Source organism: Halogeometricum sp. S3BR5-2 (assembly GCF_031624635.1).
Taxonomy (GTDB): Archaea; Halobacteriota; Halobacteria; order Halobacteriales; family Haloferacaceae; genus Halogeometricum; species Halogeometricum luteum.
Genome location: NZ_JAMQOQ010000002.1, coordinates 496,164 through 603,674 on the forward strand (window position 1 = coordinate 496,164; position 107,511 = coordinate 603,674).

Consider the following 107,511-nt stretch of genomic DNA (forward strand, 5'->3'; position numbering starts at 1 on the left):
GCGATCCGATGGCGCCGTCGTCGAGCAACCGCTTGGCCTCGCGGAACGGGCGGCCGAACCGCCGCTGGTGGTTGAACGTGAGTCTGACGCCCGCCTCCTCGCAGGCGGCGACCATCCGCTTCGCGTCGTCCCACGTCTTCGCCATCGGCTTCTCGCAGTGGACCGCTTGCACCGAGTCGCTCTCGGCGCACTGAAGCACCACGTCGGCGTGGACCGAGGGCGGCACCGTGACGCTCACGATATCCGGCTGTACTTCCTGCAGCATCCGTTCGACGTCCTCGTAGACGGTGCTCTCCGCGAGACCCCACGTCTCCGCGAACGCCTCGGCGTTCGGCCGGATGATGTCCACGCAGGCGGCGAGTCGGCAGTCGTCGAGTCGGTTGTAGGCGGATGCGTGTCGATACCCCATCGCGAAGCCGTCGGTGTCCGGGTCCTCGGGGTCGGGACCGGTGCCGACGATGGCTACGTCGTACGTCATCGTACGGACGTAGTGTCCTCGACATATCAGTAGTAATGATATAACCGCCCACGTTTCGAAGGACGGCGTCCCCTACTCGGGGTCGGAGAACGAGAAGCGGCGAATCCGACCGGTTCGACCGGTCGTCCGGTTTCGGTTTCACGGCGTACCGGGTCCGCTCAGGACTCGTTGTACCAGATGTCGACGTGAGTGTTCGGCTCGTAGGACTTGCCGACGATGTCGAGTCGGCCGTCGCCCGTCATGTCGACGGCCTTCGCCTCGTGCGTCTCGACGCCGGTGGCGATGACGTGCTCCTCGAACGTCCCGTCGCCCATGTTCTCGAAGATGAGGTGCTGGGGGTCGTCGTTCGTGTCGAGACCCATCTCCGAGACGTAGATGTCGGGCAGTCCGTTCCCGGTGAAGTCCTCTATCTGGAGCGAGTGGGGGCAGTACATGTCGTCTCTGAGGGTGTGCTGTTCCCAGTTCGGCGGGTCGAACCACGCGACGCGACCGGGGTGGTTGCCGAGGAGGGGAGAGTCGCCCTCGGTGAACACGACCTCGAGTTCGCCGTCGCCGTCGAGGTCCGCGACGGCCACGCGCGTCCAGTCCCACCCGGAGACGACCGTCTCGCGCTTCCAGTCCCCGGCCTCGGTCTGTCGGTAGACGTGGGTGCCGGCGATGAGTTCGTTCCGCCCGTCGCCGTCGAGGTCGACGATGCAGAGGCCTTCGAGGTCGACCCCAGACTCGATGACGTGCTTCGTCTCCGCGGGCCACGGCGTCCGCCGCGGGTCGTCGGGGACGTCGTAGTAGAACAGCGTCTCGCTCTCCTGTGAGACGCCGACCAGTTCCGGTTTTCCGTCGTTGTCGACGTCGCCGAAGGCGAGGTCGTGGTACTTCTCGAAGTCGCTCCGGAGGAGGCGTTTCGTCCACGTCTTCCGCGGGTCAGCGGGTCGCTCGAACCAGTAGATGTCCCCGAAGCCGAGACCCTGCCCGACGACGACGTCCTCGGAGCCGTCGCCGTCGAAGTCGACCAGCGTGCTCCCCAGCAGTCGGAGTTCGTCGTCGTCGGTCATGTCGTGGCGCTCCCACGTCGAGTTCTCGTACCAGAACAGGTCCGTCTCGAACCGCTTGAAGAAGTATCCGGGGATGGACGAGCGTTCGACCGTCAGTCCCGGGACGAACGTCGAGACGTCCGTCGAACCCATGCCGCCGACGATGAGGTCGGGACGGCCGTCGCCGGTGATGTCCGTCGGGTGGCAGATGAACAGGCGACCGCTCGGCGGGTTCGCGTCGATTGTCTCGTGTCGGAACCGAAACTCCGTGTCGCTCGTCCCCGGTTCGACGAGCTCGCCCGTCGCCGTCTCGCGACCGTCCGCGGCCGGAGAGGCCTCGTCGCTCATCGCTCCGCTCCCGTCCGGGTCGTCCGGGCGCTCTCTGTCCGTCGGTTCGACGCGGCCGCGCGGATTCGATCCATTGGTCGCTAGTCGTCCAATCGGTGCTTTGTTATCCGCCGCGGAACGGACGCGAAACCGCGGCTTCAGCCCGGTCGTTCTCCCACCGCCGCGGATTCGAACGCCGCCGCCGCGACCCGGGCCCGAGTTCACCCCGTCGTCGCTCGGTCGCGTCCGCTCGGACCGCGGCGGCGCGCCGGCGAGCGACCCGCGGACGGAGCGCGCCGATGCTCCCGAACGTTTGGCTCGACCTCCTCTCTTCGGCCCTGTCGTCGGAAATTTCCCCGCGGTTCCCTGCTCGCTTCGAGGGGATGGAAACACCCTGAGCCTCCGTTAATGGGACATTAACGGCACTGAAACGGACGGAGCATCCTCTGCGTCGCTCGCGGTCCGCGGCGTTCGCTCGGAGCGAAACGAAATACGAATTCGAAAAGAGATTACCGCGCGTTACACGAGGTCCTTCGCGTCGAGGGTTTCCCACACCGACCGTCCCTCGTCCGTGATGCCGTAGACGCGCCCCTTCTTTCTGTCTTCGGACACCAAGAGCGTCACGTGCGACTGCTCGCGGAGTTGCTGTAGCGCGCGAGAGACGTGCGTGATAGAGCTCTCCGAATCCGCCGCGATGAGCGACGGCGTCGCCGGTCCCTCCATGAGTCGCTTGAGGACGAGAACTCTGTACCGCGAGCTGATGATGTAACCGACGTCGTCCCACCTGCTCTTGCTGACGCTCATCGGGTCTCCCCTCCGACGACGGCACCGAGCGCGTTCGCTCCTCTATTTTTTTCCGACCCGCACTGTCCCACGGTGCGGCCCGAAAACAGGCGAGTCGCCCCCCGGCGACGCCTAACTGCTCCCCCAGTTCGATTCTCCGCGATTTCTGGCATCGTCCTATGTTTAGTGTATCGTTAAATAAGATTTTCGGACACATTCTTTTTTTATTGAATGTTCTGTATTTGTGAAGTTAATCTCTTTAGATAGTAAATTATCAAATAGAGTTTGTGTCCGGCGCTCGGCTCGACGGTACGGTCGAACCCGGTCGGTCGGCGACCCGGAAACAGCGACGAAAGGCGAATCGACGTCGGTCAGTCGTCGGAGGCGGTCGCCTCGGCGGCCGCGTCGGGGAGTTCGGTCGACGTGACGGGGTCGAACTCGTCGTAGTGGACGATTTCGTCCACCGAGCGGCGGTACTTGCGCTCGCGGTCCACGTCGGCCGCCCCGTCGGCGGGGTAGCCCATGGTGACGAGCATCACGGGTTCGTACTGGTCCCCGTCGATGTCGAGCGCCTCGACGACGGCTTCGGGGTCGAACCCGCCTATCGGGCAGGTGGCGACACCCTCGTCCCACGCGGCGTTCATCAGTTCCGTGGCGGCGATGGTCGTCGAGCGAACCGTCCAGACCCGCCGTTCCTCCTCGGGGAGTTCGGACATCGCGGCGACGTTCTCCATGACGGCGTCGCGGGCGTCGTTGTTCGGGAGGTAGCCCTTCGCGACCCAGTCGTCGAAGACGGCCTCGGCGTGCGCCGCCGGGTCTTTGTTCCCGAGAACGACGACGGCGACGGGGGCGTCGGCGACGTGTTCCTGCCCGTTGGCGGCCGCCCGGAGCGCCTCCCGGTTGTCGTCCTCCGTGAGCACGAGAAACTCCCAGGGCTGGAGATTGTAGCTCGACGGGGCGTACCGGACGCGTTCGAATATCGATTCGACGACTTCGGCGGACAGGTCCTCGTCGGCGTACTGGTGCACGGACCGTCGGGACGTGACGACTTCGGAGTATTCCACGCCGGATACTCTCCCCGCGAGGGAAAAAGAGCGGGCGACACCGGCGGTGCCCTCCGGGACCGCCCCCGTGCTCGCACCCCTCGTGGCCGGCGCGTAACCCGGTTACACCGACGACACGCCGTTCGCCCCCTCGGCGTCGTCCACCGGCGCCCGAGCGATGGTCACGGGGATGGGCGACCGCCGCGCGACGGCCTCCGCGACGCTCCCGAGGAGGATGCGCGAGATACCCTCACGGCTGTGGCTGCCGAGGACGACGTGGTCCACCTCCCCCTCCCGCGCCACGTCGAGGATGGTCGCCGCGGGACGACCGACCTCGACTCTCGTCCCGACGGTCGCATCCGGCGGGAGAACCGCCCGCGCCTCCTCGAGCAGCGATTCGGCTCGCTCCCTGGCGTCGTCGTACCACTCCTCGGACCCCGAGGGGACCGCGCTCGCGCGCGACCCGTTCACGGGGTCGATGACGTGCAGCAGGGTGACGCGAGCGTCTCCCCACTCCGAGGCGGCGAACCGGAGCGCTTCGACGGATTGCGGCGACCCGTCGACCGGTATGAGCAGGTGTTTAATCATACTCCTAGTATGCTACCAATAGCCAAAAAGCTCTGCTCTCGCAGACGCTCACTCGCCGTGTCTCGTCACGCACGTCGACAGGCCGACGAGTTCGACCGGTTCGGAGTTGTCGGGCGAGTAGACCACCATCTGCCCCTTCTCCATGTACGGCACTTTGTCTTCGAGGTTCGGCGGGATGTTGACGCTCTTGATGGCGTCCTCGTCGCCGAGGTTCAACACCAGCTTCGTGTTCACCTGCTTGAACACCGGTTCGGCCACGTCCTGCGGGTCTTGCGTGATGAGGAAGAGACCGAGCCGTTCTTTTCGCCCCTGCTTGGCCGCCTCGGTGAACTTCGAGACGACCTTTCTCGCCTGCACGTTGTCCGCGTCCGCGAGGAAGTTGTGCGCCTCGTCCATCCCGAGGACGAGGGGCGTCTCCTTTATCCGCTCGGACCGGGGGGCGTTCGACAGTTTGTCGTCGATGAGCATGCTCGACACGGCGAGGACGAACATCTCCTTGGCGCGACTCGTCGAGAGGTGGTAGGTGGGAATCACCGTCAGACCGCCCGGCCGGACGAGTTGGTGGTCCAACTCCGTGATGGGGCGTGCGGACTGGTCGAACACGCCGTTCGGGACGCCGCGGACGCGGCGCTTCACGGCGTCGTACGTCGCCTCGTGGACGCGTCCGGCCTCGTGCAGTTCCTCCTTCAGCGCCGGGTCGTCGAGGAACGCCAGGAACTCCTCGTACGTGCCCGCGTTCCCGTACTCCCGGAAGAACCTGCGCAGAAGCTCTTTCAGCGCCGGGAACTGGTTCTCGTTGAGGCTGCTGCCGGCGACCAACCACGGCCGGTCGCGCGCCATCGAAAAGGGGATGGTGAACTCCACCTGCTCGGCGCGGTGGTTGTCGCCGCCGTACGGGACGCCGTCCTCCTTCGGCACGAGACAGAGCGTGTCGTCGTGACCGCCGTGCGCGACCCCCTCGCGTTCGTACCGCCGGGCGACCGAGTCCGTCATCTCGGGGTTGTCGTCGTGCATCTGGGCGTACTCGTCCTGCGGGTCGAACTGCACGACGGCCATCCGGGCGTCGCGCCCGTCGTCCATCTCGTAGGTTCGCTCGGAGTCGAGGAGTTGCCGCAGGAGGTTCTTCGAGGCGTGCGTCTTCCCGGACCCGGTGCCCCCGGCGACGAGGGTGTGTCGGAAGACGAGGGGGTCGCCGTCGGCGTAGTCGTCCTTGAGGCGGTAGTCGATGGTCGGCGGTTGCGCCGCCGTCCGCACCTTCTCGCCGCCGACGGAGAGATGACCTAAGAAAACGCCCTCCGCGGGAATCTTCAGCCCCGTCTTTATCTGCTCGGGGTCGGTCGCCTCCGCGACGACGGCGCCCGGTTTCGGGACTCGGTCGACCATCCGGCGCTTGAGTTCGTCCTCCTGTTCGAAAAGAACGGCCACGGGGTCCAGCGACGCCACGAACTTGTAGTCGCGCTCTTCGAACTCCTGTCGTCGCATCGCGCGCCGGGCGTGAATCTCCGTCGCGTCGTCGGTTCGGAACTCCTGGGCGTACTCCAACGCGGTGATGCGACAGAACAGCAGTTCGTCGTCGGGGTAGGGAACTAAGAGATACTTGCCGAGACGCACGTCGTCGCGGTTGCCCGTCGTGACGAACGCGCGGAGGGCGGTGTCGTCGCCGTCCTCGGCGACGCGGAGACCCTGCGAGACGGAGACGGCGCCGATGCCGCGGTCCTCGCCCGCGGGCGCCACGTCGAATCGCTCGAAGGAGACCCCCTCGTCCGCCGCGTCGGACCCGGTATCCTCGGATTCTCCGTTTCCCCCCCGCTCGGCGGCGGATTCGTCGGCCGTCTGTGACGACGAGTCCCGGTCGGACCCGGACTCGAAGTCGGTGAAGTCACCGAGGTCGGACATGTTCTCGGACACGGTAGGCTGTCGTTAAAAATACCCATGGCTCCGAACTTCCCGCGCGTCTTTTTACGCCGGAAGACGTATCGCAAGGATATGCTTCTGGTTCGCGGTCACGGCGGCGGTACGACCCTCACGGGCACGATATTCGAACGCGGCGAGGAGGCGCCGTCGTACAAGGGGGCGCCCGACGAGGACGCGCCGTACGTCTGGGTCTGCGACGAGTTCTACGAGGTGGAGAGCGGCGGGTCGGAGACGACGATAGACGGCCGAACCATCAACGTGGCGTTCGACTCGCCGATGCCCCGCGGGTTCGACACCCGCGACCAGGCCCTCGGCGCGGCCAAAGAACACGTCAGGACGCAGTTCGCCCGAGTCGGCGTCGCCGCCGAGGACGTGCGCATCGAAGTCGTCAAGAGCGAACCGGGCGCGGTCTGACCGCGTCGGGCCCCACCGCAGCGCTCTCCGCTCACTCTCCGGGCGCCCACCGCAGGTCGTCGTACTGTCGCACCGCGTCGGAGTCGAGGTTCTCCTCCAGTTTCCGTCTCAGTGCCACCTTCTCGCGCGCGCTGATCCGCGCCAGTTCGTCCGCCTTGGCGACGGCGTCCGGCGGTCCGCGGTTCGCGGCGACGCCGCTCAGCATCTGCGTCGTGAGTCGGCGGCGAACGTCCTCGTCGCGAGCGAACGCGAGGGGTGCCTCCACCCGGTAGAGCACGTCCGTGCGCGGGTCGTAGACGACGAAGAACGCCACCTCGTACAGGTCGGCGTCGAGTTTCCGCTCCAGTCCGAACGCGTCGCCGCCGGCGGCGAACGTGCGGTCGCATCCGCCGCGGGAGACGAACCAGTTGGTGAACGTCAGTTCGCCCGTCTCCCGCCCCTCGGTGCCCCGGTTGCCGACGGCGCGGCGTTCGAGCAGTCGCGTGAAGAAGGCGGTGTCGTCGGTCCACGGCGCTTCCATTCCCCGCTCTCGCACGGCGTTCACGAGGTGCTTCGACGCGGGGTTCTTCACGAATCCGCAGAGCGGCACGTCCCGCTTGACGAACCGCTCGACCAGGCGGAGGTAGTTCTCGACCACCTGCTTGGGTTTGGCCTCCCGGGAGAGGTCGCTGAGTTCGCCGTCCCGCCCCCGCCAGTTCAGCAGTTCCTTCGGGTAGAGCGGCCCGTCGAGGACGAGGAGGTCCTCGACTTCGTCGGCGTGTTCGAGGGCGTGCGTGCTCTCGGCGAGGTACAGCGAGAGGGCGTGAACGACACCCTCGGCGAACCGGCTCACCCGGGGGGCCTGGATGATCCGCCAGCGGCAGTAGCCCTCGTCGCGCTTGCGCCACGGTTGGTCGAACGCCGTCGTCGCGTCGTTCGTGTGCGTCGTCGCCACGATGCTCCGGTGTCGGTGTAAGTCCAAATCGGAGGGGACGGCCGCCATCGCGGCCTGCGCCACGTCGAGGACGATACCGTTCTTGAACGTCGTCGGGTTGATGGTCCCCGAATCGAGGCCGTGGACCGTCTCGAACGGCGACTCGGCGAGGGCGACGTCGTCGACGTCGGCGGTGCGCAGGCGCTTCCGTCCCACGGGTTCGAGCACCGCGCCGCCCTCGGGGCCGTAGAGGGGGTCCAGATACTCCTCCCAGACGGTGCGCGCGAGGTCGACGTGCTCGTCGTCGTCGACGTTCCGGGCGAGGTAAGTCGCGAGGTCCGCGATTCCGTCCACGTGGACGGGGTCGAGCGTCATGGCCCACCCGTCGGCGCGCGCGAAGAAAAACCCCCGCGTCGTCGTCCGGTCGCCGGTCGTCGCTCGCCGGGGTCGGGCCGACGCGGCCGCGGGCGTCGTTACGCGAACGCGAACGGTCATGGTGCTCGACCCCGTACGGGCGAGCGTGACTATCCGGGCGGTCGGGTTCGACCTCGACTACACCCTCGCGATACCGACGCGAGACCGAGAGACGATTCTACGGGACGCCGCGACCGCCGCGGGTGCGCCGCCGCTCTCCAGAGACGCCTACCTCGACGCACACAGCGAGCACCTGACGGGCGAGACGCGAGCGCCGATATTCGAGACGCTGCTCGACGCGCGCGGCTCGGACGCCGACCCCGACGCCGTCGCCGCGTCCTACCGCGAGCACATCGCCGACGCCCTCGTCCCCGTCGACGGGGCGGAGGCGTTCCTCGCGGACCTGCGCGAGCGCTACCCCGTCGGACTGCTTACCAACGGGCCGCGCGTCGCCCAGCGGGACAAACTCGCCACGCTCGGCTGGGAGGACGCCTTCGACGTGGCGCTCGTGACCGGCGAACTCGCCGCCGGCAAACCGAACGCGGCCGCGTTCGAGTCGCTCTTGGAGGCGTTGGGCAGCGAGGCGGGCGAGACGGCCTACGTCGGCGACGACGTGAACGCCGATATCGGCGGAGCGAGGGGGGCCGGCCTCGTCCCGATTCAGGTCGTCTTCGAGGGCGGTCCCGACCCCGACTCGCGCGCGGCAGCGCACGTCGACCGCGACGAACTGGTCGACCGACTGCCGGCGGTCCTCGACGCTCTCTGAGTACGCTCTTCCAAGAGTACTTCTTCAAAAAGACGGGACGCGTGTCTCGAACGTCTACGCACGGAACGCCCTCGTGACGCCGCGGCGGGCCACGCTGATGAGGAACAGCGCGAACACCGCCACGGCCAGCCACCGGCCCGTCTGCGAACTGAGCGCCTCGGCGAACAGTCCGAGCAGGTCGAGGCCGACGGCCTGCCCGAGGGCGAACAGGAACAGAACGAACCCGGTGATACCGATTCCCCAGCGCACGGCGGCGCCGGCGAAGACCGCTCCCAGTCCGGAATCGGAACGCTCGGTGTTCCCCCGCTCCCCCGCCGGTCGCTCGTTCACGACCTGCTGGGTCTGCTGGGGTTGGTCGCCGGTCCGTCCCTGCGGTTGCCCGCCGGACTGCTCCCGGGACCGTTCGTTCGGCTCCTGCGGATTCGCGTCGTTTGCACGCTGTGCGCGCCGTGAGTCCGCATCTTCGCCTTCGTGGGTCATAGTGTGACCCCGACGGGAGGAGGCGCGGACGGGGTTTTGTTACGAAGTCAATAGATTCGGGTTAATCTGACAGTCTCGGGAGGCGTTCACCGCTCGGCGACGGCGCGGAGCGCCGGTAAGAGCCGCTTTACCTGCGCGCCGTCCTCGACGAACACGAGGGTCCGCGGCGGCCGGACCGCCTTCGGGCGGACGCGGAGGCCCTCCGCCTCGGCCGCCTCGGCGACGGCGTCGGGGGCGGCGAGGAACTCGACGCGCGCGCGGTCCGCGTGGATGTACACCTCGGCGACGCGTTCGCCGTCGCGGTCGACGGCGTAGGCGAACGCGCCGTCGGCGGTCGGTTCCGCGTCCCGTTCGGAGTCCGCGACGGACAGCGACGCGAGCGACCGCTCGTGGCCCGTCACCTCGCTGGCGAGGAGTTGGGCGATGCGCTTCCCGTCGGTGAGTCGGTCCTCGACCATGCCGGTCGTTGCCCGTCCCGCCGTTTAGACCGCGCGGTTCGAGGGCGCGCACGGGGACCCCGTCCCGCCGGTCCTGCCCCGTCCCGCGGGTTACAGTTCCTCGCGGGCCGCCCGCGCGGCGTCGCCCACGTCGACGCCGCGGCGCTTCGCGTAGAGGGCGGCGGCCGCCTCCACGCTGACGCCGAGTCGCCGCTGGAGGTCGTTGACGGCCGCGACGGCCTCCCGCTTGTCGTGGCCGGCGGCGACGAGGGCGTCGAGCATCCGCTCGAACGCCGACTGCTCGCGCAGGATGGACTGGTCGGGTTCGTAGTCCTCCGGCACGGCGACGTCCGCGGGGTCGAACGAGGCGACGACCTGTCCGTCCTCGCGCGCGACCAGTCCGCGGCCGGCGGCGACGTCGATGAGGCGCTTCGCCTGGTCGGGGGAGAACCAGTCCCGGTCCAACGAGAGGGCGACGACGAACTCCCCCTCGCCCAGGCGGTCGGTTCCGCGCTGTTTGAACGGCACCGCCACCGCCACCTCGAGGCTCATACTCTCTGTTCGGACGACCGCGGCACAAGGAGTTCTCGGTTCGGCCTCGCGCACTCCGATGGCCGCTCTCGGCGCGGCCGGGCGCCGGGCGAGTGCCGCGCACGCACACCTCGCGGCCCGATTCGAGCGATTCAAGTAGCTACCGGGATTTTCCTCCCCTATGAAGGACCAAGGACGCTCCAAGCGGAAGCGCACCGGCGGGCGGCTCAAACCCTCCCACAAGAAGAAGCGACACCAACTCGGCCGCCAACCCACCGAGACCACCGTCGGCGAACCCCGGTTCCGCGTCGTCGACTCCCGCGGCAGCAAGAAGAAGGTCCGCGCGCTCTCGACCAACGTCGCGCAGGTCGCCGACGGCGGCGAGGTCAGCGAGGCCGACATCGAGAACGTGGTCGACAACCCCTCCAACGTCAACTACATCCGCCGGAACATCATCACGAAGGGCGCCATCATCGACACCAGCGAAGGCCGCGCCCGCGTCACCTCCCGCCCCGGTCAGGACGGGCAGGTCAACGCCGTCCTCGTCGACGAGGAGTAATCTCGAACGCTCTTTCGTTTCTCTTCCCCGCCGAGCGACGCCGTCGCTCCGGTTCGAGTCGGTCCGAACGGTGTCGAGTAGCGGAGCGTCGAACGAGTGCGGGAGACGGTCGGCGCTTCAGGGCGTCGGCGCCGCCTTCTGCAGCGCCGTCTCGGCGATGTTGCCGCCGTAGTCGGCGCTCCGGGAGACGGAGTCGACGATGAGACCGAGCAGTTGCGCGCGCGCCGGGTCGAGGTCGCGGAGCAGTTCGTCTATCTTGCGCGCGCTCTCGTCGATGTCCTGGACGGCCTCGCGGGCCTCGTTGGCCAACCGGGAGGCCTCGTCGGGGTCGTCGGTGAACAGTGCGTCCATGCCGTCGTCGACGACCTTCCGCGCGTCGACGTACAGTTCTTCGAGGGCCGTGACGACTTTCTCCGGAACGGGTTCCTCGAAGTTGAGCGTCAGGTGGGCTATCTTCGTCGCGTGGTCGCCGATGCGTTCGAGTTGTCGCGCCGCGGACTGGTAGTCGAAGCACACCTCGCGCGGGAGGCCCAACTCTTCGGCGGCCTTCGGCGTCCGGAGCGTCGCGCGGAAGATGCGCGAGACGACCATCCAGAGGCGGTCGACGTCGTCGTCGCGTTGGATGACGTCCCGGGCCATGTCGTCGTCGAGTTCGGCGATGGCGGCGATGGCGTCCTCCAGCATCGACATCGAGATGAGCCGCATCCGCGTGACGGCGTTGTGGATGGACAGCTCCGAGGAGTCCAAGAGGTCGCGGATGACGACCCGGTCGCGGGTCTCTTCGAGCACTTCGAGACCGACGAGGCTCTGGGTCGCCTCGCGGATGGTTCGGCGTTGTTCGGTGCTGATGCGTCCGCTCTCCAGGGCGATGATGTCGAAGCCGCTGACGTACATCGTCATCACCGCGCGCATGAGTTCGTCGCCGTCCAAGTTGGCGATGTCGAGCGTTCCCTCCGTCCGCTCGTCCTCCGAGCGCGGCGTCAGGAACAGGGAGTCGCCCTCGGGGTAGAACTCCACTTCGGTCCCCGCGGAGACGCTGTTCTCGGTCGCCCACTCCTTCGGGATGGAAACGGTGTACGTCGATCCCCCCGTCACCTGCACCTTGCGCGTCTCGACCATATCCGAAGGTACGAGACTGACACCATAAATCTATTCGTATCTATATACTACTCCGGGCTGTGCCGGATATCGGGCGGGTGCGTTACCGTTGATGTCGCGTTCGCGCCGTGTCGCCGTCCCGCTACTCTTTTCGACCAGCTCTCGTTTCGGTCGGCGAGCGGAGCGCAAACGCGAAGAAGGGAGGTATACTCGGAGGTAACGGTCCCAAACAGTGGGGAGCGTTCGGGTCGTATAGTGTGACAACTACAGACACGGTCGAGGAGATATACATCTCATAGCAGATTACATAGTCGAGTGGGAATTTCAATCGGGTGATGACGCGGAACCCATCGAAGGCGTCGAACGGTGTGTCGAGGCGGAAGTTCGTGGTCGCCGCCGGGGCGGCGGGGCTCGCCGGACTCGCGGGGTGTAGCGGCGGTACGGGCGGCGAACAGGCGTCGGCCACGTCCGGAGGCGAAGGAACCGAGCAGTCGATGGAGCAGGCCACTCAGTCGTCCAGCGGAAGCGGGGGCGATACGTCGACACCGCTGACGGCCGACGGGTCGTCGACGGTGTATCCGGTGACGAACCTCGCGGGGTCGTACTGGAACTCGAACCCTCCGGCGGACGACCAGGAGTACTGGGGACCGGGACAGTACGACATCGACACCGACCAGAACCTCGCGGACTACTGGGCCGGACTGTACGGCTTCGAGTCGGGCGACGAGGGGTCGCCGCCGTTCCCGACCAGCATCGGCCTCAGTCACAGCGGGGTCGGTCTGGAGAAACTCAGACAAGGGCAGATCGATATCGGCGACTCCAGCGCCCCGGTCAGCGCCGAGTTCCCCGAGGCCTCCGAGAGCGAACTCGAATCGTTCACCAACCACGTCGTCGCCGTCGACGCCCAACCCGTCGTCGTCAGTAAGGCGATATACGAGGCGGGCGTGACGAAACTCACCATCGAGCAGCTCCGGAGCATCTACCAAGGAGAGATTACGAACTGGTCAGAGATCGACGGCTACAACGGAGAAGACAAGGAGATTCAGGTCGTCGGTCGCGCCGTGGGGTCTGGTACCGACACGTCGTTCCGTCTGAACGTCCTCGGCGACCCCGAGGCGTCGATGAGCGGCGTCGACGTTCGGAAGGGGCAGAATCAGCAGGTTCAAACGTTGGTATCGAAGTCGAACAACGCCATCGCGTACCTCGCGCTGGCGTTCGTCGACGAGCAGTCGGTGCCGCCGGTGTCGCTCGTTATCGACGGTACCACCTACACCTACGGCGAGAACCTCGGCGCCGAGGATTACCCCCTCTCCCGCGACCTCCACGCGTACACGTGGGAGGGAACCTCGAAGAAGGAGGCGGCGTTCCTCGGAATGATCCTTTCGGACTTCGGGCAGCAGACGTTCGTCGAGCCGAACAACTACGTGACGCTGACCGACGAACGGTTGTCGAACGAGCAATCGAATCTCCCAGAAACCGAACAGTGAGGTAACCTGGATTATATACCCGCTCACGACTCGCTATAGTCGCGGTGATAGGCCGCAGACGAGAGCCAATCGTTACGTCCCCGGGTTCTCGAACCTCCGATAGCTGATGTTTCGGGCCCTCTACCCTGGCGCCGTTTTTGCCGGCCGGCCGTACGTACAGATATATAGAAATCATAGTAGGGTATTTACTGCCGAATCGGGAACCTACGGTCGATGTCTGAGTATCCTGTCCATCGACGCTCGCTGTTGGCCGGTGGCGCCGGACTCGTGGCTTCCGTGGTGACGGCGGGATGCGTGAGTACGAGTGCGACACCACCGGGACAGAGCGAGGGGTCAGACGGGAGCGGCGACGGCGACTCGTCCGGGTCGACGGAACTGTTGAAGTCGGGCGGTTCCTCGACCGTGTACCCGATCGCCAACAAGGCCGGGTCGTACTGGAACTCGAACCCCCCGGCGGACGACGAAGAGTACTGGGGGCCGCAAGAGTACAACATCGACACCGACCAGAACCTCGCGGACTACTGGGCCGGACTGTACGGCTTCGAGTCGAGCGACGAGGGGTCGTCGGTACCGTTCACCGTCAGCGTCGGCCTGAGCCACTCCGGAACGGGACTGGAGAAGCTCAGGAATAATCAGCTGGATATCGGAAACGCCAGCGCGCCTGTCAGCGCGGAACTCCCCGAGGCCTCCGAGGAGGAACTGGACGAGTTCGTCAACCACGTCGTCGGCGTCGACGCCCAGCCTATCGTCGTCAGCAGCGAAATTTACGAGGCGGGCGTGACGCAACTCACCGCGGAGCAGGTCCGCGGAATCTACAGAGGCGAGATAACGAACTGGTCACAGATAGACCGTTACAGTGGCCCCGACCGGGAGATACAGGCCATCGGCCGGTCGGTCGGATCGGGAACTGACACCGCCTTCCGGGCGAACTTCCTCGGCGACCCCGAGGCCGAGATGCCCGGCGTCGACATCCGGAAAGGGCAGAACCAGCAGGTGAAGACCACGGTATCGAAGTCGAACAACGCCGTCGCGTACATGGCGTTGGCGTTCGTCGACGACTCCGTGCCTGCCGTCGCGCTCAACGTCGACGGCACGGTGTACGAACGGGGAGAGAACCTCTCGGACCCGAGCTACCCGCTCGCGCGTGACCTCCACTGCTACACGTACGGGGGCACCTCGGAGATGGAGGCGGCGTTCCTCCGGATGATCATCTCCGACTTCGGGCAGCAGACGTTCGTCGAACCGGTCGGCTACGCGAAGCTCACCGAAGAGCGGCGTCAGAACCAACTGGAGAAACTCCCGGAGACGGCCTGATGTCGACCGGCAATCGGCTCGAAGCGTTCGGCGAGATAGACCGGGGAACGCGGCTCGTCGGGGCGACCAGCGGACTGGCGCTTCTGGGCGTCCTCGTCGCCTTCCTCGTGGCGGCTCAGTACGCCGTCTACCCGCTCGCCGCCTTCGTCGCAGTCGTCGCCTACGGCTGGTACGCCTACCAGGAGAACACGGCCGCGGTGCTGATGTTCTTCACCACGGTGTCGACCATCGTCATCCTCGGACTGATCACCGTCTACCTCTTCGTCAGGTCGGTGCCGGCGTTCGAGACGATGGGTCTCGACATCCTCCTGAAGACGAACCAGCCGCTCTGGGAGCGGGCCTCGAACACCTACTCGCTGACGCCGATGATCTGGGGGACGATCCTGACGACGATCATCGCCATGGCCATCGCGGCGCCCCTCGGCGTCGCCGGCGCGCTGTTCATCAGCGAGATCGCACCGCGCTGGGCGCGCGAGATAATCAAGCCGGCCGTCGAGATGCTGGCCGGTATCCCCTCTATCGTCTACGGTTTCCTCGGCTGGGTCGTCGTCACCGAGTACTTCTACCGCGAACTCCAGCTCTCGAATTTCAGTAGCCTCATGGTCGCCGGCATCATGATCGGAGTCATGGCGCTGCCGACGGTCGTCTCCGTCGCAGAGGACGCGATAGCGAGCGTTCCGGGCGCGATGAAGGACGGGTCGCTCGCCCTCGGTGCGAGCGATTGGCAGACGATAAAGAGCGTCACCTTCCCCGCCGCCTTCTCCGGTATCTCCGCGGCGGTCATCCTCGGCGTCGGCCGCGCCGTCGGCGAGACGATGGCGGCGACGGTCATCCTCGGCCACCAGCAGGCGTTCCCCGACCCCCTGTACGACGTGTGGGAGGGGACCGAGACGCTGACCAGCCTCATCGCCAGTCAGTACGGCATCGCGACGGGAACGCAACTCAGCGCGCTGTTCGCCGCCGGCGTCGTGCTGTTCATCACCGTGCTCGCGCTCAGTATCGGTTCGCAGGTGGTCGAGGCGCGGATGCGCCGCCGCCTCGGAGGTGAGCAATGAGCCTCGACACCCGGACCGCGAACGCGCTCGTCGACGACGAGTCCTCGGCGCTCGGGTACGTCGCCGGCGCCGCCACGGTGGTCTCGCTGCTCCTCGCCGTGGCGGGCGTCCTGACCGTCTTCGGCGTCGTCGGACTGACGAGCACCGTCGCCGGCCTCTCCGCGTTCGAACTGTTCGGCGTCGGGTTCGCCGGCGTCGGCCTCACGCTCGTCGGCGTCGGCGTCGCCTCGCGTGCCGGCGTCGTCCACACGAAACCCGACGTGACGGCGGGAGCGCTCCCGATGGTCGTCTTCGGACTCGTCGGCGCTATCGTCGCCGGTCTCGTCGCCTCGCAGACACTCGGCTTCTCGACGCTGTGGCCGCTGTTCACCCTCCTCGGGGCCGTCGGCGTGGCGGCCGCGACGGTCCTCCCTCCCGAGGATATCGGCGTGACGCTCCCTGCGGGCGGCCTCGCGCTGCTCACCGGGGGGACGTTCCTCGCCGGTCTCATCACACCCTCGTGGACCTGGGAACCGATAGCCGGGTCGGCGACGTACACCGGAACGTTCGCCATCCCGGTTCTCGCGCTGTTCGTCGGCGTCCTCGTCGCGTGGGTCGGCGCCGAGGCCTACGGCGGCTTCGGCACCCGCGGGCGACAGATGGGGGCGTACCTCCTCATCGGCGCCAACGCCGTCGGCATGCTCTCGCTTCTGGTCGTCCTCGTCGCGTACGTCGTCAGCAGGGGGTTCGCCCCGATGACTCGCGGCATCCAGTTCGGCCTGTTCTGGGAGCCGCTGACGTGGTTCTACTTCCCGCCCATCGAGGAGTACGTCGTCATCAACGGTCCGCTCGTGTGGTTCTACTGGCCGTTCGTCATGGAGGGCGTCGCGCTGATGAACGACGTGAACGGCATCTTCCCGGCCATCGTCGGCACCGTCTGGGTCGTCGCCGGCGCCGTCGCTTTCGCCATCCCGCTGGGCGTCGGTGCCGCCGTCTTCCTGACCGAGTACGCCGAACGCGGCCGGTTCACCCAACTCGTCGAGATATCGACGAACGGGCTGTGGAGCACGCCCAGCATCGTCTACGGGCTGTTCGGACTGGCCTTCCTCGTCCCGCGGCTCGGTAACACGACCTCGCTGCTCTCCGGCATGCTGGTGCTCGGAATTATGATGCTCCCGTTAGTGGTCATCACGAGTCGGGAGGCGCTCAAGAGCGTCCCCGACGACTACCGCGACGCCAGCGCGGCGCTCGGCGTCGGCAAGTGGGAGACGATAAAGAGCGTCGTCCTCCCGGCGGCGATGCCGGGCGTCATCACGGGCGTTATCCTCGGCATCGGCCGCATCGCGGGCGAGACGGCGCCCATCCTGCTCGTGATGGTGAGCGACCCGTTCCCGTCGCGGGCGACGGACGTGCTCGCGCCGCAGTTCTCCTTCGTCTCGAACTTCCCCTTCGTCCACGCGCAGCTGATAGACACGAGCGCGCTGTTGCAGCCGACGAGCGCGCTGCCCTACCAGCTGTACGCGATAATCACCGCGGGCGTCGGACAGCGCGAGTCGTTCGCGTGGGGGACGGCGCTCGTCCTCCTCCTCGTCGTTCTGTCCTTCTACGCGGTCGGTATCGGCTCGCGGATGTACTTCCGACGGAAACTAGACCAATGAGCAACACGACACAGACGAACCCGAACGCCGAGGCAGCGAGCGAGAACGAACAGACGACGGTCGTCGGCGAGACGAGCGAGGAGCTCAAAGCGGAGTGGGTCGACTATCAGTTCGAGGGCGACCCGAAGTTCGCCGTCGAGGACCTCAACGTCTGGTACGGCGACGACCACGCGCTCCACGACATCTCGATGGACATCCCGGAGAACAGCGTCACCGCGCTCATCGGCCCGTCGGGCTGCGGGAAATCGACGTTCCTCCGGTGTCTCAACCGGATGAACGACCGCATCAAGGTCGCCAGCGTCGACGGCTCGGTGCGGTTCGACGGTCGGGAAATCTATCAGGACGGCGTCGACCTCGTGGAACTGCGAAAGCGGGTCGGACAGGTGTTCCAGTCGCCGAACCCGTTCCCGAAGTCCATCCGCAAGAACATCTCCTACGGACCCCGGAAGCACGGCGACGTCAACACCGGGCTGCTCGCGCGCCTCACCGGCCGCGACGACAGCGAGAAGGAGGACGAACTGGTCGAGCGGTCGCTCAAACAGGCCGCACTGTGGGACGAGGTGAAAGACCGCCTCGACGACAACGCCATCGGCCTCTCGGGCGGGCAACAGCAGCGTCTCTGCATCGCCCGCGCGCTGGCGACCGACCCCGAGGTCATCCTGATGGACGAACCCGCCTCGGCGCTCGACCCCGTCGCCACCTCGAAGATAGAGGACCTCATCGTCGAACTCTCCGAGGACTACACCGTCGTCGTCGTCACGCACAACATGCAGCAGGCCGCCCGCATCTCCGACCAAACGGCCGTCTTCCTCACCGGCGGCTACCTCGTCGAGTACGACGACACGGACAAGATATTCGAGAACCCCGAGAGCCAACGCGTGGAAGACTACATCACGGGTAAGTTCGGGTAACTCTCCGTTCGGCTCCTTTCGGCGGCCGCCGACTCGGTTGCGCAGCCAAATCTATATAGTCTATTGTGACGACAATACTTATAGCGCCCCGTGTCGTTGATTGTTTCATGCCCCGACAAGAGTATCAGAACTCCCTCGGCTCGCTTCGCGACGACGTGCTCTACATGAGCGAACTCGTCGCGGAACGCCTCCGCATGGGTCTGGACGCACTCGAACAGAAGGACGAAGAACTCGCACAGCAGGTCATCGAGGGCGACGGCGAGATAAACCGGATGTACCTCGACCTCGAACAGGAGTGCATCGACCTCATCGCCCTCCAGCAACCGGTCGCCTCCGACCTCCGCTTCATCGCGGCGTCGTTCAAGCTCACGACCGACCTCGAACGCATCGGCGACCTCGCGACGAACCTCGCGGGGTACGCCACCGAGGCCGACCGCGACGTGTTCCCCGAGGTCGACATCCAACAGATCGGCGACGCGACGCTGGACATGCTGGAGACCGCGATGGAGGCGTACGCCCAGGAGGACGCCGAACACTGCCGCTCGGTCGCGACCCGCGACGACGAAGTCGACGCCATGTGCGAGGCGGCCAGCGAGATGGTCGTCCGCGACCTCATCGAGGCCGACCCCTTCGGCGAGGAGAACCTCGACGCCGAGGCGTACATGACCGACATCTCCCGTCTGCTCCTGACGATTCGCGACCTCGAACGCGTCGGCGACCACGCGGTCAACATCGCCGCTCGGTCGCTCTACATGGCCGAGGACGACGACGAACTGCTGTACTAAGCCCACGAGCTTTTTGCTGACTCGGATTTCCTCGCGAGCCTTCGGCTCGCTGCGGGAACCACTCGTTGCAAAAAGCTCGACCAAAAAGATTCCGCGAGGCTCGCGTTCGCTCGCCTCGCGGCGCAACTGGTCAACACTACGAACGTAGCTGATGTAGCCGGTTCGGAGTCCGTCTCTGTCGACTGATTCTGCCGAACACCAATCGAAACAGCCGTTCAGTAGCGCGTGCGAACATAGCAGAACTACTTTGTTGATGTCTACTATTTGAACACTCGTCTATATGGATAAGACAGATTTCTTTCAAGCACTGACGCTCTGGTTCGTCATCGCAATCTTCCTCCAAACTGCTCCGGGGAACGTCGGTGGCCCCATAGACCCGGTTATCGCCATTATCGCTATCCCGAGCATATCTGATTCCACTGTATCTTCTCATCGGAATCGATACAGAGCTGATCGGTCGGTGAGACCCCTCTACTGAGCGTTTTCGACTTCACTACTCGCCGCTGATGGCGTGAACTCATTCACAAGCGGTTGTGCCGCGACGAGCGAAGCGAGTCGCGGGCCGAGAAGCGAACGGAGCGGAGCGAAGTGAGCGACGAGCGCTTTTGATGAAGCTTTTGCCGAGGGCGCGCTACGCGCGCCCGCAGCGCAAAAGGTTCATTGGAAGCCGATCCGACCGCCCCGACTGTCGTCGAGTTGGTCGCGGGCGCCGCCCTTGAACTGGTCCTGCATCTGCTCGTAGTAGTCCATCAGGTCCTCCGTGATGGTGGGCCGGACGGACTCCATCGCCTTGCGGAAGTGCCGCATCTCTATCTCCTGGGCGTCGTCGTCCTCGCGCAGGGCCTCGATGGCGGCCTCGCGCGCGATGGATTCGAGGTCGGAGCCGACGTAGCCGTCGGTTATCTCCGCGATTTCGCGCAGGCTCACGTCGGGCGCGAGCGGACTCGAATCAGTGTGGATTCTCAGAATCTGCTCGCGGCCCTCCTCGCCGGGTTGGCCGATGAGCACGAGGCGGTCGAACCGACCCGAACGGATGAGCGCCGGGTCGATCATGTCCGGGCGGTTCGTCGCGCCGATGACCATCACGTCGCCGTTCTCCTCTAAGCCGTCTAACTCCGTCAGGAGTTGGTTGACGACCCGTTCGGAGACGTTGTTACCCATCTCGTTACCGCGGGCGGGCGCGAGGCTGTCCAACTCGTCGAAGAAGATGATGGTCGGGCTGACCTGCCGCGCCTTGCGGAACGTCTGGCGGATGGCCTTCTCCGACTCGCCGACCCACTTCGACAGCAGTTGCGGGCCGCGCACCGAGATGAAGTTCGCGTTCGTCTCGTTGGCGACGGCCTTCGCCATGAGCGTCTTCCCCGTCCCCGGCGGGCCGTACAGGAGGACGCCCTTCGGCGGTTCGATGCCCATGCGCTCGAACTTGCCCCGGGAGGTGAGGGGCCATTCGACGCTCTCTTTGACCTGCTGTTTGGGGTTCTCCAGACCGCCGACGTCGTCCCACGATATCTTGGGCAGTTCGACGAGCACCTCGCGCATCGCCGAGGGTTCGACCTCCGTTAGCGCGCCCTCGAAGTCGTCGCGCTTGACGATCATGCGGTCGATGAGGCTCGGCGGGATGTCCTCCTCGTCGAGGTCGATTTCGGGGAGGTACCTCCTGAGAGCCTTCATCGCCGCCTCCTTCGTCAGCGACTCGATGTCGGCGCCGACGAAGCCGTGCGTCTCGTCGGCGAGGTGGTCCAGGGAGACGTCGTCCGAGAGCGGCATCCCGCGGGTGTGAATCTGGAGAATCTCCTTTCTTCCGCCCTCGTCGGGGACGCCGATTTCGATTTCGCGGTCGAACCGACCCGGACGGCGGAGGGCGGGGTCGACGGAGTCGACCCGGTTGGTCGCCGCGATGACGATGACCTGCCCTCTGGTCTCCAGTCCGTCCATCATGGTCAGCAACTGCGCGACGACGCGGCGTTCGACCTCGCCGGTCACGTCCTCGCGCTTCGGGGCGATGGAGTCGAGTTCGTCGATGAAGATGATGGAGGGCGACTCCTCTTTGGCGTCCTCGAATATCTCTCTGAGTTGCTGTTCGGACTCCCCGTAGTACTTCGAGATGATTTCGGGGCCGGCGATAGAGAAGAAACTCGCGGACGTCTCGTTGGCGACGGCCTTGGCGAGCAGCGTCTTCCCGGTGCCCGGCGGGCCGTGCAACAGCACCCCCTGCGGCGGTTCGATGCCGAGTTTCTTGAATATCTGCGGGTGCTTCATCGGGAGTTCGACCATCTCCCGGACCCGCTGAATCTCGCCTTGGAGGCCGCCGATATCCTCGTAGGTGATTCCGCCGCCGGTCTTCTCGAACCCGGAGATGGGCTCCTCGCGGAGTTCCACCTCGGTATCCTCCGTGACGAGACACACGCCTTCGGGTTCGGTCTCGACGGCGATGAGCGGAATCGCCTGTCCCGGTGACCGCATGAACGGGTGGTTCGTCGAGGACATCACGGGGACGATGTCGCGTTCGACGACGGGTCGTTTGAGAATCTGGCGCTTGACCATCCCGGCGGCGTCGGAGCCGAACTGCACGCTCGCCTCCTCCGGCGGCGCGAGGACGAGTTTCTCGGCCTTCGTCGCCTCCGCCTTCCGGATGGTCACACGCTCGCCGATGCCCACGTCGGCGTTCTGTCGGGTGAAACCGTCGATGCGGACCGTGTCGGTGTTCCAGTCCTGCCGGTCTGCGCGCCACACCTTCGCTGCCGTCGTCTCACCACCCTCAATCTCGATGATGTCGCCCGGTGAGAGTTTGAGATGAAGCAACGTGTCCGGGTCAAGACGGGCGATACCGCGCCCCGAGTCGTTCGGGTACGCTTTCGCCACTTCGAGTTGCACTTCGTTCATGATTTGATCGCGGGGATATGTCTGATTTCTCGTTCTCGATGCGGGTTAAGTCCTTCCCCAGATGGGACGCTCTGCGCCCGCCTCGCTGTGGGTGACACTCCGTAGCACAGTACGGGCTGGAACATACAAATCCCTACCGACCGCGTCCATCGATGCCGTGGAATTTTCACCTCCCACCGCCTCCTCGCGGATATGCGTACACTCGCGTTCGACGGGCGGATGGGTGCCAGCGGCGACATGATCCTCGCCGCTCTCCTCGCGGCCGGCGCCGACAGGGACGCCCTCTCCCCCGTCGAAGAGGCGCTCGACGTCCGCTACGAGGCGTCGACGACGGTGAAGAACGGTATCTCGGCGACGCGCGTTCGCGTGCTGTTGGACGGCGAAGACGACGATGACAGGGAGGGTGCCGACGGCGAGAGCGAGGGAGACGCCGGTTCGTCGGACGAGGAAGACGAGCATCACCGCGCGCACACGCACGAGGGCGACCACGGCCACGGACAGAGTCACGACCGAAATCACGGTCACGACCATCACGACCACGACCACACGCACGACCACGACCACGACACCGGCGATGCCCACGCGACGCCCGCGGAGGGGCACGGCCCCCACCGCGCGTACGCCGAAGTCGTCGAAATCGTCGAATCGATGGGCCTCCCCGGGTCGGTCGAACGCGACGCGAAGGCCGTCTTTCGGATACTCGGCGAAGCGGAATCGTCCGTTCACGGCACCGACCTCGCGGAGACGCACTTCCACGAGGTCGGCGCGGACGACGCCATCGCGGACGTGGTCGGCGCCTGCCTCCTCCTCGCGGACCTCGGCGTCGACCGCGTCGTCACCGCGCCCGTCGCGACGGGCGGCGGCGAGCAGACGATGGCCCACGGCACCTACCCCGTGCCGACGCCCGCCGTGGTCGAGATAGCCGAACGCGCCGACTGGTCGCTGAAGGGCGGCCCCGTCGAGGCGGAACTGCTGACGCCGACGGGCGCGGCGATTCTCGCGCACGTCGCCGAGGGCGTCGAGACGCTCCCCGCCCTCCGCATCGACGACTCGGGGTACGGCGCCGGCGGCTACGACTTCTCCGACCATCCGAACGTCCTGCGCGTCCTCGTCGGCGACGGCGCGGGCCGCCTCTCGCGCGACGAGATAACCGTCCTGGAGACGAACCTCGACGACGCCTCGCCGGAACTCCTCGGGAACCTCCAGTCGACGCTGACAGAGGCCGGCGCGCGCGACGTGACGGTGCTCCCGGCGACGATGAAGAAGTCCCGCCCGGGTCACCTCGTGAAGGTCGTCGTCAAACCCGAGGACGCCGAGCGCGTGGCGCACCGCCTCGCCGTCGAAACCGGCACCTTGGGCGTCCGCGAACACGGCGCCGGCCACCGCTGGATAGCCGACCGGACGTTCGAGACGGCGGAACTCGAAATCGGGGGAGAGACGTACCGAGTGGCGGTGAAAGTCGCCGCCGACGCGACGGGCGAGACGTACGACCGGAGCGCGGAGTTCGACGACGCCGCCTCCGTCGCCGACGCGACGGACCTCCCCGTCCGCGAGGTGATGCGGCGCGCCGAGAGCGCCGTCGACCCCTCGGACTGAACGCGGCGCTCGAACGCTCAGGCGAGCGTTTTTTGACGCCTCAGGAGGTCTAACTCAGCCGTTTAAAGAACATTAATATGCAACCAGTCCGGTAATTGAATACGGGCACTTGTTCCTGAATGCAATGTCCGCTGACTCGCTCGAAGATCTGTTCGTGGATGGACTGCAGAAGATATACTACACCGAGCAACAGCTCGAAGACGCGCTCGAAGAACTCGAGAGCGGCGCGGAGGACGAGGAGATTCAGAGCGCGTTCTCCGAGCACCGAGAGGAGACGCGGACGCACATCGAGCGCCTCGAAGAGGTGTTCGAGGCGCTCGGTCAGGAGGCCGAGGGGAAGCAGGACCGCGTCGTCGACGCGATGATCGAAGAGCACGAGGAGTTCACCGAGCAGAACCCCGACGACAAGGTGCTCGAGCGCTTCAACCTCGCCGCCGGGCAGAAGTCCGAGCACTACGAGATAGCCGCCTACGGCAACCTCATCCCGCTGGCCGACCAGCTCGGGATGGAGGACGCGGCGGACACCCTCGAAGAGACGCTCCGCGAGGAGCAGGACGCCCTGGAGAAGCTCTCGAAGCTCGGCGAAGGCTACGACTACGGCGAGATTCCGTCCGAAGCCTGAACTGAACGTCCCGCGCCGAGCACCGTCCGCCACGACCGATTCGCTCTCACCCCGTTCTTCTTTCGATGCGTCGTGTGTCTGACCGTTCAGCCGTCGGCATCCGCGTCTTCCGTCGTATCCGCGTCCGCGGCTTCCCCCTCGTCGCCGCTCCGCTCGCGATGCTCGGTCAGCGCCTCGTCGACGGTCAGGTCGCCGGCGGCGACGCGCCGGGCGAGTCGCTCGTCGATGGTGCGGTTGTCCTCGCTCACGCGCCGCGAGTGGTCCTTGATGCGCTGGAGTTCCCCCTGCGTGGGTTCGATGTCCCGCGAGTCCACGGGTTCGCCGCGGCGCCGGGCGATATTCACCGCCGCGAGCACGTCGCCCATCCCGCGCGCGCCGGTGCCGAGGTAGGGGGTCGTCCCCGTCTCGTCGACGAGTTCGACGGTCACGCCCTCCAGTTCGTTCACGATTGTCGCCCCCTGTAGGCGGGCGCCGTCGCCGACGCGGACCAGGGCGTCGGGGCTGTCGGCGACCTCCTCCCGAATCGTCGTCACCGCGTCCGCGAGGGGGACGTTGAACGCGGCGACGACGGTGTCCCCCGCGAGGACGGCGATGCCGGGCCGCGTGCCGGGGTCGACGCCGACTATCGTCCGCCCGCCGTCGCCGCGGAGGAGGGCGACGGCCTCCTCGACGGCGCGCCTGACCTCGTCCGTCGACGCGACGACCACGTCGATACTCGCGTCCGCGTCGCCGCCACCGCTGTCACCCCCGCCTCCGCCGTCGCCGCCGCCGGTCGGCAGGTCCACGTCGTCCGTCTCGGCGACCACGACCACGCTCGTCCCGTCGGGCAACTCGGCGCCGGGTTCGACCGTCGTGAACGCGACCCCTCGGTCGCGGAGTTCGCCGACGACGTCGTGGTAGAACTCGAAGTCCGCGGTGGCGACGACTATCACGCCGCGGACGTTCGGGAGGGACCGAGTAAAGCGTGTCGCGCGCGGTGCGTCCGACCGCACCCCTCATCGGGGGACGGCGACCGGGGGGTTTTTCGGCGGACGCGACCCACCTCCTCTCGTGTCCGACCCAGTCACTACCGGGTGCCGGTCGCTCGACGACCTCTTGGGGGGCGGGTTCGAGCGCGGAACCGTCACGCAGGTGTACGGCCCGCCGGCGGCGGGGAAGACGAACCTCGCGCTGTCGGCCGCCGTGCGCGTCGCCGCCGCCGGCGGCACCGTCGTCTACATCGACACCGAGGGGCTCTCGGTTGACCGCTTCCGCCAACTCGCCGAACACGTCGCCGGCCCGGACCAGTCCATCGAGGACGTGACCTCCCGGCTCATCGTCTCCGAGGCGCACGACTTCGACGAGCAGGAGGAGGCCGTCCGCGACGCGAGCGAGTTCGCCGAGCGGGCGGATCTCGTCGTTCTCGACAGCGCAACGGGCTTCTACCGCCTCGAACGCACGATGGACAAAGACGACGGGGGCGAGTCGCTCCGCCGCGTCGCCCGGCAGGTGACGCATCTGCTCTCCCTGGCGCGGAAGCACGACCTCGCGGTGGTCATCACGAACCAGGTGTTCTCGGACCCCGACACCGACCGCGTCCGCGCGCTCGGCGGCCACACCCTCGAACACTGGACCGGCGCGGTGCTCCGCATCGACCGCTTCCGCGGCGGCAACCGCCGCGCGACGCTGGAGAAACACCGGGCGAGAGCGGCCGGCGAGACGGCCACCTTCGAGATAACCGACGGCGGCCTCGCGGCGACCGACCTGTAGCGGTCGGTCGGCACCCGTTACCCGACGGCCGACGGTCTGCGGACGACCGTATCTTTCTCGGCGGCCACGGTTGAAGGCGACTCGTGACCAGCGTATCCCACATCGCGGAGACCGGCAAGCGGGTTCTCACCGAGGCGTCGGAGAAGAACGTGACGTTCATGGCGGCGGGGATAGCCTACAACGCCTTCGTCTCGCTCGCGCCGATGCTGTTGCTCCTCTTCTTCGTCGTCTCGGTCGTCGGCGGCGGCCTCGAGGCGCGTATCGTCGACCTCGCGTGGACGTCGCTGCCCCGACCCATCGCCGACGTCGTCGCGCAGATATTCCTCGGCGAGTCGACCGTCACCGGCGCGTCGCTCGTCGGCGTCGTCGCACTCGTCTGGGGGACGCTCAAGATATTTCGGGGGCTCGACACGGCGTTCTCCGAGATATACGAGACGACGGCGGAGAACTCGTTCGTCGACCAACTCCGGGACGGCGCGGTCGTATTCGTCGCGTTGGTGGTCGCGGTCGTCTCCATCGTCGGGGCCAGTTCCGTCTTCGCCCGGTTCTCAGACGCGGTTCCGTTCGTCGGGTACCTCCTCCCGGCGGGACTCGTCGCCGGCCTCGTCGTCGCGTTCCTCCCGATGTACTACGAGTTCCCGGACGCGGACGTCGACTGGCGGAACGTGCTCCCGGGGGTCGTCTTCGCGGCGGTCGGCTGGGCCGCCCTCCAGGCGCTGTTTCAGGTCTATCTGACGTTCAAAGGCGGCGGGTCGGGAAGTTTCTTCGGCGGCGTCATCGTCGTCGTCACGTGGCTGTACTTCTCGGGCATCGTCCTCCTCGTCGGTGCGGTCATCAACGCGGTGGTCGGCGGCTACGCCACCGGAACGCCCGGTGGGGTCGGGACCGGAGCCACCAGTTGGGAGACCGAGCACGAGAAGTCCATGACCCGCGACGAGTTCGACGACTACCTGCAGGGGCTCAGAGCGAGAACCACGGGACGCTACGAGACGTCCTCCTCGACGCTCGCCCCCGACGACGGACGGGAGACCCGCGAGATGCGTCCCGAGGGGGCAGTCGAAGTGAAAGAACACACCGTCCACGCGGACGACGAGGAGGAGTTGGTCGTCCGGTGCGAGTGGCGGACGGAGGCGTCCGGCGCCGACGCGTCGCGCGAGGCCGGGTCGGACTGAGGCGGGGGTTTCGGGGGGACGTGCGCTCTCGAACCCGTCGCTGGCGGGTCGGACCGGCGAGAAAATGTGATCGAGTTTCGTCGAGGCGAGTCCGCTTACAGGTCGCCGAGCTTTCGCATGACCTGCCCCTGGTACTTCTCGTCGGCGTTGACGCCCTTCAGTTCGAGCACGTTGCGTTCGAGTTTGTCCAGCGCGACGTGGAAGGCGTGTTCGGCGCCGTAGCCCTCGCCGCTGCCGGCCACCTGTCCGTGGCTGGTGCGGAGACGCACCTGCGACTGGATGAGGGGCGTCCCGCGGAGCTTCTCTTTGTGCTCGTGGAAGCGCACGTGCGCGTGGTGCACCTGCATCTCCTGGTACTTGTCGACCACCTTCGTGATGGAGTCGACCACCTCGTCGCGGGTGAGCGTCTCCAGGAGACCGATGTTGGTTATCTGCACGTCCATGCGCTCCTCCTCGGTGAACGTCAGCGCGCGGAGCACGTCCGTCTTCGTGACGATGCCGAGCACCTCGCTGTCGCTCTCCGTCGGCGTCACGATCAGCCCCTCGATGTCGTTCTCGAACATCCGTTCGACGGCCTCTCGGACCGTCTCCCCGGGCGAGGCGGCGATGACCGGCGAGGACATCAGGTCGTACACCGGCAGGTCGAGCATCCGGTCGATGTCGCCGCGGCGGTCGCCGCGGCCCTGTCGGTCGGTGTTTCGCACCGAGAACTCGATGATGTCGTGCGTGGTCAACACGCCGGTGAGCTTCCCGTCGTCGCCGATGACGGGCAGCCGCGAGACGCCGTTCTCGCGCAGGAGATTGATGGCCTGTCCGACGTGGGACTTCTCGCCGATGGTGACGACGTCCTCGGTCAGGATGTCGTCGACGGTGATGGCGTCGAGGTTCTCCAGCACGGCTTCGAGGATGTCGTTCCCCGTGATGATGCCGTACAGCTTCTCGCCCTCGTAGACGGGCGCGATTCGAGTGTCCCCCTCGACGAGCATCCGGGCGGCCTCTCGGATGTCCTCGTGGCGGTCGATGCGGGGTGCGGACTTCATCACGGCGGACGCCTTGGTGTCGTCCTCCATGCGGGAGCGGACGAGCTGCTTCTGGCCGATGACGCCGACGTAGTCCCCGTCCTCGGTCACGACGATGCCGCGAGAGTTCTCGCGCTCGAAGATGGACCGGACTTTACCCAGGCGTTTGTCTGCATCAACCTCGACGAAATCGGGAGTGGCAATATCAGCAATATCCATAGTCCGAGTAACCTCCATTGCTAACGTACTCCGCCCCTGCTCTTGAAGGTTCGCGCTGGTCCCGGCCGATGAGCATCGCACATCCGCACCCGGTTCCCGACGCACGGGGCGGTACAGTCCCCGGAACGCCTCCGTCCCGCCCGCTCCGACGGACCCCGGACCGAAAGGGACTCAAAGGACGACACCCCTTCACCGGTATGACAAGCGGACTACTCGCCTTGATTCCCGAACTCGTCGAGGTAGTACTGTTCGGTATCGGAACCGTTCTGCTGTCGGGGGTCGGCCTCTACGTCGAGCGATTCGCGCTGTCGATGGTCGAGAGCGGGCAACTCGAACTCGGCGCGTGGGCGGCCGTGATGGGCGCCGTCGCCTTCGGCTTCGCCTACCTGCTCGCGACAGACCAGTTCCGACCGCGCGTGGTGGAACTCCTCGCCTCGGACGCGTAGTACGAACGCCGAGCGCGGACGTTCTGCGGCCCGCCGTTCGCTCGCCGCCGTCGCCCCCACCTCGCCGGTCTTCGCGCCGCCCGCGCGGTTTCGTTGATCCCCACCGAGTAAATTACGCGCTTCTCGAAGAGAAACTAATACCCCTCCGGAGTCCGAAGGGAGGGTATGGACAGCTACGACCCGGATACACTCTCGAAGGACGAGGCGTACGAGTTCGCGTCGAACGGACGCCGGCGGAGCCTCATCCGCACGCTCATCGCGGACGGCGCCCAACCGCTCTCGCGGGTCGTCGAGGAAGTCGTCGCCGACGCGCGCGAGGAGTCGTCCGGGGACTCGTCCGCGGACGCGCGTCGAAACGTCCGCGTCGCCCTCGGACACACCGATATCCCGAGACTCGCCGCCGGCGACGTTCTCGACTACGACTACGCCGACGAAGTCGTCGCCCCCGGCGACCGCATCGAGGAACTCGAACCCCTCGTCTGAGCGACGTTTCGGGCCGCATTCGCCTCGTGACGACGAAAAGTCAGGTCTAGTGGCTATTATTTCACAGAATATTTAATTGGATTATTTGTTCCGTGGCGGAGTGCGTCCGACATAGAATGTCCCGGCTGATAGTACTCGGAATCGTACTTATCTTCGTCACGACCGGCTGTATCGGCGTGGGCCCGTCGGAGTCACCGCCCGGCGAGATCGTATCGGAGGTAGAGAGCGTGCAGACCCCTGACAGGCCCGGCCCCTCGACTGCGACCACCGACGACGGCGAGTCGACCGACACGGCCACCGCGACGGATACGCCGTCGAACGCCGACGCGAACGATGACGGAGACGAACCGAACGCCAACGCGGAGTCGAATTCGGACGAACCGAACGCCGATTCGAGCGACTCGGGCGAGTCGAACGCCGACTCCGGTGACTCGGACGACTCGAGCGACGAGTCGGACAGTTCCCGAGACTCGGACGACAGTTCGAGCGACTCTGACGACTCCAACTCTGACGACTCTGACGACTCCAACTCTGACGACTCCAACTCTGACGACTCTGACGATTCCGACTCGGACGACCCGAACGACGATTCGGACGATTCCGACTCGGACGACCCGAACGACGATTCGGACGATTCCGACTCGGACGCCGGTTCGGACGGAAACGCGACTGAAACGGCGACCGATACGGAGACGGAGACCGAGACGGCGACCGATACGGAAACCGAAACGAACGCGTCCGCGGCGGTTAACGCGGAGTCCGACGACGGGGACGAGGCGAATGCCGATACTGATACCGAGACGGACGCGCCGTCGAACGCCGACGCGAACGATGACGGAGACGGAGACGAACCGAACGCCGATGCGGACACGGAGACGCCGGTCGCCGCAGAGACGGAGGCTCCGACCGACACCGACGCACCGACTGAGACGGAGACGGACGGCGGCACCCTGTCGGCGCTGCTGACGACCGCGGCGTCTATCGCCGGCGGCGCGGACCGAGCGCAGAACCCGACGCAGTCCGAGACGCGGCGCAGGACGGAGACGGCGAACCCGACCGAGACGCAGACCGACGAGTCGACGGCCACGCCGACCGACGAACCGACCGCCACACCGACCGACGAGCCAACGGCTACACCGACCGACGAACCGACCGCCACACCAACTGACGAGCCAACGGCTACACCGACCGACGAACTGACCGCCACACCGACTGACGAACCCACGGAGACGGAGACCGAAACTCCGACCGAGACGGCTACGAGGACTGAATCCGCCACGGCGACCGACACTGCGACTCGAACCGCGACCCCGACGGAAACGGCCACTGAGACGCCGACGGACACGTCGTCACCGACCGCCACGGCGACCGATACGGCGACTCGTACCGACACGGCCACCGAGCAGGAGACGGCAACTCGGACGGAAACCAGCACCGAGACGGACACTGCGACCGCGACCGAAACCGAAGCGGCGACGGAAACGGCGACCGAGACGGCGACCGAGGGCGACGAACCGAACGCCGAGGCCGCTCCCCCGGCGGAGAGCACGGACGACGGCGGACTCGTCGAGACGGCGCTCGGCCTCGGGAACGACGAGGAGGCCGAGAGCGACTCGGCGCCGAACGACAACGCCGCCGCCGCGGCCTCGAGCAACGAATCGGACGAGGGTAACTCGGCTGGGGACGACGAAGGAAACGGCAACGGGAACGGGCCCGAGAACGCGGGTCTCCTCGGATAACTCCGACCGCCTTCGGTAGCGAGAACTTGCAGTTCGCTGTTCTTCCGCTCGTGCGTTCGGGGGCTTCTCGATACGTATGCTCCGTCGAGCGTCCGGAGAAACTGATTCCGTTACGAAAGAAGAGCGCTTCGCTCGTTGGTAACGCCGAAGAGAAGTGAGTTCAGGCGGATTTGAACCTCACTCGCAAATCAGAGAGTTGCTCGCGGGTTCAAATCTCCCGGACCATTTTCGATTTCACGGCACCTCGCTCCGCTCACATCCGTTTGCTCCGCTCGTCGTTGCGAGGAATCAGAAAATGGGTTGGGGCAGATTTGAACTGCCGGCCTCCTCCATGTCAAGGAGGTGTCATAACCAGACTAGACCACCAACCCGGTGTGCTGCGTGCAGTGCGCCCGTCTGAGCGCATTACCTCGTTTTCCGGGGATACAATTAAGGGTTGCGAATCGGAACGCGGTCGTTCGATTCCGAGGGACGGCGCGGGGACGCGGAAGTCGCCGGTGCCCCCTGAACTTCTTCCGTCCACCCTCGCTCCGACCCGCCCCGACAGCCTTATACCGGTGTACTCATTTGTACATTATAACCCGAACACGTACATCGGTGTCTCACCATGACGCTCCAAACATACATCGAACGCGCGACGGAGGGAACGGACCTGACGCAGGAGGAGGCCCGCGAGGCCGCGAGCGCCGTCTTCGAGGGCGCGACGGACGCGCAGATCGGCGCGCTGTTGGCCGCCCTGCGGGCGAAGGGCGAGACGGAAGCCGAGATAGCCGGCTTCGCGCAGGGGATGCGCGACGCCGCGCGGACTATCTCACCGGACCGGACGCCGCTGGTCGACACCTGCGGCACCGGCGGCGACGACTACGACACCATCAACGTCTCGACGACCAGCGCCATCGTCGCCGCCGGCGCGGGCGCGGCCGTCGCCAAACACGGCAACTACTCGGTGTCCTCCTCGTCGGGGAGCGCCGACGTGCTCGAAGTCGCCGGCGCCGACGTGGAGGCCGAACCGGCGGCCGTCGAGGCGGCCATCGACCGCGACGGCATCGGCTTCATGCTCGCGCCGGTGTTCCACCCGGCGATGAAGGCCGTCATCGGCCCGCGGAAGGAACTCGGCATGCGGACCGTCTTCAACGTTCTCGGCCCCCTGACGAACCCCGCCGGCGCCGAGGCGCAGGTCGTCGGCGTCTACGACCCGGACCTCGTCCCGGTGCTCGCCCGCGCGCTGACGAAGATGCCCGTCGAACGCGCCCTCGTCGTCCACGGCTCCGGCATGGACGAGATAGCGCTCCACGACGAGACGCTCGTCGCGGAGGTCAGGGGAGAGGAAATCGAGGAGTACACGCTCTCTCCCGACGATATCGGTCTGGACTCGGCGCCCGTCTCAGAGGTGGCGGGCGGCACGCCGCAGGAGAACGCCGAGGACCTCCGCAGCATCGTCACCGGCGAGGTGACGGGACCGAAGCGGGACATCATCCTCGCCAACGCGGGCGCGGCGATATACGTCGCGGGGCTGGCCGAGGATATCGAGGCGGGCGTCGAACGCGCCGCCGAGGCCATCGACTCCGGGGCGGCCGCCGACACGTTCGCGGCCCTCTGCGGCGCCGAGGAGGCACCCGACGCGGAGTCGGCGGAGGTCTGAGATGGTCCGAGTGAAGATATGCGGGGTGACGAACGAGGAGGACCTCCGCGCCGTCGACGAGGCGGGCGCGGACGCCGTCGGCTTCATCGCCGGCGTCCCCGTGGACACGCCGCGCGAACTGTCGCTCGTCCGGGCGGCCGAACTCGCCGCCGCCAGTTCGCCGTTCCTCGCGGCCACGCACGTCACCATGCCGGAGACGGTCAGCGAGGCCATCGAGGTCGGAAACCGGGTGAAACCCGACGTGCTCCAGATTCACGGCGAGTTCGACGCCGAGGAGTACCGCGCCGTCCGCGCCGCGGTGGACGCCTGCGTCGTCGCCGTCGTCGACGCCGAGGACCCCCAACGGGCCCGCGCCATCGACGCGGCCGTCGACGGCGTCGTCGTCGACTCCGTGAGCGAGGACGGCGCGGGCGGCACCGGCGAGACGCACGACTGGCAGCAGACGGCCAAAGTGGCTTCGACGCTCGACGCGCCCGTGATTCTCGCGGGCGGATTGACGCCCGACAACGTCGCCGAGGCCATCGAGACGGTCGACCCCTACGCCGTCGACGTGGCCAGCGGCGTCGAGTCCGAGGGCGGCGTGAAGGACCCCGACGCCGTCCGGGCGTTCGTCGAGAACGCCAAGGCCGCGGCCGCCGACGCCGCGGAGGTGCGGACGTGACGCCCGCGGACGGGGTCACCGACGCCGACGTCGACGCCTCCCTGTCGCTCTCGCGCGCGGAGTTCGTCTCGCTCCTCGACGGCGAGGACCGTCCGGTCGTCGCGCACGTCACCGCCGACCTGCCGGCGACGACGCCGATGGCGGCGTACGCGGCGCTCGCGGACCGCAGCGACTACGGCTTTCTCTTGGAGAGCGCCGAGAAGACCGCCTCCAGCGACCCCGACGGCGCGTTCGCCCCGGACCACGCGACGGCGGACCGACACGCCCGCTACTCGTTCGTCGGCTACGACCCCGAGGCCGTCGTCACCGTCGGCCCCGACGGCGCCTCGATGAAGTCGCTCGGCGGCCGCGCCGCGCGCTATCTCGACCCCGGCGACGGCGACGTACTGGACCGACTCCGCGGGGCGCTCCCGGACCTCCCGCGCGTCGGCTTTCCCGACGACGACCGACAGCGACTGCGCGGCGGTCTGGTCGGCTTCCTCGCCTACGAGGCCGTCTACGACCTCTGGCTCGAAGAGGTAGGCGTCGAACGTCCCGAGACGGACACCCCGGACGCGGAGTTCGTCCTCACGACGCGGACCCTGTCGTTCGACCACGCGGAGGGGACGGCGACGCTCGTCTGCACGCCCGTCGTCGGCCCCGACGACGACGCCGGCGCGGTGTACGACGAACTGGTCGCGGAGGCCCGTGACGTGGTTTCGACTCTCCGAGGGACCGAGGCCCCAGACACCGGCGGTTTCGTCCGCACGGGCGAGACGGCCGGCCCCAGGGACGAGTACGAAGCGGCCGTCCGCGAGACGAAAGAGCGCGTCCTCGACGGCGACATCTATCAGGGTGTCATCTCCCGCGTGCGCGAACTCCGCGGGGAGGTGGACCCGATGGGTCTGTACGAGGCCCTGCGGGCCGTCAACCCCTCGCCGTACATGTATCTGCTCCGCCACGACGACCGGCACGTCGTCGGCGCGAGTCCGGAGACGCTCGTCTCCGTCCACGGCGACCGGGTGGTCTCGAACCCCATCGCGGGCACCTGCGAACGCGGCACCAGCCCCGTCGAGGACCGCCGCCTCGCGGGCGAGATGCTCGCCGACGGGAAGGAACGCGCCGAGCACACGATGCTCGTCGACCTCGCGCGAAACGACGTGCGCCGGGTGAGCGAGGCCGGCAGCGTCCGCGTCGAGGAGTTCATGAACGTCCTGAAGTACAGCCACGTCCAGCACATCGAGTCGACGGTGACGGGGACGCTCGCGGCCGGGAAGGATTCCTTCGACGCGACGCGGGCGACGTTCCCCGCCGGGACGCTCACCGGCGCGCCGAAGGTGCGCGCGATGGAGATAATCGACGAGTTGGAGTGCACGCCCCGCGGCGTCTACGGCGGCGGCGTCGGCTACTACTCGTGGTCCGGCGACGCCGACTTCGCCATCGTCATCCGCACGGCGACGGTCGACCGGTCGGGCGCGGAGGACACCGTTTCGGTCCGTGCGGGCGCCGGCCTCGTCGCTGACAGCGACCCCGCGGCGGAGTACGAGGAGACCGAACAGAAGATGGGTGGCGTCCTCGCCGCCGTCGAACGAATCGAGCGGGCACCCGCGGACGGTACCGGCGGCGGAGAGGACTCGGAGGCCGCCCCCGAGGAGGCCGGCCGATGAGCCTCCGCGTCGTCGTCGTCGACAACTTCGACTCGTTCACGTACAACCTCGTAGAGTACCTCTCCGAACAGCGGGTGGACGGCGAGGAAGTCGAGGTGCTCGTCCGGAAGAACACGGCGTCGCTCGACGAGATTCGCGGTCTCGACCCGGACGCCCTCGTCGTCAGTCCGGGGCCGGGACACCCGAAGAACGACCGCGACGTGGGCGTGACCAACGAGGTGTTGACGACGCTCTCCGAATCCGTCCCGACGCTCGGGGTCTGTCTCGGCCTCGAAGCCGCGGTGTACGCCTACGGCGGCAGCGTCGGCCACGCGCCCGACCCCGTCCACGGCAAGGCCTCGCCCGTCGACCACGACGGCCGGGGAGTGTTCGAGGGATTGGAACAGGGCTTTCAGGCCGGTCGCTACCACTCGCTGGTCGCCACGGAGGTGCCCGACTGCTTCGAGGTGTCGGCCACGACCGACCACGCCGGCGAGGAGTTGGTGATGGGCGTGCGTCACCGCGAGTTCCCCATCGAGGCGGTGCAGTTCCACCCCGAGTCGGTGCTGACGGGCGTCGGTCACGACGTGGTGCGGAACTTCCTCGACACGGTCGTCGACGAACGCGTCGTCGCCTGAGCGCCTCGACCCAGCCCGGTTTGTACCTAACGGCGGATACGCCGTTCCGGGGCCGAAAACTGCCGTCAGGTACATTTGGCTCTCGGTTCTCAGATGTGCCGTACACATGGTCGATATCATCGGTCACATCGGGATGGGACTGATATGGCTCACCGTCGTCGGGTGGCTCGCGTACGACGGTCGAACCTCGCTGGGATTCGTCGCTCTCGGGATTCCGTTCTCCCTGCTACCCGACATCGACCTCTGGCTATCGCAGGCGTTCGCGGGTGTCAAACACCACGGCGCCGTCCACACGGTGCTGTTCGTGAGCGTCGCCGCCATCGTCATCGGTGCGATTCTCGGCAAGTGGGTCGTCCCGTGGCTCCAGAAGCAGTATCTGTCGGGGTCCGGCGTCGGCAATCGGTACGCCTACGCCATCGGCGCGGTGTGGGTGGGTGGCCTCGCACACCTCTCCGCCGACATCCTCTCGGCGCCCGACATCGCGGACTCCATCGAACCGTTCTGGCCCATCTACCGACAGTCGCTCGGCATCGACGTGCTCTGGTACAACAGCCCCCTCGCCAACTGGGGACTGTTCCTCGCCGGACTGGCGCTGACGGCCGTGCTCTGGTGGCAGATGAACGACGACGACGCTCGCTCGACGAGTAGAGCGTAACCGTCCGCCGAGCGCCGCCGCTGACTGCTGACAGCTTCCTTTCTCGGCGGCCGACCGCGCCGCGCGGCCGCCTCAGATGCCCATACCGAAGAAGGAGAGCAGCAGCAGCACGCCGATGACGAGGGCCGCGATGGTGATGAGGCGCCACGCGATGTTGAGGACGATGCGCCCGACGACGACGACGACGGCGAGGGCGACGACGACGGCGAACGCCTGTCCGAGTTGCGTCTCAAGCAATCCGCCGAGTTGCATCGGGAGGGTGAGCAGCGCCCCCAGAACGCTGCCGAGTGCGAGGTGCATACGTGAACTATCAACCTCCGAGAGTATAACCTTGTGGGATAGATGTCCACCCGACGAACCCGAACGCCCGCCCCCGAGCGGGGCCCGCATCTCGGCTTCCGAACGCGGCGCGAGAGGGCTCGCGGACCCTCGGTTCCGCCACCATATTATTTCTGATAGTTCTGTCGAGCACCAACGGCGCGTCGCGTTCAAATACCTCGGACCGTCGTCGCAACCGGTCGTTGGGTCCTCGAACCGCCGCCGTTCGACCCCCCTTCGGTTCTCCTGCACACCGAATCGCCGTCGGCGGATTGGGTGTCTCGAAACACCACTTTCACCGCGCTTCAGCCACGGTTATTGAGCGACGGCACGTAGTCGGTACCGACGCCGTCCGACCTGCAGCGGTGTGGGGTCGGCGGTAGGTATCGAATCTGACAGTTCGGACGTGAGTCACCGATACCGAAGCCTTAACGGACGCACCCGTACTCGCAGGAGGTGTGATATCGGTCACACCGGGTCTAACAAGCACGGTCGCCCGATTTCACAGGCACAGAATGCGCGAACGAACCAGGTCAAAGGAGGTGATCAATGACCGAGATTGCAATTAGCCTGCAATTGGACACAAGCAGCATGCTCATCGTGTTGCTACTCCTAGCAGGACCTAAGCCGGAGATATCACTCAGCGTCTGAGACTGGGTGTGGCCCCCGGACAAACACGGGTGGCCACACCGGGTCTAACAAGCGTTCGGTGTAACTCAGTCCCTGCATTTATGAGTAGCGGACTAGCTCCCACCTGAACAGCGCATTCTCGCTAAGAGAATGTCGTTGTGAAGGGCGGATAGCCATTGCTACCGAGATTCAATTACAGGTTCGTCAATATCAAGAGTTAACCCATATTGAGTCCTCACAAACCATCGTTACTATGCCTGGAACTGAGCACGCTATCCGATCCGAAATCGCCCGGTGCGGGGACGCTGGGCGGGAGGAACAGTAGATGAGCGGCGCGGACCTATCGGCGGACGAACTCGTCCTGCCAATCAAGCGCACGGAGGGGGAGACGCTGGCGGACCGACTCACCTCGAACGCCTACAACAACATCCTGCCGGCGCGGTACCTGCGCAAGGACGCCAACGGCGACCTGACGGAGACGCAGGAGGAACTGTTCGCCCGCGTGGCGAAGAACATCTCGCTCGCGGAGGCCGTCCACGAGGCCGAACGGCGCGATATCGACGTGACGGTGACGCCCGAGCAACTGAAACCCGACCACCCGCGGCGAGACGAACTCGCCGCCGAGGTGTTCGGAAAGGGGACCACCGCGGAGGACGAGGCTGAGACGACGCTGTCCGTCTACAACGTCAACAAGTTCGCCTACGACACCGTCGTCCCCGAACTCCCCGAAGAGGTTCGGTCCGTCGTCGAGGAGAAGCGCGAGACGTTCCAAGAGATGATGGAGTCGCTCTCCTTCATGCCGAACTCGCCGACGCTGATGAACGCCGGCGACGAACTCCAACAGCTCTCGGCCTGTTTCGTCGACTCGCCCGAGGACGACATCACCGACATCCACCAGACGGCCAAGGAAGCCGCCGAAGTGTTCCAGTCCGGCGGCGGGATGGGATACGCCTTCTGGCGACTGCGCCCCTACGGCGACGCCGTGGGTTCCACGGGCGGAATCGCCTCCGGTCCCATCACCTTCATGCGGACGTACGACCAGATGTGCGAGACCATCGCGCAGGGCGGCGCGCGCCGCGGCGCCCAGATGGGGGTCATGCGCGTCTCGCATCCGGACGTCATCCAGTTCATCCACTCGAAGAACAAGGACGTCTCCCTGGCCCACTCGCTGCGTCTGAACGACCCCGACGACTTCACGCACAACTCCTTCGCCGACGCTCTCGACGAGGCGCGCGAACTCATCGACGAGGAGGGGCGCGTTCCGAAACACCTCCGCAACGCCGTTGAGGGCCACCTCTCGAACTTCAACATCTCCGTCGGCGTCACCGACGACTTCATGGAGGCCCTCTACGAGGACGAGGAGTTCGTCTTCACGAACCCGCGCACGGAGGAACCCCACGTCGCCACGCCCGAGACCAAGGAGATATACGACATGTTCGGCCTCGGCGAGCACGTCGAGGTGGGCGAGGTGCTGTCCATCCCCGCACAGAAGCTGTGGGACCAGATGGTCGACGGCGCCTACGAGAACGGCGAACCCGGCGTCATCTACCTCGAACGGGTGAACAAGGAGCACTCCTTCGACGTCGAGAAACACCCCGAACACCGCATCCTCGCGACGAATCCCTGCGGCGAACAGCCGTTGGAGGAGTACGAGGCCTGCAACCTCGGGCACATCAACCTCTCGACGCTCGCGGCGACGGACGCCCCCGACTGGCGCGTCTGGCACGACGAGCACGGCGACGAGTACGCCGACACGGCGGCGGCCGTCGACGCCTTCCTCGAGGAGGCCATCGACTGGGAGGCGTTCGACCACCGCATCGACGAGGGGACGCGCTTCCTCGAGAACGTCGTCACGATGTCGGACTTCCCCGTCGAGAAGATAGAGGAGAAGGTCCGCGCGATGCGGAAGATAGGCCTCGGCGTGATGGGACTCGCGCAGTTGTACATCCAACTGGGCATCCGCTACGGCAGCGACGAGGGCAACGAAGTCGCCGGGAAGCTGATGACCCACATCAACCACCAGTCGAAGTGGGCCAGCCACGAACTCGCAGAAGAGCGCGGCTCCTTCGAGGACTGGGGCGACTCCAAGTTCGCGGAGCCGACGGAGTACCGCGAGTGGTTCGAGCACCACACCGGACTGGACGCCGACGAGTGGGCCGACGGCTTCCCCGTCCGCAACCACAACACGACGACCATCGCCCCGACCGGAACCACGTCGATGATCGGTAACACGACGGGCGGCTGCGAGCCCATCTACAACGTCGCCTACTACAAGAACGTCTCCGACGACGTGCAGGGCGACGAGATGCTCGTCGAGTTCGACGACTACTTCCTCCGCGTCTTAGAGGAGAACGACATCGACGTCGAGGAGGTCAAGCGAGAGGCCCAAGCGCAGATGTCGAACAACGAGTTCGACGGCGTCGAGGGACTCGACACCGTTCCGGACGCCATCGGCGAACTGTTCGTCGTCACCTCCGACCTCTCGGGCAAGGACCACGCTGCGGTCCAGACGGCCTGTCAGACGGGCGTCGACTCGGCCATCTCGAAGACCTGCAACTTCCCGAACTCGGCCTCCAAAGAGGACATGGACGAGGTGTACCGCTACATCTACGACAACGGCGGGAAGGGCGTCACCGTCTACCGCGACGGCACGCGCTCGAAGCAGGTGCTGACGACGCGCGCGAAGAACGCCGACTTCGCCGACGAGGGCGAGGCGGCCGAGACGCTGGTCGACCAGATGGAGGAGGTGTTCGGCGGCCTGCAGGGCTTCCTCGACAACGAGGACGTCCGCGCGGCGCTTGACGGCGAAGTCGAGCGCCTGCTGGCGGCGGCCGACGGCGAGCGCAACCTCGGCAAGAAGCGCCCGCGCCCGGACGTGCTCCACGGCGTCACCCAGCGCATCGACACCGGCTACGGGAAACTGTACGTCAACATCAACGAGGACCCCGAGACGGGCGACCCCTTCGAGTTGTTCGCCAACATCGGCAACTCCGGCGGCTTCACCGCCTCGTTCACCGAGGCGCTGGCGAAGACCATCTCGACGGCGCTGCGCTCGGGCGTCGACCCGAGCGAGATAGCCAGCGAACTGCAGGGCATCCGCAGCCCGAAGGTCGCTTGGGACAAAGGCGAGCAGATAAACAGCATCCCGGACGCCATCGGCACCGCGATGCGCCGCTACCTCGACGGCGAGATAGACAAGGGCTACCCGCAGCAGCAGAGCCTCACCGAAGTCTCCGAGGAGGCGGTCGGCGAGAGCGTCGATGCGCCCGAACCGGACGGAGGTCGGAAATCGCAGAGCGATTTCCGAGCACGCCAGGACTCGCAGAGTTCTGGGGATGGAGCGACCGTCGACGGGCCGAACGTCGACGCCGGCGTCGACGTCGACTCCGCGTCCGCGTCCCCCTCGTCCGCGTCGGACGACGCGGTGGACGACCTGCTGGCGGCGGGCGAGAGCCCCGAGTGTCCCGACTGCGGCAACATGACGCTGTACTACTCCGAGGGCTGCAAGACGTGCGAGTCCTGCGGCTGGTCGGAGTGTTGACCTAACCGCCGAAGCACGGGAGCGCAACGGCGACCTCACGCCGTCCCCTCGCTCCCCTACGAGGCCGACAGACTCCCAGTACGGCGAACTCGCCAGCGTCGGCGTCGGTGCGTACGAGGGCCGGTCGACCGTCGCGACGGGGCGGTGAGAAACAGTGATGGCACTCTGGGTTCCATCTCGACTCGTGAGCGAGGCACGAGGCGGTCGGCCCTGTCCGCTGTGCGAGGAACCGATGCACCGCCGCCACTGCAAGTACGTCTGCCCGAATCACGGCGTCGTCTACGACTGCAGCGACACCTTCTGGTAACTCTCCCACACGTCGGAGACGAACTGCACCGTACCGCTGTCAGCCGGTTTACTCGGCGAAACCACGGTGTAGGACTGTGCTGTGTTAAAGTTTCGGGACGAACGATTATGTCCGTGCGAGTACTAGAGTTGTTCAGTAGATGCGTGGTCGCGTCGTCACCGCTCGAAGCGTGCCGCCACTGAATCTCTCACAATGGTAAGACAGGAGCAGGTCCAACGTAGCAAGGCTATCCAGCGACAGACCGGCAAAACCTTCCACCTCGCGACGAGGGTGCTTCCCCGCCGGGTCCGACACGCGACGTACGTGCTTTACGCGTTCTTCCGCGTCGCGGACGAAGTCGTCGACGCCGAGGACACCGCCGAACCGGCGGTCCAGCGCGAGCAGTTGGAACGCCTCCGCGAGGAGGCGCTCGGCGAACGCGAGACGGACGACCCGGTGCTCTCGGCGTTCGCCGAACTCCGCGAGGAGCACGGTATCGCCGACGAGGACGTGAACGTCTTCGTCGACGCGATGCTCGCGGACATCGACAAGAGCGAGTACGAGACGTACGAGGAGTTGGAGGCGTACATGGACGGGTCGGCCGCCGCCGTCGGCCGGATGATGACGGCCATCATGCAGTCGCCGGACGCCGAGAAGGCGCTCCCACACGCGACGGCGCTCGGCGAGGCGTTCCAGATGTCGAACTTCCTGCGCGACGTGCGCGAGGACATCGTCGACCGCGACCGAGTGTACCTCCCGCAGGAGACCCTGCGCGAACACGGCGTCACCGACGAGCAACTGCGCTCGTTCCGCGTCGACGAGAACTTCCGCGCGGCGATGCGCGCGGAGATGCGCCGGACGGAGGCGCTCTACCGCGAGGGCGTGCGCGGCATCCGGTACCTCCCGAAGGACTGCCAGTTCGCCGTGTTGCTGTCGGCCGTGCTGTACGCCGACCACCACCGCGCGATTCGCCGCCGGAACTACGACGTGCTGTCGGCGACGCCCTCGCTGTCCACCTCGCGAAAGCTCCTCCTCCTGGCGAAGACGCGGGCGTACTGGGCGTTCGAGAAGGACCCCGAGACGGTGTTCCGCAAGGTGAGCGTCGTCCCGTACCCCGAGGACGAAGAGCCCTCCCACCGCGAGCACTCGGGTATCCGGCGCGCCCCCACCGGGCGAACCGTCGGCCGTCTGTCGAGTTGGGTCCGCAGTTTCACCCGCGGCGAGTAGCGCCGCGACACCACCCTATCTCCGTCCGACGCGTTCGTGGTATCCGTCGGAACGTTGTTTGTTTTGTGTAGTTTGCCAAATCATTTAACGACACACAGCAGCAAACACAGGTGTGGAACCTTCTCCACCACGCCGACGCGTTCTACAGATGGGAACGGTAGCGGTGACGGGGGCGCTCGCCGGATGCGCCCTCGACAACGAGACTGTGAGCGGCAATCACATCTTCATCGAGAACCGAGATACCACGGCGCACACGGTCACGATATCGGTTCGCGAGGCGTCCGGCGGCCGAGAAACCGTCCTCCAGAACAGGTACCGGGTCCCGAGTCAGCACGCGCTTCAGTTCGAGGGCGTCCTGCAGAGCGGCACCGGCTATCAGATCGACGTCGAACAGACGCGAGCGGACGTCGAACCGCAGCAAGACGGCTTAGACGTCGGGATACAGACGTGCAGCGAGGGGGACTCCTCCGCCAGGATGGACGTGAGCGTCATCCTCGACGAGTCCGGCCCCGGGTTCGTCACGTGGCCCTGCAACCGGACGTACACGTACCGCGAGCGGTTGACGTACGAGGACCCGGGGGCGTACACGGTGGACGGCGGAAACACGACCGCGCAGTAGCCCGAACGGCGTGTCTACCCCCGGATGCGGAGCAGCCGCGAGTCGAACCGCTCCGTCGAGACGAGTCCGAGACCGAACAGCGCCGCGACGGCGACGGGTATCCAGTTGCCGAACCAGGCGTTGATTCCCCCCCAGAGGATGACGAACGAGACGAGGTCGTCCAGCATGAACTCGCAGTCGTCGAGGCGTTCGAGGAGGCGACGGCGGTCGTACCCCCAATCGAGGAGGGCGACGGCCACCGTCGCGCTCACCACCCACCCCGCGTAGTTCGACCACGGGACGCCGTAGAACGGGCCGGCCGGGTCGTACGTCCAGAAGCCGAGGGCCACGGCGCCGGGGTCCAACACCACGTCCATCGCCAGCACGGCGGCGACGACGGTGGCGAGGCGGACGGCCGCGCTCTCGGCCCTGTCGCCGAGCAGGAGGACGCAGAGCAGGTAGGCGTTCATCACGAGGGGGACGAAGAACACCGGGAGGCCGAGCGGAACGCCGCCGACGGTGGGGCCGAGGTCGACGCCGTACGAGAAGCTCCCGTAGGGAAAGCCGGTGTGGACGCCGGTGTACTCGATGGCGTAGGCGTACAGCGTCAGCAGACCGACGCCCGTCGCCGCCCGCCGCGTCGTCCGCGGCAGGACGCCGACGACCAGCGGCGAGCGCATCACCATCGTCCCGAACAGGATGAACAGGCCGTTGAACGTCAGCGGGGCGAGGAGGGTGCCGTCGAACACCCCCTCGGCGCTGGCGAGGAGGACGAGGAGGCCGTTCAGCGGGAAGAACACCGAGATGGTGAATCGGTTCTCCCGCACCAGGCGGTCCAGCCGCCGCTCCCACTCCTCGCGCGTGGCGGGGAGTCGTTCCTGAACCGAGAAGCCCGACTCAGCCACGGACCAGCCTCCAGAGCGCCCCCACCGTGAGGGCCATGCCGACCAGCGTGTTCAGCGCCGGATACCACCAGTACGCGCGCTCGACGTCGACGTTCGAGCGGACGACGGCGAAGACGGCGAGGGGGTACGCGAGCATCAGGGCACCGAGTCGCGGGTCGACGAGGGCGAACCCGGCCGCGGCGCCGAGCCAACACAAAGCGCAGTAGGCGTACGTGCGACGCTCGCCGAGGAGCGTCGCCGTCGTGCGGATGCCCGCCTCCCGGTCGGGTTCGATGTCGGGAATCGCCGAGAACGTGTGCATCCCCATCGTCCACAGCCACGCGCCGACGACGGCGGCCGCGGGCGGATGGCGACCCGCGACGGCCGCGAACGCCGCCGCGCCCGGCATCACGTACAGGCCGTTCGAGACGGAGTCGAGGAACGGCGTCGTCTTGAATCGCAGGGGCGGGGCGCTGTACTCGATGCCGAGGAGGAAGAAGCCCGCGAGGTACGGCCACGCGAGCGTCGGGGTGACGGCGAAGACGACGACGCCGAGGAGCCCCGAGGCGACGACGACGGCGGCGACGACGGGGTCCTCGTCCCCCCGCCAGCGCGCCTCTTTGTCCTCCTTCTTCGGGTTCCGCTCGTCAACGTCGACGTCGAAGGCGTCGTTGACGCCGTAGACGAGCACGTTTGCCGGGAGGAGGAAGTAGCCCGCGAGGACGAGAGTGGGGAGAGCGTACAGGTCGCTCACGGCGTCGGCGGCGAAGGCGGCGCCGACGAAGACGGGACCGGCGAGGTAGAGCCAGAAGCGCGGCCGCGACAGCGTGAAGAGATATGAGAGGCGGCCGCGGGCGGACGCGGCGGGCGTCACGCGACTCGCTCTGCCATCTCTTCGGCCGTCAGCCGACCGCTGATGAGACACATCGGGACGCCGATGCCGGGCGTGGTGAACGACCCCGTGAAGTAGAGGCCGGGCACCTCCTCGGAGTGGTGCGGCGGGCGGAGCAGCGCCGTCTGTCTGAGCGTGTGTGCGAGGCCCAGCGCCGTCCCGCGCGTGCTGTTGTAGCGCTCGGCGAAGTCGTTCACGCAGAAGGACTCCTCGAAGACGATGCGGTCGCGTAGGTCCTCGCCGGTGTGTTCGGCGATGTCGTCTAGCACGAGATTCCGATACTCTTCTCTGCGCTCCGGGGTGTCGTCCAGTCCGGCGGCGATGGGGACGAGGGCGAACAGGTTCGAGTGCCCGTCGGGGGCGACGTCGTCGTCCGTCTTCGAGGGAACGCAGAGGTAGTAGGCGGGGTCGTCGGGCCACGCGGGGTCGTCGAATATCTTCTCGAAGTGGTCGTTCCAGTCCGTCGGGAGGACGAGCGTGTGGTGTTCGAGGTTCGGCACGTCGCCCTCGACGCCCAGGTAGAGCAGGTAGGCGGAGGGGGCGTACGTCCGGGTGTCCCAGTAGTCCTCGTCGTACTGCCGTTTGCCCTCGGGCAGGAGGTCCATCTCCGTGTGGCGGTAGTCGGCGTCGCTGACGACGTAGTCCGAGTAGAACTCTTGATTCTCCGTGCGGACGACGAACCCGCCCTCGCGCCCGCGAATCTCCGTGGCGGGCGCGTTCACGCGGAAGTCGACGCCGAGTTCCTCGCCGAGTTCGACCATCGCGTCGACGACGCCGCCGAGTCCGCCGTCGGGGTAGTAGACGCCCATGTTGAAATCGACGTGGCTCATGAGGTTGTACAGCGCCGGGGTGTTGTTCGGCGCGCCCCCGAGGAAGACGAGAGTGTACTGCATGATTTGCTGGAGTTTCGGGTGCGAGAAGTAGCGCTCGACGTGGTCCTGCATCGACCCGACGAGCGAGAGGCCCCGCGCGTTCTTCATCACGTCCCAGGTGGCGAAATCGGAGAGTTCGGTCCGGTCGGTGTAGACGAAATGCTCCATCCCCACTTCGTAGTTCTTCTCCGATTTCTTCAGGTACTTCTCGAACTGCTCGCCCGCGCCGGGTTCGTACGACTCGAACGTCTCCTTGTTCGCCTCCACGTCGGGAACCATGTCGACGCTGTCGCCGTCCTTGAAGAAGATGCGGTAGTGGGGGTCCAGTCGCGTCAACCCGTAGTAATCGGAGGGCGTGCGGTCGAAGTGGCCGAAGAAGTCCTCGAACACGTCGGGCATGAGGTACCACGAGGGCCCCATATCGAAGCGGAATCCGTCCCGTTCGAGGCGACTCGCCCGCCCGCCCAACTGTTCGTTCTTCTCGAGGAGGGTCACGTCGGCGCCGGCGCCCGCGAGGTAGCACGCCGTCGAGAGGCCGCCGAACCCGCCGCCGACGACGACCACGGACGCCCCGTCGACCGCGGAGAGATCCGAGACAGATTTCATAGCCGACCTTAGGACGTAGAACGCATAAATCGACTGACTGTGGCGGGACGGCGCCCGGGTTCCGCCGACGGAGCGCTTACGTTCCGCGCGTCCTCACCGGGGGCATGGACGTAGACGGTCGGACGGTCGTGATTACGGGCGCGAGTCGAGGAATCGGGGCGGCCCTCGCGGCGGCGTTCGCCGCCGAGGGCGCGCGCGTCGTCGCCTGCGCCCGCGACGAGGGGTCGCTCTCGGACGTCGTCGCGGACGCCAAGGGCGCGGCGGGGTCCGTCGAGGCCATCCGCGCCGACGTGCGCGACGAGTTCGACGTCGAGCGGTTGATGGAGACGGCCGCGCGCGGCGCCGGCGACGGCATCGCGGTCCTCGTCGCCAGCGCCGCGGTGAACCACGCGGCGCCGGGCGAGGCGCCGATGGGCGAGGAGTCGTACGCCCGGTTCGACGACACCCTCCGCACGAACGTCCGCGGCGTGTTCGCCGCCGTGCGGGAGTTCCTGCCCCACGCGAGCGACGACGCGCGCGTCCTCGTCCCCTCGGGCTCTATCGCCGCGGACGCGAAGCCGGGGATGGGCGCCTACGCCGTCTCCAAGGCGGCCGTCGAGGGTCTCGCCCGGCAGTTCGCGGCCGACGCCGACCCCGCCGTCGGCGTCGTCGACCCCGGACTCGTGGCGACGGACCTCTCCGGCGGGGCGGGCCGCGACCCCGCCGAGGTCGCACAGATGTTCGTCTGGGCCGCCGCCGAACTCGACCGCTCGGACCTCGACGGCGCCCGCCTCGACCTGCGCGCGTGGAAGGACGCGACGCGCTGAGACCGAGAACTCCTCCGGCGTCCCCGTCGAACGGCACCCGCGCTCCACCGACTCGGTTACTAATCCGATGCCCAGAACCAACATCGTGACCCATATTAACCGCGGCATCGGAGTTAACAGCGTGTCCCGAATCTCCTGGCTCGGCGTCGGCGCCACCGCCGTCTTCGTCGCGCTCTCGGCCTACGCGGCGAGCGTCGGCGCGTGGAAACTGCTCGGGATAACGTGGGTCGCGTTCGCGGCGATGGCGCTCGCCGCCCCTCTCGGCGCCCGTCACCGCGACGAGGGTGCCAACGCCCTCGTGTGGGGCTACGGCCTCGCCAGCGGCGCGATGGTAACGAGCGCGGCCGTCTTCTTGGTGCCGCAGGCCATCGGCCACCACCCGCAGTACGGCGGGTTCGGCATCGCGGCGGGTCTGCTCGCCGGGTTCGGTTCCCACACCGTCGGTCACCGACTCGCGCACATGGAGTTACCCGTCGACCGGACCGTCGCCGAACTCGCCGCCCACGCCTTCTCGGCGGGTCTCATCATCGGCATCGTCTACGGCAACATGCCGGGCCTCGGCCCGACGCTCGGCCTCGCCATCGTCTCGCACAAGGGGCCGGCGGGCTACGCCGCCGCGCGCCGCCTCGCCTCGAAACGGCGCGCCGTTTCGGCGCTCCTGCTCCCGGCGTCGGCGCTCGGCGTCGCCGCCATCCTCGCCAGCGTCGTCGTCCTCCCCGAGTCGGCGCCGTTCCGCGGCGTCGTCTTCGGCTTCGCCGCGGGCGTGTTCCTCCACGTGGCGATGGACTTCCTGCCGCGCTGTGAGATAGGGAGCGAGATTCACGAACATCTCTCCGTCGAGGGCGACGCCCACGACCTGCTCGACGAACTCCGCGCCCACGCCGTCGCCAGCACGTTCCTCGGCGGTCTGGCGGTGTTCCTCGCGTGGCTGTTCGTCGTTTGATGCTTACCCCTCTTCCGACCCCGACAACCGACGCAGTTGCAGCGAGATTCCGAGCGCCGCGAGCAGCAGGACGGCGAGGTTGAACGCCACCATCAGCGGCGCGCGGTACTCGTAAGTGACGAACGTGGAGATGGTCCGTCCGACCGCGAGGTACAACTGCACCGCCGAAATCGCCGCGAGGAGGAGCAGTCCGCCGAGGACGGCGTAGTTCAGCGTCGTCCGCAGTCGGTCGACGGCGCTCTCCTCGTCCGCGCTCGCTTCCCGCGTCGGTGCTCCCGTCTCGGTCGTTGGTTCGGTGGTCATGGCTGTGTCTCCGTCCGCGTCCGCCGCGTCGTTCCCGGCGCCGTCCCCTCCCGTCCGGTCCGTCATCGCCCTCGCCTCCGCGCGAGAAGCGCCGCCGCGAGGAGGGCGACGGCGGCGACCGCGACCCCGAATCCGGGGGCACCGCCGTCCGTCGCGCCGGCGGCCGTCGCCTCCGGCGCCTCCGTCGACCGCTCTCGTTCCCCGTCGCCGGACTCGAAGTCCTCGACGCGGAACTCGACCTCCTCTTCGGTCTCGTTGACGGCGATGCGCCTCGTCGGGTCGAGGTTCGCCGCCGCGCGGGCGGTGTCGACGACGACGCCGTCCTTCGTCAGCACGGCGTCGAGGTAGTAGTTGTAGCCCGCCGGCACCGTCGCCGACGCCGTCGTCGTGGCGGTTCGCCCGGGGCGGATCGTCCCCACGTCGCTCGTCGTCCGCGCGGCGACGACGTTCGAGTCGGCCTGTCGGAGCACGAACGTCACCGCGAGGTCCTCGGAGGGGGCGTCGCCCGCGTTCGTCAGCGACGCCGCGAGGTCGAGCGTCGTCCGGTTCCCGCCGCCCTCCGCGACCGAGAAGGAGAGGGACGGGAGCGCCTCCCGGTCGCTGAACGCGACGGTCGTCCGCGCGTACGCCGGCGTCAGCGCCTCCAGTCCGCGGACCGTCTTCGAGGCCTCGTCGACGCGTTCGTCGTCGCGGAACAGGACCGCCTCGATGCGGTAGCCGCCCTCGCGTTCGACCGTGAGGTTCGTCGCGACGGCCGTCTCGCCGTCGTCTTCGAGCGTTCCGACCTCGACCGTCTCCGTCGTCGCCACGAGTCCGGAGTCGGCGTCGACGGCGCGGACGAGAAGAGTCACGTTCGGCGTCGGGTCCCCCCGGTGGCGAACGCGCGTCTCCACGCCGAGCGTCACCGTCTCGCCGCGGACCGCGGCCTCGTCGTAGCCGATGTTCATCTCCGCTACGTCCACGGGACCGGGGCGGGTCACCTCCTCGGCGGGGTCGGCGAGCACCCCGGGGACGGCCAGCACCGCGAGGAGGGCGACGGCGACGACGGCGACGGCGGCCGCCGCGAGGGCGGCGTCTCGGTTCATACGTCAGAGGATAGAACTGTTCGGTATAGGCTTTGTGCTCGGGCGGGGTCGAATCGACCGGCCGCGCACCGGGGACGGCGGATTTTTGTCGCGCGCCGCGAATCGTGTGGTATGACAACGTACGTGCTGGCGACGAATCACGTCGACACGAGCGCCGCCCTCTGCGATTACCTCCTCTCGCGTCTCGACGACGGCGACGGCGTCCACGCGGTGAACTCCCTGCCCGGCGGCGACGACACGTCGGGCGAGGACGCGCGCGACGGGGAAGACGCCCTCAACGTCGTCGCCTCCCGCCTCGGCGGGTTCGCGGACGTGGAGACGCACCAGTTCGTCCGCGGCAACGACCCGGCTACCGACGTCCTCGACTACGCCGACGACATCGACGCGGACGAACTCGTGATGGGGATTCGGAAGCGCAACCCGACGGCGAAAGTCGTCTTCGGGAGCACGGCGCAGAAGATTCTGCTCAACTCGAACCGGCCGATGGCGGTCGTTCCGCTCGAACGCGTGGAGTGAGGTCGCGACTCAGTTGTCGTCGCCGGCGGCGTCTCCCTCGGCGGCGTCCGCGTCCTCGCCGCCGTCCGTCACGGAACTGTCGCCGGTCAGCACCTCGTCGGCCAGCGTCGGCACGAACGTCCCGATGTCGGTCACCATGCCGATGGCCTGCGAACTCCCGCGGTCGAGCAGTTGCGTCACCGTCGCGGGGTTGATGTCGACGCAGGCGACGCGCGTCGTCGAGGGGAGGCAGTTGCCGACGGCCACCGAGTGCAGGAGCGTCGACAGCATCAACACCATGTCGGCCTCGTGGGCCTGTTCGCGGATGGCGTTCTGCGCCTCGACGGCGTCGGTGATGGTGTCCGGAAGGGGACCGTCGTCGCGGATAGAACCGGCGAGGACGTACGGCACGTCGTTTTTCACGCACTCGTACATGATTCCGCTGCCGACGAGACCCTCCTCGACGGCCTCCTCGATGCCGCCGGCGCGGATGACCTCGCTGATGGTGTAGATGTGGTGTTTGTGTCCCTTCCGGGGGTGCTCCATCGTCTCCATGTCCATCCCGAGGGAGGTGCCGTACAGGCCGCGTTCGATGTCGTGGGTGGCGAAGCCGTTGCCCGCCGAAATCATGTCGACGTAGCCCTCGCGGACGAGGCGGGCCAGGTCGTCGCCCGCGCCGGCGTGGATGAGGGCCGGACCGGCGACGACGAGCACCTTCCCCCCCTCCCGTTTGGTCTCCTCCAGGGCCTCGGCGACCTGCTTGATGAGCGACTCGGAGGGGCGCTCCGAGGAGACGCCGCCCTGCATGAACCCGAACGGGCCGGAGGCGTCGCGGGGGCGTTCCGGCGGGTCGACGCGAACACCCGCCTCGTCGGTCACGACGAGGTCGCCCTCGTCGATGGCGTTCAGCACCTTCGTGTACGCGCGGACGCCGTCGTCATCCTCCTCGACAACGATGGCGCAGTCCATCTCGATGTTCTCGACGTCGATCCACTCGCCCTCGTAGCGGACGCGCGTCGGGTGGTTCGTCGTGGAGTAGAAGCCGTTCGGGACGACCTGGTCGGCCGGAGCGGGGACGACGCGAGCGTCCACCGGGTCGATGAGGTTCGCGCCGATCTGGTGCAGTTCGTGCAGAATCTCCTGGAGGTCGGCGTCGTCCTCGTCGGGGCCGGCGCTGACGGCCATTCGGCAGTGCGACGTCTTGTCCTTGTGTTTGCCGACGACGAACTCCTCGACCTCGAAGTCGCCGCCGAGGTCCATCACGAGTCCGAACGCCCGCTGCATCATCCCGGAGTCGATGATGTGTCCCTCCAACTCGACGGTTCGCGTGGCGGTCATCGTCGGATGTGCGCGGTGCCGTCCTAAGAAGGTCACGCACGCGTCCGAGCGGGGCCGACGCGGGGTCCGGCGGTCGGGAGCCGGGAACCGCGCGGCGCGAGTCGCGGGTCGCGGACCGGCGGAGGCGGGCCCGTCTACGCGGACCCCTCCGACGACGCGGCGACCGAGAGGATCAACAGTACGGCGACGGCGGCTCTGCGCGCGCGACCGGTCGGACGGGGCATGATATCACAGCGGGGAACCGAGAACGGATAACGCTGCCGCACCGGGTATCCGATTTGATATTCTGAAGCGTCAGCGGTCGGCGTCGCCGACTTCGCTGTCGAGGAACGCGAGGCCGTGGCCGACGACCGACTCCAGACCGCGGCCCTCGTAGACGTCGAAGTGGCCGGTCGGCAGGCGGAGGAACGTGGCGTTCGAGAGGGCGTCCGCCGCCGATTCGACGCCCTCGACGGGCACCACGTCGTCGCGCGTCCCGCCGACGACGAGGACGGGGCAGGCGACGCTCTCCAAGTCGTCGCCGGCCGAGAAGCGGACGAGGTTGAGGAGCGACCGGGCGGGCGTCTCGTTGTCCCAGTCGCTATCGGAGGGGACGGTGTCGAGGTAGCCCCGGCGCGCGCCGGCCGTCGAGACGAGGGCGAATTCCTCGGGGTCGCCGGCGACGGGGACGGTGTGCGGGTCGGTGAGAAGCGACTGAAGTCGGTCGCGGACGCCCGACAGCACCGACTTCGCGACGAAGCCGAGGCCCCGCGTCGAGAGCAACCCCCGCCCGGAGAGGACGGGCGTCTGCGCGACGACGGCGCGCACGCGCGGGTCGTCCGCGGCCACGTCGAGGGCGTGCCCGCCGCCGAGGTCGGTGCCCCAGAGGACGAGGCGGGTGTCGTCGAGGCCCTCCCGGCCCCGCACGCTCTCGACGGCCGCCTCCCAGTCGGTCCGCTGGCGCGACGGCGAGACGAGGTTCCGCGGGTCGCCGTCGCTGTCGCCGTGGTTGCGGTAGTCGAACAGGAAGACGGCGTAGCCCGCCTCCGCGAGTCGTTCGGCGTAGGCGGGCAGGCCGAACGAGCGCTCGCCCGCGAGACCTCCGGCCATGACGACGACCGGCGGTTCCGTGGGTCTGTCGGGGCGGTAGAGCCACCCCGAACAGCGCTCGCCGCCGCTCTCGAAGCCCATCGTCACCTTCGAGAACGACTCCCGCGAGGGTCGGTCGGCGTCCCGTCCGTCGGTCCGGTAGCCGTCGCCCTCCCGTTCGGCGTGCTTGGCCCGCTTCCACTCGCCCCTGCCGGAGGGTCGGGTCACGCGGGCACCCCCGACCGGCGCGTCGACGTCGGGCGGACGCCGGCGCTGTTGGTTCGGGGACGACGCTGCGCGCTCCTGGTCGCGTCGGACATACAGACCCATACCGCGGCGACCGTCTAAACGCTTGTCGCGAGACGCGTCCGGGACTCGGGTATCGAAGGAGAAACCAATCGCCGCCGCACGCGGGCGGTCCATCAGTGTTGACCGTCGCACGCACGTGATATCGGCCGGTTCGGCGGTTCGGTGCGCGCCGTCCGAGGGGTAGGCAGTCTCGAACGGCGCGCGGCGACCCGGTAGGGGGGTAGGCAGTCCCGTCCCGGGCCGACCGAACGTCGGCGGGGCCCTTCGGGGGAGCCCCGTCGGGTGGGAACCGGTCGCGCGAGCGACGGTCCGCCGGCGCGGCCGACAGCGGCGAGTTGGGTTACGTGGCGTTGTTGAATGTGCGCGAACGTCGCGTCGAGCGACCCGCACACGTCGGCCCGCCGCGGGTTTCGGGGGGACCGCGCCGCGCGCCGACAGTATCACCGGAGATACGCAGAAGCATAAATTTTCCCGGGACAATATCAAATTTGATACCAAAAGTTCGCAGGGAACTACATCCGGCCGAATCGACAACGAGAGGTCGATGCCGTCGACGAACTCGACGGACGGAAGTACGACTACGACGACGCGCGACGTTCGTCGAGAAGACCGAACCCGACGGCTGAGAGGAATGGAACCCGACCCGCCCGTCAGTCGCCGCCGTGTTGCGGCGCGTCGGCCGCCGCCGTCTCGTCCGCGTCCGCGTCGCCGTCCTCCTGTCGCTCCCGCTCTTGGATCAGCGTCGCCTGACCCAGCGGGCCGACCGTCGCCCAGTCGTACTCGGCTTCGCGGAGGAACAGCGCGCTGTTTATCAGTCCGATGTGGCTGAACCCCTGCGGGAAGTTCCCTATCTGCCGCCCCGACTCGGGGTTTATCTCCTCCGCGAACAGGCCGAGCGGACTCGCGTGCTCGAGGACGCTCTCGAAGACGTCCCACGCCTCTTCGACCCGGCCGGTGGCGACGAGGGCGTTGACCAGCCAGAACGAACAGAACACGAACGCACCCTCCTCGCCCGGGAGGCCGTCGTCCTCGTAGCGGAAGACGAGGCCGTCGTCGGTGGTCAGGTGCTCGCGGACGGCGTCGACGGTGCCGACGATGCGCTCGTCGTCGAACGGCAGGATGCCCGAGAGCGCGATGAGCAGGCTCGACGCGTCCAACTCCGCGCCCTCGAACGACTGCGTGAAACTGTTCAGGTCCTCGTCGAACCCCTTCTCCAGGACGGTCTCCTTTATCTCCTCGCGGCACTCCCGCCAGTGGTCGACGGGCCCCTTCCGTCCCGTTCGGTCGGCGAGTCGGACGCTCCGGTCCAGCGCCACCCAGCACATCACCTTCGAGTAGACGAGGTGTCTGGGCTCCCCGCGCAGTTCCCAGATGCCCGCCCCCTCGTCGTCCCAGTGCTCGCAGACGTACTCGGCGATGTCGCAGAGCGCCTTCCAGTCCTCGTTTGTCACGTCCTGTCCGTCGCTCCAGAACCGCTGGTACATCGCCAACACCAGGTCGCCGTACACGTCGAGTTGCCGTTGGTCGGCCGCCTCGTTGCCGATGCGGACCGGTCGCGAATCGCGGTAGCCGCGCAGGTGGTCCAGTTCCTCCTCCTCTAACTCGCCGTCGCCCTCGACGCCGTACAGCGGCTGGACCCCCGCGGAATCGCCCATCCGACTCAGCTTCAGGAAACGGTGCACGTAGTCGTTCGCCTCCTCGACGTGGCCGAGGTTCGTCAGCGCGCGGACCGTGATGCCGCCGTCGCGTATCCACGAGTAGCGGTAGTCCCAGTTGCGCATCCCGCCGACGTCCTCCGGTAGCGACGTGGTCGGCGCGGCGATAAGCGCCCCCGTCTCGCGGTAGTTGAGCAGTTTGAGCACTAACTCCGAACGGACGACGTACTCGTGGGCCTGGCCGCCGAACAGGCACTCCGACTCGACGCAGGAGTGCGCCCACTCCCGCCAGTACTGCGCCGTCTCCTCCAGCAGTCGCTCGCAGTCCTCCGCGTCCGTCGGCGAATCCATGTCGTACTGGAGGACGTACCACTGCGTGTCGTGGGCGTCGAGACGGTACGTCCCGCGGGCCGCGCCGCCGTCGGTATCCAAATCGGTCGGCGTCGAGAGATAGAGATGGCTGTCGTCGCCCGTCGCGGTGACGCCGTCGGTCACCGGATTCACCGCGGTGTCGGCGCGCCCGTAGTCGAACTGCGGGTCGAACTCGACGTCCACCTCCACCGACCCCTCGGTGCAGGTCACCTTCCGGTAGAGCCCCCGGACCTCCGGTTGCTCCTCGTTGTTCGCCTCCACGACCGGCATGAAGTCGGTGACCGTCATCGTTCCCGACGCCGTCTCGAACGTCGTCTGGAGCACGTTCGTCCGGGAGAGGTACGCCTGCTCGGACTCGTACTCATCGGCGGGTCCGATTGCGAACCGTCCCCCGACGTCGGGGTCGAGTATCGCGGCGAACGCGCTCGGCGAGTAGACGTGCGGCAGGCAGCACCAGTCGACGGCGCCGTCCCGACCGACGAGCGCGCACGTCTCGAGGTTTCCGATCACCCCGTAGTGTTCGAGCGGCTTGAAGTCGGTTTGCATGACGTGAACAAACCGCGAACGCCCGAAATAGCTTCGGGGCGGTGACGCCGCTGGCGGAGCGGTGCTCGGAAAAAATCGAACGCGAGTGTGGCGTCTAGCCGCCGAACATGTTGCGCATCATCGGATGCATCTCCATCAACTGCTCCTCTGCGATCTCCTCGTACAGTTTGTACGTGATGGAGACCGTCAGCAGCAGTCCCGTTCCGGAGACCTGACCGATGGTGCCCAGCATGTTCGCCGTGACCGCGAGCAGTCCGACCAAAGCGCCGCCGATGACGGTGACTTGCGGGATGTACCGCTCCATCACCTTCTCGATCACCTGCGGGTTGCGCCGGAAGCCGGGAATCTGCATCCCGGAGTTCTGAATCTGCTGTGCGGTGGACTCGGGACCCATCCCGGTCGTCTCGACCCAGAAGACGGCGAAGATGGCGCCGCCGACGATCATGAACGTCAGGTCGATGAGCACGCGCAGGAGGATCTGCGCGGGTTCCTGGGAGGTGAGCCCGAGGAACCACATCCAGTCCTGTCGGGACTGGATGGGCGCGAGGTAGTAGAACAGGCCGCCGGTGACCTGTCCCTGACTGTAGGTCCCGGCCCACGCCGGCAGGCCGGTCCAGTTGTTCAGGATCTGCCCGAGGAACTGGATGTTCGCCTGCAGGGCGCGGACGAGGATCATCGGCAGGACGCTCGCGTAGATGAGCTTCACCGGGAAGCGGCCGCGGGCGCCCTTCACGCGGGCGTGCGACAGCGGAATCTCCACGCGGACGCTCTCGGCGTACACGACGATGCCGAAGATGAGCAGCGTCGTGAACAGCGCGAGCAGTTGGCCCTGGCCGAGGAAGATGTCGGACAGTCCGCCCGGCGAGAGCGGCGAGCCGATGTCGACGGCTCCGGTGAGGATGCCGATCCACGTCGGGAACAGCCCCGAAGTGGCGCCGAGCGACTCCCAGCTGAACAGCCCGGCGACGAGCTGCTGGCTGACGCCCGCGATGATGAACAGCCCCACGCCGGACCCGACGCCCCACTTGCTCACGATCTCGTCCATGAACAGGATGAGGATGCCTCCGACGAACATCTGCGCGAAGATGATACCCTTCACGCCGCCGACGCCGACGCCGAGCGACTGCGCGACCTGCTGGTTCGCGGGCAGATAGCCGCCGGCGAACACCATCGGCAACCCGGTGAGACAGATCATCACGACCACCAGCAGCTTCTGGAGGCCCTGATACAGCACCTGGTCACGCGGGTCGTCGGTGTCCAAGCCGAGCAGGTCGGCGCCGCCGAGCAGTTGCAGCACGATGCTCGCCGTGACGATGGGACCGATACCTAACTGGAGTATCGACCCCTGCGAACCCGCGAGCAGGCTCCGGAACCGTCCGTAAAAGTCGGTCCCCGGACCGCCCGTCTGCAGTCCGAACATCGTCACGTTCGTCAAGAAGAAATACATCACGAGGATGCCTGCCGTCCAGCCGAGTTTTCGGCGGAACGGGACGTGCCCTTCCGGTCGGGCGACTGCAGGCATCCGCGTCAGCACCGGTTCGGCGGCCTCCTTCCATCCCATATGTTACTCTTCGGAGCTTTCCTCGTCGTCCGAGTTATCTTCTTCGGATTGCGCCTCCTCTCCGCGCTCGGAGAGTTCGGCGCTGCCGCCGGCTTCTTCGATGAGTTCGACCGCGCCAGCGGTGAACGCGTCGGCGACGACGTGCAGTTCCTGTCGGACCTGCCCGCCGCCGAGCACTTTCACGACGTCCGCCTCGTAGCCGTCCTCGGCCACGTCGCGGGCGTCGAGGTGGTAGGCGTCGCCGTCCTTCTCGGCCACGTCGTCGGCCGCGAGCAGCGCCGCGTCCTCGTCGAGTTCCTGGACGCGGACCTCGACGACGGTGTCTTTCGCCTTCTCGGGGCGGTCGAAGCCGTGTTTGCCGAGCGGTTCGTAGTTGTGGAACTCGTGTTTGTCCCGTCCCGCGCGGCCGCGGCCGCCGCGGTGACCGGCGCCGCGCCGGTTCTTGTGCGTGCCGCCGCCGTGCGTGCGAGAGCCGCGCTGTCGTCGTTTCTTCGAGGTCATCGCATGTCCTCCAGGAGTTCGTCGATCTGCTCGGTCTCGTGCTTTCCGAGCTGACCGCCCTCTTTGGTGACGTGCTTTTGGCCCTTGTGACCGCCGCGCGGCGGGTGCAGGCGAAGCACGGGGGAGAGACCCTGCTCGCGCAGCGTCGTCTCCTCGCCGACGACGGCCTCCGCGAGCGCGGAGACGTCGTCGTAGTCGGTGTGCTCTGCGATCCAGTCGTCGTCGACCGTCGCGGAACCCTCCTCGGGTTCGGCGCGCGTCCGCAGGAGCGTCTCGACCACGTCGGCGCTCGGTTCGCCGTGCGCGACGTAGTCGTTGACCTTCGTGATCATCCCGCGGTAGGTGTCCGTCTCGGGGACGAACGTGCAGTGGTTCACGCTGTGGATGTTGAGCATCTTCAGCGTGTCGTGGGTCGCTTCGCTCATGTTCACGTCGCCGCGAAGCTGAACGATGGCTTGCATCAGTCGCTCGCCTCCTGCTGCTTCTCGCGGGCGCGCCGCGGGGTGCGCGACTGCGAGGCGTTCTTCAGCGCGTTGTACGTCGCCTTCGCGAGGTTGACCGTCGTGCGCGTGTTCCCGTTCGAGCGGGTCCACGCGTCCTGCACGCCGGCCAGTTCGAGGATGTTCCGGACCGTCTCGGCGGCCGCGAGGCCCAGCCCCTGCGGGGCGGGCATGATTTCGACCGTCACGGAGCCGGCCTTCCCCTCGGCCTTCCGGGTGAGAGAGTTCACGCCGCCGGCGGAGTCCTCCCACGAACCGGAGCCGCGGTCGACCTCGATGATGTTCAGTTTCGCCACGTCGATGGCCTTCTGGATGGCCGAACCGACCTGGTCGTCTCGGGCCTCGGCGTAGCCGAGGAACCCGTCGCGGTTCCCGATGGCGACGACACAACGGAACTTCACGCGCCGACCGGAGTCGGTCATGCGCTGAACCATGTTGATGTCGAGCACCTCGTCTTCGAGTCCGGGCAGGAGCTGGTCGACGATTTCGGGCTCCTTGAGCGGAAGCCCCGTCTCCAGCGCCTGTTTCATCGAGGTGACGTCGCCGTCCTGTACCATGCGGCCGAGCCGCGTTCGCGGCTCCCAGCCGTTGCTGTTGCGTTGGCTCATGCGTCCTCCTGAAGTCGTTCGAGCACGTCGTCGAAGTGCTCGGGTAGGTTCGTGGCGTCGAAATCGCCGCCGTACAGCGGCTCGTCGAGCTGCTCGGCGTACTCGGCGATGTGCTCGCCGCGGTTACGCGACCAGTCCGCGAGTACCGACTCGTTGTGCGGGATTTCGAGGCCAGCGTCAATCGCTCCTTCCTGAACCGCGAACACCTTGTTGCCGGGCGTCGCCGTGTTCAGGCCGATATCGAGGACGGCCTCTTCGAGGCCGGCCTCCAGCGCCCGCGTCCCCGCGAGGAAACCCGTGAGGTACGCGCTGGGGAGGTTGCCCGTGGGGGCTTCCCAGCCGTACTCCGCGAGTTCCTCCGAGGAGGCGGCCGCGTGGGTCTCGTCTCCGCTCGGTCCGGGGGTAACCAGCTGCGCCCTGACGTGCTTGTTGCTCACGCGAGCAACGAGGCGGGGTTTGCCCGATTTCAGCAGGCGCAACCTCTGGTGGTAATCCGTCCGGACTTCGCGGCGACGTCGCATCGGCACCTTGTAGCGTGGTCCTGTCGCCATTATTCTATCTCCACGTTGTAGTTGTTCCGCGCGTACGCTTCGAGCCGGTCCACGCTGTCGAACTCGCCGCCGGACGCCTTGTTGTACAGTTCGCGGTACTGCGTCGGCGTCAGCGGCCCGTCGTCGCGAAGCTCCTTCAGGCGACGACGCTGCGCGCGGATTCGGCTGACCCATTCGTCCTTCGAGCTCTTCCGACCGCCGGACTTCCCCTTGCGGGAGCCGGGGCCCTTCCGGTGACCGTAGGAACGCTTCTCGGCGCGCTCGCGTGCGCGCCCCTTCGAGTTGCTCTTCGCGTCTTTGATGCGAATCGTTCCCTCGTCGGCGAGTTCGCGGATGTCCTCTCGGGTGATTGCTTCCGCGATTTCGGCCTGTTCCTCCGGGTCGAACCAGATGCGGCCCTTTCCGACGTCGAGGACGTCGGAGGCCATGCGTCGCTGGGCTTTCAGATCGGTCATTCGTCTCCCTCCACTTCGACTTCGACGTAGGTGGGGTTGAGGACGCGAATCTGTCGGTCCTCGGCTTCCTCCTCGATGCGCTCGCGCTTGCGCGCGCCGACGGAGGAGGCGATTCGGACGGCCTCGGTGTCGCCGTCGACGCCCTCGAGGTCGTTCACGTTGTGGACGTGAACCTCCTCGAAGCCGGACGGGTGGAGGCCGCGGGCGGCCTTCGGCGAGCGGTAGCCCGACTCGACTTTCGGCCCCTTGCCCTTGATTCCGCGGCGCTGCTTCGAGAGGTTGCCGCGGGGCTTGCGCCACGATTCGGGCGTCCGCTTCTTCTTGTGGTAGTCCTGTCGCCGGAAGGCGGGCTTGCCCTCGCGGTGCTTCTGTGCGAGCGCCGCCGCCGTGTCCGAATCGAGGTCGGGCGTCTTGTCCGCGTGCCCGCGGGGTTGGAGTTCCGTCTCCACGTCCGACTCCTCGTCGGCTTCCGGCTCTTCGGTCTCCTCTTCGACTTCCGCTTCGGTGTCTTCGGAGACTTCGAGGCCGCCGACGTCGGCTTTGATACGCGCGGCGAGCGCGTTCCCGACGCCGTCGACCTCGGCCAGTTCGGACTGGCTCGCGGCCTTCACGTCCTCGACCGACTCGTAGCCGGCCTCGCGGAGCGCATCGGCCTTCGAGGGACCGACGCCGCTGATGTCTTCGAGTTCTTGGATCTCTTCGTCAGCCATTTAGACCGTCTCCTTCTCCGGTTTCTGCGTGATGTACACGCCGTCCTGGAAGACGCGCGTGTCCTTGTCGTTCACGCGGGTGAGCTGTTCGATATCGGCGGCGGTCTGCCCGACGTCCTCCTTGTTGGGGCCCGTCAGGGTGACCTCTTCGCCGTCGACCTGTACTTGCGTGTCGCCGCGGACCTTCGCGTGCCGCGGCGCCTTCTCGCCGAGGAAGTTCTCGATTTCGACCTCGTCGCCCTGCACGTTCACCTGCATCGGGAAGTGGGCGTAGTAGATCTCCATCTTGTACTCCCATCCGTCGGTGACGCCGTAGAGCATGTTCTCCACGTGGCTCTCGAAGGTTCCGACGGTCGCGTTCGTCTTCGCGTCCTCCTTCTCGGACTCGATGACGATGTGACCGTCCTCCACCGCCACGCTGACGGCGGGGTACCAGAGCGTCTTCGTGACGCTCCCGTTGGGGCCTTCGATGGTGAGATCGAGGTTCTTGACCTCGGCAGAGACGTCGTCCGGAATTTCGATTTCTACTCGGTTCATTGTCTCAGTACACGTAGGCGATTACTTGGCCACCGATGCCCTGTTCGCGGGCGTCGTAGTGGCTCATGACGCCGTGGCTCGTCGTGACGATGAGCGTCCCGTAGTCGCGGGCGGGGAGGTATCGCTTCTCCCACTTCTCGAACTCGTCGGCACCCGCGGAGTAGCGGGGCTTGACGACACCACATTCGTTGATAGCGCCGTTCAGTTCGACCTCGAACGTTCCGGCCTTGCCGTCGTCGACGAACTCGAAGCCGTCGACGTACCCGCGGTCGTAGAAGACCTCGAGGACGGAGCCGATGACGTTGGAGGCGGGCTGTATCTCGTGCGACAGATGCCCGACGCTCTCGGCGTTGTTCACGCCGGCGAGAGCGTTGGAGAGGGGGTCGTTTCCTGCCATTGTTATCTGTACTTCTTGAATCCCATGTCGCGGGCGACCTCGCGGAAGCACTGCCGGCACAGGTTGATGTCGTACTTGCCGACGAGTCCCTGTTTGCGGCCGCAGCGACGGCACTCGTTCTCCTGCCCCGTGCGCCGTGTCGCGTGCTCGCCCGTCTGTTCGGTCTCTGATTCGCTCATTCTTCTGTGGCCTCCACGTCCACGTCGAAGTTCGATTCGAGGAACGGGATGGCGTCCTCGGCGCTCATGCGGTGGGCCGAGGGGATGCTGCGCGACGCCTTGTCGCGCTTCTTCACGCGGTAGCCGGGGCGGACGAGGTTGACCGTCACGTCCAGCCCGTAGATACCGATCTGCGGGTCGTACTCCTGAGAGGGGAACTCGGTGTGCTCTTCGACGCCGAAGCTGAAGTTCCCGGTCTCGTCGAACTGCCGGTCCGAGATGTCCGCAAGCGGCAGCGCCGTCTCGAGGAACTCGACGGCGTTGTCGCCGCGGAGCGTGACCTTCGTCCCAATGGGGTCACCCTTGCGCGCGCCGAACTGCGTGGCCGCGCGCGTCGCGAGCGTCTGGACCGACTGCTGGCCCGTGATCTCTTCGAGGATGTCCTCGGCGTTCGCGAGTTCGCGACCGCCCTCGCCGACGCCCATGTGGACGACGACCTTCTCGATTTTGGGCTCGCGCATCTCGTGGAACTCGCCCTCGTTCTCGGGTTCGCTCTCACTCATTCGTCGTCACCTCCGGTCTCGACCGTCTCCTCGTCGTCGGCGTCGCCCGTGAAGTTCTCGTCGATGACGACGACGTACTGTTCGACCGTCTCGAACGTGTACTCGTCCGTCTCGACGGTGACGGAGTTGTTTCCGCTGCCGGGCGTGACGGTGATCTCGGTGACCTCGCCGATCTCGCCGGCGTGCGTGCCGTCGACGGCGGTGACCAGCGCGCCCTCCTCGTACGGGAAGTGCGCGACGATCTCCTTCGTCTCGTTGTCGACGACGAGCGAGTCCTTCGAGTGGTACTGGTCCGGGTCGTCGTCGGCCTCGACGCGGACGTTCGATCCGTCGTGCAGCGTGAGCTGCGTGGCGCCGCCCTTGACGCTCTGCTTGCCCGCGATCTTTCCGAGGCGGCTGTCGGCCGACTCGGCGTCGATGGGCGTGAGCGCGAGGCGTCCGCCCTCGTCGGGGAAGACGCGGAAGTACTCTTCTCGCTCCGTGAACGCGAGGATGTCGAACATCCCGATGGGACGGGCCTCGTCGGAGACGGCGTCCCCGTTGACGAGCACGGTGTCCTGGTTGAGCGCGTAGCGCGCCTCCTTCTTCGAGTCCGCGTAGCCGAGCACGTCCCGCAGCAGGATGAGCAGGGGAACCCCCGCCTTCCCGTGCGGACCGGCGTCGGCCTTGACCGTGAACGTCTCCTCTTTGCGTTCTATCGGCCACGAGTTCGGTGCCGAGAGTCGCTTCTGGTGCTTCGTCATTCGTTGTCCTCCGAGTCGGAGTCAGATTGGAGACGCTCCTCGCGACGCTCGTCCTCGAGGTCGAGTTCGACGACGCGGACGTTGCTGGCGTCGAGGGGGCGAGGCACTTCCTCGCCGTCGGCCTTCGCGACCGTGACGTCCTCGACGTAGACGACCGCGTCCGTGAGGTCGACGCGGGCGACTTCGGCCTCGGTGCCCGCGGCGTCGCCGCGGAGCACTTCGACCGTGTCGCCGGCGTTGACGCGCACGTTCCGGCGGCCGTACTCGTCGCGCAGGTCGCCGGACAGCGTCGCGCGGACCTGCTTCTGTCGCTCGTGGAGCGGCGCGTTCTGCGTCTCGTTTCGCTGTTTGCGTGGTTGTTTGGTCATGTGCGGTTCTACCTCAGACTATCATCGTCGCCGTGGAGGCGATGCTCCCGAAGCGCTCGGCGACCTCACGCGCGATGGGACCCTTGATCTCGGTCCCGCGAGGCTCTTCCATCTCGTCGATGATGACGGCAGCGTTGTCCTCGAACTTCACGCGCGTCCCGTTCGGCCGGCGGATGGATTTCCGCTGGCGAACGATGACGGCCTGGAGCACCTGACGGCGCATCTCCGGCGTCCCCTTGGTCACCGAGACGGTGACCTGGTCGCCGATACCGGCCTTCGGGTGTCGGTTCTTGGTTCCTGAGTAGCCCTTCACGCTGATGACTTTCAGCTGACGCGCGCCGGTGTTGTCGGCGCAGGTGATGAGCGAGCCTCGTGCGAGGCCCTTCGTGACGTCGGCCTTCAGCGCCTCCATCACTCCTCACCTCCGAGCGTCTCGACGACGACGTGCGCCTTCGTCTTCGACAGCGGTCGGGTCTCTGCGATACGAACCGTGTCGCCCTCGGCGAGGTCCACGCACGGGGGTGCGTGGGCCGGGATGCGACTACGCCGCTTCATGTAGCGGTCGTACTTGGGAACGCGAACGTCGTATTCGCGTTCCACAACGACGGTTTTGTCCATGTCTGTGGAGGCGACCGTTCCTTCGAGCGTCTGTCCGCGAACGGCAAGGGAGCCGTGGAACGGACAGTTCTCGTCGGAGCAGGCCTCCTCCGGTTCTTCTACGTTCAGTCCTATCGCCATGTTGTGTCACCTGCCTTCTCTGTTCGCAAGGCGGGTCGTGAGAGCAGACGTGCGCCATCCACCGTAACGTAGGCCACGCCCTGGCAACGACCAGACTGACCGGCTTCGAATCTGCCGGCAGTTTCCGACCGAAGTTTGGACGCGGTCCCCGACGCCTTCTCGGCGTCGGCGGCTTCATCTGTGCGCTCGCGTGCGGATGTGGGTGCGGGAGCGTCGTCCCGCGACGGAATCTCGAACTGCAGGGTCGCGCCCTGCTTCGGCACCTGCAGCACCCGAGTCTCCCCGTCGTCTGAGTCGGACGCCTCTCCGGAGGCGTCGACGTCGACGTGGAGCGTCTGCATCGTCTCGACGACGACACGGCCGGCTATCCCGACGAGGTCGGGGTTGGCGGCGTCGACGACCTCCACTCGGAGGCCGTTGAGTTCGTGTCGCGTGAGGGTCTCGGGTGTCAGTGCCATGGGTTTCCGTTATTCGTCGTCGAAGTCGCCTTCTTCGCCCTGAATCGTCTTGATTCGGGCGATGGTCCGCTTCAGTTCGCCGACGCGACCGGGGTTCTCCGGCGCGCCGCCCGCGGCCTGCACGGCCTTCGCGTTGAGCAGTTCCGTCTCGAGTTCCTCGAGTTCTGCGTCACGCTCGGCGGGCGTCATGTCGCGAATCTCTTCGGGGTAGAGGATTGCCATGTATTACTCCTCCGTTTCTTCGTCGTCGGAGTCGGAATCGGAGTCCGAGTCCGAATCGGCTTCGTCCTCCTCGTCCTCGTCGGCCTCCTCCATCTCGGCGACGAGGTCCTCGGCTTCCGCCTCGACCTCCTCGTCGAGTTCGGCCTCGCTGGCGTCGGCCTCGTCGTCCTCGGGCGAGACGTCTTCGTCCTCGACGTCGCCGGTGCCGACGGGCTCTTCTTCCGGAGCGGGCTCCGCGCTCTCGGAGCGCGAGGCCACGTCGCCGGACTCCTCGACGACCTCTTCGACGATCTCCTCGTCGATGACCTCCGTGGGGTCCTCGTCGGGGACGTCGACGTCCTCCTCGTCGTCCTCGGAGACGTCCGGGACCTCCTCGGGTTCGTCCTCGAGGAGTTCCTCGACGCCCTCGGACTCGACGGTCTGCTCGACCGCTTCGGGGTCGGCGTCCTCTTCGATCTCGAAGTCGTCGGGAAGCTTGGCTCCCGGCGGGATGATCTTGACGTTCACGCCGATGGTGCCGAGCTTCATCACGGCGACGCCCTGGCCCTCGTCGACGATGGACTGGGCGGGTTCGCCGTTGTGCTTGATGTATCCGCGGTTGAACTTCTCCACGCGCGAGCGGGCGCCCGTGACCTTCCCCGCGAGGACGATTTCGGCGCCGAGGGCGCCGGCGTCCATGATGCGGTCGATGGTCGTGTGGCCCGCTTTGCGGAAGTACCAGCCGCGTTCCAGCGCGTTCGCCAGACGGTCCGCGACGATGCGCGCGTTGAGGTCGGGTTCGTCGACCTCCTGCACGTCGATCTGCGGGTCGTCCAGGTCGAAGCGCGTCTCCAGCTCCTTGGTCACCTTGCGGATGTTCTTCCCGCCTTTCCCGATGACCATCCCGGGCTTCTCCGCCTTGAGCACTATCTGCGTGCCCATCGGCGTCTTGGCGACGTCCATGCCGCCGTAGCCCGCGCGACCGAGTTCGTCCGCGAAGAACTCGTCGATCTGCGAGCGCTGGAGCCCGTTCTCGATGAACTGGTGTTCGTCAGCCATTACTCCTCGACCTCCTCGATGATGAGTTCGACGTCACAGAGTGTGGTGTTGAATGGGTCTGCACTCCCGAACGCGCGGGGTTTACGACCGGGTCGTTCTCCGACCTTGTGCGCGGCGACGTGCATGATCTCCATCGAACGGCCGTCGAAGCCGTCCTCGTCGGCGTTGGCCGCGACGTTCTGCAGGAGTTCGAGGAACGCCTTCGACGCCTTCTCGGGGTAGCGGCCCGCGTCCCAGCCGTCGATGTCGGAGCGGTGTCCGACGCCGGTGTTGTGCTGGCGGAACGGGACCGAGCGCTCTCCCTCGATGACGGCGTCGAGGTAGTCTTCGGCGTCCTCGACGGTCATGCCCTTTATCTCGCGCGAGATGGCCTTGCTGTGCTTCAGGCTGATGGGCCGGTCACGGAGCATCCCCTTGGCGGTGACGTCCGGGTCGGCCTCGACGCTGTAGTTGATTCCCATGGGTTACTTGAGCGGGACGAACTTCGAGGACCGGGTCGCACCGATGCCGGCCTGACCGTGTTCGACCGAGTTTCGGGTCAACTGGAACTCGCCGAGGTAGTGTCCGATCATCTCGGGTTGCACGCGGACGCGCTCGAACGACTGCCCGTTGTAGACGGCGAACGTCTTCTCGACGAACACCGGCAGGATGGGCATGTCGCGGAGGTGCGTCCGGATGGGCGAGTTGGCCGTCTCCTCGGGGTCCGCCTCGCGGACCTCCTCGAGGAGCTTCTCCTTCTGGAGCGTCAGCCCTCTGTTGATGCTTCGCCGCACGCGTGCGGGGAGCAGTTCGACGACCTCGTCGAGCTCCATCTCCTGGAGCTCTTCGAGCGTGTGGCCGCGGTAGGTGAACGTCTCACCCTGACGGCCGGTTCGGTATTCCGAGCTCATGTTCAGTTGCCTCCCTTACCGCCGCGGCCGGTGCGCTTGGAGGCGATGTCGCCGACCTTGCGCCCCGGCGGCGCGTTGCGCGAGACGGACTTCGGGCGGCCGGGGTGCTGGCGGCCGCCGCCGCCGAACGGGTGGTCCACCGCGTTCATGGCGACGCCGCGCACGCGCGGCCACTTGATGCCTCGCGCCTTCATCTTGTGGTGTTTGTTCCCGGCCTTCACGAACGGCTTCTCCGTCCGGCCGCCGCCGGCGACCACGCCGATGGTGGCGCGGCACTGCGGGTTGAGGCGCTTGACCTCGCCGGACGGGAGCTTCACGACGGCGACGCGCCGGTCGTGGGTCAGCAGTTGGGCGCTGGTGCCCGACGCGCGGGCGAACTTGCCGCCGTCGCCGACCTGCCGCTCCACGTTGCACACCGGGACTCCTTCCGGAATCTCGGCGAGCGGGAGCGTGTTCCCGGGTTTGATCTCCGCGGAGACGCCGACCTGAATCGTGTCGCCGACCGCGACGCCCTCGGGTGCGAGGACGAGCCGCTGGTCGTCGTCGTCGAACTCGACGGCCGCGACGGGCGCGCTGCGGGCCGGGTCGTGTTCGATGTCGACGATGGTGCCGGAGATCGTCTCCTCCTGTGCGTTCTTGTGCGAGAGTTCGGCCTTGTAGCGGTGCGACGGCGCCCGGAAGGTGGGCGAGCCGCGTCCGCGACGTTGGCCTTGAATTCGTCGTCCCATTGTTAGAACACCCCAATTCGCGACGCGACTTCCTGCGCGTCGTCGTCCTCGGAGAGTCGGACGGTTGCCTTCTTGGTGCCCTTCGGCGTCACCTGCGTGTTGACCTTCTCGATGGACACCTCGTAGCGCGATTCGAGCTCCTCGACTATCTCGGGCTTCGCCGCGTCGAGGTCGACGAGGAACTGGAGCTTGTTGTCGAAGTCCATCTCGTTCATCGCCTTCTCGGTGACGAGCGGGTGGCGAACGACGCTCATCGGTCGTCACCTCCGGTGACGACCGTGAGATCGTCGCGCGCAGTGCGTGCGACGGAAATCATCGGTCGGCCACCTCCTCGATGGCGCTCTCGGTGAACACCGTGAGGCGGCCGGCGTGCGTGCCGGGCGCCAGTTCCTCGGCGCTGACGTTCGCCGCGGTGGCGACGTCGACGCCGGCGAGGTTGCGAGCCGCCTTCGACGGCTCCGAGCTCGTGACGAAGAGGATGGACTTGGGTCGCGTGTACTTGCGACCGCGGGCCTTCCCCTGCCCGGCGCGGACGCGCTTGTTTTCGTCGGAGTGCTCGACGTCGGCGTAGACGCCGAGCGCTTCGAGCAGCGAGACGACCTCCTTGGTCTTCACCAGGTCCTCGAAGTCGTCGGAGACGACGAGCGGCAGTTCGAGGCCCTCCTCGAAGCGGTGGCCGCGTTCGGCGACCAGTTCGGGGTCCGTCGTGGCGGCGAGCGCCGAGCGGACCGCGAGCTTTCGCTCCTTGTCGTTGATGTTCTTGCCCTGTTCCTTCGACGCCTTCGGCGGGTGCGCCTTGCGACCGCTGACGGCGTGGGGAACGCGGCGAGCGCGGCCGTTCTCACGGGGGTCGTGAGACATGCCGCGACCGCTGCCCAGCGATTCGGCCGGGGTGCGCATCCCCGCGTAGGGGTCTGCTCCGTACGCCTGCTTGCCGTTTGCCTGCGCGGCGAGGACGGCGCGCTTGATGAGGTCCGGCCGGTAGGCCGTCTCGAAGACCTCGGGGAGGTCCAGCGTGCCGGCGTCGTCGCCGTTCAGGTCTCGGATTGTTGCCTGCATGAGTTATCCCTGGTTCGATGCGGTGGAGACGAAGCGCACCTCGGGGTCGAGGCGCGGTTGGTCGTTCGGCCGGATGGCCGGGCGGAACCGCAGGAGGCGCTTGTCGGGGCCCGGGAGGGAACCCTTCACGAGCGCGTGCGGACCGTCGACCTCGCCGTAGCCGACGTAGCCGCCGTCGACCGAGGCCTCGTCGCCGTCGCCGATGTCGACGAGGCGCTTGTTGAGTTCGGTCCGCTGGTGGTAGCCCGTCTGACCGAGTTGCGGGACGGTCGAACGGACGCGGGAGGGGTTCCACGGGCCGAGGTTACCGATGCGGCGCCGCCAGCCCTGGCGGGCGTGCTTGCCCTTCCGCTTCTGGACGCCCCATCGCTTGACGGGGCCCTGCGTGCCTTTCCCCTTCGTGACGCCGGCGACGTCCATGTACTCGCCGGCGCGGAAGACGTCCGACATCGCGTGCTCGCCGCCCTCTCCGACGAGGTCGAGGGCGAAGTCGACGCGCTCGTCGAGCGAACCGCCGCCGACGCGCGTCTCCATGATGTCGGGCTTCTTCTTGGGGATGTTCTTCATCCCTGCCGGGACGGTGTGGGTGATGACGCGGACGTCGTCGACCTCGCCCGCTTCGAGCGCGGAGCGCAGGTCGTCGGCGTCGTCGTCGAACGTGTCCTCCGAGGGGAGGTCGAGTGCTCGGTCGAGGTTCTCGTCGAACTCCGACGCCCACACTTCGGTCAGGGGCTTGGTACCGTACGGCGTGTCTTCGTAGGCTCGAAGGGCGACGGCGCGCATCGGCGGCGTCTCGACGACGGTCACGGGGACGGCCTCCTCCATCCCTTCGCGGGGGGAGTTGGACTCGTCGTTGACCATCATCACTTGGGTCATTCCGGCCTTGTAGCCGGCGAACCCTTGCAGCGCCGGTGACCCGTCGTCGTCGGGCCACGACTTGATGCGTGGGACCTCCTTGGCCGCACGCGTGCGCGGGCCGTAACCCATCGAACCCTTACGTGGTCTGCTTGGTTGTGGCATGTGTTCACTCCGTGAGTGTCAGGGACGCGAGGGAGGCGAACATCGCTTCCTCGGTTCGCACCACCTCGCTGCCCTGTCGCGGAATCGTATTGAGCCAGAGGTCGAACCCCGGACCGTCCCCGGGTTCGACTGTGACCTCCTCGGCGTCCACGCCGAGGATGTCCGGAAGCCCGCGGCCGGGCGACCCGAAGGCGACGGTTGCTCCCCGCTCGATTCGCGGGGAGAGTTCCGCCAGCCTCGGCAGCGTCAGCGGCTCTCCGTGCCGGGACGTCGCGATAGTGACGCCCGCGTCGGAGCGGCCGATGGCTTCCTCGAGGTCCGTGCGGGCGATGGAGAACCCCGGAACGGGCTCGTCCACGATCCGCGCACGGACCGGTTCTCGCGAAGAGATCCTGATGGCGACGCGTTCCCCCTCTTCTAGCTCCGTACCGGACGGAGCGTAGAGGGAGACCGGGTGTTGCAGTCCGCAATTGACCCGAACGCGACCTTCAGGTCCGACCTCGGTCACGATTCCCTGTTGTAACGACCCCGAACCGTTCGATTCGGAGCCGGTCGTAGACGAGACGAGGAGGGGCGGTAAGACACCGACGTACTGCAGTTCGTCGCGGTGCCCCCACACCTCCTTTCGGAGGTAGGGGGGCGTGGCGGCGTATCGCAACACCGTCTCGACGAACTCGCCTCCCCACCGGTTCTCGCCTTCCCGGTCGGGGAAGACGACGAGCCGGTCCGCCCGAAACACCGTCGCCGCGCGGGCGACGTAACCGAGTTTGCGAGTGGCCTCGCGTTTGTCCTCGGCTTCTCGGACGACGGAAGACGGCACGAGTACGCTCAGTGTCATACCGGTCCCTTCGTCGTCACGTCTAGACTGTACCGCTTGTACCGGATGCCTCCGTAAAAGGGTAGCGACTCGTAGCCGACGTTGTGAGGGCGTGACACTCCCGGGAACGGGAGTTTCGCGGTTAAACGTCCGTGAGATTCGTCACCGAGGACGGTACGTCGCCGTGCCGCCTACGGCGCCGTCGCCGGGCGGTCCTTCCGGCCGCCGTCCGCCTCCGCGCTCGCCCCCGCCTCCTCGATTTTCGTCTGACCGAACTGCACCGCCTTCGAGTTCACCGCGTCGAGTTCGACGTCCAGCGAGCCGTCCCCGCCGACGAAGCGGTACTCGCCGCGGGGGACCACGCGCACTCGCCCGAACGCGCCCGGCCCCCGGACGATGTCGTGGCTCCCCGAAAACGCCGGATGCGAGACGTGCACCCGGTCGCGTTCGACCCGGTACTCGGCTCCCTTCCCGCAACTGATGGCGGCGCGGATCAGCTGCTTCATCGCGTCGTCGTCGCCGTCCCGGTACAGTTCGCCGATGCGGGTTTCCAAGTTCATACCGACCTGGACGCCGCTCGCGCGGATAGCGCTTGGCCCGTCGTGGTTAGGGATTTCTAATCGGACTGTCCGCGCCGCCGACCCGTCCGTTCCGTCGACCGTTTCGTGGGTGTCACCCCCACGCCATCGCTCGATTTGGGACGTTTCGCAAGCCTTATCAATCGACCTCGCGTTACGATTTATTGTAGTCGCACGCCGCGACGGGCGCTGGTAGTGTAGTGGTATCACGTGACCTTGCCATGGTCACAACCTGGGTTCAAATCCCAGCCAGCGCACTTCTCTGCAACTCATCCTTCGAGCGCCGAGTCTCGTCTCGGCGCGGTACTCGTGAGTGGCAACGTGTCTACGCGCCCGCGCACGCGAAGATAAAACACCTGGCTCCAACGACGACGGTGTTCACGTCGACTGCCTGTCGTTTGCAGTATCTGTTTCGCATACGCACGCGAGGAGACGAGCCGTGTCTTATTTGTACTGCCCTCGCGTTCGTTGGAGTGACGCGGGAGCGACCCGCCGGCACGCGCTGGTAGTGTAGTGGTATCACGTGACCTTGCCATGGTCACAACCTGGGTTCAAATCCCAGCCGGCGCACTTCTCTGCGACTCTTCCCCCTTCGAGCGCCAAGTCTGTCTCGACTCGACGGACAGTCGCGAGGCGGTCAGGTAGCGATACGCTGGCGGAGGGCGACACCGTGATGGTTCACCACACGCTCACCGGAACGCACGAGTGTTCTTCGGTCGGGTTCCGCCGACGACCGCACCGCCGAGAAGCGCGCGTTCGTCGGCACGGCGACGCTCCGCCGGTAACTCGTCTTCGGGTTCTCGACGGCCCTCCGCACCGACCCCGACTCGCGCCGCGGGCGATACGCGACCGACGCCGAACCGCACCGGCGCGACCCGCTTCCGCCACAACGAAGTTGAATCCGGCTCCGCAACGTCGCGGTGAGGAGTTGGTGACGACGACAATGCTCACGGACGCGTTGAAAACGCTTTTTCACGACTACGAATGGGTCCACCTCGGCCTCGGGCTGATCGGAAACGTGCTGTTCTTCGTCGGGAGCGTGTTCTTCCTGTACGAACCGCTGAAGCGCCTCGGCATCTACGCCTTCATCGTCGGGTCGTTCCTGATGCTGGTCGGGTCGGTCGGACAGGCCGTGGTGAGGTACGAATCGAACGACCCCTGAGCGGTCGCTCGCGGACGGACGCTCTCACCTCTTCCATCGAAGCGTCGGCCGGCGACGCCGACGGTAGCTCTCGGCGGATTCCTCGAGACTCGGAGCGTCGCCTCCGACAGGGCGGGTCCGGCGGGTCGGTCTCGACGCCGGATATCGCCGTTTCGCTACTCCCCGTCGTCGATGGCCAGCCCGAGCGTCCCCGCCGTCTCCACGCGCGTCAGTCCGTCCGTCTCGCAGAGTGCGTCGACGTTCGGTTCGGGAACCGAGACGAGCAGCGACCCGAGTTGCAGTTCGCGCTCGACGGTTCCGTCTACGTCGTCGAGCGCCGCCTCGAAGTCCGAGCGCTCGGCGCCGTCGAGTTCGACGACGAGGGCGGCCGTCTCGCCTTCGAGGGGGTCCTCGCGCATCCGTCGGACCGGGTGGGAGAGATACACACCGCTCGTTCGCTCGTCCTCGGAGAAAACCGTTCGCGTTCCGCGTCAGTCTTCGACCCGGTACGCGAGCGACTCGCGGCCGGCCGAGCAGTCGGGACAGTACGTCGGGAGCGCCGTCAGCGGCCCCGTCTCGCCGCAGTCCAAGCAGGACCAGACGAGGTACGACTCGCCGAAGTACCCGTCCGCGAGGCGTCGGTTCGGGAGGGTGACGCGGGGAAGGGCGGCCCGCGAGGCGGTCGTAGCGCTGGTCTCGGGGGTCCCGGCGGTCGGGTCCGCGTCCCGGACGGTCGGGTCGGGGTCGACGACGGCGAGTCGGAGGGGGGCCGTCGCGGGGGCGTGCGCCGAGGTGTCGGTCGTTCGTTGCGTCGCGCGTGTTCGTGCTGCCATGCGGAATGTACGCCCGCTGAGAGCTTAACCTCGCTAGGAGCGGTCACTCCTCGGCGGGCGACCACCGGAGTTCGACGGTCACCGCACCGCCCGGCAGGAGGCGGAGCGAGTCGGTGTCGGTGACGACTTCGTCGGGGACGGGAACGGCTATCTCCTCGTCGTCGACGACGACGACCACCTCCTCGGCGTCGTGGAGGCGCTTGTCCAACTGCTCGATTGCGTCGACGAGTTCCTCGCGGGAGACGGTCCGCCCGTGCCGCTTCGCCTCGGGCGGGATACCCCCGAAGACGGGTTCGATGTTCACGTCGCTGCTGCGGTTCGAGAGGACGGCGTTGACGGCGGCGCCGAGGAGGACGACGAGGCCGCTGAAGTACAGCCACGTCAGGAGGACGAGCACGCCCGCGACGACGCTGCTGTCGGGCGAAGTGCTGGAGTAGGAGGTGTACAGGTCGAACAGCGACTCGAAGACGGTGAGACCGACCGCGGCGGTGAACGTCCCCGGGAGGATTTCCGCGACGCCCACGTCCGTGTCGGGGAAGACGTAGTACATCGGGAACAGCGCGAGCGCTAGTCCGCCGACCAGGAACGCGCGGCCGACGACCCATCCGAGCATCGGCGAGGAGACGGAGCCGACCACGTCGTGGACGACGGACCCGACGACGAGGACGACGCCGAACGTCCCGAGGACGAGGACGCTGTCGCGGAGTTGGTCGGCGAGCGTGTTCGACGCCTCGGACTCGTAGATGTCCGAGAAGGCGGTGTCGAGGCCGCGGAAGATACGCAGCGTCCCCCACAGGAGGACGGCGCCCCCGAACAGCGAGACGCCGGTCGACTGGCTGGACCGCGTCATCTCCGCGAAGAACTCCTCGCGCGTCCCCTCGGTGAGGACGACGCCCGCGAGCGTCCGCACGCTCTCGTCCAACGCCTGATTCCCCGTCGCCGCGGCCAGCGCCAGGAGGAGCAAGAACAGCGGAAGGAGAGAGACGAACGCGTGGTAGGCGATGCTGCCCGCCATGAACGTGAGTTTCTCGGCCCGCACTTCGTGGACCAACGCCCGGAGGAGCGTGACGGTCCGCCCGACGTACGGCGCGTCGGTCAACGACTGTCGCAAGTTCATGTGAGTGGAACTATCCGTCCGAGAGAAAAACGCTGACGGCGTCCGGGCGTACCGTTTTGTCCCGCGGGCGCGACGGGACGCGTATGACAGTCATCGCGCTTCTGAGCGTCGCGCCCGTCGTCGAGGACAGCATGTCCGGCGAGGTGGCGAAGGCCGTCGCCGCACTGGACGACTTCGACGTCTCCTACGAGACGAACCCGATGGGGACGGTGATCGAAGCCGAGGACATCGACACCCTGCTGGACGCCGTCGGCGCGGCGCACAAGGCCGTCGACGGCGACCGGGTGAGCACGTTTCTGAAGATAGACGACAAGCGGACCTCCCGGCAGACGGCCCGGGACAAAGTGGACGCAGTGGAGGAGCACCTCGGACGGGAGGCGAGGAGAGAGCGCGAGGAGTGAGACGAGACGCGCCCGCCGGCCCGGTGCTCTCCGACTGCCAACGTCTTTAGGAGGTCACGACCAACCGACCCCATGGACTCCATCAATCGCATGGCCATCGAACTCGTCGACGAGGCCATCGACTTCGCCGACGAACTGCGGGTGGACGTGTACGAACTCGACTCGGGGGCGACGGTGCTGGACTTCGGCGTCGACGCCGAGGGCGGCATCGAGGCGGGGATGCTCCTCGCGGAGGTAGAGACGGCCGGCCTCGCCACGATTCAGGCGGCGATGGACGACGTGGCGGGCGCCCCGACCCCCCGCATCGAACTCCAGACGGACCACCCCGCCCTCGCCCTCCTCTGCTCGCAGAAGGCCGGGTGGGAACTCGAGTTCGACGACCCGCCGTTCGAGGGCCTCGGCTCCGGCCCCGCCCGCGCCCTCGTCGCCGAGGAGGACGAGTTCCACGCCGTGGAGTACTTCGACGAGTTCGACCTCACGGTCCTCGGCGTCGAGAGCATCGACCTCCCGGGCGACCGGGTGGCCGAACACGTCGCCGACATGGCCGGCATCGAACCCAGCGGCGTCTTCCTGCCGACGTACGCGACGGGGTCGCTCGTCGGAAGCGTGACGACGGCCGCGCGGGTGTGCGAACTCGCCATGTTCCGCCTCTTCGAACTCGACTACGACCCGCGGAACGTCGTCTCGGCGTTCGGCTCCGCCCCCCTCGCACCCGTCAGCTACGACGAGGGCGTCGCCATGGGCCGGACGAACGACGCCCTCGCCTACGGCGGCGAGGCGCACCTCACCGTCACCGAGGACTCCGACGTGTTCGACCGGGTGGCCTCGACGGCCGCCGACGAGTACGGCGTCCCGTTCCAGCAGATATTCGAGGAGGCGGGCTGGGACTTCTACGACATCCCCGAGACGGTGTTCGCCCCCGCGAAGGTCACCGTCGACGTGGTGAACGGGCCGACGTACGTCCACGGCGAGACGGACGAGGAGCTGCTGGCGGAGTCGTTCGACATCCGGTCGTGAAGTTCAAACTCGTCCCCGAACCTCCGGACGAACTCGATTTCGTCGCGGACGCTCAGCGCGCCGTCCCCCTCGTTCCGGGGTCGGAGGACGACTGCTGCGCTCGGCTGATGCGGCGGCTGGACCTCCCGAGCCGAGACGTGGCGCGGACGTGGCTCACCTTCCTCCGGGCCGTGGAGTTGGCCGAGGAGACGGCGGACGGGAGCTTCGTCCGCCTGCAACGGGAGCCGACGCACCTCCGCGAAGCCTTCGAGCGACGCGTGTACGGCGCGAGCGACGCGCTCGACGCGCTCTCGGACGAACCGAAGACGGTCGCGGACGTGTTCGAGGGGTTCGACGAGCGAGTGCCGGCCTGGGAGCGACACCGGGCCGTCGAGAACTGGCGGGATATCTGGACCGAGCGGGTCGGGCGGATACTCGACTGGCTGGTCCTCTTGGACCTGGCGGAGCGACGCGACGGCGGCTACGTCGCCGCCGGATAGCGAATCGACCGCTCCTCGCTACGCGCTGCTCGCCGGCCCCGACGGTCCCTCGTTCTCCTCCGATTCGCCCTCGCCGCTCCGCTCGCGCAACCGCCGCATCCGCTCGGGAATCGGCGGGTGCGAGTAGTGGAACGCCGCGTACCACGGGTGCGGGAACGGATTACTCAGGTTCTCGCCCGCCAGCGTCGCCAGCGCCCGCGTCATCGACTCGGATTCGCCCATCACCCGCGCGGCGAAGTCGTCGGCCTCCCGTTCGTGCGCCAGCGACAGTCGGTTCGTCAGCGGCGAGACGAGCGAGAACAGCGGTCCGACGTAGAGCAGACCGACGGCCAGCGCGGCGTAGGTCACCTCGGGTAGACCGAACGCCGCGTACACCCACTGCGAGGTGGTCACCCACCAGAGGAACGCGAACGCGAGTCCCGTCTGCGCCGCCGAGGCGCCGAGTTGCTTCCAGATGTGCCCGCGCTTCCAGTGGGCGAGTTCGTGCGCCAGCACCGCCTGCACGGAGTCGCGGTCCATCTGCTCGACCAGCGTGTCGAACAGCACCACCCGCTTCGTCCGCCCGAAGCCGACGAAGTAGGCGTTCGAGTGCGAGGAGCGGCGGCTGGCGTCCATCTCGTACACCTGCTCGCACTCGAAGCCGGCGCGGTCGAACACGTCGTCGACGGCGTCTCGGAGCGGCCCCGACTCTATCGGCTCGAAGTCGTTGAACAGGGGGGCGACGAACCGCGGGTAGACCACCATCATCAGGAGCGAGAAGCCGACGACGACGGCCCACCCGGCGACGGGCCACAGCGTCGGCAGGCGGTCGACGACGAACAGGACGACGCCGCCGAGGGCGGCCGCGAGGGCGGCCGAGAGGACGACGCCGACGAGGAAGTCGCGGAGCCACAGCCGAGGCGTCTGATTGTTGAACCCGAAGCGCTCCTCGAGGACGAACGTCTCGTAGAGGTCGAACGGCGCGCCGAACAGGCGCGCGAGGACGCCGGCGGCGACGAGGAGGGCGACGCCCTGCGCGACGGGCGGAAGACCCGTCTCGGCGAGCGCTGCGACGACGTCGCCGAACAGGCCGGAGACGACGACGGCGAGAACGGCGACGACGCCGAGCCACGACTGCAGTCTGGAGACCACCGTCTTCGAGCGCTGGTAGGCCAGCATCCGCTCGGGGTCGTCTACGCCGAGCGTCTCGCGCACCCACGAGGCGGACTCGCGGACCGCGCGAGCGCCGTGTCTGAGGTTCAACGCGTCCAGCGCGGTGAAGAGGACCTGCGTCCCGACGAGGAGGGCGACCAGCGAGAGCGCCGCTTGCGACACCATGCCACGAGAGTGGGCGCGACGACGGTTAAGCGCCCCGTCGCGGCGACGCCCGACTACCGACGCGGTTCGCCGTCCGAACTACTCCCGCCGCCGTGGGGTGACGCCCGCCCGCGGTAACGCGGCCGACCCGGCGGACTGAGACGGCCCGTCCGCGTCGACTCGCTCGAAGGTGACGCGTCCCTCCGGGAGGGACGCCTCCGTCACCTCGTAGCCGGCGCGGAGCCACGCGCTCGCGTGGGGGTGCGACGCCTCGTCGTTCGTCCACCAACGGCGCCACCGGCGCGCCTCCGTCGGCAACCGCGCTTCGATGACGACCTCCAACTCGGCGAACGAGCGCTCCACCCGGTCGCGCTCGTGTTCGACGAGGTAGTCGTACAGCGCCGCGAACTCGCCCGCCGGACGGTCGGTCGAGGGCGTCGCGCTCCGGCCGTCTCGCGGGCGCTCCGGTTCGACCGGTTTCGGCTCGAACCCCTCCGCCGTCAGTTCGCTCGGGTCGGGCGTCGCCGAATCGGACTCGTCCCGTTCGGACTGCTCGGACCCGGACCGCTCCGTCTCGAACCACGCCTCGTCGGGGTCGCTCGCCGAGTCCCCGCCGGCCGACCGCGCGGCCCCCGACGGTTCGATTGGGTCGGGTTCGGCGTCCCCGTCGTCGGGGACGGGGGCGCCCCCCGCTCCCGCCTCGGATTTCGATTCGGCCTCGGTCGCCCTCGCCTCCGGTTCGGGGGGTTCTCTTTCTCCCTCTCCGTCCGCTCGGTCGCCGTCCCCGCCGGTCCGGTTCCACGCGGGGTTCAGCGCCGTCACGAGGTCGTCTTTGATGATGCGTCGGAGCGCGCGGTTCTCCTCGTCGCTCCCGGCGAAGTCGTCCGTCGCGTGGAGGTGCACGGACACTCGCTCGCCCGCCCGGACGGCGTGGAAGATGGCCGTGTTCAGCCGGCAGTTCGTCCCGCCGCCGCCCTCGAAGCAGTCGGCGGGCGAGATGGTCCCGTACCCGTTGGCGAACTTCGCGTAGAGGTCCTGCGTCTCGCCCACGTACGTCACCTCGTCCTCGACGGCGAGGACGTACACGCCCGGTCGGTGGGTCCCCTCGTCGGGGACGCCGAACGCGCAGAACGGCCCCCAGCCGTGGTCGTGAACCGCCTTCTCGTCTCGCTTCGCGTACTCGGGTTGCGGGACGACCACCTTCGGGACTCCCGCGTCGGTCCGGTCGGGGTCGATGTCGCAGACCCGCCCGAACTCGTACCCACTCAGTTCCATGGGAGCCGTCTCGGCGGCAGCGACAAAAGCTTTCAGAAAAGATTACAGTCTCTGATAATTAAGAGTATGCGAATCGGGAGGGTTCCGGAGCCGTCCGTCGGGTTCTCAGTCCCCGTGAATCTCGGTCACGGTGCCGACGCCCTTCGAGCTCCCCTCGCGGAAGACGAACCGCTGGCCCTCCTCGACGAGGTACGGGCGGAACTTGAACTCCACCGTCGCCTTCCCGGTGTCGCCCGGCAGGAGTTGGCCGCCCTCGGGGCGGAAGACGACGGCCTCGCTCACGGTTTCGAGGTGGACGACGGGTTCGTACCCCTCGCGGATGCGCGTCGGGTGGTTCAACACCATCACCTCCGCCTCGAACGACCGCACGGGCGTCGGGTCGGCGTCGCCCGGCAGGAGCGCCATTCCGCGCTCTATCTCGGACTCCTTGACGCCCTTCAGGGCGATGCCGACGATGCGCCCCGACTTCGCCTGGTCGACGCGGTGGTAGTGCATCTCGATGGAGCGCACCTCCACGTCGCGGAACGACCCGTCGGGCATCGGCCCCACCTTGAGTTCGTCGCCCGCCTCGACGCTGCCGGAGTTGACGGTTCCCGAGGCGACGGCGCCGACGCCGGTGACGGAGTACGTCCGGTCGATGTACATCCGGAAGTCCTCGCGGGACTCCGCGTTCGTCTTCGGGAGGTTCCGGAAGAACGAGTCGAGGTGGTCGAGCCCCTCCATCGACACCGCGCTGGTCCGCAGGACGGGGACGACAGAGGAGCTTATCTCCTCGACGGCCGCGTCGACGCCGTGACGGTCGACGCGCAGGGGCGTCCGACCCACGTCGCGCAGGAGGCGTTCGACCTCGCGTTCGACCTCCTGCACGCGGTCCTCGCTCACGGCGTCCACCTTCGTCAGGGCGACGACGGTGGGCAGTTCCATCGCGAGGAGGATGCCGAGGTGCTCGCGCGTCGTCTTCGTCGGCCCGTCGTCGGCGGCGACGACGAGCAGTCCGTAGTCGAGTCGCTGGCCGACCAGTCCCCGAATCGTCGTCCGGAGCCACGGTTCGTGCCCGACGGTGTCGACGAAGGAGACCAATCGGTCCGACTCCTGGACGACGCGGGCGCGGTCGGACTTCCGGTGGGGGTTCCTCAGGTGGACCGCGTCGTCGCCGTCGAAGCCGTAGACGGCGTAGGAGAGGTCCGCCGACAGGCCGCGTTCGACCTCGTGGGGTTGCACGTCGAGGAACCCGCGCGTGCTCCCCTGTCCGTTGTCGGCCTGCCCGGTGACGAGCGACCCGACGAGCGTCGACTTCCCGTGGTCGACGTGTCCCGCCGTCCCGACGACGATGTGGTCGTCGTCCGCGTCGAGGGCGGCGCCCTCCCGCACGGTGGCGACGCCGACGAGTCCGCGGGAGGCGTCGTCGCCGACGCCCCACGTCTCCACGTCCTCGATGTGCGCGTCCGCCTCGTCGGCGAGGATGGAGAGCACGTCCATCGACTCGGAGAACTCGTCGGGCGCGATGCCCGCGATGCCGCCGTCGTCCGTGACGCCGACGACGTACGTCGCCGTGCCGTCGCCGGAGAGGACTCGGTGCCGGAGTTGGGCGGCCAGACTCTCCAACCGCCCGTCCGCGAGGTGGACGGCGCGGGAGAGCCGCTCTTTGAACTCGATGTTGCCGCCCTCCTCCTCGCCGCGCTCGAGGGCCTCGTTCAGCGCGGCCCGGTCAGCGCTCATGGACGCGGATATGAGAGGACCGAGTAAAACCCTTTCCGTGCATGATATTCAGTATCACAGTAGGGATATTACGACTATAGCGCCGACGCGGCTGTTTTCGCGGTGGCGTGAGACTGCCAGCCACGGAAAAGGACAACGGCGCGACGGGACGCGTCCGGTTTCGTCTCACCCGTCACTCCGAGAGTCGTTCGTACGCCCGGTTCACGCGTTTGAACTCCTCTTGGCTCCCCGACTCGGTGTCGGGGTGAACCTCCTTCACCTTCGAGCGGTAGGCGTCTTTCACCTCGGCGGTCGTCGCCGACGAGGAGAGGCCGAGCGTGCGGTACGCCTCCGCCGGGGAGAGCCGACTGCTCGCCGCCTCCCCCGCGGCCTCGCGGGAGCGGCGCCGGCGCCCTCCTCCGCGCCGTTCGCGCCGCCCGCGCCGCCCGGCGCCTCCGGCCGCCCCGCCGGGTCCGTTCGGACCGCCGGCCCCCGCCCCGTCGGCGGCCGAGCGACGGCCGGGGCCGAACCCGCGGAAGTCGTTCGGGCCGCGGGCGGCGGCGCCGTCGTCGCTTCGGGCGCGCCCGCGCCGGGTCTGACTCCGGCGAATCCGCTCTCTGAACCGCCCGCTGGCGTGCTCCCACATCAGGTACGCCGCGAGGACGAACGGGACGGCGACGACGAGAAAGAACAGTTGGTAGGCGAAGCCGAGAACGACGAGAAGCATGGAGATGCCCGCGAACACCGCTGCAAGCCCCAGTACGAGCGTGTCACGGTCCACGCTCGGGCTTAGGTTCGCAGGACCGTAAGCGTCTCGCCGCCCCTTCGACCGGCGGCCGCGTCCGGTCGCCCCCAAGACGTAGATACCCCCCGCGCGTACCGCCGCGTATGAGCCTCTCGGGACTCTGTCAGATCTGCGAGTCGAACGAGGCCGAACACACCTGCGCGCAGTGCGGGACGCCGGTGTGCGAGAAGCACTACCAGCGCGACAAGAGCCTCTGCACCCGGTGCGTCGAGCAGTCCGGACGCGACGACGTCGTCAACCCGGACCCCGACTCCGGCCCGGGCGTCGACGACGACGACGTTCACCGCATCTGACCGGCGCAACGACTACCCGCTTCGGCGACCTGCGTACGGACGTGACGGAACCGACGCAGACCGACGGGTCGGACGAGACGGCCGGGTCCGCCGGAGCGGAGACGGGGAGCACGACCGAATCCGAACGGGAGCCGGGGTCGGAGTCGGCACCGAAGCGCGAGTGTCCGGCCTGCGGGGACCGCTTCGAAGACGGAGCCGAATACCGCGACCACCTCTTCTCGGTCGGACTCGTCTACTGAGTTCGACTCCTCGGGAACCGAGACGCCGACCCTCGAAAGAACTACTCGTCGGCGTCAGCGTCGGCGCCGGCCGCCCCGCGATACTGATTCAGCCGCCGCTTCAGTCGGCGGGCCGCCTCGCCCGCCGCGCCGGCGAACTTCTCTCCGCGGTCCTCGCCGGCGAAGATGATGCCGCGCGAGGAGTTCACGAGGCCGATACCGTTAGCCAGACCGAACTCCACGGCCGCCTCGGCGTCGCCGCCCTGCGCGCCGACGCCGGGGACGAGGAAGGGCAAATCGGGCACCTGCTCCCGTATCGACTCCAACTCCTCGGTCGCCGTCGCGCCGACGACCAAGCCGACGTTGCCGTGCTGATTCCACAGGTCGGCGAGCGCGGCGACGCGTTCGTACACCTTCTCGCCCGAGTCGAGTTCGAGGTCCTGTAGGTCCCCGCCGCCGGGGTTGGAGGTGCGACAGAGGACGAACACGCCCTTCTCTCCTCTATCGAGAAACGGTTGCAGGGAGTCTCTGCCCATGTACGGGTTCACCGTGATGGCGTCCGCCTCGTCCAGCAGTTGCGCGTACTGGCGCGTGGTGTTGCCGATGTCGGCGCGCTTGGCGTCGAGGAGGACGGGCACGTCCTTCCCGTGGGCGTACGCGATGGTCTCGCGGAGCGACCGCCAGCCGTCGGCGTCCTCGTAGAACGCGGCGTTGGGCTTGTAACAGGCGGCGTGCTCGTGCGTGGCGTCGATGATGCGGCGGTTGAACGCCCACTGCGGCAGGTCCTTTTCCTGCAAGTGCTCCGGGATGCGCGAGCGGTCGGCGTCGAGGCCCACCGAGACGACGCTGTCGACGCGTTCGATGCGGTCGGCGAGGCGGTCGAAGAACGCGGTAGTCATCGGCTGACCTGCGCGCGCGGCCGCCGAGAAAGTTCCCCTTCGCCCCGATAGATTCAATACCGCGTTCGTGATATGTCACCCGAAACGATTGTGTCGGAGCGAGAGCACGGGAAGTCCCGGCGGGACGACGGAGGGTCGACACCGGAGGCACCGGATTCGCTCGCGGTCCTCGTCGTCGGTTCGAGAAGCGCACGCGCGCGTCCGCCCGGAGGCGGCGGGACGGCCGACGCGCTTCGGACGCTCGGATTCGCGGTGACGGAGACGGCTCTCGATGCGGAGACGGACCCGGACGCGGGAGACGCCGGCCGCCTCGCCAGTGACGAGGCAGAGGGCGGCGCCTTCGACTGCGTCGTCGTGGCGGTTGCGGACGCGACCGCCGGCCCGTCCGAGTCGCCCGATTCGCTCGACGCCGCCGGCGTGCTCGACGCCCTCGACCGCCTCTCGGCCGTCGCCCCCGTCGTCCTCGTCGGCGGCGACGCGGCGGACGCCGCCGCCGCGTTCGAGGCCGGCGCCGCGGAGTTCGTCCCGACGGCGAACGCGGCCGACCTCGCCGTCCTCGACGCTCGCGTACGCAACGCCGCCGCTCGCTCGGAGGCCGCGCGCCTCCGGGAAGAGCGGGAGACGCTCGCCACGGACCTCTCGCGGGAGCGCGGCCTGCTGAACGCCATCTTCGAGACGGTGCCGGCGCACCTGTACGTGAAGGACCGCGAGGCGAGACACGTCCGGGTGAGCGAGGCGTACGTCGGCGACCCCGGCCGCTTCCTCGGCAAGACCGACTACGACGTCGTCCCCGACGAGACGTCGCGGGGGACGTACGAGGACGACCTGCGGATCATGGAGACGGGCCAACCGCTGTTCGACCAGGAGGAGCCCATCGTCCCCGCGGACACGACGTTCTCGATGAAGTCGCTGCTCGAACGGCACGGCGAGGCCGGCGACACCGTCACGGGCGATTGGGTGCTCACCTCGAAGGTACCGTGGCGCGACGCCGACGGCGAGGTGGTCGGACTGGTCGGCTTCTCCATCGACATCTCCGACCGGAAGGCCGACAGACGCCGGCTCGAACGGCAGAACGAGCGGCTCTCGGAGTTCGCGGACGTCGTCAGTCACGACCTGCGCTCGCCGCTGAACGTCGCGCGGGGCTACCTCGGACTCCTCGGAGAGACCGTGGAGGGTGAGACGGCCCGGTCGCACCTCCAACGGGTCGAGGGCGCCCACGAACGGATGGACGAACTCATCGAGGACGTGCTGACCCTGGCCCGACAGGGCGCGGTGGTCGCCGACCCGACTCCGACGCGCGTCGCGGACGTGGCGGCCGCGGCGTGGCGGAGCACGACCACCGACGGGGCGACGCCGGCTATCGAAACGGGTGACGCGACGGTTCTCGCCGACCCGGGGCGCCTGCGCGCCCTGTTCGAGAACCTGTTTCGGAACAGTGTGGAGCACGGCTCCACAGGCAACCGGAGTTCCTCCGGCGACAGCGTGGAACACGGTTCCGCGGGCGACGACCTCACCGTCACCGTCGGACGGACCGACGGGGGATTCTACGTCGAAGACGACGGTCCCGGCGTCCCCGAGTCCGAGCGAGCGGCCGTCTTCGAGGCCGGCCACACCTCCGCCGCGGCCGGCACCGGGTTCGGTCTGGCCATCGTGAAGCGCATCGCCGAGGCCCACGGCTGGTCGGTGGCACTGACCGAGAGCGAATCGGGCGGCGCCCGCTTCGAGTTCGCCGCCGAACATCCGGCGGGAGCGGTCGACGGCGGCGGGTGACGAACCGAAGCGCCGGGTCGACCGCTCAGGACTCCGTGTTCGAGTTCGAGTCCGAGTTCGATCCCGGTTCGAAGACGTACGAGTGGCGCATATCGCTGTCGTAGAGGAGCGTCCCCTCGGGCAGTCCCGAGAGGAACCACAGCAGGTAGAGGTCGCCGGCGGCCCCCGCCGTGTTGAACACGAGGCCGACGAACGCCGCGTACGCGACGAGGGGAGCGGGGACGAACAGGAGGACGAGAAAGAGGGCATCGAGGACGAGCAACGGGGCGACGGCGACGTAGCGGACCTCCTCGGGGCGCTGAAACTGGTGGAACGCGCCGGCGTACGCCGCCCCGAGGAAGGGGGCGAGGCCGTAGCTGACGTCGTAGCCGAAGCGCCGGTAGACGAGGCCGTGGACGTACTCGTGGACGAGAACGGTGGCGACGACGACGCCGGCGGCGACCCCGAAGGCGAGGCCGAGGCGGAGCGTGGCGACGAACCCGTCCGGCGTCTCCTCGAAGACGAACAGGGCGTCGTAGACGGCCGCCCCCTGCGCGAACGTCAGCACCGCGCCGAACGCGAGGAGGCCGGCGACGGTCAGCGCGACGGCGATACCGGCCAGCGCCGGCACCGAGTAGTCGAACGTCGTCGGGTCGCGGTAGCCCGCGGGCGTCGCCGGAACCAGCGCGTCGTCCGGGTCGTACTCGCTCTCGGGCATCGGTCAGGTCGCCCCCGTCCGCGAGTCGTCAGTTCCGCGCACGCGGACGGGAGGGGCCGAACCGACTTCGGTGTTTCCCGGACCCCGCCGGCCCGGTTCGCGCCCCGCACTCCGCTACGTGCCGTCGTGGACGACCTCACCGCCGACGACGGTCGCCGAGACGTCGATATCCCGTATCGAGTCGGCCTCCCACGGCGACTCGGCCAGCACCGTCAGGTCCGCGGCCTTCCCGACTTCGAGCGTCCCCAATCGGTCCTCGTCGAACCCGGCGTACGCCGCGCCGGCGGTGTACGCGCGGAGGGCGTCCGTGACGCTCAGTCGCTGCTCCTCCGCGGGGGCGTTCACCGCCCAGTGGACGCCGAGGAGGGGGTCGAGCGGCATGCAGTCGCTCCCGAACGCGAGGGGGACGCCGGCGTCCGCGAGGGCGGCGTAGCGGTTCGTCTCCGTCCGCCGGTCGCCGAGGCGCGAGGCGTACAGACCGCCCGCCTCGGCCCACTTCAGGAAGTTCGGCTGGACGGAGGCGACCACCCCCGAGTCGGCGAACCGCTCGATAGCTTCGTCGTCGGCCAGTTCGGCGTGTTCGATTCGGTGACGGCTCGCACCCGGGTTCCCGCAGGCCTCGTAGGCGTCGAGCACCGCGTCGACGGCCTCGTCGCCGATGGCGTGCGTCGACATCTGGAGGTCGTGGGCGTCCGCGCGGGAGACGATGTCGTCCAACTCGTCGGGGTCGACCACCCACGTTCCGGTCTCGCCCTCGTCGTCGCTGTACGGTTCGGACAGTTTGGCCGTCCGCCCGCCGAACGACCCGTCTGTGAACGTCTTTATCGCCCCCGTTCGGACCATCTCGCTGCCGTGGTTCGTCCGCAGTCCGGCGTCTATCACGCTATCGAGGTGGTCGGCCCAGTAGTTGATGCGGACGCGGAGGGTCAACTCGCCGGCGGCGTCCATCTCGCGGTACACCCGCGGTTTCCGCGAGTTGCGCGTCATGTCGTGGACGCCGGTGACGCCGCGTCCGTTCGCCGCCGCCTGCGCCGCGCGGAGCAGTTCCTCCGTCTCCGCGACGCCGGGTTCGACGGCTTCGAATATCGCGTCGACCGCCTCCTCGACGACGACGCCGGTGGGTTCGCCCCCCTCCGAGCGCACGTCGTCCGCGGGCATCTCGTCGCGGTGTCGGTCGAGGGCGACCGAGTTCAGGGAGACGACGTGCATGTCCTCGCGGAAGGCGGCGACGGGGCGGTCGGTCGCGACCGAGTCGAGGTCCGCGCGCGTCAAATAGCGCGACTCGGTCCACCCGCTCTCGTCGTAGCCGAAGCCGAGCACCCACTCGCCGCCTTCTCCTCCGCCGGATTCGAGTTCGTCCAGTCGGTCCCGGAGGCGGTCGAGACACTCGTCGGGTCCCGAGGCGCCCGACAGGTCGGCGTGGACGAGCGACTGACCGACCATCTCGAGGTGGGTGTGGGCGTCGACGAATCCCGGCAGCACCACGTCGCCCCCCAGGTCGAGCGTCTCCGTCTCGGTGCCGACGAGGAACTCTACGTCGTACGTCGTTCCGAGACGGGCGATGCGGCCGTCGCGGACGGCCATCGCCTCGTGCGTCTCGTCGGGGTCGCACAGCGTGTGTATCTCCCCGTCGAGGAGGACGAGGTCGGCGGCGTCGGTCATGTGTGGGCAGGTGACGGGGAGGAGCAAAACGGTTCGGGTGCCGGTATCGGTCTGAGGAGTCTTCGGTAACGGAGTCATCGCTACTGCCGACGGTTCCGAGGACACCTCGAAAGCCCCGACTCCAGCGAGTCGCCCCTTTCGGTCCAGCCCAACGATGGCAAGGCAGTCAGCCCACACAGGTGGGAATGAAAGGGGCTGCCACCTCGGCGAACCCGGACGACGTAAGCACCGAGCGAGCGAAGCGAGCGAGGCGCGCAACGAGTCCCGGGAGCCGAGGTGGCAGGGGCTTTCGATGTGTTCACGACTGCATTCGAGGCTACCACTCGAACCGCACCCACGCTCGAAACGACAACTGACACGACGAAGAGTAATCGCACGGAGAGGACCGATAACGGTTAGGAGAGTCGGGGAAAACCCACGGACATGACCGACGACACTCGCGCGACGGCCGAGGAACTCGCCGAACGCGTCCGGGACGGGGAGCTACGACTCCACGAACTCGAAGACCACGCCGACGCGGACGCGGCGGCGGCGGCCCGCCGACTGCTCGTCGAGGGACAGTCCGGCGCCTCCCTCGATAGCGTCGGCGACTACGGCTTCCCCGCCGCGGACGCCGACCCGAACATCGAGAACATGGTCGGCGCGGCGCAGGTGCCGATGGGCGTCGCCGGTCCCGTCGCGATTCGCGGCGGGAGCCTCGACGGCGAGCGCTACCTCCCCCTCGCCACGACGGAGGGCGCGCTGCTGGCGAGTGTGAACCGGGGTTGTTCCGTCCTCAACGACGCCGGCGGGGCGAACGCGCGCGTGCTGAAGTCCGGGATGACCCGCGCGCCCGTCTTCCGCGTCGCCGACGTGGTGGAGGCCGAGGCGCTGGTCGAGTGGGTGCGCGAAAACGAGGAGAAACTCCGCGAGGCCGCCGAGGAGACGACGAGCCACGGCGAACTCTCGGACGTGACGCCGTACGTCGTCGGCAGTTCCGTCTACCTGCGCTTCCGCTACGACACGAAGGACGCGATGGGGATGAACATGGCCACTATCGCCACGCGGGCCGCCTGCGACGTGGTCGAGGAGGCGACGGACGCCTCGCTCGTCGCCCTCTCGGGAAACCTCTGCTCGGACAAGAAGCCCGCCGCCATCAACGCGATAGAGGGCCGTGGACGTTCGGTCACCGCCGACGTGACGATTCCGCGAGAGGTGGTCGAAGAGCGTCTGCACACGACGCCCGAGGCCGTCGCGGAACTGAACACCAGAAAGAACCTCGTCGGGTCGGCGAAGGCGGCCAGCCTGGGGTTCAACGCCCACGTCGCCAACGTCGTCGCCGCGATGTTCCTCGCCACCGGGCAGGACGCCGCGCAGGTGGTCGAGGGCTCGAACGCCATCACGACGGCCGAGGAACGGGATGGGAACCTCTACGTCTCCGTCTCCATCGCCAGCCTCGAAGTCGGCACCGTCGGCGGCGGGACGAAACTACCGACGCAGGCCGAGGGGCTGGAGGTGCTCGGCGTCCGCGGCGGCGGCGACCCGGCCGGGTCGAACGCCGACGCCCTCGCGGAGGCCATCGCCGTCGGGTCGCTGGCGGGCGAACTCTCCCTGCTGTCGGCGCTCGCGTCGCGGCATCTCTCCAGCGCGCACGCCGAACTCGGGCGGTAACGACCCCTTCGAATCAGTCGGCGGTCGTCTCCCGCCGACCGCCGACCCAGGGGAAGACGAGCAAGCCCGTCCCGACGGCGAGGAGGCCGACGCCCGCGGCGAGGAGGAGGAGTTCCGACCCGAGAGCGACGCCGACGGCGAGCGCCATCCAACCGAGACCGGACAGCGAGAGGCCCGCGCCGCGTCGGCGTTGCCCCCGGACGAGGGCCGCCCCGGCGAGCGCGGTGTACCCCGCGAGGTAGGCCAACCCGGCGAGGACGAGGCGCCCGTCGAGGAGGGCGAGGGCGCCGCCGCCGACGAAGCACGCCACGACGAGGGCGCGCACGAGGACGCCGACGGGCGCCGGCAGCGAATCGGACATACGCGCCCGTGGGCCGCGTCCGGACAAAGCGTTTCGTTTTCCGCTCGGACCCGCTCCGTGGCCGCGAGCGAGGCTCCAGTTCCGCCGAATCGCCCACTTTCACCGCGCACCCATGGCTCGCCTTTACACTCGTGTCGGGTCTCTGTCGGAACACGTCCGCGGCGGCGCGACTCCCCCGCCGCCGCGGGCGGCCCCGTCATGTCCCCCCGAACGAACGCGCCAGCGGCCGCCGACGCTGGTACCGGTCCCCCCGACGCATCGTCCGACGCGCGTGCCGACGACGCCGCAGGCGACCCGGACGTCCGCGCGGCGACGCGCCTCCTGCGCCTCGTCAAACTCGCGACGGGGTCCGTCGTCTCCGTGCTGACGGCGCTGAAACTGCTCGGCCTGTTGTGAGCGCGCGGCGCGGGTCCTCGGACGCGGCTCCGCCCCCGATTTTTGTCCGTCGCGGACCGATCGTTTTAGGACGCGAAAACGACGATATTTTTTCATAAACTGTAGATGTACCGCCGAAAAGCGAAGTGGGGAATCGGCTCGCTCGCGCTGCTGCTCGCGCTCCTGTGGACGCTCTCGCCGTTCCTCGACGCCGTCCCCTACCGAGTCGGTCGAGCGGTCGTCGTCGCGGGCGCGCTCGCTTCCCTCCTGCTCGGGTACGTCCTCGTCTACGGACGGGGCCCGCGGTAGTCGACTCCGAAACCGCGCCCTCCTCAGAGCAGGCGGTACCGTCCGCGCGACTCCGACGCCTCGCCGCGACGCGTCAGTTTCTCCAGGACGTCCCGCGCCGCGTCGCCGGGGACCCCGCGCTCTTCCGCGTAGGCGACCACCTCCCCCTCCGTCGGGCGGTCGCCCTCTCGGACCGCCTCGCGGACCGCGTCGAGTCGGGTCGACGACGAGCGTCCCTCCATCGCCCGCTCACCCGCGGATTCGATTTCGGCGGCGTCGAGCCCGGAGCCTTCGAGGTACTCGGCGTCGTCGAGACCGGACTCCTCGATTCGCTCCTCCATCTCGGAGACGTGCGCCGTCTCGGCGAACGCCTCGCTGTCGCCGTGCTTCTTGGCGAGGAGGGCCGCCCGCGCCTGTCTGGCGGCGTCGTGGTCCTCGGTTTCGAGGAACGAGCGCAGTTTCTTCGTCTGGTGGGTCCGCCCGCACCGGGAACAGTTCGCCGTCTTCGACCGCTTCGGGTCGGTGATGATCCACATGTTGGCGCACTCCGAACAGCCGACCACCGCGTACATACCACCGCTTCCGCGTCGTCGGATTTGAACCTTGGCACCGCGCCGGGCGTACGCTTATCCCGGAGGGGGATGCAGACTTCCCATGGAACGCGTTTCCGCGGACGACGTCGAATCGGTCGAAGCGGTCCCGGACGTCCACCTCTCGGTGCTCGCCGGCGCCGAACGGATGAACGTCCAGCACTTCCGCATCGAACCCGGCGCGACGGTGCCCTCGCACGACCACGAACAGGAGCAGGTGGGCTACCTCACCGCGGGCGAACTCACCTTCGTCCTCGAAGACGAGGAAGTGGTCGTCCGCGCGGGCGACTCCTACGCCCTCGACAGCGAGGAGGTGCACGCCGCCGAGAACCGCGGCGAGGAGACGGTCGAGGGCGTCGACATCTTCAGTCCGCCGCGGACGATGGCCGACTGGGGGGACGAGTAGCCGCGCCGCTCGGCGGTCGAAACAAAGAGAAATCGAGGACCGACGACGGTTCGCTTACGCGGGTTCGTGGATGTCTTCGCGGCTCCGCCGCGAAGGCTCGAAGAGTTGGCCGTTAGGCCAACTCTTCGATGTTCTCGACGATCTTGTCGGCGAACTCGCTGGTGGCGAGCTTGTTGCCGCCCTCGATCTGGCGTTCGAGGTCGTACGTGACGTCGCCGTCGGAGATGGTCTGTTCGACGGCGTCGTGGACGAGTTGCTCGGCGTCGTCCCAGCCCATGTACTCGAACATCAGGCGACCCGAGAGGATCATCGCCGTCGGGTTCACCTTGTCCTCGCCCGCGTACTTGGGCGCGGAGCCGTGGACGGGTTCGGCGAGACAGCGCGCGTCGCCGAAGTTGGCGCCGGGCGCGATGCCGAGGCCGCCGATCTGAGCGCCCGCGGCGTCGGACATGTAGTCGCCGTTCAGGTTCATCGTCGCGATGACGTCGTACTGGTCGGTCCGCGTCAGGAGCTGCTGGAGCATGTTGTCCGCGATGCGGTCCTTGACGACGATCTTGTCCTCGGGCTGCTCGCCGTCGTGCTCCTCCCAGAGTTCGTCCTCGGTGATGGTCTCGTCGCCGAACTCCTCTTCGGCGAGTTCGTAGCCCCAGTCGCGGAACGCGCCCTCGGTGAACTTCATGATGTTACCCTTGTGGACGAGGGTCACCGTGTCGCGGTCGTTCTCGATGGCGTACTCGATGGACTGGCGGACGAGGCGCTTCGTGCCGAACTCGGTGATGGGCTTGACGCCGATACCGATGGGGCCGTCGTGCAGTTTGTCGCCGGCGTCCATCTCCTCGGAGAGGAACTGCTTGACCTTCTGGACCTCGTCGGTGCCGGCCTCCCACTCGATGCCGGCGTAGACGTCCTCGGTGTTCTCCCGGAAGAACACCATGTCCATCGCCTCGGGGTTCTTGACGGGCGACGGGACGCCGTCGAGGTGGTACGTCGGGCGGACGTTCGCGTACAGGTCGAGCTTCTGGCGGAGCGCGACGTTGAGCGAGCGGAAGCCGGCGCCGACGGGCGTCGTGAGCGGACCCTTGATGGCGACGTGGTGCTCTTTGATGGCCGATACGGTGTCCTCCGGGAGGTTCTCGTCGTACTTCTCGCGGGCGGACTCGCCGGCGTAGACGCGGAGCCACTCGATGGAGCGACCGGTCGCCTCGGCGGCGGCGTCGAGCACTTTCTGCGCGGCCGGGCCGACGTCCGTCCCGATACCGTCGCCGTGGATGATCGGGATGATCGGGTTGTCCGGAACCGACAGCTCACCCGTCTCCTCGTCGGCGACCGTGATCTTCTCCCCGTTCTCGGGAACGTCGATCTGATCGTAGCTCATGAACGGTTGCTCCTTCCCTCACCGGCGGTAAAGTACTGCCGTTATCGGCGCGGAGGACGGATATTCAACCTTACGGCGACTGGTTCGCCGCCGTCCCGTCGCGCGCCGACGCGCCCCGCGCGAGTCGGTGCCGTTTTCTCGCCCCCCGTCGTCGCCCGTCCCATGCGAGTCATCGTCCACGGCGGCGCCGGCGGCGTCCCCGAGGAACCGGAGCCGAGACAGCAGACGCTCGACGAGGCGGCCGCGACGGGGGCGTCCCGCGAGACGCCCGCCGACGCCGTCGAGGCGGCCGTCCGCGCCCTCGAATCGGACCCGGCGTTCAACGCGGGCGTCGGCGGCGCCGTCCAGTCCGACGGCCGCGTCCGCACCGACGCGGGCCTGATGACGAGCGACTTCGAGGCGGGCGCGGCGGCGGGCATGGACGGCGTCGAACACGCCGTCTCCGTCGCTCGGACAGTGCTGGCGGAGACGCCGCACGTCCTCGTCGCCGGCCGGCCCGCCGTCGACGTCGCGGAGGAGTTCGGCGTCGAGACGGGCGTCGACCTGTTCACCGCCGAGACGCGGGAGCGCTGGGAGGACGCCGACCCGCCGGAGGGGTCCCCCCGGGACCACCTCGCGTGGCTCGAATCGAAGTTCGGCGAGTCGAGCGCGACGGCGTCGAACGAGGCGGACCTCTCGGACCACGACACCGTCGGCGCCGTCGCCTCGAACGGGGAGGAGTTCGCCGCCGCCACCTCCACCGGCGGACGGTGGTTCGCCCTCGCCGGCCGCGTCGGCGACGTGCCGCAGATAGGCTCCGGTTTCTACGCCGCGCCCGCCGGCGCCGCCTCGGCGACGGGCGCGGGCGAGGACATCGCCAAGGCCACGCTCACCCGTCGGGCCGTCCGCCACGTCGAGTCCGGCATGGACGCACAGGCGGCCGCGGAGTTGGCCGTCGGCGAGTTCGAGGAACTCACCGGCTCGGAGGCGGGCGTCATCGTCGCCGACGAGGAGGGCGTCGGCAGCGCGTTCAACACCGAGGGGATGCAGACGGCCGTCGCGGAGCGGTAGGCGGCGCCGTCGGTACTCCCGCGGCGCTTCCGCGAGCCGCGGACTTTACCGTGGCCGTCCCCTATTCGATCCCACATGACATCGAACTGGACTGTCGAGAACGCGCCCGACCAGTCGGGCAGGACGGCGGTCGTGACCGGGGCGAACAGCGGCCTCGGCTACGAGGCGACGCGGATGCTCGCCGAGAAGGGAGCGCACGTCGTGATGGCCGTTCGGAGCCCCGAACGCGGCCGCGAGGCCGCGAAGGACGTGCTCGAAGCGGTGCCCGACGCCGACCTCACGCTGGCGAGATTGGACCTCGCGGACCTCGACTCGGTCCGCCGGTTCGCCGAGTGGTTCGACGGCGAGTTCGACGAACTCCACGTCCTCGCCAACAACGCGGGCGTGATGGCGATTCCGCGCCGCGAGACCGAACAGGGCTTCGAGATGCAGTTCGGCGTCAACCACCTCGGTCACTTCGCGCTGACGGGCCGCCTCCTCGATACGCTCCGCGAGACGGACGGGGAGACGCGCGTCGTCACCCAGTCCAGCGGAATCCACGAGAACGGCGAGATGGACTTCGAGGACCTGATGGGCGAGGACTCCTACGACAAGTGGGGCGCCTACGGGCAGAGCAAACTGGCGAACCTGCTGTTCGCCTACGAACTCCAGCGACGCCTCGAACGCGCCGGCGAGGACGACGTGCTCAGCGTCGGTTGTCACCCCGGCTACGCCGCGACGGACCTCCAGCGGCGCGGGCCGGAGATGGAGGGGTCGTACCTCAAACTGCTGGGGATGAGCCTCGCCAACCGCGTCCTCGCCCAGAGCGCCGAGATGGGGGCGCTCCCCCTCGTCTACGCCGCCACCGCTCCGGACGTCGACGGCGGCGAGTACATCGGTCCGACCGGGTTCCAGAACATGCGCGGCTACCCCGGCGAGAACGAGTCGAGCGCCGACTCCCACGACGAGGCGGACGCCTACCGCCTGTGGGAACTGTCGGAGAAACTGACGGGCGTCGCCTACGGCGTCTGAACCGTCGGGACCGCTAGCGGCGAGTCGCGCCCCGGACGCTCCCTTTTACCCGCGCGGCGCCGTATCCGGAGGTATGAGTGACGCCGCATCCGCCGAGCAGATAACGGTCTACTCCGACTACGTCTGCCCGTTCTGTTACCTGGGACGGGAATCGCTCCGGCAGTACCAAGAGAGCCGTGAGGACGAGTTGGAGATAGACTGGCACCCGTTCGACCTTCGGAGCGGGAAGCGCAACCCCGACGGCACCATCGACCACGACGTCGACGACGGCAAGGACGACGACTACTACGAGCAGGCGAAAGAGAACGTCCGCCGCCTACAGGAGCGGTACGACGTCGAGATGGACCTCGACATCGCGACGGACGTCGACTCCCTGCCCGCGCAGGTGGCCTCCTACTACGTGCGAGAGCACTACGACTACGGGACGTGGCTGGCGTTCGACGTGGCGATATTCGACGCCCTCTGGACGGAGGGGGAGGATATCGGCGACGAGGCGGTGCTGGTCGAACTCGCCGCCGAGGCGGGCGTCGACGGCGACGAGATACGCTCGGCGCTGGACGACGACGCCCTCCGCGGGGAGGTCCGCGAGCAGTTCACCGAGGCGAAACAGCAGGGAATCACCGGCGTGCCGACGTTCGCGTACGACGGCTACGGCGCGCGCGGCGCGGTACCCCCGGAGCAGTTGAAGCGACTGGTCGAGGGGAACTGACCTGAATCAAGGAGAGAGTCCCGCCGTTCACGGCGTTGACGCGAGCTACGCTCTCGTTCGCACACCAGAACGTGAAGCGTTCTGGGGACGGGCGTGAATCCGACAACTGCCAAACAACCGCCGACGACACTCAGTCCGGGGTATCCAAGTTCTCCGCCGCGTGGAGCAACATCCCCTTCCACGTCAGCCCGTTGTGCCGCTTAATCGCCCGTAACCGCTCGTACTGGTCGTCATCCTCTATCTCGATTTGGACCGTCGTTGCCATGTCACCATTGACTAAACATAGGTTTATCAATGTGATGCACGAACCAGTAGTTGATGAAGCGGACCAACACATTCGACGTGGTTCCTCAGTCCGACGAGGACGAGGAGTTGCTTCGACGCCTGTTGGACGCTTCTGCCGCTCTCTGGAACGAAATCAACTACGAGCGCCGCGAACACTACGCCGACCCCGACGCGGACGTGTGGGAAATCAGTGAGTATCGCGGACGCTACGGCGGGACGCTCGGCGCGTCCACGGTTCAGCAAATCGAACGGAAGAACCGCGAAGCGTGGCGGTCGTTCTTCGCGCTCAAGAAGAAGGACGAAGCCAACGGCAAGCCCGGATACTGGGGCAACGCCGAGGACGGCCGCGAACTCCGAACGTACATCCGCAATACGTCGTACTCTGTTGAGTGGGGTGAATACTCCCGACTCGAAATCCTCATCGGGCAGGATCTAAAAGACGAGTACGGTCTTGGATACCGCGAACGCCTTCGGCTCGAAGTCCGCGGCGAACCCAACTGGGACGAGTGCGACAAGCAAGGTCGGCTGGAGTTGTTCTGGGACGAGGACGCACAGACATTCAGGGCCTTTCAGCCAGTCACTATCGACAATTCTCAGCTGGCACAACCATTGGCGGACGAAACCGCCGCTCTGGATATTGGTGCAAACAACCTCGTTGCCTGTTCGACTTCGACCGGCACGCAACTGTTGTACGAGGGGTGCGACCTGTTCGAGCGGTTCCGCGAGACGACGCGAGAAATCGCCCGGCTTCAATCGCTCTTGGACGACGGCCGGTACAGCAGTCACCGGATACGCTCGCTGTACCGACGACGGACGCGCCGCCGCGACCACGCCCAAGACGCGCTTGCCCGCGATTTCATCGAGAGATTGCACGGCGAAGGCGTCTCCACCGTGTACGTCGGCGCGTTAACGGACGTACTGGACACGCACTGGTCGGTCGAAGCGAACGCGAAGACGCACAACTTCTGGGCGTTCCGGGCGTTCATCGACCGACTCGCGTGTACCGCCGAGGAGTACGGTATCTCGGTGGAAGTCCGCTCGGAAGCGTGGACTTCTCAAGAGTGCCCGCAGTGCGGTTCAACCGACCGGACGACGCGCCACCGCGACACGCTGACGTGTCCGTGCGGCTTCGAGGGACACGCGGACCTCACGGCGTCCGAGACGTTCCTGAGACGGCAGACGACGGTAGCACGGCCGATGGCACGGTCTGTGCGCCTCAAGTGGGACGACCACGAATGGTCAGAGTCACCACGCTCTTGTCCCAACGAGGAGCGCACGAACCCGCAAGTTGCCTCCGTGGGTCGGTAAGCGATACCCCCAGCGCGAGGAAACCCCGGCGTTCACGCCGGGGAGGATGTCATGTCTGCGGTTCGAGGTACGCCTTCCGAACCTGCGGCTCCGCGTCCATTATCGCCGCTTTGATCCTGCTGATGCGGTCGTCGATGGTGTCGGCGTCGAGGCTCGAATCGAACGCCACGTCGGCGGTGACGACGATTTCCTCGGGGCCGAAGTACACCGTCCGGAAGTCGACGAGTCGCTCGACGCCGTCGCCGCTCGTCACGATGCCGCGCAGGCGCTGTTCGTCCTCTTCCGGGAGGCTCTCGCCGAGCAGCAGCCGCTTGTTCTGCCACGCCAGCGCGACGGCGAAGCCCATCAGCAACAGGCCGATGAGCAGGGCGGCGATGCCGTCGTACATCGTGTTCCCGGTCTGTTCGGTCAGGTAGATGCCGACGATGCCGATGGCCGCCCCCGCGAGGGCGATGGCGTCCTCGACGAGCGCCGTCAGCGTCGTCACGTCGCTGGTCTTCCGAAAGGCCTCGCGGAGTCCGCTCCAGTTGTGCTCGACTATCTGCGCCTGTATCCCGTCGTACGCCTTCTTGAGCGCCCACGACTCGAAGGCGATGGCGAACAGCAGCACGGCGTAGCTGATCTGCGCCCCGGACAGCGTCACCTCTATCACCGGAATCGTGGCGTTGCTGATGTGGAAGCTCCCGCCGCCGACGAGCGTCTCGTACCCCTTCCGGGCGCTCTCGATGCCCGCGACGCCGAACAGCAGCACCGAGACGAGGAACGCGTAGAAGAACTGCGCCTTCCCGTAGCCGAACGGGTGGTCGCGGTTCGCCCGCTGTTTCGAGTAGCGGAGGCCGAACAGGAGGAATATCTGGTTGCCCGTGTCCGATATCGACTGGTACGTCTCCGAGAGCATCGCCGCGCTCCCGGTGAGGAGAAATCCGACGAACTTCATGACGGCGATAGAGCCGTTGGCGATGAGGGAGGCGACGACGACCGACTTACTCTCTGCCATTGAAAAGTGCTCCCCGCCTCGGAGTAAAGGGCTACTGGCAGTTCCGCGCGCCGCGGGCGCCTCGTCCCGCCGGTCGCCCGTCCGACCGGTGTCGGGCGACTCCCTTTTTGCCCTCGCGGTCCCGAGTACGCGTACCGCGAATGTCCGCCTCCGCTCCGGACGACCCCGACGGCTCGCCCCCGAGCGACGGCCCCGCCGACGCCCGCCCGTCCCGGTCGGCGCTCGACGCCGTCCCCGACTCCGACTCCGCTCACGGTCCCGACCCGGACCGCCCCTCCGGCGTCCGGGTGGCGCTCCGGTCGCTGTGGCGACTGCTCGTCGTCGTCTACGCGTTCCTGCCCCTCTTTGTCGCCGTCGCCCGCGACAGGCGGCGCTTCCTCCTGTTCGGCCGGTCGCGCCGGACGGACGCGGCGACCCGCACCCGGCGGGCGACGTCTCTACGGGACACTCTCGTCTCCCTCGGCCCGACGTTCGTCAAACTCGGGCAGGTGCTCTCCACCCGACCGGACGCCCTTCCGGCCGAGTACGTCGAAGTGCTCTCGACCCTCCAGGACGAGGTGCCGCCGGACGACTGGGAGACGGTCCGCCCGCGAATCGAAGACGAACTCGGCCCCGTCGAGGAGGCGTTCGACGAGTTCGACCCCGACCCCATCAGCGGCGCGAGTCTCGGGCAGGTGTACACCGCCGTCGCCGACGGCGAACGCGTCGCCGTCAAGGTGCTGCGTCCGGGCATCCGCCGCGTCGTGGAGGCGGACCTACGCGTCGTCGAGCGGTTGGTTCCGGTGCTCGTCCGCTTCGCGCACCCCGGCCAGCGCTTCACCTTCGAGAACCTCGCCGGGGAGTTCGCCGACACCATCCACGAGGAGATGGACTACGCGCACGAGGCGGCGATGCTCCGGCGGATCCGGCGGAACTTCGCGGACGACCCGAAGATTCGGGTGCCGACCGCGCGCGAGGAGCGTTCCACACGGAACGTCCTCACGATGGAGTACGTCGAGGGGACCAAGATAGACCGCGTCGGGGAACTCGACCGGATGGGCGTCGACCGGGAGGCCCTCGCGCGGCGCCTCGAACGCGCGTACATCGAGATGATGCTCGAACACGGCCTGTTCCACGCCGACCCCCACCCCGGAAATCTGGCCGTGCAGTCCGACGGCACCCTCGTCTTCTACGACTTCGGGATGACCGGCCGCATCGACGCCGCCACGCGCGAGCACATGTACGAGTTCTACGTCGGCGTCGCCACCGACGACGTCGACCGGGTGATAGACGCGTTCGTGGCGATGGGTGCGCTGGACCCGTCGGCCGACCGGGCGCTGATGCGCGAGGCGTTCTCCGTCGCCATCGACACCCTCGGCGGCGAGGACGTCGACGAGTACCGCGTCCGGCAGTTGGTCTCGGAGTTCCAAGCGACGCTGTACGACTTTCCGCTCCGCCTGCCGCAGAACCTCGCCCTCGTCGTCCGCGTCTCGACGGTGCTGGAGGGGGTCTGCCGGACGCTCGCTCCCGGCTTCGACTTCGTGGAGGAGGTGACCGAGTACGTCGACGAACGGGGAGTCGACGGCGGCGGCGACGGCGAGGAGGGGGGCGACTCGTCGATGAGAGAGCGCGTCGCCCGCGAGTACGCCGAGGACGCGGCCGACCAGTTCCGCGAGGCGACGCGGACGCTCCTGACGGTGCCGCCGAAACTGAGCCGCGTGCTGGGGTTGGTCGAACGGGAGAACGTGCGGGTGAACGTCGTCCTCGCGGAGTCGGAGGCGTTCGAGTCGTTCGCGAAGGAGGTCGTCTCGGGACTCCTGCTCGCGGGCAACCTCCTCGCCGTCGCCCTCCTGTACGCCCTCGAAAACGAGGTGACCGCCGGCGTCGCCGCCCTCGGCGTGCCGCCCCTGCTGGTGCTCTGCTACGTCGCGTTCCGGCGCGAACGCGGCGTCCGCGTCCGCGGAAACCCGCAGTTCACGAGGCAGGGGATGCGCGCCCGGCGCGAAGAGGCGGGGGCGCCGGGCAAGAACGGGGACTGAAGGGGGTTACTCGGCCTGCGCGGCGGCCGTCCCCGCCGACTCCTCGTCCTCCTCGACCGCCGCGGGGTCCTCGCCCGGCGGCGGCGAGGCCAACCACTCGTCGGCCCAGTCGCTTATCTCGTCGAAGACGGGGCAGAGCGACCGCCCCTTCGAGGTGAGCGAGTAGTACGTCGCCACCGGGGCGTCCTCCTCCAGTCGGCGGGAGACGAAGCCGAGTTCCTGCAGGTCGTCGAGGACGCGCGAGAGCGTCCGCGAACTCGACCCCGTCGAGCGCTTCAGTTCGTTGAACCGCTTCTCGCCGTCCTGTAGGTCGTGCAGGACGATGAGCCGCCACTGCGAACCGATCTGTTGAATCGAGTCGATGACGCCGCACGCTTCCTCGCTGTATCGCTCTCCGTCTTCGGGGGGCATCGATGTCACCTGATAGCCCGTACGTCCGGGAACCTACATATGGTTTCGGTTCCGTACTAAGTAACAGAGTGAAACTGGCGGTTCGACCGGCGAACGCGCCCTAACTCCACACCACCATGAACACCACAGGCATCCACCACGTCACGGCCGTCGCGGGCGACCCGACCGAGAACGTGCGGTTCTACACCGACGTGCTCGGCCTCCGACTCGTCAAGCGCACGGTGAACTTCGACGACACGCACACCTACCACCTCTACTTCGGCGACGAGACGGGGTCGCCCGGCACCGCGATGACGTTCTTCCCGTTCGGCGAGGGCCGACCCGGGCGACCCGGCCGCGGGCAGGCCGTCGCCACGGCGTTCGTCGTCCCCGAGGGGAGCCTCGGCTACTGGCGCGACAGACTCGAATCGCTCGACGTGACCGTCGGCGAGGAGGAAGACCGGTTCGGCGCGGGCGTCCTCCCCTTCGAAGACGGCGACGGCCAACCGCTGGAACTGGTCGAGGGCGAGACGGACGTCGAACCGTGGGCGGACGGACCGGTTCCCGAAACGCACGCCGTCCGCGGCTTCCACGGCGTCACGCTCCAGTCGGCGGACCCCGGCGCGACGGGCCGCGTCCTCGAACTTCTCGGGTTCGAGCGCACCGACGAGGCGGGCGACAGAGTCCGCTACGTCGCCGACGGCGACCGGGCGACGGTCGTCGACCTCCTGACGCGCGAGTCGCCGCGGGGACGGCCCGGCGTCGGCACCGTCCACCACGTCGCCTTCCGCGTCCCCGACGTCGAGACGCAGACGGCGTGGCGCGAGCGACTCTCGGAGGCGGGCCAGAACGTCACGCCGCGGAAGGACAGACAGTACTTCCAGTCCATCTACTTCCGGGAACCCGGCGGCGTCCTCTTCGAGGTGGCGACGGACGGCCCCGGCTTCACCGCCGACGAGTCCGTCGAGTCGCTCGGGTCGGACCTGAAACTCCCGTCGTGGCTGGAGGACGACCGCGAGGAGATAGCGGCGCACCTGCCGCCCCTCGACGGCGTCGCCGGGGCGGAGACGGGAACCGAGGCCGGGGCCGGAACCGGGGAGGCGTCGGACTGATGGCCGCGAGCGACGACCCGCACGCAGACCAACCGATACTGACGGCCGGCGCGGACCCGGCGGACGCCGACGTCGCCGTCGTCCTCGTCCACGGCCGCGGCGCGACGGCGCGCGGGATGCTCGGCTTCGCCGACGAGTTCGGTAAGGACCGAATCCACTACGTCGCCCCGCAGGCGCAGCGTGGGACGTGGTACCCCAACTCGTTCATGGCGCCCGTCGAGTCGAATCAGCCGCATTACGAGTCGGCGCTGGCGCGCGTCGACCGCGCGGTCGCGCAGGCGCGCGAGACGACGGGGCTCCCCTCGGAGCGAATCGTCCTCACCGGCTTCTCGCAGGGGGCGTGTCTGCTCTCCTCCTACGTGGCGACGCATCCGACGCGCTACGGCGGCCTCGTCCTCCTCTCGGGCGGGTTCGTCGGGGAGGAGGGGACCGACTTCCGCTTCGACGGTTCGCTCGACGGCACGCCGGTCATGCTCGGCGTGAGCGACGACGACCCGCACATCCCCCTGTCGCGCGCCGAGGAGACGGTCGAGGAACTCGAACGGATGGGCGCGGAGGTGCGCTTCGACGTCTACGAGGGCAGCGAACACCGCGTCTTCCCCGAAGAGGTCGAGTACGCGCGGGACCTGCTCGGCTCGCTTCTGAGCGAGTAGTCGGGGCGCGCCCGACCCGCTGGTGACATCGTATTGACACGGATTCGAGACCGTCTCGGGTGCTTACGGCTAAGGCGTCCGAGTCGTTACCCACACGCAAATGCTCGTTCTCGGTGACGCTCACGCCGACGACCCCGCCCGCAGGGACGCCCTCCTCGCGGCGTACCGCGAGACCGACCCCGACGCCGCCCTCCAAGTCGGCGACCTGTTCCACTACGACCTCCCGGCGCCGACGTGGTTCGTCGCGGGCAACAACGAGGACTTCGACGTGATAGACGCCCTCCGCCGCGGCGACGCGACGCTGACGGACGCCGGACGGCCGCACCTGTTGGCCAGCACCGCCGCCGACGTGTCGGGCCTCCGGGTGGGCGGCCTTTCGGGCAACTTCGCCCCGACGCAGTACGACAAGTCGCGCGCGGACCTCGCGGGCGAGCGACGCCGCCACTTCGTCCGCGCGGAGGTCGAACGGGCGGCGTCGCTGACCGACGTGGACGTCTTCCTCGCGCACCAACCGCCGCGCGGCCTCCTCCGCGTCGCCGGCGGCCGCGACCCCGGCGTCGGCGCCGTCGACAAGATACTGCGGGCGGTCGAACCCGACCTCCTCCTCGTCGGCCACAACCACCGCCACGCCGAGGCGACCATCGAGGGCGTCCGCGTCGTCAGCCTCGCGCCCGCCTGGGAGGCGTACTACACGCTCGACCCGGCGACGCTCGAACTCGAACGGCACGACGTCGAACGGGACGCGACGGAACCGTAGCCTCGGGAACGGGCGGGTCAGTGGCTTATACCGTCGCCGGCACGGGACGCCGTCGTCACCGGGTCGAGTCACCGCTCGTAGTCCGCGAGCGACTCCCGCATCACGTCGCCGCGCGCCAGCGACATCAGGGCGTCGTGCGCGACGAACTCCGCCTCCCCGTCGGCGGGTCTGCGGCGCTCGTAGGCCCCCTCGGCGTCCATCACCCACCGCTTGCGGTTGTCCGCGAGCAGCGTCCGCAGGACGGCGTCGAGGTCCCGCCTGAGTTCGGGGTCCTCGACGGGCGCGACGGCCTCGACCCGGCGGTCGAGGTTGCGCGTCATCCAGTCGGCCGAACCGACGTAGTAGTCGGGGTTTCCCGCGTTGTGGAAGTAGAATATCCTGGAGTGTTCGAGGAAGCGGCCGACGACGCTGGAGACCGAGACGGTCTCGGAGAGGCCCTCGACGCCGGGTCGGAGGCGGCAGATGCCGCGCACCACCAGGTCGATGTCGACGCCGGCGCGCGACGCCGCGTACAGTTCCCGGACCATCGCCGGGTCCTCCAGCGAGTTCATCTTGGCGACGATGCGGGCCTCCCGCCCCGCGCGGGCGCGGTCGGCCTCGCGGCGGACGAGGCGGACGAACGCGTCCCGGAGGTTCTCTGGGGCGACGAGCAGTTTCTCGTACTCGGTGTGGCGGGCGTGCCCCGTGAAGAAGTTGAACAGTTTCACCAGGTCGCGGCCGACGGCCCGGTCGGCGGTGAGCAGTCCGAGGTCGGTGTACGTCTTCGCCGTCTCGGAGTGGTAGTTGCCGGTGGCGACGTGCGAGTAGAGGCGGACGGCGTCGGCCTCCTGACGGACGACGAGCGCCGTCTTCGCGTGCGTCTTCAGCCCCACGGTGCCGTAGGCGACGTGGATGCCCTCCTCTTCGAGGCGCTTCACCCAGCGGAGGTTGTTCTCCTCGTCGAACCGCGCCTGCAGTTCGACCACCACCGCCACCTGCTTGCCGCGACTCGCGGCGTCGATGAGCGTCCGGATGACGCTCGAATCGGGCGCGGTGCGGTAGATGGTCGCCTTGATGGCGAGCACGTCGGGGTCGCTCGCGGCCGCCGAGAGGAACGCCTGTACCGTCCCCGCGAAGGAGTGGTAGGGGTGGTGGACCAACAGGTCGTCCGCCCGAATCTCGGCGAACAGCGCGGCGGGGTCGTCGGGGTCGACGTCCGCCAGTCGCGGGTGCGGTTGCGGCGTCCACGCGGGCAACTGCAGGTCCGGGCGGTCCGCGTCGGCGAGAGAGAAGCAGAATTTCTGACCGATAGGGCCGGAGCGCTCGTACACCTCGGCCTCCGAGAGGTCGAGTTGGTCGAGGAGCACCTCGCGGACGAACGGGTGCGCGTCGGCGTCGAGTTCGAGGCGGACGACGGTGGCGAAGCGACGCTGTCGGATGACGTCCTCTATCGTTTCGATGAGTCCCTCGGCCACGTCCTCGTTGCGCCCCACCTCCGCGTTGCGCGTCACGCGGAACGCCGCGGCGTCGACCACCTCGACGTTCGGAAACAGCAGGTCGAGGTTCGCGCACAGCACGTCTTCGAGGAAGACGAAGCGCCGCGCGTCCCCGGACGCGCCGTCGGCGCCCGCCTCGTCCGGGTCGGCCACCCCGTCCGTCACGTCGGCCACGGGGACGAGTCGCGGGCGGTTCGGCGGCACCTTCACGCGCGAGAAGCGCAGGTCGCCGTCCGGCCCGTCCCGCGTGAGCACCGCGACCGAGAGGCTGAGATTCGAGATGAAGGGGAACGACCCCGCCGGGTCGAACGTCAGCGGCGTCAGCGTCGGCAGCACCGACTCCTCGAAGTACGACCGCAGACCCCGCCGCTCCGCCTCGCGCAGGTCGCCGTGGTCGAGAATCTCGATACCCGCGTCGGCGAGGGCGGGGCGGACCGCCTCGGCGAAACACCGGTCCTGAATCTCGAACAGGTCGGACGCCCGCGACAGCACCGCCGACCACTGCTCTCTCGGCGTGCGGCCGTCGGGCGACGGCGCGGTCACGCCGGCGTCGATCTGCTGTTTGAGGCCGCCGACGCGCTTCATGAAGAACTCGTCGACGTTGCCCGTGAAGATGGCGAGGAACTTCGCCCGCTCCAACAGGGGGTTCCGGTCGTCGAGCGCCTCGTGGAGGACGCGGTGGTGAAAGGAGAGTTCGCCGAGTTCGCGGTTGAGATACCACGTCGGGTCGTCCTCGTCGGCGTCGAACGATGCGGGCGCGTCCTCCGGGGCGATGGGCGGCGTCCGCGCGGGGGCGTCGACCTCTCGGTCCTCCGAAGTCATCGATAGTGACCTGCCCGCGGAGCGACTTCACCGATTCGCTTCCGGCGACGACGGGGACGAGGGGCGACGAACGAGACGGACGCGACTACTGGACGGGGGCGGGGGCGGCGGCGGGTTCGACCCACTTCGACTCCGCGCGCTCCTCGACCGTCTCCTCGGGTTCGACGACGACGAACTCGTCGGCGCGCCAGTCGTAGGCGGTGAGTTCGTTGCCGTAGACGCATCCCGTGTCGAGGCCGACGGCGTACCGGCGGTAGACGGGCGCCGCGAGGGGCGTGTGCCCGAAGAAGACGCGCTGGGGGCCGCGGTGAGTCTCCCACCAGTACGCCTTCTCGCCGTCGTCGTCCTCGAACTTCCGGAACGTCTCCAGTTCTTCGAGGGAGTGCTCCGCGAGCGGTTTCCGCGGGTCGACGCCGCCGTGGACGACGAGGGCGTCGTCCCACGAGATGGCGACCGGGAGGTTCCGAATCCACTCCATCTGTTCTTCTGTGAGTTCCTCGAGGTGTTTGTCGCCGCGAATGAGTTTCTCCTCGTTGTTGCCGCGGACGGTCAGCATGTTCTCCGCGTTCCGGACGAGGGAGACGACGCCCTCGCTGTCGGGCCCTTTCCGAACGAGGTCGCCGACGAACACCACGAGGTCGTCGTCGGTGACGCCGAGTCGGTCGAGCAACCGCTCTAACTCCGCGCGGCAGCCGTGAACGTCGCCGACGACGTAGACTTCGTCCCAGTCGTCCGCGTCGACTCGCCGGTGGGGTACGTCCGCGCCGAACTCGGGTGCACTCATCTGTCTCTCTCCCGAAACGAGCGCGAGCCAATAAACGGTTGCTAAGAGACGCTGTGTGCACTATATAGTCACCCCACTCCCGGCCGAAAGCATCTAATATGGCACCCGAGCCGTCGCGGCGGACAGCGGTCGAGCGCCGCGTTCGCGGGACGAAAACGGGGTCCGCAACCTCTTTCATACGCTCGCGCCAAGCACGGCCATGAGCATCGGACCCCTCGACGAGGAGACGGCCGAGAAGTACCGCGAGGCCGGCAGCGTCCTCCGCGAGGTTCTCGACGAGACGGCCGAGATGGTCGAACCGGGCGCGACGCACCTCGAAGTCGCGGAGCACGCCGAAGAGCGCATCTACGAACTCGCCGACGGCTGTGCGTTCCCCGTCAACATCAGCGTCGACGAGGAGGCGTCGCACGCCTCCCCCGGCCGCGACGACGACACCGAGTTCGGCGAGGAGATGGTCTGTCTTGACTGCGGCGTCCACGTCGACGGCTACATCGCCGACGCCGCGGTGACGGTCGACCTCTCCGGCGAGGCGGAACTGGTCGAGGCGGCCGAGGAAGCCCTCGACGCCGCCCTCGACGCCGTCGGCCCCGGCGTCCAGACGGGCGAAGTCGGCGCGGAGATAGAGGACGTCATCCGCGGCTACGGCTACACGCCGGTCCTGAACCTCTCCGGGCACGGCGTCGAGCGGTGGGACGCCCACACGGGTCCGAACGTTCCCAACCGCGGCACCGAACGCGGCGTCGAACTCGAAGTCGGCGACGTGGTGGCCATCGAACCGTTCGCCACGACGGGGTCCGGCAAGGTCACGGAGGGCTCCAAAGAGGAGATTTACAGCCTCGAAAGCGACCGCTCGGTCCGGAACCGCTCGGCGCGGCAGGTGTTAGAGCAGGTGAACGAGGAGTACAAGACGCTCCCGTTCGCCGCGCGGTGGATAGACGCCCCCCGCTCGGACATCGCCATCCAGCGGCTGAAACAGCAGGGCGTCCTCCACGGCTACCCCGTGCTGAAGGAGGACGACGGCGAACTCGTGAGTCAGGCCGAACACACCGTCATCGTCACCGACGACGGCTGCGAGATTATCACCGAGTAGCCGTCTCAGGCGTTGTTCATCCGGAGCACGTCCTCGGCGTCGCAGACGGTGCAGACGGAGACGCGGTAGGGCTCCCGCGAGAACGCCGCCGTCGTGGGGTTACGTCCCTCCGTCCGGAGTTCGACTCGGACCCGATGGACCGTCTCGCGGCCGCAGTCCGGACACGATTCGGTCACCTCGCTCGGGTCGGGTTTCCCGTTCATCGGTCTCTCTACGACCGTCCGAAGTATGAACGCCTCTCGCCCTCGTCCGGAAACTCCGGAACCCTGACGATAGCCCCCGCCGGTTCCGCCGGCACTAAACCCGACTCGCGCGAGGACGGCGTATGGACCAGATATTCGCGCCGTGGCGCATCGACTGGGTCGAACGCGACGACGACGGCGACGGGGACGACGGCTGTCCGTTCTGCGCGCTTCCCGACGCCGACGACGACAGGGGGAACCGCGTCGTCGCGCGGAGCGAGCACTCGTTCGTCCTGTTGAACAACTACCCGTACAACCCCGGCCACGCGATGGTCATCCCCTACCGCCACACGGGGTCGTGGGGCGACCTGACCGACGCGGAACTCCTCGACCACGCGAAACTGAAGACGCGGACGCTCGACGCGTTGGATTCGGCGCTCGACCCCGACGCCGCCAACGCCGGCGAGAACCTCGGCGGCGGCCCCTCCGGCGGGTCCATCGACGACCACCTACACACGCACGTCGTGCCGCGGTGGGGCGGCGACACGAACTTCATGCCCGTCGTCGGCGACACGAAGGTCATCGTGGAGGCCCTCGACGACACCTACGACCGACTCCGAGAAGCGTTCGCCGAGCAGTCCGGCGCCGACGTCGACGGCGAGGACGACGCCGTCTCCCTCGAGTTCGACGCCGAGTTGGAGTACGACGACGACCGGAGCGACTGAGCGCTCGCGGGTCGGAAACGTCATGCGTCTGCCTCCGCAACCCCCGGTGATGAGCGGAGACCGGCGCCGGGTCGTCCGACGGGTGGGCCTCGTCGTCCTCGTGGTGAACGTCGCGTTGGCCCTCGCCAAGGGCGGCGTCTGGTGGGCGACGGGCAGTCTCGCCGTCGGGTCCGAGGCGGTCAACAGCGCGGCCGACACCGCCTACAGCGTCATCGTCCTCGCCGGTCTCTATCTGACGACGCAACCGCCCGACTTCCAGCACCCGCACGGCCACGAGCGCATCGAACCGTTCGTCTCGCTGTTCGTCGCCGTCGGCGTGTTCGCCGCCGGCGCGGGCGTCCTCTGGAACGCCACCACCACGGTCCTGAACGGCTCCTACGGCGGCGCGACCGGCGGGGTCCTCGGCGCCGGCGTCCTCGTCGCCTCCGCCGGCGTGAAGTACGGCCTCTACCGCTACTGCCGGCGCGTCGGCGAGACCCACCGCTCCCCGGCTATCGTCGCGACGGCGATGGACAACCGCAACGACATCCTCACGGCCGCCGCCGCTCTCGTCGGCGTCCTCGGCGCGAGCCTCGGCGTCCCCGTCCTCGAACCCGTCGCCGCGGGCGTCGTCTCTCTCGGCATCATCTACACCGGCTACGAGATAGTGCGCGACAACGTGAACTACCTCGTCGGCGCCGCCCCCGACGACGAACTGACCGCCGAGATTCTGGCCCGCGCCCTCGAACACCCCCGCGTCGAGGGGGCGCACGACGTGATCGCTCACTACGTCGGCCCCGAGGTGGACGTGAGCCTCCACATCGAGGTGGAGGGCGACATGACGCTGTTCGAGGCGCACGACATCGAGTCGGAGGTGGTGACGGCCATCCGTGAGATTCCCGAGGTGGACGACGTGTTCGTCCACGTCGACCCGAAGGAACTCGGCGAGTGGAAGGAGGACGAACGGGCGACCCGGCTGTTCGAGGGGCGGGCCGGGGAGAAGTAGGTCGGCTCAGACCTTCCCGGCGAGGAGGAGGCGTATCCATCCGAGCAGCGGCACCCGGACCTGCGCCTTCGCGCGGACCCACTCCGCCCGCACCGGGGGTGCGATGGGGTCGACGCCCACCTGGTCGTATCTGGCGTTGTTGTCCCCCTTCGTGACGTACCCGGCGTGCGGCGCGGGGCAGTTCGCCAGTTCCGCACAACCGTCCACGCCGGCCCCCACGAAGTCGGGGTTCGCCCTGTCGTACCAGTTCTCGCCCGCCTCGACGTGGAAGCGGACCCGGTGGATGATGGGCGAGGAAAGCCCCCGACGGTCGGGCGGCATGAAGACGACGACGTCGCCGCCCTCGGAGAATCGGGTGTAGCCGTCCGACCGCGCCTGCGTCACGATGCCGTTCTCGTCGGCCGCGGCGGCGACGTAGCGGTTC

General features: G+C 67.7%; 119 protein-coding genes and 3 tRNA genes (2 of these 122 running past the window's edge). 52 read left to right on the top strand and 70 right to left on the bottom strand.

Annotation, left to right across the window (positions count from 1 at the left end; translation table 11 throughout):
• From NDI79_RS08965 to NDI79_RS08990, 6 genes are all read right to left on the bottom strand, one after another.
• Window positions 1-478, bottom strand: partial view of a Gfo/Idh/MocA family protein gene (locus NDI79_RS08965; RefSeq protein ID WP_310928133.1) — the beginning only. Its footprint begins 671 nt before the window's first position; the window shows 478 of its 1,149 coding nt (coding positions 1-478); its start codon is at window positions 476-478; its stop codon lies off the left edge, out of view.
• A gap of 158 nt (window positions 479-636) precedes the next feature.
• The gene (locus NDI79_RS08970) at window positions 637-1,857 is read right to left on the bottom strand and encodes an FG-GAP-like repeat-containing protein (RefSeq protein WP_310928134.1); all 1,221 of its coding nucleotides are present in this window, start codon (window positions 1,855-1,857) and stop codon (window positions 637-639) included.
• Between the two features lie 498 nt (window positions 1,858-2,355).
• Complete coding sequence (locus NDI79_RS08975; RefSeq protein ID WP_310928135.1) at window positions 2,356-2,640, bottom strand: winged helix-turn-helix domain-containing protein; 285 nt, start codon at window positions 2,638-2,640, stop codon at window positions 2,356-2,358.
• A 350-nt stretch (window positions 2,641-2,990) separates the two neighbouring features.
• Complete coding sequence (locus NDI79_RS08980; RefSeq protein ID WP_310928136.1) at window positions 2,991-3,683, bottom strand: nitroreductase family protein; 693 nt, start codon at window positions 3,681-3,683, stop codon at window positions 2,991-2,993.
• A 102-nt stretch (window positions 3,684-3,785) separates the two neighbouring features.
• A complete protein-coding gene (locus NDI79_RS08985; RefSeq protein WP_310928137.1) occupies window positions 3,786-4,250 on the bottom strand; it encodes a universal stress protein in 465 nt (154 codons plus the stop codon).
• A gap of 48 nt (window positions 4,251-4,298) precedes the next feature.
• Window positions 4,299-6,146: an ATP-binding protein gene (locus NDI79_RS08990; protein WP_310928138.1), complete on the bottom strand. Its 1,848-nt coding sequence runs from the start codon at window positions 6,144-6,146 to the stop codon at window positions 4,299-4,301.
• 90 nt (window positions 6,147-6,236) lie between these two features.
• Between NDI79_RS08990 and NDI79_RS08995 the strand changes: the two genes are divergently transcribed.
• Complete coding sequence (locus tag NDI79_RS08995; RefSeq protein ID WP_310928139.1) at window positions 6,237-6,578, top strand: DUF7113 family protein; 342 nt, start codon at window positions 6,237-6,239, stop codon at window positions 6,576-6,578.
• A 31-nt stretch (window positions 6,579-6,609) separates the two neighbouring features.
• On the opposite strand, the gene NDI79_RS09000 is transcribed toward NDI79_RS08995, so the two are convergent.
• Window positions 6,610-7,866: a DNA double-strand break repair nuclease NurA gene (locus NDI79_RS09000; RefSeq protein WP_310928715.1), complete on the bottom strand. Its 1,257-nt coding sequence runs from the start codon at window positions 7,864-7,866 to the stop codon at window positions 6,610-6,612.
• A 145-nt stretch (window positions 7,867-8,011) separates the two neighbouring features.
• On the opposite strand from NDI79_RS09000, the gene NDI79_RS09005 reads away from it, so the two are divergent.
• Window positions 8,012-8,671, top strand: a complete 660-nt coding sequence (locus tag NDI79_RS09005; RefSeq protein ID WP_310928140.1) for an HAD family hydrolase — start codon at window positions 8,012-8,014, stop codon at window positions 8,669-8,671.
• A gap of 54 nt (window positions 8,672-8,725) precedes the next feature.
• Here NDI79_RS09005 and NDI79_RS09010 read toward each other — a convergent pair whose 3' ends face one another.
• From NDI79_RS09010 to NDI79_RS09020, 3 genes are all read right to left on the bottom strand, one after another.
• Window positions 8,726-9,151 carry a hypothetical protein gene (locus tag NDI79_RS09010; RefSeq protein WP_310928141.1) on the bottom strand — a complete coding sequence of 142 codons (426 nt, stop codon included), beginning with the start codon at window positions 9,149-9,151 and terminating at the stop codon, window positions 8,726-8,728.
• 86 nt (window positions 9,152-9,237) lie between these two features.
• On the bottom strand, window positions 9,238-9,609 hold the full coding sequence (locus NDI79_RS09015) for a DUF7993 family protein (protein ID WP_310928142.1): 372 nt from the start codon (window positions 9,607-9,609) through the stop codon (window positions 9,238-9,240).
• A gap of 90 nt (window positions 9,610-9,699) precedes the next feature.
• Window positions 9,700-10,140: a DUF2240 family protein gene (locus tag NDI79_RS09020; RefSeq protein WP_310928143.1), complete on the bottom strand. Its 441-nt coding sequence runs from the start codon at window positions 10,138-10,140 to the stop codon at window positions 9,700-9,702.
• A gap of 160 nt (window positions 10,141-10,300) precedes the next feature.
• On the opposite strand from NDI79_RS09020, the gene NDI79_RS09025 reads away from it, so the two are divergent.
• Window positions 10,301-10,678, top strand: coding sequence for a 30S ribosomal protein S8e (locus NDI79_RS09025; protein WP_310924489.1), 378 nt, complete (start codon window positions 10,301-10,303; stop codon window positions 10,676-10,678).
• Window positions 10,679-10,795: 117 nt separating this feature from the next.
• On the opposite strand, the gene NDI79_RS09030 is transcribed toward NDI79_RS09025, so the two are convergent.
• The gene (locus NDI79_RS09030) at window positions 10,796-11,797 is read right to left on the bottom strand and encodes a PhoU domain-containing protein (protein ID WP_310928144.1); all 1,002 of its coding nucleotides are present in this window, start codon (window positions 11,795-11,797) and stop codon (window positions 10,796-10,798) included.
• 314 nt (window positions 11,798-12,111) lie between these two features.
• Between NDI79_RS09030 and NDI79_RS09035 the strand changes: the two genes are divergently transcribed.
• From NDI79_RS09035 to phoU, 6 genes are all read left to right on the top strand, one after another.
• The gene (locus NDI79_RS09035; protein WP_310928145.1) at window positions 12,112-13,263 is read left to right on the top strand and encodes a PstS family phosphate ABC transporter substrate-binding protein; all 1,152 of its coding nucleotides are present in this window, start codon (window positions 12,112-12,114) and stop codon (window positions 13,261-13,263) included.
• Window positions 13,264-13,476: 213 nt separating this feature from the next.
• Window positions 13,477-14,577, top strand: a complete 1,101-nt coding sequence (locus NDI79_RS09040; protein WP_310928146.1) for a PstS family phosphate ABC transporter substrate-binding protein — start codon at window positions 13,477-13,479, stop codon at window positions 14,575-14,577.
• Window positions 14,577-15,632: a phosphate ABC transporter permease subunit PstC gene (pstC, locus tag NDI79_RS09045; RefSeq protein WP_310928147.1), complete on the top strand. Its 1,056-nt coding sequence runs from the start codon at window positions 14,577-14,579 to the stop codon at window positions 15,630-15,632. Before NDI79_RS09040 ends, pstC begins: the two co-directional genes overlap by 1 nt.
• On the top strand, window positions 15,629-17,269 hold the full coding sequence (gene pstA / locus NDI79_RS09050; RefSeq protein WP_310928148.1) for a phosphate ABC transporter permease PstA: 1,641 nt from the start codon (window positions 15,629-15,631) through the stop codon (window positions 17,267-17,269). Before pstC ends, pstA begins: the two co-directional genes overlap by 4 nt.
• Window positions 17,266-18,180 (top strand): phosphate ABC transporter ATP-binding protein PstB, encoded by a 915-nt coding sequence (gene pstB / locus NDI79_RS09055; RefSeq protein WP_310928149.1) that lies wholly within the window; start codon window positions 17,266-17,268, stop codon window positions 18,178-18,180. Before pstA ends, pstB begins: the two co-directional genes overlap by 4 nt.
• A gap of 107 nt (window positions 18,181-18,287) precedes the next feature.
• A complete protein-coding gene (gene phoU / locus NDI79_RS09060; protein ID WP_310928150.1) occupies window positions 18,288-18,965 on the top strand; it encodes a phosphate signaling complex protein PhoU in 678 nt (225 codons plus the stop codon).
• Window positions 18,966-19,622: 657 nt separating this feature from the next.
• Here phoU and NDI79_RS09065 read toward each other — a convergent pair.
• Window positions 19,623-21,848: a CDC48 family AAA ATPase gene (locus NDI79_RS09065; protein WP_310928151.1), complete on the bottom strand. Its 2,226-nt coding sequence runs from the start codon at window positions 21,846-21,848 to the stop codon at window positions 19,623-19,625.
• Window positions 21,849-22,040: 192 nt separating this feature from the next.
• Between NDI79_RS09065 and larC the strand changes: the two genes are divergently transcribed.
• Together larC and NDI79_RS09075 are read left to right on the top strand one after the other, a co-directional pair.
• Window positions 22,041-23,444 (top strand): nickel pincer cofactor biosynthesis protein LarC, encoded by a 1,404-nt coding sequence (gene larC / locus NDI79_RS09070; protein ID WP_310928152.1) that lies wholly within the window; start codon window positions 22,041-22,043, stop codon window positions 23,442-23,444.
• A 124-nt stretch (window positions 23,445-23,568) separates the two neighbouring features.
• The gene (locus tag NDI79_RS09075) at window positions 23,569-24,066 is read left to right on the top strand and encodes a YciE/YciF ferroxidase family protein (RefSeq protein WP_310928153.1); all 498 of its coding nucleotides are present in this window, start codon (window positions 23,569-23,571) and stop codon (window positions 24,064-24,066) included.
• Window positions 24,067-24,152: 86 nt separating this feature from the next.
• Here the strand turns inward: NDI79_RS09075 and NDI79_RS09080 are convergent, their stop codons facing one another.
• Complete coding sequence (locus NDI79_RS09080) at window positions 24,153-24,998, bottom strand: hypothetical protein (protein WP_310928154.1); 846 nt, start codon at window positions 24,996-24,998, stop codon at window positions 24,153-24,155.
• A 118-nt stretch (window positions 24,999-25,116) separates the two neighbouring features.
• On the opposite strand from NDI79_RS09080, the gene radB reads away from it, so the two are divergent.
• Together radB and NDI79_RS09090 are read left to right on the top strand one after the other, a co-directional pair.
• On the top strand, window positions 25,117-25,815 hold the full coding sequence (gene radB, locus NDI79_RS09085) for a DNA repair and recombination protein RadB (protein ID WP_310928155.1): 699 nt from the start codon (window positions 25,117-25,119) through the stop codon (window positions 25,813-25,815).
• Between the two features lie 83 nt (window positions 25,816-25,898).
• A complete protein-coding gene (locus NDI79_RS09090; protein ID WP_310928156.1) occupies window positions 25,899-26,987 on the top strand; it encodes a YihY/virulence factor BrkB family protein in 1,089 nt (362 codons plus the stop codon).
• Between the two features lie 95 nt (window positions 26,988-27,082).
• Here the strand turns inward: NDI79_RS09090 and NDI79_RS09095 are convergent, their stop codons facing one another.
• On the bottom strand, window positions 27,083-28,225 hold the full coding sequence (locus NDI79_RS09095; RefSeq protein ID WP_310928157.1) for a CBS domain-containing protein: 1,143 nt from the start codon (window positions 28,223-28,225) through the stop codon (window positions 27,083-27,085).
• A 197-nt stretch (window positions 28,226-28,422) separates the two neighbouring features.
• Between NDI79_RS09095 and NDI79_RS09100 the strand changes: the two genes are divergently transcribed.
• From NDI79_RS09100 to NDI79_RS09110, 3 genes are all read left to right on the top strand, one after another.
• Window positions 28,423-28,671: a DUF8151 family protein gene (locus NDI79_RS09100; protein ID WP_310928158.1), complete on the top strand. Its 249-nt coding sequence runs from the start codon at window positions 28,423-28,425 to the stop codon at window positions 28,669-28,671.
• Between the two features lie 165 nt (window positions 28,672-28,836).
• On the top strand, window positions 28,837-29,154 hold the full coding sequence (locus NDI79_RS09105; protein WP_310928159.1) for a DUF7344 domain-containing protein: 318 nt from the start codon (window positions 28,837-28,839) through the stop codon (window positions 29,152-29,154).
• A 227-nt stretch (window positions 29,155-29,381) separates the two neighbouring features.
• A complete protein-coding gene (locus tag NDI79_RS09110; protein WP_310928160.1) occupies window positions 29,382-30,893 on the top strand; it encodes a hypothetical protein in 1,512 nt (503 codons plus the stop codon).
• Between the two features lie 296 nt (window positions 30,894-31,189).
• Here NDI79_RS09110 and NDI79_RS09115 read toward each other — a convergent pair.
• Window positions 31,190-31,264: transfer RNA gene (locus NDI79_RS09115), tRNA-Val, on the bottom strand.
• A 236-nt stretch (window positions 31,265-31,500) separates the two neighbouring features.
• On the opposite strand from NDI79_RS09115, the gene trpD reads away from it, so the two are divergent.
• The 5 genes from trpD to NDI79_RS09140 all read left to right on the top strand — a co-directional run bounded on the left by trpD (window position 31,501) and on the right by NDI79_RS09140 (window position 36,114).
• Entirely contained in the window at window positions 31,501-32,535 is a 1,035-nt protein-coding gene (trpD, locus tag NDI79_RS09120) for an anthranilate phosphoribosyltransferase (protein ID WP_310928161.1), read from the top strand.
• Window position 32,536: 1 nt separating this feature from the next.
• Window positions 32,537-33,196 (top strand): phosphoribosylanthranilate isomerase, encoded by a 660-nt coding sequence (locus NDI79_RS09125; protein ID WP_310928162.1) that lies wholly within the window; start codon window positions 32,537-32,539, stop codon window positions 33,194-33,196.
• On the top strand, window positions 33,193-34,842 hold the full coding sequence (gene trpE, locus NDI79_RS09130) for an anthranilate synthase component I (RefSeq protein WP_425499590.1): 1,650 nt from the start codon (window positions 33,193-33,195) through the stop codon (window positions 34,840-34,842). The genes NDI79_RS09125 and trpE overlap by 4 nt, the downstream gene beginning before the upstream one ends.
• Window positions 34,839-35,459 (top strand): anthranilate synthase component II, encoded by a 621-nt coding sequence (gene trpG, locus NDI79_RS09135; protein WP_310928163.1) that lies wholly within the window; start codon window positions 34,839-34,841, stop codon window positions 35,457-35,459. The genes trpE and trpG overlap by 4 nt, the downstream gene beginning before the upstream one ends.
• A 106-nt stretch (window positions 35,460-35,565) precedes the next feature.
• A complete protein-coding gene (locus tag NDI79_RS09140) occupies window positions 35,566-36,114 on the top strand; it encodes a metal-dependent hydrolase (protein ID WP_310928164.1) in 549 nt (182 codons plus the stop codon).
• A 72-nt stretch (window positions 36,115-36,186) separates the two neighbouring features.
• Here the strand turns inward: NDI79_RS09140 and NDI79_RS09145 are convergent, their stop codons facing one another.
• Window positions 36,187-36,414 (bottom strand): DUF8029 family protein, encoded by a 228-nt coding sequence (locus NDI79_RS09145; protein WP_310928165.1) that lies wholly within the window; start codon window positions 36,412-36,414, stop codon window positions 36,187-36,189.
• 973 nt (window positions 36,415-37,387) lie between these two features.
• Here NDI79_RS09145 and NDI79_RS09150 point away from each other — a divergent pair.
• The 4 genes from NDI79_RS09150 (at window position 37,388) to NDI79_RS09165 (ending at window position 42,735) form a co-directional block, all read left to right on the top strand.
• On the top strand, window positions 37,388-40,603 hold the full coding sequence (locus tag NDI79_RS09150; protein ID WP_310928166.1) for an adenosylcobalamin-dependent ribonucleoside-diphosphate reductase: 3,216 nt from the start codon (window positions 37,388-37,390) through the stop codon (window positions 40,601-40,603).
• A gap of 184 nt (window positions 40,604-40,787) precedes the next feature.
• Entirely contained in the window at window positions 40,788-40,910 is a 123-nt protein-coding gene (locus tag NDI79_RS09155) for an HVO_2523 family zinc finger protein (protein WP_425499591.1), read from the top strand.
• 192 nt (window positions 40,911-41,102) lie between these two features.
• Window positions 41,103-42,116: a phytoene/squalene synthase family protein gene (locus NDI79_RS09160; RefSeq protein WP_310928168.1), complete on the top strand. Its 1,014-nt coding sequence runs from the start codon at window positions 41,103-41,105 to the stop codon at window positions 42,114-42,116.
• A 148-nt stretch (window positions 42,117-42,264) separates the two neighbouring features.
• Window positions 42,265-42,735, top strand: coding sequence for a hypothetical protein (locus NDI79_RS09165; RefSeq protein WP_310928169.1), 471 nt, complete (start codon window positions 42,265-42,267; stop codon window positions 42,733-42,735).
• Between the two features lie 14 nt (window positions 42,736-42,749).
• Here NDI79_RS09165 and cruF read toward each other — a convergent pair whose 3' ends face one another.
• The 3 genes from cruF to NDI79_RS09180 are packed head-to-tail and all read right to left on the bottom strand — an operon-like array spanning window position 42,750 to window position 45,968.
• Window positions 42,750-43,619: a bisanhydrobacterioruberin hydratase gene (gene cruF, locus NDI79_RS09170; RefSeq protein WP_310928170.1), complete on the bottom strand. Its 870-nt coding sequence runs from the start codon at window positions 43,617-43,619 to the stop codon at window positions 42,750-42,752.
• Window positions 43,612-44,472 carry a prenyltransferase gene (locus NDI79_RS09175; RefSeq protein ID WP_310928171.1) on the bottom strand — a complete coding sequence of 287 codons (861 nt, stop codon included), beginning with the start codon at window positions 44,470-44,472 and terminating at the stop codon, window positions 43,612-43,614. Before NDI79_RS09175 ends, cruF begins: the two co-directional genes overlap by 8 nt.
• Window positions 44,469-45,968, bottom strand: coding sequence for a phytoene desaturase family protein (locus NDI79_RS09180; RefSeq protein ID WP_310928172.1), 1,500 nt, complete (start codon window positions 45,966-45,968; stop codon window positions 44,469-44,471). The genes NDI79_RS09175 and NDI79_RS09180 overlap by 4 nt, the downstream gene beginning before the upstream one ends.
• A 104-nt stretch (window positions 45,969-46,072) precedes the next feature.
• On the opposite strand from NDI79_RS09180, the gene NDI79_RS09185 reads away from it, so the two are divergent.
• Together NDI79_RS09185 and NDI79_RS09190 are read left to right on the top strand one after the other, a co-directional pair.
• A complete protein-coding gene (locus NDI79_RS09185; protein WP_310928173.1) occupies window positions 46,073-46,774 on the top strand; it encodes an SDR family NAD(P)-dependent oxidoreductase in 702 nt (233 codons plus the stop codon).
• 121 nt (window positions 46,775-46,895) lie between these two features.
• Window positions 46,896-47,717 (top strand): ZIP family metal transporter, encoded by an 822-nt coding sequence (locus NDI79_RS09190; protein ID WP_310928174.1) that lies wholly within the window; start codon window positions 46,896-46,898, stop codon window positions 47,715-47,717.
• A 3-nt stretch (window positions 47,718-47,720) separates the two neighbouring features.
• Here NDI79_RS09190 and NDI79_RS09195 read toward each other — a convergent pair whose 3' ends face one another.
• Together NDI79_RS09195 and NDI79_RS09200 are read right to left on the bottom strand one after the other, a co-directional pair.
• The gene (locus NDI79_RS09195; RefSeq protein WP_310928175.1) at window positions 47,721-48,086 is read right to left on the bottom strand and encodes a DUF8060 family membrane protein; all 366 of its coding nucleotides are present in this window, start codon (window positions 48,084-48,086) and stop codon (window positions 47,721-47,723) included.
• Window positions 48,083-49,105, bottom strand: coding sequence for a DUF7490 domain-containing protein (locus tag NDI79_RS09200; RefSeq protein WP_310928176.1), 1,023 nt, complete (start codon window positions 49,103-49,105; stop codon window positions 48,083-48,085). Before NDI79_RS09200 ends, NDI79_RS09195 begins: the two co-directional genes overlap by 4 nt.
• Window positions 49,106-49,216: 111 nt before the next feature.
• Between NDI79_RS09200 and NDI79_RS09205 the strand changes: the two genes are divergently transcribed.
• Window positions 49,217-49,621, top strand: a complete 405-nt coding sequence (locus tag NDI79_RS09205; RefSeq protein ID WP_310928177.1) for a universal stress protein — start codon at window positions 49,217-49,219, stop codon at window positions 49,619-49,621.
• 9 nt (window positions 49,622-49,630) lie between these two features.
• Here NDI79_RS09205 and NDI79_RS09210 read toward each other — a convergent pair whose 3' ends face one another.
• The 29 genes from NDI79_RS09210 to NDI79_RS09350 form a co-directional block, all read right to left on the bottom strand.
• Window positions 49,631-50,938, bottom strand: a complete 1,308-nt coding sequence (locus NDI79_RS09210) for an ornithine cyclodeaminase, nickel-pincer nucleotide-dependent (RefSeq protein ID WP_310928178.1) — start codon at window positions 50,936-50,938, stop codon at window positions 49,631-49,633.
• A 294-nt stretch (window positions 50,939-51,232) separates the two neighbouring features.
• Complete coding sequence (locus tag NDI79_RS09215) at window positions 51,233-52,234, bottom strand: alpha/beta hydrolase (protein WP_310928179.1); 1,002 nt, start codon at window positions 52,232-52,234, stop codon at window positions 51,233-51,235.
• Window positions 52,235-52,965: 731 nt separating this feature from the next.
• The gene (locus tag NDI79_RS09220; protein WP_310928180.1) at window positions 52,966-54,888 is read right to left on the bottom strand and encodes a glycoside hydrolase family 15 protein; all 1,923 of its coding nucleotides are present in this window, start codon (window positions 54,886-54,888) and stop codon (window positions 52,966-52,968) included.
• 94 nt (window positions 54,889-54,982) lie between these two features.
• On the bottom strand, window positions 54,983-56,449 hold the full coding sequence (secY, locus tag NDI79_RS09225) for a preprotein translocase subunit SecY (protein WP_310928181.1): 1,467 nt from the start codon (window positions 56,447-56,449) through the stop codon (window positions 54,983-54,985).
• A 3-nt stretch (window positions 56,450-56,452) separates the two neighbouring features.
• A complete protein-coding gene (locus NDI79_RS09230; protein WP_310928182.1) occupies window positions 56,453-56,950 on the bottom strand; it encodes an uL15m family ribosomal protein in 498 nt (165 codons plus the stop codon).
• A complete protein-coding gene (locus NDI79_RS09235; RefSeq protein ID WP_310928183.1) occupies window positions 56,947-57,411 on the bottom strand; it encodes a 50S ribosomal protein L30 in 465 nt (154 codons plus the stop codon). Before NDI79_RS09235 ends, NDI79_RS09230 begins: the two co-directional genes overlap by 4 nt.
• Window positions 57,411-58,058: a 30S ribosomal protein S5 gene (locus tag NDI79_RS09240; protein ID WP_310928184.1), complete on the bottom strand. Its 648-nt coding sequence runs from the start codon at window positions 58,056-58,058 to the stop codon at window positions 57,411-57,413. The genes NDI79_RS09235 and NDI79_RS09240 overlap by 1 nt, the downstream gene beginning before the upstream one ends.
• On the bottom strand, window positions 58,055-58,609 hold the full coding sequence (locus tag NDI79_RS09245; protein ID WP_310928185.1) for a 50S ribosomal protein L18: 555 nt from the start codon (window positions 58,607-58,609) through the stop codon (window positions 58,055-58,057). The genes NDI79_RS09240 and NDI79_RS09245 overlap by 4 nt, the downstream gene beginning before the upstream one ends.
• Entirely contained in the window at window positions 58,609-59,064 is a 456-nt protein-coding gene (locus NDI79_RS09250; RefSeq protein WP_310928186.1) for a 50S ribosomal protein L19e, read from the bottom strand. Before NDI79_RS09250 ends, NDI79_RS09245 begins: the two co-directional genes overlap by 1 nt.
• Window positions 59,061-59,774 (bottom strand): 50S ribosomal protein L32e, encoded by a 714-nt coding sequence (locus tag NDI79_RS09255; protein ID WP_310928188.1) that lies wholly within the window; start codon window positions 59,772-59,774, stop codon window positions 59,061-59,063. The genes NDI79_RS09250 and NDI79_RS09255 overlap by 4 nt, the downstream gene beginning before the upstream one ends.
• The gene (locus NDI79_RS09260) at window positions 59,775-60,311 is read right to left on the bottom strand and encodes a 50S ribosomal protein L6 (RefSeq protein WP_310928189.1); all 537 of its coding nucleotides are present in this window, start codon (window positions 60,309-60,311) and stop codon (window positions 59,775-59,777) included.
• 4 nt (window positions 60,312-60,315) lie between these two features.
• Window positions 60,316-60,708, bottom strand: a complete 393-nt coding sequence (locus NDI79_RS09265; protein WP_008384722.1) for a 30S ribosomal protein S8 — start codon at window positions 60,706-60,708, stop codon at window positions 60,316-60,318.
• A 2-nt stretch (window positions 60,709-60,710) separates the two neighbouring features.
• Window positions 60,711-60,887 carry a 30S ribosomal protein S14 gene (locus NDI79_RS09270; protein WP_008384724.1) on the bottom strand — a complete coding sequence of 59 codons (177 nt, stop codon included), beginning with the start codon at window positions 60,885-60,887 and terminating at the stop codon, window positions 60,711-60,713.
• Window positions 60,884-61,429 carry a 50S ribosomal protein L5 gene (locus NDI79_RS09275; protein WP_310928190.1) on the bottom strand — a complete coding sequence of 182 codons (546 nt, stop codon included), beginning with the start codon at window positions 61,427-61,429 and terminating at the stop codon, window positions 60,884-60,886. The genes NDI79_RS09270 and NDI79_RS09275 overlap by 4 nt, the downstream gene beginning before the upstream one ends.
• The gene (locus tag NDI79_RS09280) at window positions 61,426-62,172 is read right to left on the bottom strand and encodes a 30S ribosomal protein S4e (protein ID WP_310928191.1); all 747 of its coding nucleotides are present in this window, start codon (window positions 62,170-62,172) and stop codon (window positions 61,426-61,428) included. Before NDI79_RS09280 ends, NDI79_RS09275 begins: the two co-directional genes overlap by 4 nt.
• A complete protein-coding gene (gene rplX / locus NDI79_RS09285; protein ID WP_310928192.1) occupies window positions 62,169-62,540 on the bottom strand; it encodes a 50S ribosomal protein L24 in 372 nt (123 codons plus the stop codon). The genes NDI79_RS09280 and rplX overlap by 4 nt, the downstream gene beginning before the upstream one ends.
• A 13-nt stretch (window positions 62,541-62,553) precedes the next feature.
• Window positions 62,554-62,952 carry a 50S ribosomal protein L14 gene (locus NDI79_RS09290; RefSeq protein ID WP_310928193.1) on the bottom strand — a complete coding sequence of 133 codons (399 nt, stop codon included), beginning with the start codon at window positions 62,950-62,952 and terminating at the stop codon, window positions 62,554-62,556.
• Window positions 62,952-63,278, bottom strand: coding sequence for a 30S ribosomal protein S17 (locus NDI79_RS09295; protein WP_310928194.1), 327 nt, complete (start codon window positions 63,276-63,278; stop codon window positions 62,952-62,954). Before NDI79_RS09295 ends, NDI79_RS09290 begins: the two co-directional genes overlap by 1 nt.
• The gene (locus NDI79_RS09300; protein WP_310928195.1) at window positions 63,269-63,736 is read right to left on the bottom strand and encodes a ribonuclease P protein component 1; all 468 of its coding nucleotides are present in this window, start codon (window positions 63,734-63,736) and stop codon (window positions 63,269-63,271) included. Before NDI79_RS09300 ends, NDI79_RS09295 begins: the two co-directional genes overlap by 10 nt.
• Before the next feature lie 9 nt (window positions 63,737-63,745).
• Window positions 63,746-63,958 carry a 50S ribosomal protein L29 gene (gene rpmC, locus NDI79_RS09305; RefSeq protein ID WP_310928196.1) on the bottom strand — a complete coding sequence of 71 codons (213 nt, stop codon included), beginning with the start codon at window positions 63,956-63,958 and terminating at the stop codon, window positions 63,746-63,748.
• Window positions 63,959-63,961: 3 nt separating this feature from the next.
• Window positions 63,962-64,996 carry a 30S ribosomal protein S3 gene (locus NDI79_RS09310; protein ID WP_310928197.1) on the bottom strand — a complete coding sequence of 345 codons (1,035 nt, stop codon included), beginning with the start codon at window positions 64,994-64,996 and terminating at the stop codon, window positions 63,962-63,964.
• The gene (locus tag NDI79_RS09315; protein WP_310928198.1) at window positions 64,996-65,457 is read right to left on the bottom strand and encodes a 50S ribosomal protein L22; all 462 of its coding nucleotides are present in this window, start codon (window positions 65,455-65,457) and stop codon (window positions 64,996-64,998) included. The genes NDI79_RS09310 and NDI79_RS09315 overlap by 1 nt, the downstream gene beginning before the upstream one ends.
• Before the next feature lie 3 nt (window positions 65,458-65,460).
• Window positions 65,461-65,886, bottom strand: coding sequence for a 30S ribosomal protein S19 (locus tag NDI79_RS09320; RefSeq protein WP_310928199.1), 426 nt, complete (start codon window positions 65,884-65,886; stop codon window positions 65,461-65,463).
• Window positions 65,887-65,888: 2 nt separating this feature from the next.
• Window positions 65,889-66,614: a 50S ribosomal protein L2 gene (locus NDI79_RS09325; RefSeq protein ID WP_310928200.1), complete on the bottom strand. Its 726-nt coding sequence runs from the start codon at window positions 66,612-66,614 to the stop codon at window positions 65,889-65,891.
• A 2-nt stretch (window positions 66,615-66,616) separates the two neighbouring features.
• Window positions 66,617-66,868, bottom strand: a complete 252-nt coding sequence (locus NDI79_RS09330; protein WP_310924429.1) for a 50S ribosomal protein L23 — start codon at window positions 66,866-66,868, stop codon at window positions 66,617-66,619.
• 58 nt (window positions 66,869-66,926) lie between these two features.
• The gene (gene rpl4p / locus NDI79_RS09335; RefSeq protein WP_310928201.1) at window positions 66,927-67,673 is read right to left on the bottom strand and encodes a 50S ribosomal protein L4; all 747 of its coding nucleotides are present in this window, start codon (window positions 67,671-67,673) and stop codon (window positions 66,927-66,929) included.
• A 3-nt stretch (window positions 67,674-67,676) separates the two neighbouring features.
• A complete protein-coding gene (locus NDI79_RS09340) occupies window positions 67,677-68,693 on the bottom strand; it encodes a 50S ribosomal protein L3 (RefSeq protein ID WP_310924427.1) in 1,017 nt (338 codons plus the stop codon).
• Between the two features lie 4 nt (window positions 68,694-68,697).
• On the bottom strand, window positions 68,698-69,531 hold the full coding sequence (locus NDI79_RS09345) for an RNA methyltransferase (RefSeq protein ID WP_310928202.1): 834 nt from the start codon (window positions 69,529-69,531) through the stop codon (window positions 68,698-68,700).
• Between the two features lie 170 nt (window positions 69,532-69,701).
• A complete protein-coding gene (locus NDI79_RS09350) occupies window positions 69,702-70,070 on the bottom strand; it encodes a hypothetical protein (RefSeq protein ID WP_310928203.1) in 369 nt (122 codons plus the stop codon).
• Between the two features lie 204 nt (window positions 70,071-70,274).
• On the opposite strand from NDI79_RS09350, the gene NDI79_RS09355 reads away from it, so the two are divergent.
• The 3 genes from NDI79_RS09355 (at window position 70,275) to NDI79_RS09365 (ending at window position 71,250) form a co-directional block, all read left to right on the top strand.
• A tRNA-Gly gene (locus NDI79_RS09355) sits at window positions 70,275-70,345 on the top strand.
• A gap of 242 nt (window positions 70,346-70,587) precedes the next feature.
• Window positions 70,588-70,658: transfer RNA gene (locus tag NDI79_RS09360), tRNA-Gly, on the top strand.
• A 361-nt stretch (window positions 70,659-71,019) separates the two neighbouring features.
• The gene (locus NDI79_RS09365) at window positions 71,020-71,250 is read left to right on the top strand and encodes a YrhK family protein (protein ID WP_310928204.1); all 231 of its coding nucleotides are present in this window, start codon (window positions 71,020-71,022) and stop codon (window positions 71,248-71,250) included.
• Window positions 71,251-71,405: 155 nt separating this feature from the next.
• Here NDI79_RS09365 and NDI79_RS09370 read toward each other — a convergent pair whose 3' ends face one another.
• The 3 genes from NDI79_RS09370 to NDI79_RS09380 are packed head-to-tail and all read right to left on the bottom strand — an operon-like array spanning window position 71,406 to window position 73,179.
• The gene (locus tag NDI79_RS09370) at window positions 71,406-71,675 is read right to left on the bottom strand and encodes a hypothetical protein (RefSeq protein WP_310928205.1); all 270 of its coding nucleotides are present in this window, start codon (window positions 71,673-71,675) and stop codon (window positions 71,406-71,408) included.
• A gap of 45 nt (window positions 71,676-71,720) precedes the next feature.
• Entirely contained in the window at window positions 71,721-72,062 is a 342-nt protein-coding gene (locus NDI79_RS09375; RefSeq protein WP_310928206.1) for a DUF7130 family rubredoxin-like protein, read from the bottom strand.
• 43 nt (window positions 72,063-72,105) lie between these two features.
• Window positions 72,106-73,179 carry a YihY/virulence factor BrkB family protein gene (locus NDI79_RS09380; RefSeq protein ID WP_310928207.1) on the bottom strand — a complete coding sequence of 358 codons (1,074 nt, stop codon included), beginning with the start codon at window positions 73,177-73,179 and terminating at the stop codon, window positions 72,106-72,108.
• Between the two features lie 83 nt (window positions 73,180-73,262).
• Here NDI79_RS09380 and NDI79_RS09385 point away from each other — a divergent pair, with 83 nt between their 5' ends.
• From NDI79_RS09385 to NDI79_RS09395, 3 genes are all read left to right on the top strand, one after another.
• The gene (locus tag NDI79_RS09385) at window positions 73,263-73,580 is read left to right on the top strand and encodes an MTH1187 family thiamine-binding protein (RefSeq protein WP_310928208.1); all 318 of its coding nucleotides are present in this window, start codon (window positions 73,263-73,265) and stop codon (window positions 73,578-73,580) included.
• 72 nt (window positions 73,581-73,652) lie between these two features.
• The gene (gene mch / locus NDI79_RS09390) at window positions 73,653-74,597 is read left to right on the top strand and encodes a methenyltetrahydromethanopterin cyclohydrolase (protein ID WP_310928209.1); all 945 of its coding nucleotides are present in this window, start codon (window positions 73,653-73,655) and stop codon (window positions 74,595-74,597) included.
• The gene (locus NDI79_RS09395; RefSeq protein WP_310928210.1) at window positions 74,594-75,076 is read left to right on the top strand and encodes a double winged helix-containing putative transcriptional regulator; all 483 of its coding nucleotides are present in this window, start codon (window positions 74,594-74,596) and stop codon (window positions 75,074-75,076) included. The genes mch and NDI79_RS09395 overlap by 4 nt, the downstream gene beginning before the upstream one ends.
• Before the next feature lie 18 nt (window positions 75,077-75,094).
• Here the strand turns inward: NDI79_RS09395 and NDI79_RS09400 are convergent, their stop codons facing one another.
• The 4 genes from NDI79_RS09400 to NDI79_RS09415 form a co-directional block, all read right to left on the bottom strand.
• The gene (locus NDI79_RS09400; RefSeq protein ID WP_310928211.1) at window positions 75,095-76,393 is read right to left on the bottom strand and encodes a M48 family metallopeptidase; all 1,299 of its coding nucleotides are present in this window, start codon (window positions 76,391-76,393) and stop codon (window positions 75,095-75,097) included.
• A 78-nt stretch (window positions 76,394-76,471) separates the two neighbouring features.
• Window positions 76,472-77,647 carry a GIY-YIG nuclease family protein gene (locus NDI79_RS09405; RefSeq protein WP_310928212.1) on the bottom strand — a complete coding sequence of 392 codons (1,176 nt, stop codon included), beginning with the start codon at window positions 77,645-77,647 and terminating at the stop codon, window positions 76,472-76,474.
• A 105-nt stretch (window positions 77,648-77,752) separates the two neighbouring features.
• Window positions 77,753-79,366, bottom strand: coding sequence for a GTPBP1 family GTP-binding protein (locus tag NDI79_RS09410; RefSeq protein WP_310928213.1), 1,614 nt, complete (start codon window positions 79,364-79,366; stop codon window positions 77,753-77,755).
• A 172-nt stretch (window positions 79,367-79,538) separates the two neighbouring features.
• Window positions 79,539-80,126, bottom strand: coding sequence for a J domain-containing protein (locus tag NDI79_RS09415; RefSeq protein WP_310928214.1), 588 nt, complete (start codon window positions 80,124-80,126; stop codon window positions 79,539-79,541).
• A gap of 107 nt (window positions 80,127-80,233) precedes the next feature.
• Between NDI79_RS09415 and NDI79_RS09420 the strand changes: the two genes are divergently transcribed.
• On the top strand, window positions 80,234-80,443 hold the full coding sequence (locus tag NDI79_RS09420; RefSeq protein ID WP_310928215.1) for a hypothetical protein: 210 nt from the start codon (window positions 80,234-80,236) through the stop codon (window positions 80,441-80,443).
• A gap of 41 nt (window positions 80,444-80,484) precedes the next feature.
• The gene (locus tag NDI79_RS09425; protein ID WP_310928216.1) at window positions 80,485-80,682 is read left to right on the top strand and encodes a hypothetical protein; all 198 of its coding nucleotides are present in this window, start codon (window positions 80,485-80,487) and stop codon (window positions 80,680-80,682) included.
• A 41-nt stretch (window positions 80,683-80,723) separates the two neighbouring features.
• Here NDI79_RS09425 and pyrF read toward each other — a convergent pair whose 3' ends face one another.
• Window positions 80,724-81,560, bottom strand: a complete 837-nt coding sequence (pyrF, locus tag NDI79_RS09430; RefSeq protein ID WP_310928217.1) for an orotidine-5'-phosphate decarboxylase — start codon at window positions 81,558-81,560, stop codon at window positions 80,724-80,726.
• Window positions 81,561-81,632: 72 nt separating this feature from the next.
• On the opposite strand from pyrF, the gene NDI79_RS09435 reads away from it, so the two are divergent.
• Window positions 81,633-83,330, top strand: coding sequence for a PAS domain-containing sensor histidine kinase (locus tag NDI79_RS09435; RefSeq protein WP_310928218.1), 1,698 nt, complete (start codon window positions 81,633-81,635; stop codon window positions 83,328-83,330).
• Between the two features lie 25 nt (window positions 83,331-83,355).
• On the opposite strand, the gene NDI79_RS09440 is transcribed toward NDI79_RS09435, so the two are convergent.
• Together NDI79_RS09440 and NDI79_RS09445 are read right to left on the bottom strand one after the other, a co-directional pair.
• Window positions 83,356-84,027: a DUF3267 domain-containing protein gene (locus NDI79_RS09440; RefSeq protein ID WP_310928219.1), complete on the bottom strand. Its 672-nt coding sequence runs from the start codon at window positions 84,025-84,027 to the stop codon at window positions 83,356-83,358.
• A 114-nt stretch (window positions 84,028-84,141) separates the two neighbouring features.
• On the bottom strand, window positions 84,142-85,689 hold the full coding sequence (locus NDI79_RS09445) for an amidohydrolase (RefSeq protein ID WP_310928220.1): 1,548 nt from the start codon (window positions 85,687-85,689) through the stop codon (window positions 84,142-84,144).
• 423 nt (window positions 85,690-86,112) lie between these two features.
• Here NDI79_RS09445 and hmgA point away from each other — a divergent pair, with 423 nt between their 5' ends.
• On the top strand, window positions 86,113-87,339 hold the full coding sequence (hmgA, locus tag NDI79_RS09450; RefSeq protein ID WP_310928221.1) for a hydroxymethylglutaryl-CoA reductase (NADPH): 1,227 nt from the start codon (window positions 86,113-86,115) through the stop codon (window positions 87,337-87,339).
• A 13-nt stretch (window positions 87,340-87,352) separates the two neighbouring features.
• Here hmgA and NDI79_RS09455 read toward each other — a convergent pair whose 3' ends face one another.
• Window positions 87,353-87,700, bottom strand: a complete 348-nt coding sequence (locus NDI79_RS09455) for a hypothetical protein (RefSeq protein WP_310928222.1) — start codon at window positions 87,698-87,700, stop codon at window positions 87,353-87,355.
• A 198-nt stretch (window positions 87,701-87,898) separates the two neighbouring features.
• Between NDI79_RS09455 and NDI79_RS09460 the strand changes: the two genes are divergently transcribed.
• Both NDI79_RS09460 and NDI79_RS09465 read left to right on the top strand, forming a co-directional pair.
• Window positions 87,899-88,096, top strand: a complete 198-nt coding sequence (locus tag NDI79_RS09460; RefSeq protein WP_310928223.1) for a hypothetical protein — start codon at window positions 87,899-87,901, stop codon at window positions 88,094-88,096.
• 105 nt (window positions 88,097-88,201) lie between these two features.
• Complete coding sequence (locus NDI79_RS09465) at window positions 88,202-88,384, top strand: hypothetical protein (RefSeq protein WP_310928224.1); 183 nt, start codon at window positions 88,202-88,204, stop codon at window positions 88,382-88,384.
• 23 nt (window positions 88,385-88,407) lie between these two features.
• Here NDI79_RS09465 and NDI79_RS09470 read toward each other — a convergent pair whose 3' ends face one another.
• Entirely contained in the window at window positions 88,408-88,935 is a 528-nt protein-coding gene (locus NDI79_RS09470) for a DUF5817 domain-containing protein (protein ID WP_310928225.1), read from the bottom strand.
• Between the two features lie 82 nt (window positions 88,936-89,017).
• Between NDI79_RS09470 and NDI79_RS09475 the strand changes: the two genes are divergently transcribed.
• On the top strand, window positions 89,018-89,359 hold the full coding sequence (locus tag NDI79_RS09475; RefSeq protein ID WP_310928226.1) for a cupin domain-containing protein: 342 nt from the start codon (window positions 89,018-89,020) through the stop codon (window positions 89,357-89,359).
• A gap of 112 nt (window positions 89,360-89,471) precedes the next feature.
• Here NDI79_RS09475 and icd read toward each other — a convergent pair whose 3' ends face one another.
• The gene (gene icd, locus NDI79_RS09480; RefSeq protein WP_310928227.1) at window positions 89,472-90,734 is read right to left on the bottom strand and encodes an isocitrate dehydrogenase (NADP(+)); all 1,263 of its coding nucleotides are present in this window, start codon (window positions 90,732-90,734) and stop codon (window positions 89,472-89,474) included.
• A 162-nt stretch (window positions 90,735-90,896) separates the two neighbouring features.
• Here icd and NDI79_RS09485 point away from each other — a divergent pair, with 162 nt between their 5' ends.
• The 3 genes from NDI79_RS09485 (at window position 90,897) to NDI79_RS09495 (ending at window position 93,504) form a co-directional block, all read left to right on the top strand.
• Window positions 90,897-91,784 (top strand): isoaspartyl peptidase/L-asparaginase, encoded by an 888-nt coding sequence (locus NDI79_RS09485; protein ID WP_310928228.1) that lies wholly within the window; start codon window positions 90,897-90,899, stop codon window positions 91,782-91,784.
• A 75-nt stretch (window positions 91,785-91,859) separates the two neighbouring features.
• Window positions 91,860-92,795 (top strand): oxidoreductase, encoded by a 936-nt coding sequence (locus NDI79_RS09490; RefSeq protein WP_310928229.1) that lies wholly within the window; start codon window positions 91,860-91,862, stop codon window positions 92,793-92,795.
• A gap of 73 nt (window positions 92,796-92,868) precedes the next feature.
• Entirely contained in the window at window positions 92,869-93,504 is a 636-nt protein-coding gene (locus NDI79_RS09495) for a DsbA family oxidoreductase (protein WP_310928230.1), read from the top strand.
• Between the two features lie 130 nt (window positions 93,505-93,634).
• On the opposite strand, the gene NDI79_RS09500 is transcribed toward NDI79_RS09495, so the two are convergent.
• The gene (locus NDI79_RS09500; RefSeq protein ID WP_268762475.1) at window positions 93,635-93,769 is read right to left on the bottom strand and encodes a hypothetical protein; all 135 of its coding nucleotides are present in this window, start codon (window positions 93,767-93,769) and stop codon (window positions 93,635-93,637) included.
• Between the two features lie 53 nt (window positions 93,770-93,822).
• Here NDI79_RS09500 and NDI79_RS09505 point away from each other — a divergent pair, with 53 nt between their 5' ends.
• Window positions 93,823-95,097, top strand: a complete 1,275-nt coding sequence (locus NDI79_RS09505) for an RNA-guided endonuclease InsQ/TnpB family protein (protein WP_310928231.1) — start codon at window positions 93,823-93,825, stop codon at window positions 95,095-95,097.
• 49 nt (window positions 95,098-95,146) lie between these two features.
• Here NDI79_RS09505 and NDI79_RS09510 read toward each other — a convergent pair whose 3' ends face one another.
• Window positions 95,147-96,094 (bottom strand): cation diffusion facilitator family transporter, encoded by a 948-nt coding sequence (locus NDI79_RS09510; protein ID WP_310928232.1) that lies wholly within the window; start codon window positions 96,092-96,094, stop codon window positions 95,147-95,149.
• Between the two features lie 140 nt (window positions 96,095-96,234).
• On the opposite strand from NDI79_RS09510, the gene NDI79_RS09515 reads away from it, so the two are divergent.
• Window positions 96,235-98,112: an ABC1 kinase family protein gene (locus NDI79_RS09515; RefSeq protein WP_310928233.1), complete on the top strand. Its 1,878-nt coding sequence runs from the start codon at window positions 96,235-96,237 to the stop codon at window positions 98,110-98,112.
• 6 nt (window positions 98,113-98,118) lie between these two features.
• On the opposite strand, the gene NDI79_RS09520 is transcribed toward NDI79_RS09515, so the two are convergent.
• Window positions 98,119-98,523, bottom strand: a complete 405-nt coding sequence (locus NDI79_RS09520; protein ID WP_310928717.1) for a winged helix-turn-helix transcriptional regulator — start codon at window positions 98,521-98,523, stop codon at window positions 98,119-98,121.
• Between the two features lie 116 nt (window positions 98,524-98,639).
• On the opposite strand from NDI79_RS09520, the gene NDI79_RS09525 reads away from it, so the two are divergent.
• The 3 genes from NDI79_RS09525 to NDI79_RS09535 all read left to right on the top strand — a co-directional run bounded on the left by NDI79_RS09525 (window position 98,640) and on the right by NDI79_RS09535 (window position 101,024).
• Window positions 98,640-99,614, top strand: a complete 975-nt coding sequence (locus NDI79_RS09525) for a ring-cleaving dioxygenase (protein ID WP_310928234.1) — start codon at window positions 98,640-98,642, stop codon at window positions 99,612-99,614.
• On the top strand, window positions 99,614-100,267 hold the full coding sequence (locus NDI79_RS09530; RefSeq protein ID WP_310928235.1) for an alpha/beta hydrolase: 654 nt from the start codon (window positions 99,614-99,616) through the stop codon (window positions 100,265-100,267). The genes NDI79_RS09525 and NDI79_RS09530 overlap by 1 nt, the downstream gene beginning before the upstream one ends.
• A gap of 100 nt (window positions 100,268-100,367) precedes the next feature.
• On the top strand, window positions 100,368-101,024 hold the full coding sequence (locus tag NDI79_RS09535) for a metallophosphoesterase family protein (protein WP_310928236.1): 657 nt from the start codon (window positions 100,368-100,370) through the stop codon (window positions 101,022-101,024).
• A gap of 68 nt (window positions 101,025-101,092) precedes the next feature.
• On the opposite strand, the gene ppk1 is transcribed toward NDI79_RS09535, so the two are convergent.
• Both ppk1 and NDI79_RS09545 read right to left on the bottom strand, forming a co-directional pair.
• Complete coding sequence (ppk1, locus tag NDI79_RS09540; protein WP_310928237.1) at window positions 101,093-103,321, bottom strand: polyphosphate kinase 1; 2,229 nt, start codon at window positions 103,319-103,321, stop codon at window positions 101,093-101,095.
• Window positions 103,322-103,406: 85 nt separating this feature from the next.
• Window positions 103,407-104,105, bottom strand: a complete 699-nt coding sequence (locus NDI79_RS09545; protein ID WP_310928238.1) for a metallophosphoesterase family protein — start codon at window positions 104,103-104,105, stop codon at window positions 103,407-103,409.
• A gap of 199 nt (window positions 104,106-104,304) precedes the next feature.
• Here NDI79_RS09545 and map point away from each other — a divergent pair, with 199 nt between their 5' ends.
• Entirely contained in the window at window positions 104,305-105,195 is an 891-nt protein-coding gene (gene map, locus NDI79_RS09550; RefSeq protein WP_310928239.1) for a type II methionyl aminopeptidase, read from the top strand.
• 5 nt (window positions 105,196-105,200) lie between these two features.
• On the opposite strand, the gene NDI79_RS09555 is transcribed toward map, so the two are convergent.
• The gene (locus NDI79_RS09555; RefSeq protein ID WP_310928240.1) at window positions 105,201-105,398 is read right to left on the bottom strand and encodes a DUF7835 family putative zinc beta-ribbon protein; all 198 of its coding nucleotides are present in this window, start codon (window positions 105,396-105,398) and stop codon (window positions 105,201-105,203) included.
• A gap of 122 nt (window positions 105,399-105,520) precedes the next feature.
• Here NDI79_RS09555 and NDI79_RS09560 point away from each other — a divergent pair, with 122 nt between their 5' ends.
• Both NDI79_RS09560 and NDI79_RS09565 read left to right on the top strand, forming a co-directional pair.
• Window positions 105,521-106,102: an HIT family protein gene (locus NDI79_RS09560; protein ID WP_310928241.1), complete on the top strand. Its 582-nt coding sequence runs from the start codon at window positions 105,521-105,523 to the stop codon at window positions 106,100-106,102.
• A 49-nt stretch (window positions 106,103-106,151) separates the two neighbouring features.
• On the top strand, window positions 106,152-107,087 hold the full coding sequence (locus tag NDI79_RS09565) for a cation diffusion facilitator family transporter (protein WP_310928242.1): 936 nt from the start codon (window positions 106,152-106,154) through the stop codon (window positions 107,085-107,087).
• 6 nt (window positions 107,088-107,093) lie between these two features.
• Here NDI79_RS09565 and NDI79_RS09570 read toward each other — a convergent pair whose 3' ends face one another.
• Window positions 107,094-107,511, bottom strand: partial view of a S26 family signal peptidase gene (locus NDI79_RS09570; RefSeq protein ID WP_310928243.1) — the 3' portion only. Its footprint extends 296 nt past the window's final position; only the last 418 of its 714 coding nucleotides appear in the window; the start codon falls outside the window, past its right edge — the gene reads right to left on this strand; it ends in the stop codon at window positions 107,094-107,096.

Excerpts from the sequence above, each read along its gene's own strand:
- rpmC (WP_310928196.1), bottom strand. The coding sequence starts at position 63,958 with ATGGCAATCCTCTACCCCGAAGAGATTCGCGACATGACGCCCGCCGAG.
- NDI79_RS09405 (WP_310928212.1), bottom strand. The coding sequence starts at position 77,647 with ATGGAACTGAGTGGGTACGAGTTCGGGCGGGTCTGCGACATCGACCCC.
- NDI79_RS09205 (WP_310928177.1), top strand. The coding sequence starts at position 49,217 with ATGACAACGTACGTGCTGGCGACGAATCACGTCGACACGAGCGCCGCC.
- rpl4p (WP_310928201.1), bottom strand. The coding sequence starts at position 67,673 with ATGCAGGCAACAATCCGAGACCTGAACGGCGACGACGCCGGCACGCTG.
- NDI79_RS09230 (WP_310928182.1), bottom strand. The coding sequence starts at position 56,950 with ATGACCTCGAAGAAACGACGACAGCGCGGCTCTCGCACGCACGGCGGC.
- NDI79_RS09150 (WP_310928166.1), top strand. The coding sequence starts at position 37,388 with ATGAGCGGCGCGGACCTATCGGCGGACGAACTCGTCCTGCCAATCAAG.
- NDI79_RS09145 (WP_310928165.1), bottom strand. The coding sequence starts at position 36,414 with ATGCACCTCGCACTCGGCAGCGTTCTGGGGGCGCTGCTCACCCTCCCG.
- NDI79_RS09250 (WP_310928186.1), bottom strand. The coding sequence starts at position 59,064 with ATGACCGATCTGAAAGCCCAGCGACGCATGGCCTCCGACGTCCTCGAC.
- trpD (WP_310928161.1), top strand. The coding sequence starts at position 31,501 with ATGACGCTCCAAACATACATCGAACGCGCGACGGAGGGAACGGACCTG.
- NDI79_RS09040 (WP_310928146.1), top strand. The coding sequence starts at position 13,477 with ATGTCTGAGTATCCTGTCCATCGACGCTCGCTGTTGGCCGGTGGCGCC.
- NDI79_RS09420 (WP_310928215.1), top strand. The coding sequence starts at position 80,234 with ATGAGCCTCTCGGGACTCTGTCAGATCTGCGAGTCGAACGAGGCCGAA.
- ppk1 (WP_310928237.1), bottom strand. The coding sequence starts at position 103,321 with ATGACTTCGGAGGACCGAGAGGTCGACGCCCCCGCGCGGACGCCGCCC.
- secY (WP_310928181.1), bottom strand. The coding sequence starts at position 56,449 with ATGGGATGGAAGGAGGCCGCCGAACCGGTGCTGACGCGGATGCCTGCA.
- NDI79_RS09470 (WP_310928225.1), bottom strand. The coding sequence starts at position 88,935 with ATGTACGCGGTGGTCGGCTGTTCGGAGTGCGCCAACATGTGGATCATC.
- NDI79_RS09100 (WP_310928158.1), top strand. The coding sequence starts at position 28,423 with ATGACAAGCGGACTACTCGCCTTGATTCCCGAACTCGTCGAGGTAGTA.
- NDI79_RS09310 (WP_310928197.1), bottom strand. The coding sequence starts at position 64,996 with ATGGCTGACGAACACCAGTTCATCGAGAACGGGCTCCAGCGCTCGCAG.
- NDI79_RS09095 (WP_310928157.1), bottom strand. The coding sequence starts at position 28,225 with ATGGATATTGCTGATATTGCCACTCCCGATTTCGTCGAGGTTGATGCA.
- NDI79_RS09240 (WP_310928184.1), bottom strand. The coding sequence starts at position 58,058 with ATGAGCCAACGCAACAGCAACGGCTGGGAGCCGCGAACGCGGCTCGGC.
- NDI79_RS09140 (WP_310928164.1), top strand. The coding sequence starts at position 35,566 with ATGGTCGATATCATCGGTCACATCGGGATGGGACTGATATGGCTCACC.
- NDI79_RS09200 (WP_310928176.1), bottom strand. The coding sequence starts at position 49,105 with ATGAACCGAGACGCCGCCCTCGCGGCGGCCGCCGTCGCCGTCGTCGCC.
- NDI79_RS09440 (WP_310928219.1), bottom strand. The coding sequence starts at position 84,027 with ATGCCCGAGAGCGAGTACGACCCGGACGACGCGCTGGTTCCGGCGACG.
- NDI79_RS09290 (WP_310928193.1), bottom strand. The coding sequence starts at position 62,952 with ATGGAGGCGCTGAAGGCCGACGTCACGAAGGGCCTCGCACGAGGCTCG.
- NDI79_RS08990 (WP_310928138.1), bottom strand. The coding sequence starts at position 6,146 with ATGTCCGACCTCGGTGACTTCACCGACTTCGAGTCCGGGTCCGACCGG.
- NDI79_RS09510 (WP_310928232.1), bottom strand. The coding sequence starts at position 96,094 with ATGGCAGAGAGTAAGTCGGTCGTCGTCGCCTCCCTCATCGCCAACGGC.
- NDI79_RS09460 (WP_310928223.1), top strand. The coding sequence starts at position 87,899 with ATGTCCCCCCGAACGAACGCGCCAGCGGCCGCCGACGCTGGTACCGGT.
- hmgA (WP_310928221.1), top strand. The coding sequence starts at position 86,113 with ATGACCGACGACACTCGCGCGACGGCCGAGGAACTCGCCGAACGCGTC.
- NDI79_RS09560 (WP_310928241.1), top strand. The coding sequence starts at position 105,521 with ATGGACCAGATATTCGCGCCGTGGCGCATCGACTGGGTCGAACGCGAC.
- NDI79_RS09195 (WP_310928175.1), bottom strand. The coding sequence starts at position 48,086 with ATGACGGACCGGACGGGAGGGGACGGCGCCGGGAACGACGCGGCGGAC.
- NDI79_RS09255 (WP_310928188.1), bottom strand. The coding sequence starts at position 59,774 with ATGGCTGACGAAGAGATCCAAGAACTCGAAGACATCAGCGGCGTCGGT.
- NDI79_RS09530 (WP_310928235.1), top strand. The coding sequence starts at position 99,614 with ATGGCCGCGAGCGACGACCCGCACGCAGACCAACCGATACTGACGGCC.
- NDI79_RS08970 (WP_310928134.1), bottom strand. The coding sequence starts at position 1,857 with ATGAGCGACGAGGCCTCTCCGGCCGCGGACGGTCGCGAGACGGCGACG.
- NDI79_RS09565 (WP_310928242.1), top strand. The coding sequence starts at position 106,152 with ATGAGCGGAGACCGGCGCCGGGTCGTCCGACGGGTGGGCCTCGTCGTC.
- NDI79_RS09300 (WP_310928195.1), bottom strand. The coding sequence starts at position 63,736 with ATGGCACTGACACCCGAGACCCTCACGCGACACGAACTCAACGGCCTC.
- NDI79_RS09350 (WP_310928203.1), bottom strand. The coding sequence starts at position 70,070 with ATGAACTTGGAAACCCGCATCGGCGAACTGTACCGGGACGGCGACGAC.
- NDI79_RS09520 (WP_310928717.1), bottom strand. The coding sequence starts at position 98,523 with ATGCCCCCCGAAGACGGAGAGCGATACAGCGAGGAAGCGTGCGGCGTC.
- NDI79_RS09545 (WP_310928238.1), bottom strand. The coding sequence starts at position 104,105 with ATGAGTGCACCCGAGTTCGGCGCGGACGTACCCCACCGGCGAGTCGAC.
- NDI79_RS09030 (WP_310928144.1), bottom strand. The coding sequence starts at position 11,797 with ATGGTCGAGACGCGCAAGGTGCAGGTGACGGGGGGATCGACGTACACC.
- NDI79_RS09245 (WP_310928185.1), bottom strand. The coding sequence starts at position 58,609 with ATGGCGACAGGACCACGCTACAAGGTGCCGATGCGACGTCGCCGCGAA.
- pstC (WP_310928147.1), top strand. The coding sequence starts at position 14,577 with ATGTCGACCGGCAATCGGCTCGAAGCGTTCGGCGAGATAGACCGGGGA.
- NDI79_RS09330 (WP_310924429.1), bottom strand. The coding sequence starts at position 66,868 with ATGAGCGTCGTTCGCCACCCGCTCGTCACCGAGAAGGCGATGAACGAG.
- NDI79_RS09015 (WP_310928142.1), bottom strand. The coding sequence starts at position 9,609 with ATGGTCGAGGACCGACTCACCGACGGGAAGCGCATCGCCCAACTCCTC.
- NDI79_RS08975 (WP_310928135.1), bottom strand. The coding sequence starts at position 2,640 with ATGAGCGTCAGCAAGAGCAGGTGGGACGACGTCGGTTACATCATCAGC.
- NDI79_RS09535 (WP_310928236.1), top strand. The coding sequence starts at position 100,368 with ATGCTCGTTCTCGGTGACGCTCACGCCGACGACCCCGCCCGCAGGGAC.
- NDI79_RS09320 (WP_310928199.1), bottom strand. The coding sequence starts at position 65,886 with ATGAGCTCGGAATACCGAACCGGCCGTCAGGGTGAGACGTTCACCTAC.
- NDI79_RS09400 (WP_310928211.1), bottom strand. The coding sequence starts at position 76,393 with ATGGTGTCGCAAGCGGCGCTCTCGCTGGTCGCCCTCCTCGTCGGGACG.
- NDI79_RS09180 (WP_310928172.1), bottom strand. The coding sequence starts at position 45,968 with ATGAAATCTGTCTCGGATCTCTCCGCGGTCGACGGGGCGTCCGTGGTC.
- pstA (WP_310928148.1), top strand. The coding sequence starts at position 15,629 with ATGAGCCTCGACACCCGGACCGCGAACGCGCTCGTCGACGACGAGTCC.
- NDI79_RS09490 (WP_310928229.1), top strand. The coding sequence starts at position 91,860 with ATGACATCGAACTGGACTGTCGAGAACGCGCCCGACCAGTCGGGCAGG.
- NDI79_RS09485 (WP_310928228.1), top strand. The coding sequence starts at position 90,897 with ATGCGAGTCATCGTCCACGGCGGCGCCGGCGGCGTCCCCGAGGAACCG.
- NDI79_RS09065 (WP_310928151.1), bottom strand. The coding sequence starts at position 21,848 with ATGAACGAAGTGCAACTCGAAGTGGCGAAAGCGTACCCGAACGACTCG.
- phoU (WP_310928150.1), top strand. The coding sequence starts at position 18,288 with ATGCCCCGACAAGAGTATCAGAACTCCCTCGGCTCGCTTCGCGACGAC.
- trpG (WP_310928163.1), top strand. The coding sequence starts at position 34,839 with ATGAGCCTCCGCGTCGTCGTCGTCGACAACTTCGACTCGTTCACGTAC.
- rplX (WP_310928192.1), bottom strand. The coding sequence starts at position 62,540 with ATGACCAAACAACCACGCAAACAGCGAAACGAGACGCAGAACGCGCCG.
- NDI79_RS09280 (WP_310928191.1), bottom strand. The coding sequence starts at position 62,172 with ATGACGAAGCACCAGAAGCGACTCTCGGCACCGAACTCGTGGCCGATA.
- larC (WP_310928152.1), top strand. The coding sequence starts at position 22,041 with ATGCGTACACTCGCGTTCGACGGGCGGATGGGTGCCAGCGGCGACATG.
- NDI79_RS09505 (WP_310928231.1), top strand. The coding sequence starts at position 93,823 with ATGAAGCGGACCAACACATTCGACGTGGTTCCTCAGTCCGACGAGGAC.
- NDI79_RS09445 (WP_310928220.1), bottom strand. The coding sequence starts at position 85,689 with ATGACCGACGCCGCCGACCTCGTCCTCCTCGACGGGGAGATACACACG.
- NDI79_RS09235 (WP_310928183.1), bottom strand. The coding sequence starts at position 57,411 with ATGCAAGCCATCGTTCAGCTTCGCGGCGACGTGAACATGAGCGAAGCG.
- NDI79_RS09185 (WP_310928173.1), top strand. The coding sequence starts at position 46,073 with ATGGACGTAGACGGTCGGACGGTCGTGATTACGGGCGCGAGTCGAGGA.
- NDI79_RS09375 (WP_310928206.1), bottom strand. The coding sequence starts at position 72,062 with ATGGCAGCACGAACACGCGCGACGCAACGAACGACCGACACCTCGGCG.
- NDI79_RS09075 (WP_310928153.1), top strand. The coding sequence starts at position 23,569 with ATGTCCGCTGACTCGCTCGAAGATCTGTTCGTGGATGGACTGCAGAAG.
- mch (WP_310928209.1), top strand. The coding sequence starts at position 73,653 with ATGGACTCCATCAATCGCATGGCCATCGAACTCGTCGACGAGGCCATC.
- NDI79_RS09465 (WP_310928224.1), top strand. The coding sequence starts at position 88,202 with ATGTACCGCCGAAAAGCGAAGTGGGGAATCGGCTCGCTCGCGCTGCTG.
- NDI79_RS09105 (WP_310928159.1), top strand. The coding sequence starts at position 28,837 with ATGGACAGCTACGACCCGGATACACTCTCGAAGGACGAGGCGTACGAG.
- NDI79_RS09295 (WP_310928194.1), bottom strand. The coding sequence starts at position 63,278 with ATGGCGATAGGACTGAACGTAGAAGAACCGGAGGAGGCCTGCTCCGAC.
- NDI79_RS09275 (WP_310928190.1), bottom strand. The coding sequence starts at position 61,429 with ATGAGTGAGAGCGAACCCGAGAACGAGGGCGAGTTCCACGAGATGCGC.
- map (WP_310928239.1), top strand. The coding sequence starts at position 104,305 with ATGAGCATCGGACCCCTCGACGAGGAGACGGCCGAGAAGTACCGCGAG.
- NDI79_RS09260 (WP_310928189.1), bottom strand. The coding sequence starts at position 60,311 with ATGAACCGAGTAGAAATCGAAATTCCGGACGACGTCTCTGCCGAGGTC.
- NDI79_RS09010 (WP_310928141.1), bottom strand. The coding sequence starts at position 9,151 with ATGACCCACGAAGGCGAAGATGCGGACTCACGGCGCGCACAGCGTGCA.
- NDI79_RS09410 (WP_310928213.1), bottom strand. The coding sequence starts at position 79,366 with ATGAGCGCTGACCGGGCCGCGCTGAACGAGGCCCTCGAGCGCGGCGAG.
- pstB (WP_310928149.1), top strand. The coding sequence starts at position 17,266 with ATGAGCAACACGACACAGACGAACCCGAACGCCGAGGCAGCGAGCGAG.
- NDI79_RS09315 (WP_310928198.1), bottom strand. The coding sequence starts at position 65,457 with ATGGGAATCAACTACAGCGTCGAGGCCGACCCGGACGTCACCGCCAAG.
- NDI79_RS09210 (WP_310928178.1), bottom strand. The coding sequence starts at position 50,938 with ATGACCGCCACGCGAACCGTCGAGTTGGAGGGACACATCATCGACTCC.
- NDI79_RS09380 (WP_310928207.1), bottom strand. The coding sequence starts at position 73,179 with ATGAACTTGCGACAGTCGTTGACCGACGCGCCGTACGTCGGGCGGACC.
- NDI79_RS09270 (WP_008384724.1), bottom strand. The coding sequence starts at position 60,887 with ATGAGCGAATCAGAGACCGAACAGACGGGCGAGCACGCGACACGGCGC.
- NDI79_RS09325 (WP_310928200.1), bottom strand. The coding sequence starts at position 66,614 with ATGGGACGACGAATTCAAGGCCAACGTCGCGGACGCGGCTCGCCCACC.
- NDI79_RS09025 (WP_310924489.1), top strand. The coding sequence starts at position 10,301 with ATGAAGGACCAAGGACGCTCCAAGCGGAAGCGCACCGGCGGGCGGCTC.
- NDI79_RS09340 (WP_310924427.1), bottom strand. The coding sequence starts at position 68,693 with ATGCCACAACCAAGCAGACCACGTAAGGGTTCGATGGGTTACGGCCCG.
- NDI79_RS09125 (WP_310928162.1), top strand. The coding sequence starts at position 32,537 with ATGGTCCGAGTGAAGATATGCGGGGTGACGAACGAGGAGGACCTCCGC.
- NDI79_RS09500 (WP_268762475.1), bottom strand. The coding sequence starts at position 93,769 with ATGGCAACGACGGTCCAAATCGAGATAGAGGATGACGACCAGTACGAG.
- pyrF (WP_310928217.1), bottom strand. The coding sequence starts at position 81,560 with ATGACTACCGCGTTCTTCGACCGCCTCGCCGACCGCATCGAACGCGTC.
- NDI79_RS09555 (WP_310928240.1), bottom strand. The coding sequence starts at position 105,398 with ATGAACGGGAAACCCGACCCGAGCGAGGTGACCGAATCGTGTCCGGAC.
- NDI79_RS09385 (WP_310928208.1), top strand. The coding sequence starts at position 73,263 with ATGACAGTCATCGCGCTTCTGAGCGTCGCGCCCGTCGTCGAGGACAGC.
- NDI79_RS08985 (WP_310928137.1), bottom strand. The coding sequence starts at position 4,250 with ATGATTAAACACCTGCTCATACCGGTCGACGGGTCGCCGCAATCCGTC.
- icd (WP_310928227.1), bottom strand. The coding sequence starts at position 90,734 with ATGAGCTACGATCAGATCGACGTTCCCGAGAACGGGGAGAAGATCACG.
- NDI79_RS08995 (WP_310928139.1), top strand. The coding sequence starts at position 6,237 with ATGCTTCTGGTTCGCGGTCACGGCGGCGGTACGACCCTCACGGGCACG.
- NDI79_RS09000 (WP_310928715.1), bottom strand. The coding sequence starts at position 7,866 with ATGACGCTCGACCCCGTCCACGTGGACGGAATCGCGGACCTCGCGACT.
- NDI79_RS09345 (WP_310928202.1), bottom strand. The coding sequence starts at position 69,531 with ATGACACTGAGCGTACTCGTGCCGTCTTCCGTCGTCCGAGAAGCCGAG.
- NDI79_RS09035 (WP_310928145.1), top strand. The coding sequence starts at position 12,112 with ATGACGCGGAACCCATCGAAGGCGTCGAACGGTGTGTCGAGGCGGAAG.
- NDI79_RS09515 (WP_310928233.1), top strand. The coding sequence starts at position 96,235 with ATGTCCGCCTCCGCTCCGGACGACCCCGACGGCTCGCCCCCGAGCGAC.
- NDI79_RS09265 (WP_008384722.1), bottom strand. The coding sequence starts at position 60,708 with ATGGCAGGAAACGACCCCCTCTCCAACGCTCTCGCCGGCGTGAACAAC.
- NDI79_RS09435 (WP_310928218.1), top strand. The coding sequence starts at position 81,633 with ATGTCACCCGAAACGATTGTGTCGGAGCGAGAGCACGGGAAGTCCCGG.
- NDI79_RS09160 (WP_310928168.1), top strand. The coding sequence starts at position 41,103 with ATGGTAAGACAGGAGCAGGTCCAACGTAGCAAGGCTATCCAGCGACAG.
- NDI79_RS09495 (WP_310928230.1), top strand. The coding sequence starts at position 92,869 with ATGAGTGACGCCGCATCCGCCGAGCAGATAACGGTCTACTCCGACTAC.
- NDI79_RS09220 (WP_310928180.1), bottom strand. The coding sequence starts at position 54,888 with ATGCAAACCGACTTCAAGCCGCTCGAACACTACGGGGTGATCGGAAAC.
- NDI79_RS09455 (WP_310928222.1), bottom strand. The coding sequence starts at position 87,700 with ATGTCCGATTCGCTGCCGGCGCCCGTCGGCGTCCTCGTGCGCGCCCTC.
- NDI79_RS09475 (WP_310928226.1), top strand. The coding sequence starts at position 89,018 with ATGGAACGCGTTTCCGCGGACGACGTCGAATCGGTCGAAGCGGTCCCG.
- NDI79_RS09020 (WP_310928143.1), bottom strand. The coding sequence starts at position 10,140 with ATGAGCCTCGAGGTGGCGGTGGCGGTGCCGTTCAAACAGCGCGGAACC.
- NDI79_RS09525 (WP_310928234.1), top strand. The coding sequence starts at position 98,640 with ATGAACACCACAGGCATCCACCACGTCACGGCCGTCGCGGGCGACCCG.
- NDI79_RS09165 (WP_310928169.1), top strand. The coding sequence starts at position 42,265 with ATGGGAACGGTAGCGGTGACGGGGGCGCTCGCCGGATGCGCCCTCGAC.